Raw genomic sequence first — 115,343 nt, forward strand, 5'->3', positions numbered from 1 at the left:
CCGGTGTTTGACTGATCACACTCCCCGCCGGCACCGACGCATGACTACTGTTCGTAATGGTTCCTACCGTCAGGCCCGCTCCCATAATGGCCGACTCCGCCGCCCCCTGACTCAACCCAATCACATCGGGGACATCTTCGGCCCATACTGTTGGCAACGCGAAGGTGGGTAACAACAGACCCACCAAAACCATGACCTGAAAAAGATGTATCAGCCAACCATGGGCTTCACTTCGTTTGAGTTTTCGGACTTCATGTACCTGTTGCTCTGCGGCGTTCATGCGCAATGCCTCTTGGGGGTGGAAGCAAGCGAAACATCTTTGTAAAAGGGATGAAAAACACGGACATCTATGCCCGTAATTCTCTCCTCAGATAAAAAATTATGGATGCAGCCTAGCCGAACACCACCTTCTTTTCAACGTACCTTTATCTCCCACTTTTTTAGCCTTTTATATGCATCCGGGGAAAGAGTGAAACCTTTAGCAAAGATGAGATTCTGACAGAGGGTTTTTGGAAAATGTAATTGTTGCCACGGCAAATTTCCCGATACAACCAATGAGGCTGAGGATTGTAAGAGTCCTCCGGATCTCACTCCATCTAAACGGTTGTCGACCTCTTCTGAGATCCTTATAATGATCCTCAGTGTTCGCTCAATCAGCCTGGTCACATACCGACATCACAGGAAAAGGAGTCTTCGCCATGGAAAAGAATACAGAAGTAAAACAAACCACAGAGGTCCAGGATGATCCAAAGGCCCGCGAACTGCTACAAGCGGCCTTTGCCAAAACGGCCCGGTGGCAACCTGACTTCAAGGGCTTTCAGTCCGACCTTCGGGTTAATGTCAACGGGAAAGAAACCAAAGGGACTGTGACCGTGAAAGGACCACGGGATGTGACGGTGGTCATCGATGATGCGGAACTACAAACCTGGGCTCAAAACCAAATTGGAATGATTGCGGTGCACCGGGGGCCCAGAACCTTTCAGGAATCAGACGGAAAACATACCCTGACTTTAGAGGGAGATGACCAGCACCCTTTGGGACAACGGATCACCATTCATGGAGATGGCATGGGTTCCTGGTACAGGGTGAAGGACAACCGCATAACGCAGATCAACCGCAACATGCCACAAGCGGCTTTTACCATCAACGTCGAAGATAGTGCAGTCACCCAGGATCACCATCATCTCACCACCCGATATACGGTCTACTATTTTTCACCAAAAGACCGGTCACTGAAAAATGTCGACAGTTTTTCAGATACACACATCAGGGTCGGCAACTCAGATCTTCCGGCCACCCGTCGCATTATTTCTTATGAAAATGGTGAAATTGTCGTGCGTTCGTTAACGTTTGAAAATCATAAAATGTTGTCATAAACCATATCCTCCCAGGCCGGCATAAAGTTGGCCTGGGAATATCGGATTTCTAGTCGTGATCGACCTTCCCAACAATTTCATTTCCAGAAGTCTCAAAAAATCCATGGAGAGGGTTGGAGCATCACATAGCCGGATTTCGAGAAAACGGTCCCAAAAATCCACCCACATATTTCATGATGAGAAAAGGGATGGTCGATAGGTTCAGTCACCCCTTCAACGTAAGCCCTGGCCACCCGTTCCTCCGCCAAATCCACCAAAGTTTCCACCAAATCCCCCCTGGCCCGTTCCCCAATACTCTCCATTTTTCCAACGGGGAAAGGGATGACGCCGTTCGGGACGGGTGAACCGCCATAACGCATACAACATCATCACCACTACCCCTATGTTCAACCAAAAAGCGGCTGATCGCTGAGGGGTGGGTTTGTCCTTCGGAATAGGAGCCCGAGCGGCCAACGTCGAAAGGGATACGGCAGATCTGTAGATATTGATCCCATACTCTCCGGAACGAAACATGGGGCGCAAATGCTTGAGAGAAATCTCATCCAATTGTTGTGGAGTGAGGATCGGCAAAAGGTTCTTTCCAACCACCACCACGGCCTGGCGTTCTTTGACAGCTACCAGCAGCAGAATGCCACGCTCCTGTTGCGCCGTACCAATCCGCCAGGCTTCATAGAGGCGGGAAGCATATTCCTGGGCATGGGCAAGAGGGCTGATGGTTGGGAGAGTCACCACCAGCATTTCAATGCCGGAGGAGGATTCAAGGTCTTTGCACACTGATCGAATTTGTTTGTGCCATTCCTCATCAAGCAGGTTGGCATAGTCACTCACGTATCCCAGTGGGGTTGGGAGATTTTGTTCCTTGGGAGTCATTCCCAGCGAGGGTGCAGAGAAAACCAGCAGGAGTAGCAGGATGAGCGGACCGACAAACCGCTTTTCATACATGGTCATAGCCCCCTATTCTGACGAACCGCCTGAACCCGTTCGCACAAGTCCTCCAAAGTCTGAAGATATCGATCATACACCTTTGGCCATTCAAGGGAACCCGGACTATTGATGCCTCGCTTCATCTGAAGCATTTCTAGGAGGACCGTGGGTTCAAACTGCAAGGCAGAAGGGAGGCATTCAAGAATCTGTACATCTTTTCTCTTTGAGGGTTGTCCTAAGGCCCGAAGAATTCCTCGCACACAGGGGAGAACGGCAGTAATGGATAAAATCAGCAAAGCCTGGATGGCCTCCGCTCGTCCTTCTCCCTCGACAAACCGTTGCCGCACCCGAAACACATTGGCCAGGAGTTCCTGCTCACATTGCCATCCTAACTGTGTCCCATCAATTTGCCCGGCACCGAATGGGTCTTTCCCTACCAGAAGCACATGGTGCTCTTGCATTTGAAAATATTCCAAGGGGAACAGATAACATGATCGGGACAAGTCCTCCTGTGTCATCACCAGTGGTGCGACGATATGGTGCTTACCCCATTGGCGATGCAATTGCCCTGCACGCTGAAGCCCGCTCACTGAAAGTTTCCGGACCAGCACCAAAAAATTGATATTGGACCGGCCCGCAATGAAATCTCCCCTGGCCGCACTTCCATACAGGAGAACTCCTTCTAAATCAGCACCCCAATCCTTCTGAAGCTGCGTTAAATATTGTTCAAGGATTTCCCGAAGGTCCTCGGGAAGTTCAAGCGACTGCAACGTTGTTGTTGGCATAGGATACAGACCAAATATTGGAAAAATGATGAGTGACGAAGATGGACTCCGGAGTTAATTATGCAGACCGGGCATGATCGGGAATCTGGTGGGCCCGGGGATCGGGTAACAATCCTGCAGCTTGAAACCGATCCACCCATCCAAATGGTGATGTGGTCCGCAGCCCTGCTGTGGCCGTCAAGATTTGATATTGCAAACGCGGATTTTTATCCATCGTAGAGAACACACGGTCTCGCAGCATTCCTAGGAGAGGATTTCCGGTATTCCAGAAAAAGACCTCTTCATCAGCCAGGCGCTGCAACATGGTGACCTGTGGGCGCCGTTGTGTTTCAAACCGCTTAAGAGCGGACGTCGACCAATTTCCGGTCCGGTGACATTCCTCAAGGACTTCCGCGAGGGTGACGGCATCGACCATCGCCTGCATCCGTCCCTGGGAGGCATGTGGATTCATCCCATGCGCGGCATCACCCATGACGACGGCCCCATCCTGAACCCAGGTTTTCGCCCGGACCCTCCCGGTTCCCATATAGGTCGTCTGATTCCAATCCAGTAAGGAGTCAAAAACCGGGGCAAGATCCGGAGCAATGGTTTTCCATTTTTCCCGAAGGGCCGACACCCCATCGGCCTTGACCTGATTCAGAGAATCGGACGAAACCATATAAAAGGCATAGACCTTTTGACCGGCCGCAGGAAAAATTCCCAGAATAGATTTTTTGCCCACATAATACTGGGCTTCCTCAAGTGGACCTGGTGATTCCAACATGGCCACGAGATAACTGTCGAGATATCGATGAAGTGCCGTGGGAATCCCAAGGGCTCCTCGAACCTCAGAAAACGGTCCGTCTGCCCCAACCACCAATTGAGATCCAATAGTAACCGGGCTTCCCCCTATGTCCGCTTTGACGCCTACGATGCCTTTGCCATTGCGGATAAGGGACTGAAAGGTTGCCCCATACCGAAGTCCCTCTGGATTCTCCCGGCGCAGAGCGTCGAGAATGGTGTGATGAACGACATGAGGCCACATCACCAGCGCCCGATTAAAAGGCGGCGGCAACATCCCATAGTCAATGGTACAGAGCCGCGTTCCTCCACTTTGACGGAAATGAAAAAATCTCACCGGTTTGTAGGCATGAACAGGCAGTTGGTCTAAGAGGCCGAGCCCCTGAAGAATTTGCTGTCCATTGGGTTGAAGAATCTCCCCCCGCAAGCCCTGCGGAGGCCCCGAAGCCTGTTCCAGAACAATGTTGGCAATCCCTTTTCGGGCTAAGAGAAGGCCCAGGACAGCTCCCCCGCCACCAGCACCGACGATCACAACCTGTGTCTGTAGGTCCACGACTAATACCTTTGCATCCCTTCACAAAAAAATTCGACCTGTTCCCGCACCACCAGGGTGAGCGGGAAACCGATTTATCAACAGTCCGATTGCACAAATCGATCGTCCTCCAGCGTGGAGGAGGAGGTCAGGGTTCTGAAAAAATTGACTGAAAGTGGTCATCAGACTCTTCCCAGGCTGGGGGATAGGAACTCGACAACCACTGCCGAAGATACATTTTCTGCGCGGAGGACAACATGGATTTTATTTGGTGGGTCCGTCCTTGAAGCGGCTGAAGAAATCCAACCCCTTTCTCGGGATCTAACGTGGCCGTTCGAACATACACCGTCGTATAGACCAGTGGCTTGGTCTCATCGCCATCCCCTTGAAGCCAGACGGAAATATATTTATCCATCTGCAAGCCTGAACTATCCAGGGCCGGGTCCGTATCATGAAATAACTCGTTTTCGGTCTGCTCCAGAGGCACCGCCCCTTCGGCTCGAAACAAAAAATTATGCTTCCACATGAAGAATTTCCTTTGGATTAACAATCAAACCAGGTATGATAGTGTCAAGTGGTTTACGGCAATGTCAAGACAGATCATGCTTCATCATAAGGTGGCATTGTGCTGGAATCATTCATTCATGCTCATGACTGACAATCAACGCAAGACTAGATAAAATCCTGCAGGTTTATTATTCTTACGCTTTCCAACATTGAGGATGGATGTGTGGTGCAGACATGGTAGGGTATCGGCAGCAACATCCCTCTCCCGTCACAGCATAAACGCTCATCTGATATTCACTTTCTATACATGGAGGTTCCACGAGTGAAGACGCAAGCCAAGTGGTTTATCATGGTGTTCATTGCCAGCCTAGGGGTCGTAGGATGTGGTGGGTCCGGGCAAACCGTGAATTTTGATCCCCATGCCCTCCCGTCCACAACGAAGGTCACGACCAACCCTCACGAAGATCTGACCATTCTGGTGGAACCGTTTCAGGATAAACGACCACAGAAAACTCGTCTTGGGTCCCGGACGCATTTTTGGGGAGGTGCAACTCACTTTAATGCCTGGAATGGGGACCTCGGCGAGGGTATGGCGGATCTTGCCCTGGAATACCTTCAACAGGAAAAGTGGCAAGCCTCCCGGGCGACAACATCTGAAACCGAGGCGGAAAGTGCTCCGGCCGATGTCACCCTGACAGGCGATATTTTGGTCTTGGAGACGAATGCGAAAAGCGGGTTTGGCTTTACGGATATTGAGGTCAAAATGCGCGTGGCCTTTGAAGCAAAAAATGCGGCGGATGGCAGCACTGTCCGGATGGTGCTCGGCGCGAATGGGACCAACAGCGTCGTGACATTCAATCCCAAGGATGTTGAAGAACTCACCAATCATGTCGCCAAAGATTTGTTCAACCAATTATTTCAAGATCTGACAGTCAAAGATCGGGTATTTCATTTAAAATCTGAAAATTTATAAGATGACGGCTCTTTTTCCCTATCCCCGGTTGTTCCCTCCTCATCTCTCGGCTGGAGAGAACCGGTTTTGTCGTCAGGAGGTGAATCGCCACTAAACATGATGGTATCCTCACACGGAGTAGGAAATCACTCCGACTTCATCCTAAGAAGCGAACAGTTACGCTCTCATGAACTATTTATTTTTTTTACTGTCTTCATGGGTCGCTTCATTTGGAAAAGGAGTCGTTGATGGAAACTACTGGTACTGAATCCTCCGTCCCTCAAGCAAATATTTTAATTGTTGAGGACGAGGAAGGTCCGCGCGAGGCCTTAAAATTAATTCTTTCTCCCTACTTCAATCTCTTTACGGTTGATCGGGCTGAAATTGCGCATCAAATTCTCAAAACCCACCCCATTGATCTCATCACCCTCGATTTAAAACTCCCTGATCTGTCAGGAAACGATCTTCTTTCTCAGATTCGGAAAGACGGGAAAGATGTGGATATCATCATCATCACCGGATATGGCACACTCCAATCCGCCATCGAAGCCATCCGCCACGGGGTGGCCGCCTATATTCTCAAGCCATTCAATGTGGCCGAGCTGCTTGACACAATCAATAACACGCTCGATCGCCGTCGCCGTTATTCCTCCCTTCAAGCCGCGTTGCAAGCATTTGGAAGCCTTTGGGCTTCCGGGATCGATGTCAAATCCGCCCTGGCCAATATTAAAACCCTCCTGGCAGCCAAACACCCCGAACTGATTCAACATGGAAGCCGGGTGAATTTTTATGCCGCTCTGCTCATTGAACATCTTCAATTAACCAAGGAGGAGCAGGAGGGCATACAACTCGGGGCCTATCTCCATGACATCGGGAAAATCGGCATTCATGATCACCTCATTTCCGGACTTCATTCCCCGACGGAACAAGACCAGGAACTTCTCAAATGCCATCCCGCCATCGGAGGCAAAATGATGAAGGGCCTTCCATTTCATGCCTGTGTCGAACAGATCATCCTCCATCACCATGAAAAATTTAATGGGTCCGGATATCCGGATGGATTAATCGGCGAACAAATTCCCTTGTCGGCACGCATTGTCGGGCTGGCGAATATCTTCGATCATTTCGTGACCGGCTATGGTTCCCAAAGGGCTATGCCCGTCCCGGAAGCACGAGAAAAAATTCGCCAGGAAGCGGGCAAAAGTGTCGATCCCCATCTGGCAGAATTATTCGCGAAAGTCGTCTGGTAGCGATATCAGAGGCGGGAGACACATGAGCGAACAGGAGGCGGCGGCGCTGCTGAGACACCATGACTAAGAACCTTCAAGGGGCTTCAAAAATAACCACCCCTGTGCAGTCGGTCGAGAAATGGGAGCAGGCCTTTGATGCCCTCACGGATCATGTCATGATTTTAGACAGCACAGGGACGATTGTCTGGACCAATCGAGCCATTCGTGACCAGGTCCAACCAAAAATCGGCCCATTGGTCGGACAACATTACCGCATACCCTACTATGGAGCGACCATCCCTAAAAACCCTCCGCCATGGGAAACGGTGTTAGCAGGCGCCCTGTCTGCGGTGGTGGAAACACAGTTTCCTTCTCTCCCAGGGGATTTCCTGGTCTCATGCTACCCCCTCTTCGACTCCAATGGCATTCAATGGGGTGCCATTTCTGTGGTTAAAGATATTACAGAACGCAAACGGATTGATGAAGCACTGCGAAAAATAGCCCAAAGTGATCCGGCTCCCGGCAGTATGGCGTTTTTGCGATTTCTGGTGAGAGATCTCTGTCAGGCCCTAAATGTGCCCTATGCCATATTAGCGGAATTGGAATCGCCGACTCACCCGCTCACCCAAACTGTCGCCATTTGGTCCAACGGGACCTTTGGCGAGAATATGCCTTGGACGCCACCTCCCAGGATTTTTGAAGAACTTTTGAAAGTCAAAGGATGCCATGGGGACAATTTGGAATCGCCGCTCTTTCCTCCCGACTCCCCTCTCGGGTCATGGTCGATCATCAGCTATTTGGGAACGGCCCTCCGTGGCCAGACGGGACAAATTATCGGGCTCCTGTTTATCTTTAGTCCAATGGCCATTCGCAACATTCATGTGGCGCAATCCATCATTCAACTCTTTGCAGCTAGAGCGGCAGGTGAACTCCAACGTAAAAAAGCCGAAGATGCCTTGCGGGATAGTGAGCAGCGCTATCGAGCCATCGTGGAACATGCCTATGACTTAATCATTGAAACCACCGCGACGGGTGAATGTCAGTACGTCACACCAAATTGTCTCAAGGTCCTGGGCTATGGGGCTGCCGACATGCTGGGAAAAAGTTTTTTTGACTTTGTCCATCCCGAAGAACGGGGGCCTTTATCTGCGTCCTTTCATTCTCATCTCAAGGCACTTCAGGAAATTGATATGGTATGCCGGTTGCAAACGAAACAGTCTGAGTGGCGATGGTTTGAAAGTCACATCCATCCCTTCCGAACCAGCGTCGGGACGGTCGTGGGCGTGATCGTGACACGAGACATCACGGAATGGAAACGCCTGGAGGAAGAACGCATACGTGCCACCAAACTCGAGTCTGTTGGGTTACTGGCCGGCGGGATTGCGCATGATTTCAATAATATTCTCACGTCCGTATTTGCCAATATCGGGCTGGCCAAAATGGTCACGGCCAAACATACGCCACCCCATGGAGAGAAAGTTATTGAACGACTGGAGGCGGCAGAAAAAGCCTGTTTGCGTGCGCGGGACCTTACCAAGCAACTGCTGACTTTTGCGAAAGGAGGGGCTCCGGTTAAAAGCACGACATCGGTGGCCTCAATCATTACCGACACGATTCAATTTGCCTTACGAGGCTCTGCCGTCCGATGCACCACGCATCTTCCCGATGACCTCTGGCCGGTTGAGGTCGATGAAGGACAAATCAGTCAGGTCATACAAAATCTTGTGATTAATAGCGACCAGGCGATGCCGGAGGGAGGCACCATTAGCGTCGTCGCAAAGAAATTTCTGGTGAACGCTCAATCCACCCTTCCTCTCAAATCCGGCAAGTATGTCTGTGTATCCGTCGCTGATCAAGGGATCGGCATTCCTGACGACCATCTCCAAAAGATCTTTGATCCTTACTTTACAACCAAACAAAAAGGGAGCGGACTGGGCCTCGCCACGACCTATTCCATCATGAAACGACATGGAGGGCATGTGACCGTGACCTCTTCTCTCGGCCACGGCACATGCTTCACCCTGTATCTCCCCGCTTCAACCTCCCTGACGACGAAAAACGAGGAGACACCGGAAAGCCTCGTGCAAGGAACAGGACGGATTTTAGTGATGGATGATGAAGAGGACATCCAGGATGTGCTAGGGAAAATGCTCGAGCACCTCGGATTTGACGTGGACTATACCGACGATGGGCTGAAAGCCATTGCGCTCTATACTCGTGCCGTTCAGGACGGCAATCCCTATGTGGCCACCATTCTTGATCTCACTATACCCGGAGGAATGGGAGGGAAGGAAACGTTGCGCCTCATTAAAGACTATGATCCAGATGCCAAAGTGATTGTTTCAAGCGGGTATTCCAACGACCCGGTCATGGCGCATGCCAGCCAATTCGGATTTTCAGGTTTTATTGCCAAACCGTATAATCTCCTTGATCTGTCTAAAGTTTTAAGTCGTATCTTTTGACGGTGCCCCCGATCAGGAACAGGTCGACGAAAAATGTTCGGATAAGGCTTGTGGAGCAAAAATACCCCGTTCAGTGATGATACCGGCAATCAAGTCGGCCGGGGTCACGTCGAATGCCGGGTTCCAGACTTCCACACCGTGAGGAGCAATCATTTGCCCACTATGCAAAGAGGTCACTTCGGACGGGCTCCGCTCTTCAATGGGAATACCGTTCCCATCCGCTGTTTCCATATCAATGGTCGATGAAGGGGCGGCCACATAAAAAGGGATGCCATGGGCATGGGCCAGGACCGCCACCGAATAGGTTCCGATCTTATTGGCCACATCGCCATTGGCAGCAATCCGGTCAGCCCCCACGACGCAACAGTGAATCCGGCCCTGTCGCATCAGGGCCCCCGCCGCATTATCGGTAATCAAGGTCACGGGAATACCATCCTGCTGAAGCTCCCAGGCCGTCAGACGGGCCCCTTGGAGAACGGGTCGGGTCTCATCGGCAAAGACCCGAATCTTTTTCCCCTGCTCCCAGGCCGCCCTGACCACTCCCAAAGCCGTTCCATAGCCTGCCGTTGCCAGGGCTCCGGCGTTACAATGCGTGAGAATATGATCTCCATCACGAATAATTGCGGCGCCAAACGTGCCAATGGCCCGGTTCACCCGAAGGTCCTCCTCCAAAATAACCAGAGCTTCTTCCTGTAATCGTTTTTGGATTTCTTGAACAGGTGCACTGGACATATCCGTCATCACACGTTTCATCCGGTCGACGGCCCAGAATAAATTCACGGCGGTCGGACGCGTCGCGGCCAGCGTGCGACAGACCTCTTCCATATAGCCGGAAAACCGCTCATGCTGAGTCTCCTCACATTGCCGGGCCCCTAAGGCGATGCCCAAAGCCGCCGTCACTCCAATGGCAGGCGCACCCCGTACGCTCAAATTCCGAATCGCTTCAGCCACCTCCTGATAGGTGCCACAATGAAGAAATCGCACTTCTCCGGGGAGGGCCCGTTGATCCAGAATCACGACATGATTATTTTTCCATTCAACCGTTGGAATCATCCTGGCTTCCTTTCACTCGATCTGTTCTCGCCACCTCAATTGGTTCATCACCCTTCCCACTTTCTCTCAAGGTCCATCAGAAAGTCGCATCGGCAAAGATACGCGGCTCACAAGGTACCGGGTACGCCGGATATGTTGGAATCAGGAGAGAGGGAATCCTCGTCTCCCTTAGAGCCTTTCAATAAATCATAGGGCAGAGTCAATGTATTTTTCAAAACATCAAACGCTAATTTGGCCAAACCGGTCAACCCTGTTTTCACGGATTCCATGGGAAGATATTCGACCTCCGGCTCACCCAACGGTCCTGCAATTGAAAACATGGCTGTGGCGATGCCCTTCCGATCTCCGGAAAAAATTCGTCCAAAGAGAGGAAGGTCTTTCAAGAGATCCGAATAGGCCCCAAAAGGGCTGACGGCGGAAATGCCTTCAAGCCGATCACCTTTCCAGTCATACATGCCTGCCGCCGAGATTTTCATGATTGGACTCTGTATCAACATATCTTTGGTGGAAAATACACCGTCTTCCACCGTAAGTTTGCTGCTCACGGTCGTAAACGGAAATCCATTCGCTTCAAGATCAACTTTTTCCCTGAGGACATGCGGTAAGTTTAAAAGCGTCAATATTCGCGGGACAATAGTGCCTTTACGGATATAGCCTTCGCCCAGCGAAACTTCAAGACTTCCATTGAGAGTGGGAATGATGCCGCGGTCATCCCGCCCATGGCCTTGGAGCATGCCTCGCACAGCCATCTTTCCGGTGATCCATCGACGTTCCTCGCCAAAGAGACTCAAGACGTTCTCAAAAGGCAAATCCTTCGCCTGAAATGACGCGCGCATGGCGGCCGGTCGATTTTCAGGAAGATGAACAAAGAACCGCCCCCCGACGGTGCCATGTTCCGCCACTATCGCTTGCACTTTATCCACTGACACCAGATTGTCATGAATCCTCAACACGCCCGATAATTTTTTTCCGGAAAGCGTCTTATAGCTCGGACGGTCGATATACACAGAACCTTCCAGCGATCCATGCGCTGCTAACCACTCGATCCCATCCCGGATGGCTGATCGTCCTTCCTTGGGAATCAGTAAATCAATATCGAATTGAGGCGAGTCAAACAGGACACTGACGATCGGTGTGGTTTTCCAGTTTTTCATAAATCCCGTGATGACGGCTTCACTATTTTTCAGGCGAAACTCCATGCGCTTCAGATCAAGCAGATTCTCATCCACTTTCAGTCGAACAAACAAATTCGAAATTGGATCGGTCATCCCGCGAAGAGCCACGACCCCTTCGGTTAAGGCGACCCAACCTTTGGTGTTCCACTGGGTCCAATCGGTTCCGCGTCCGCTGCCTTTCAGTTGAACTTCGAGAATTCCTGACTGGATGATATCTCCCAGAACACGGATGCCTTCCGGCAGCACACCTAAATACACCGGTCCGGAATCAAACCGGGCCTCCCAGGTGACCTTCGGGCGATACCGTATGGTCCCCTGTCCCCGAAGACGTAGAGGCAGCATGATCAGTTCCACTCGTTCAAAATGCACCCGACTCCCGGGACGGAACTGTCCCTCAAACTCAAGGCGTCCATCCTGACCCGCATGTTTCCGCAAAAGAGACGGTACGGCAATGAGAGCGTCTCGCGCATCAATCCACCCTTTCAATTTGGGATGACCGGTCGGACCGGTCAGAATGACCGAGGCGGTAAGCGGACCGGTCATTTGCATCCCAGGTGATGTCGCCTGAGTCTCGGAAACCGGCAACAGGTCCTCACCGGCAAACCCGCCCTGAATGGTGAGCGAATCAAACCGGGGGACTCCCTGATAGTTGATAGTCCCATTCAACGCCAGTGGGAAGGCACCCACATTTCCCTGTATGCCTTGAAACACGGTACTCTCCCGGGAAAAAATAATCGTACCGTGGCCTTCAGTCAAAGGATGAGGAAGACCCGGAATCTGAATCACCAGGCCCTCAGGATTAAACTCACCAGACTGGAACATCAATCCGGGAGATTCCAAAAGATTACCGGTAAACTGCAGGCGAAGCAGGCCGGTGCCATCCAAGACCTTCCATGAACTCAACAGACCAAAATCGGTTGGCGCTCCCAACTGCGTCACGACCTGTCGAACCTTCTCCGCAGGTACAGGCCCTTGAATGCCCACATTCCCCCACGGGCCTGACTCTTTTAACAAAAAGAGGCCTTCCGTCACTTCAACCGGAATACCGTCATAAATGCCGTGCACCTCGGACAATTGAATTCGATCGGGTTCCACCACCACCGTCCCTTGGATGTGGTCGGTGGTAGGCCAATCAGGAATACGGAGATAGCCATCGGTTAAACGAAACGTGCCGGTGACGGAAGTCCTCACATCTTCACGCGTGGAGCCGGTAACCCGTGCTTCGGCAATATTCAGTCCGCCTCCCCACTCGCCTGTGCCCCATACGGGCAGCAGGTCATCCGGCATCCACGTCCTGGGCAGATATTGTCGAATCATGTCGAGATCCACATTGGAGGATCGCATGGAGAACCCCATCATATGATGTCCGTCTTCCAGCATTTCAGTATTGGCCGAACCATCCAAATCAATAAAAGAACTGGACAGGTTAATTTTAGAGAGAGAAAGTCGGGAAGTTTTCGCATTCTGGACCCAGGTGACCTGAGACTTGACCGACAGCGTACCGGGGACCTCCACCAGCGATTGACCGTTCGGCAGGAATTCCCCAATTTGCTTGATCTCCAAGTCATCAGCCCTCACCTTCCCGGAGAAGGTAATCTGCTCAAAACCAACCGGCTCGTTGATGACGGAATGCAGCGGAGTCTCCCAAAGCGCCTCAAGTTCCCCCTTGATGCGAAAAGGCGCCAACTCTTCGGTCTGACGGATTTTTCCAGACAAATCGAACGTCGAGTCAATTGAGGACCCTTCATGACTGGTCTCAGAGACGAAGGCCACATCTTCAATAACAAATCCTCGAACGCTTTCTCGAGGTGACTCATCAATCACGATAATTTTGCCGTCCGTCACCTCAAATTTTCCCAGCACCAGAAATTCCGCTAAGGACACAATGGGCGAATCATTGCTGGCATAGCTCAGAAAACGCCATTCCCCCCCTGACTCACGACGCAATTCAATTTCGGGAGACTCTACCAAAAACTCCCGCACCACAATTTTTTTCATGAGCAACGGCCAGATTCCCAGGTCCAAACTCATGGATTTCGCACGAAACACCGCATGCGACTCAGGCTGCTCCTGAACCACAATGTCCGAAACCAAAAAATGCGGAGAGGGAAATAGAGCGAAGGAAGTCTGTCCCACCGTCACGTGCGAACCAAACGTGCGTTGAATTTGTTGCAGAGCCAGATTCTTCAGATAATCGGGATTTAAAAACAAGGGAAGCACGATCAGCGCAATCGTCAAGATGAGGGCAGCGAATGCGCCCCACCAGAACATCTGTTTGCCGGACCATCGCACTACATGACTCTCCTCGGATGAGCAGATACCCTAACCGTTGTGTGTGTGACGTGAGGAATGGGAACCATGAAAATTACTTCTCCATCATACCGAAATCCGTTGGAAATGTAAGAATGACTCCAACCCTCCATGGACTGCAGGGAAGCACAGACGGCAGAAGTCATTCGCCCTCCCCGGCCCGCCATCCGGGGAAATTGGCATCGTAGTGGTTCGTTATCGGATAGCCGTCCCATGTTAGGTGCCCCAGCGGTTTCTTGACAGCTCCCCAGGGCTGGGATATCCTGCCACACTCTTATACACTGCATAATCCTTACGCTTTTTGTCATGAGGATTATATCATTCTAGCCGTTGTTTCCCGGCAAACATTGAAATCTACCCACACCGTTCTCACCCGCACACAGGTGGTCTCGCTGCTGAAATGGTACGACCGGCCGCATCCCACCCGACCCGATCGCATGATTCCCGGATATGACAAAGCGCATGCGCTCCGGACGTCACGCATGTGTGTGGCGGTCGCGGCGGCTCTAGGACATCCACTCTCCCGACTCCGTCAATTTGAAGCCGCCTGTCTGCTGCATGATATGGGGCGAGCCGGGCTTGATCCGGTCCTGTTCGGCCAAATCTGGTCATGGGCCAAGGAACAGAAGATCCCGACCCGGCCGCGGGAATGGCGCACCCGCTATCCCGACACCCCCTATGGCCGTGAATCGCACGCCTTCATCGCCCAGTATGGAGCAGAACTCCAAGCCCGAGGCGTGAAGCTCACCCCTGCGGTCAAAGATCACATCGACATGCGGTTGGGATTTGCCCGACGCCTCAAAAAATATCTCCGTCCGGTGAAAACGGCCATCGCCACAATGGACATCCCCTGGTCGCCCTGGATGGAACGCATCATGTTGTACTACTATTACCCGGAAAAACTCGAACGCGCTGCCCCCTGGACACACCAACTCGCGGAAATCTTAGTCGCCTGCGAACAATTGGAAGCCTATAGCAATCACCGGCGCGGAAAAGATTATTACGCGCGCGCAGAAGAAAGTTTTGCCGCCGCCTTCACCTATCTCCGTCAACTCACCTCCCAGCGGATCGTCAGTCAAGAGGTCTTGGATCTCATCTGCCGGCTCACCAGGGAAGGGCGTTTCACGTCGGTTTTACGACAGGCGCGCGGGGGCACCCTTTCACCAGCCGATCAACAATTTTTACAAACCGTCTCGTGCTAAGGATGCCCATGTCCGTCATCACTCACTCCCTCAACATTTCCATGACCGGCGATTCGAACATCGAGAACCTCACAGGGCACATTCAACGCATACTCGCAGAGTCCGGCCTTCAAGGTGGAATACTCACCCTCTTCGTGCAACATACGACGGCCTCGGTCATGATCATCGAAGATGAGCCAGGCATTCGTGCCGATACGAAAAAATTTTGGAACCGCACCATACCGGCTGATCCTCATTTAGAACATAATACGCGGAACGCCGGAGAAGATAACGGCCACTCCCACCTTCGCGGTCAGTTACAGGGGCCTTCGCTGACCATTCCGTTCGTGAATGGTGCCTTAACCCTGGGCACGTGGCAACAAGTCGTTTTGATCGATTTTGATACCAGACCACGAACTAGAAATCTGGTCCTCCAGCTCATGGGAGAATAGCACCGAACCGGGAAACACTTTCGTATGCGTCTTCACCACATTCCCCGGACCATCCATCCTCGCCAGGAAATACCCAGAGACCAACCATACCGGCTCTCCACCGAATGGCAGGGGCTTCTCCTCCCGGTCCTGTTCGTCACGCTTCTTTTGCCACACACCGCCATGGGCGAGGCATTCGTCCCGAAACAGGCGCAATCGGTTCCTGCCCAGCCCTCGCATCTATACCTCGTCGCCCAGCAATCGCTTGGTCCAGAAGAACTCAACACCATTGCCGTCTTTGAAAAAGCGGCACAGTCGGTGGTCTACATCACCAATACGGCTGTCCGTCGGGATATCTGGTCGCTCAATACATTCGAAGTCCCGCAAGGGTCGGGATCCGGATTCATATGGAACCGGCAGGGACATATTGTTACCAATTACCACGTCATCTATGGCGCGGATTCCATACAAGTGGTGCTGGACGATCAATCCACCCGTGACGCGCGCATCATCGGGGTCGACCCTGATCATGATCTGGCCGTGCTCCAGATCACCGGCAAGACCGACACACTTATGCCGTTGGACATCGGAAATTCTCAGGACCTTCGCGTCGGTCAACGCGTATTGGCCATCGGCAATCCCTTCGGACTAGATCACACCCTCACCACCGGGGTCGTCAGTGCCCTGGGACGTTCGATTAAATCGGTGAATGACCGGACGATTGAAGGTGCCATCCAAACCGATGCGGCCATCAACCCCGGCAATTCCGGTGGACCGCTCTTAAACAGCGCAGGGAAACTCATTGGCGTCAACACCCAGATTGTCAGTCCCAGTGGAGCCTACGCGGGCATTGGCTTTGCGGTGCCGGTCGACATTGTCAAACGTATTGTCCCGCAACTCATTCAACATGGAAAAGTCATTCGTCCCGGCCTGGGCATCTCACTCATCCCGGATGCCATCGCCGCCCGCTGGGGGATCAAAGGCATCGTCATTGCCAAAGTCCTGCCGGGAAGTATGGCGGACAAGGCGGGCCTGCAAGGCTTAGAAGAAACGGCAAACGGACGGATTCGATTAGGTGACGTGATCACCGCCATTGATGGAGAGACGCTACGAACCTATGACGACCTCGCTCGCATGTTAGACCGGCACAATGTCGGAGACCGCATCAAACTCGGCATCCGACGCAACGGCAAAGAACACACGCTCTCCCTCCATCTCCAAGCCGTCCAATAAATAATGGTCTTCCCCCGAATTTACGGACACATCTAAAAAGCCTCATACTAGGCAAGGAGGTGTGTCATGGAGCAACGGAGAAAGTACAGCCAAGAGTTTAAGCAGGAAGCCGTTCAACTGACCAAACAGGCCGGTGGGGCGATTACCCAAGTGGCGAAGGCTTTAGGCCTTAATGCGGCCATGTTGGGGCGGTGGTGTCGGGAGGCCGGACGGCGAGGGGCGAAAGCTTTTCCAGGCACTGGGATGCCTCACGATCAAGAGTTGGCTCGCCTCAAACGTGAATTGGCCCTGGTCACTCGCGAGCGGGATTTTTTAAAAGAGGCGGCAGCGTTCTTCGCCAAGACCTCCCGATAAGGGATGCCATGATTCAACGTTGTCGCACCATGTTTCCTCTGCGTCTGATGTGTCGTCTCCTCCACGTCTCCCCGAGTGGGTTTTATGCCCGGCAGCGCCGCTCTCCGAGTCCCTGGGCTCAAGACTGTCAGCGCCTGACGGCCGCCATTCGCATCATCCATGCAGACAGTGATGGGGTCTATGGGAGCCCGAAGATCTGGCAGGTGTTACGCAGGCAAGGCGAGGGCTGTGGGAAACATCGTGTTGCCCGTTTAATGCAACGGGAGCGGTTGCGAGGGATTCCTGCTCCCACGCGTTGGAAACGGCGGAGATCTGGAGACCGACCGGCTGGAATCACGAATCAGTTGGCCCGGGATTTTTCAGCCCCAGGTCCGAATGCCAAATGGGTGACGGATATCACCTATATTCCCACGCAAGAAGGCTGGCTGTACTTGGCGGTGGTGCTCGATTTGTTCTCTCGGCAAGTGATTGGGTGGTCGATGCAGCCACAACTGGGACGGGACCTGGTCCTCCAAGCCGTGCTGATGGCCGTGTGGCAGCGGACGAGTGCGGCCCCTGTCATCCTGCATTCCGACCGAGGCACCCAGTATACCTCACAGGAGTTTCAAGCCTTTCTCCAGGCTCATGGGATTGTCAGCAGTATGAGTGGCGTGGGAAGTTGTTATGACAATGCCGTGGCAGAGAGTTTCTTTGGCCTCCTCAAACGAGAGCGAGTCCATCGGCGGCAGTACCAAACCCGGGCAGAGGCCCGCGCCGATATTTTTGACTACATTGAGCGGTTTTACAATCATCAGCGGAGCCACTCCTTTACTCAGGGACTGGCCCCGAAGAATTTTAGGGAGCAACACGATCCACAGTCTTCTTTAACCCGTCCGTGAAACTGGGGGAAGACCATAACCGTTCCTTGCCGCTAAGAATCATCCGTCATTCCTGCAAACCGTTTCAGAACTTCCTCCAAAAAATGTCATCCTAAGCGCAGGGAAAGATCTTGGTACTTAAACAAGAAATCACCAAAATTTCTATTCTTCTATTTTTAAAATTTTAAGCCCTGCGAGTTGGCCTGCCCTCCATGGATCTCCACCGCCACGTTTTAACTTTGATCCGACGCCTGCCGGCCGGCTCCAGGGAGGGACGCTCTTGGCATCAAGCGGCACTTGTCTGAGGCAGGCGAGTTGGCCGCTCTTCTCTGATTAGCGTCCCTCTCCTCCAATGAGGCCTGAGGGAACGTCAATGGCTGTGGCCACTTTGGCCAAAACAAAAGTAACTCAGCTGTCTGGCCGCCCCCCGGCTCTAAAAAAGGCTCTACAAAATTCTGTACTTTAATCAATGGGTTGGGTACATTGGTCCTACAACGTATCCCTGACAGAGGAAATGAGGAGCACGCCATGTCAACGGCCGAACAAATCATGAGAGAAATTCAAAAGCTTCCAGAACCTTTAGCGAAGGAAGTCTTAGATTTCATCGGGTACATTGAGTTGAAACATGGGCTCAAAGACAGGCTAGCTGAGGAACTCAAGCTCGCCCAGACTCCGGCCATGAAACATGCCTGGGACAATTCTGAGGATGAGGTTTGGAATGACGTGTAGCGCCTAGGACCTTGTTCTGATTCCCTTTCCTTATGCCGATTTAAGTTCTTCAAAAAAGCGTCCGGTCCTCGTCCTGACAGCACCCGATCACCATGGGGATTTTATTGCCTTGGCCGTTACCACTGTCCCTCAAGAAGAACCTGCCATCCCATTAACTGCAATAGATCTCGTGGATGGTACTCTGCCCAAACCCAGTTAGATACGAGTGGATAAGGTATTTACCCTCTCAGACCAAAACATCGTCAAGCACATCGGAAAGATCAAAACGGCATGCATGGAAAAGGTTTTAAAAAGTCTATGCCGTATTGTCGGTTATGCGAAATGACGCCCTACCCGCAAACATCTTCTCAATCCATCCTTCGGCGTAATCCTTCCTTTTATGCAAACCCTCCTTTTCTCTTCAACCGACGCCTGCCGGCTGGCCTCAGGAGGGACGCTCTTCGCAGCTAGCGGACCGTGTGTGAGCCCTGCGAGTTGGTCCGCTCTTCTAAATCTTGGCGTCCCTCCCCTTCAGTAAGGCCAGACGGGGCGTCAATGGTTTTGGCTACTTTTGCCGAAACAAAAGTGGCTCGTCGAACGGGGGCGAAACCCCGGACTGCACTAAAAAATGTCCCTTCACGGGCTGAGCCGAATAAAAGGCCTATTCAGCTCACTTTACTGGACGTTATTGAGCCGAATATCTGTTATAATCGGCTCATGACCTATAACTGGCAACAACCGGACTGGCCGGACTTCCAATACGACCTTACCACCGTTGAAGACGCTTTACTGGCATTCGCCGAAAAAACAGGGAGAGCCAGCGGCCTGTTGAGCGGAATACCGCAAGAGACGCAGACGGAAGCCATCATCGAGATGATGGTCGTGGAAGCTCTCAAGACATCAGAAATTGAAGGCGAATATTTAAGTCGTCAGGATGTCCTCTCCTCCATCCGGATAAATCTGGGATTGGGACAGCCTGGCGAACAGGTGCGGGATCAACGGGCGCAAGGGGCCGCCGCGCTCATGACGGATGTACGCACCAGGTATGCCGGGCCTCTGACCAAAGCCACACTCTGTTCCTGGCACCGCATGATCATGCAGGGCAGTCGTGGCATCACCGTCGGGAAATGGCGAAACCATGCGGAGCCCATGCAGGTGGTATCCGGCCCGATCGGAAAACCCCGCATTCATTTTGAAGCCCCGCCCTCAACACGGGTTTCCAAAGAAATGTCGCGGTTCATCACCTGGTTTAATGACACCGGCCCACAGGGAAAGAAGGACATCAAAAAGCCCCTGATACGCTCCGCCATCGCCCATGTCTATTTTGAATCCATCCACCCGTTTGAGGACGGAAACGGCCGCATCGGGCGCGCCCTGTCGGAAAAAGCCTTATCGCAAGGTCTCGGGCGGCCGGCTCTGCTCAGCCTCTCTCGTGCCATTGAGGCAAACCGCGCACACTATTATGAAGCCTTGCAGAAAGCCCAACAATCCAACCAGATCACACCCTGGATAAGCTGGTTTGTGAATATCGCACTGGCTGCGCAACAGCAGGCAGAAGAGCAGATTGAATTCACCTTGCGAAAAACGAGATTGTTCGATCGACTACAAGACCAACTCAATTCACGACAGATGCAGGTGGTGCGCCGGATGTTAGAAGAAGGACCAAGCGGATTCACAGGCGGGATCAATGCCAAAAAATATATGGCCATCGCCCACACCTCCAAAGCGACAGCCACACGGGATTTACAGGACCTGGTGGCACAAGGCGCACTCACCCTGGTAGGTGGCGGCCGCAGCACACGGTATGAGATCAATCTCGGCCAATAAGGAAGCAGAATAAAAAAAGGGAAACCAAGGGAAGCGTACCATCTACTCTCACAGCAGGCATGGCGAAGGATCGGTGCCCCTCCCAAATTCAAAACATCGAAACGCGACGCCCCTCCCTCATTTCCGCCATCCGTCTCAAGCATCTATCTTCCCAACTCGGCCCTTCCTGCGCTCCTCCCTCTTGCTGGAAAGGCCCTAAAAAGCCTCCTCCTCTGTTCCGACGCCTGCCGGCTGGCCCCAGGGAGGGACGCTCTTAGCATTTAGCGGACCTTGTCTGAGCCTGGCTAGTTGGTCCGCTCCTCTCAGATTAGCGTCCCTCCCCTTCAATAAAGCCAGACGGGGCGTCACTGGTTTTGGGTCCTTTTGCCAAAACAAAAGGACCTCGCCGCACGGGGGCGAAACCCCGTCCCCCATCAACTCTTTACAACACCCCCAACAATCCCAATCAGACAACTCTTTCAGCTTGGTCCTTCGGGCAGCCCGCACCCTCATGCCCGGCATCAATCATCGAGAATCAAACCTCCCAAAACCCATCTACCCTTTTTCCTAAGGGTGCAGTAGGATAGGATATTCCTAAAGCTCTGAGAGGAGGAATTCTCGAAAACGCACAAAGGAACGAAGGAGAAAGTGTATGCGACAACATTCCCAAGCCATACTGGAACAAGCACTCAAGTTACCCGTCCAGGAACGGGCCGCAGTAGCCCAGCAACTCATCCAAAGCCTGGATCCCGTCCAGGAAGCCGAGGTAGAGCAGGCATGGCAGGAGGAAATTCAACAACGAATATCAGACTTGGACAATGGCGTGGCCACTGCTATTACCTGGGAAGAGATCCAACGTCGGATAACACATGGAAAATGATGGCGACATCATCTTCCATTCGGACGCCTTCGCTGAACTCAAACAAGCTCACACCTGGTATGAGGAACAAGCACCAGGCATAGGAGGGTTATTTTTTCAAGAAGTACAATGCGCAGTGGCTCGAATATCCGAAACCCCGGAAGCATGGCCTGCTTATTCGCACGGAACAAGGAGATTCCTTCTTCACCGGTTTCCTTATGCGGTGGTTTATAGAGTGCAATCAGCTACGGTTCAAATACTTGCCGTCATGCATCTTAAACGAAAACCAGGGTATTGGACTCGACGCAAGTTTTAATGCACATCCCCTCTCCCTCAGCTTGTTCCCTCATTTCGACCACCTCGACTCTATCAGCCCTGCTATCCGTTTCAACCATCCATCTCAATCGTCTCCCTCATTTCTACACTTCTCCCTCTTTTATGGGATTTCCAAAAAAATTCGTCTTATATGATCCAACGCCTGCCGTCTGGCCCAAGGGAGGGACGCTCTTATCCGTTGCGGACCTTGTGTGAGTCCGCCGAGTTGGTCCGCCCCTCTCAGGTTAGCGTCCCTCCCCTCAATAAATCCAGACGGGGCGTCAATGGTTTTGGCCACTTTTGCCGAAACAAAAGTGGCTCGGCTGTCTGGCCGACCCCCGGCATTCATCAAACATTCACCTTTCTCCTACATGCCAATCCCCCATTTTTCACCTTCAGGTCGGCTACCCGGGCTGACGTTTTATTCGTTAGGCGGACCTTGTTTGAGCCTTGCGAGTTGGGCCGCCCTCCCTGCTCCCACGTCAGCACGATTCTATAAGGCCGACCTGGGTGAGAATGGTTTTGGCTACTTTTGCCGAAACAAAAGTGGCTCGTCGTACCGGGGCGAAACCCCTGAAGATACTAAAAAAAAAGAGGCGCACCAAGTGATGGTAACACCGTTCAGAATGGGATTTTCAAACCCTCGGCTGCAGGGCCGATCCCAGGAAAACATTCTGTACTTTATGAAAAAGGTTGGGTACATTCCTCATGCAACGAATCCTATGTGGCACAAAAAGAAGGAGCCATCCTTCTCAAATGACGTCGAGATTACCGATTATCACTAAGGAGACGGCAACATGGTAAAAATTGGCATGCGCCCGATACATCCGGGAGAGATATTACTGGAAGAGTTCTTACAACCTTCTGATCCCCCGCTTAACGCCAACACCCTGGCCAAGGCGCTTGGCGTACCGGCAAACCGGATCACCGCCATCCTCAAAGGACAGCGTGGAATTACCGGCGATACGGCGTTACGACTTGGGACATTTTTCAATACGTCACCTGAATTCTGGATGAACCTTCAAAAGGCCTATGAGCTACGCCTGGCTGAAAAAGCCCTGCCCGGCAAAGTCAGAAAACACATCCAGAAAAGCAGGGAATCCTTCGTGTCGGTCTAAAACTGCCACCCTCCGTTCATTCCGTGGCCGAATAACCTACCCCTCCGCTCCCACACCTCTGCCGGAATCTACCTTTCCGTACTCCGCCGTTCACACAATCTCTCTAGCATCCCTGCAGTCCTCGCTCGCCCATGGAAGTCTCTAAAAATCCTTCTCCTCTGTTCCGACGCCTGCTGGCTGGCCCCAAGAAGGGACGCTCTTTTCAGCAGCGGACCTTGTGTGAGCCCGGCGAGTTGGGCCGCAGTCCCCCGATGGACGCCCCTGGCCTGGTGGCATGGCCGAGCCGTGCAACCGGCACCGGAAAAAAGGCGGGCAGTGTTTGAGCGCAGCGAGTTTGCCCGCTGCCGGGGCCGGTGAACCGCGGAGGGCACCCGAAGGGCCATGCCACGGCCAACATGGTTTTGGCCACTTTTGCCGAAACAAAAGTGGCTCGGCCGTCGGGATCCACCCTCACCATCTTTTCCTAATTGAGCTCCTCAAGACCAGCCATTCATTGGAAAACCAAGTATGTTAGCATCATGCAAAGTTACAGATTCACAGAGTATTGTGAGAAAGAAGAATTACATAACCGTCCATATCTCAAAAAAGACTGGTGCATCCAAGTACTAGAAAATCCAACAAAGAGTGAACCTCAAGAAAAAAATCGTTTCCGATTTTGGAGACCAATAGCTGAACTTGATGGCCTGATGTTACGTGTCATCACACTTGCCGATAAAAAGGCAATTCACAATGCCTTTCCCGATCGAGGATTCAGACCATGAAATTGAACTATTACCCAGACACCGATGCACTCTACATCGATCTGACCGAACACCCCAGCGTAGAAAGCCGGGAGGTTTCTGAGGGAATTGTCCTGGACTATGACGCTGCAGGCAATCTGGTAGGCATTGATATTGATAATGCGAGCGCCAAAGTGCATCTCAAGGAATTAACCTTGAACAAACTTCCAGCCTCCGTTCATTCCGTGGCCGAATAACCTACCCCTCCGCTCCCACACCTCTGCCGGAATCTACCTTTCCGTACTCCGCCGTTCACACAATCTCTCTAGCATCCCTGCAGTCCTCGCTCGCCCATGGAAGTCTCTAAAAATCCTTCTCCTATGTTCCGACGCCTGCCGGCTGGCCCCAGGGAGGGACGCTCTTAGCATTTAGCGGACCTTGTTTGAGCGGAGCGAGTTGGTCCACAGTCTCCCGATGGACTCCCCTGGCCTGGTGACATGGCCGAGCCGTGCAACCGGCACCGGTAAAAAGGCGGGCAGTGTTTGAGCCCTTCGGCGTTGTCTCAGGACAAGCGCAGCGAGTTTGCCCGCCTCCGGTGTCGGTGAACCGCGGAGGGCACCCGAAGGGCCATGCCACGGCCAACATGGTTTTGGCCACTTTTGCCGAAACAAAAGTGGCTCGGCTGTCGGGCCGAGACCCGACATTCATCAAACATTCAAATCACCCCCGACAGCCATCATCAAACAAACACCTTTCTCCTACATGCCAATCCCCCACTTTTCACCTTCAGGTCAGCCAACCGAGCTGTTGCTCTACCCAACCGACGGGAAAATTCCGTCTTACAAAAATACCCTCTATAATTCCATCAACACAAGTTCTGTACTTTTGTGTAAGGCTTGGATAGCATGATGTTTTGATTCCTCTGTGTACTCAGCGTAAATGGCGAACACACCCAAGAAAAAAATTGTGATCCTTGCCGGCCCCAATGGGTCCGGGAAAACCACGTTTGCGCGCGAGTTCCTTCCGAAAGAAGCTGCCTGTCCACGCTTCATCAATGTGGATCTTATTGCGGAAGGACTCTCTCCATTCAACCCGGAAATTGCAACATTCCAGGCGGGCCGTCTCATGGTTCAAGAAATTACCGCATGCGTCCGTCGTGGAGAAAGCTTTGCCTTTGAAACCACCTTGAGTGGACTTCGGTATGCCCGTCTCATCCCTCAGTGGAGGAAGAAAGGCTATTTTGTCAAACTCATCTTCCTGAAACTTCCCAACTCCGAAATGGCCATAGCCCGCGTGGCGGCCCGTGTGTCCCAGGGCGGGCATGCCGTCGCGGAAAACATCATTCGAAGAAGGTTCCTGGCAGGGTGGCGAAATTTCCAGCAGATATATCGACCACTTGTGAACACATGGATTCTCTACGATAATGCATTGGAAAGACCGGAATATGTTGACTCGGAAGGAGAACCCAATGGCCAATAAGCAGCCAAAAATCAAAGACCCGGATCTGGCCAAGGTGGGCGTGGCATTAGAACGCGCGGCGGCAAACGCGAGACAACTAGGCTTTGACACCAACACGCCAGTCTATGTCTTTCGAGATGGCAAAATTGTCGATATTGTTAAAGAACATCGAGCGACCCAACCAAAGAAAAAGACGATAGCAAAGAATTCACAAAGAAAAACAACCGCACCGCACCGGAAAGCTCAATCAAAAAAAACCCGATAGAGTCCGCAACGGGTGTCGCATCAGTCGGTATGTAAGGAGCAAATTCTGAATCGGGATATCCTTCAGACGGCCATTGAGAATGGTCGAATCGAATTAATCCTGACTTAAGAACACGGAGGAATCGTTGACCCGACAACACCTACCATCTCAATGTCCACTCTGTGGTGGCACAAAAAAGCCCGGGACGACCACCTTTACAGCCGAGTTAGAGTTTGGCGTTGTCGTGGTCCGAAGGGTGCCGGCTTTACGCTGTTCAATGTGTGGTGCCGACTGGATTCAAGATGATATTGCGGCCCGTTTAGAAGTGATTGTCAATGAGGCCAAACAAAAGCGGCTGCAAGTCGAAGTCACCACCCTCGCGTGAAACATCTGTTCGTGACCCTCCCTCCGATTGGTCTCTCTCCATCATCTCCACCATTCGTCCTCAGCCATCCATCTTCTCCACTCCGTAATGTCTGTCGTCTTCTCTCTTTCATGGAAGTTCCTGGACGGTTCGTCTTCTATAGTTGGACGCCTGCCGGCTGGCCCCAAGGAGGGACGCTCTTAGCATCGAGCGGACCTTGTGTGAGCCCGGCGAGTTGATTCACCCCTCCCCCTTAGCCTCCCCTGGCCTGATGGCACACTCAGGAATTGCTCATCGGACAACAGAAAAATAGGAGGAGGTTCCCGTTTTCAAACACCTTCAGGTAGGCCAACCAGACCGACGTGCTAATAAACAAGGGGACCGTTGATCGAAGCCTGCCGGCTGGCCCCCAGGAGGGACGCTCTTCTCAGCTGGCGGACCCTGTTTGAGCGGAGCGAGTTGGTTCGCTTCCCCTCACTGATCCCCTGGCCTGGTGGCATGGCCGAGCAGTGCAACCGGCACCGGGAAAAAGGCGGGCAGTGTTTGAGCCCTTCGGCGTTGGCTCAGGACAAGCTCCGCGAGTTGGCCAGCCCTCCGTGGGTTTGCCTCAGTACGCTTTAATTTTGTTCCGACGCCTGCCGGCTGGCCCCAGGGAGGGTCGCTCTTAGAATTTAGCGGACCGTGTTTGAGCGGAGCGAGTTGGGCCGCTCTTCTCAGATTAGCGTCCCTCCCCTCCAATGCGGCCAGACGGGGCGTCAATGGTTTTGGGTCCTTTTGCCGAAACAAAAGGACCTCGCCGTACGGGGGCGAGACCCCGTCATCCATCAAACATTCAAATCATCTCCGACATCCATCATCGGGCATCCATCTTCACAGTCTCCTCCCCACCTTCAGGTCGGCTAACCGGGCTGACGCACATATCAATAGGCGGCCCTTGTGTGAGCCTTGCGAGTTGGGCCGCCCTCCGTGGACCTGCGTCAGCACAATGTAATGTGGCCGACCTGGGTGAAAATGGTTTTGGCCACTTTTGCCGAAACAAAAGTGGCTCGGCTGTCGGGCCGAGACCCGACACCCCACCCTTGAAATCTCAATGCCGCCTCCTTCATATAAATTAACCAATCCCCAGATCCCCGTATTTTCCAAAGAAATTCCTCAATCCTAGTTCTCATAATCTAGGCCAATCCCCCACGAAATTTCGCGGCAGAAGTTGAAAAGCTTCACTCCCACAATTTTTTAAATCCCATCCGCGATTCTGCAGAAGACAGAGGATCTTGTGAGAAATAATTTCCTCTAAATTTAATTCAAAAAAGATTCCCCCCATTTTTGTTAAACAAACCTAAAGCCGCCAATTCAAAAGTTTTTTCTGTACTTAAATGGATGGCTGAGGTACATTTCCAGAAATCAACTTTGCTCCAGCACGCCAAACCCTTTGGATACTACCTGAACTACCCCCAAGCAGGTTTATGCCAACAGCCTTCTACAAATCTTCCCAAGTAAATGACAGGCTCCGTTTCGTACCAACTGCAAAACACGGAGTAAATGTGAGGTAATGATATGGGGAATTATGGTGTAGCCGCAGTTAGAGCAACCAATTTATATACCAAGGGCCAAGCAAGCAGTCCTTTTAATGCCTGGAATCTATCCACCACCGCCCTGTTTGGGAAAGGCACATCTTCTCAGACAAAATCATGTCCACGGGATGCTTACCTCGGACTGTGTGAATCAGGTTTAGTAAAGGGCATACCAACGGGGAATTACACGAAATCCGCAGACAACAAAGCATATGCGGTGACTGCCGCACAGCTACTGTTGTCAAAACCATCCTTAATAGACCTCAACAATATGGCGCTATGGAAAAGAGTGCTGAGGCATCGTAGAAAAGAAACAACCAAAACGCACAATCAACAGATGGATGTGGTACGAGGCCTGTTTCTTCATCACCTCCTCCTGCCCCGGTCGGCTGCCGGAACGCAGTCATCCGGGAACCATCGAACAAAAGGCAACTGACACATGGCCCTCAAAAAATCCGAACTTTACTCCTCGATCTGGCAAAGCTGCGATGAACTTCGCGGCGGCATGGATGCCAGCCAATATAAGGATTACGTCCTCGTCCTCCTGTTCATCAAGTATGTCAGCGACAAATACGCCGGCATCCCCTATGCCCCCATCGCCATCCCCGAAGGCGCATCCTTCAAGGACATGGTCGCCCTCAAGGGCAAATCCGACATCGGCGACCAGATCAACAAGAAGATCATCGCCCCACTGGCCAATGCCAACAAGCTGTCCGACATGCCGGACTTCAATAGCGCGGAAAAACTCGGCAGCGGCAAGGAGATGGTGGAGCGGCTCACCAACCTCATCGCCATCTTCGAAAACAAGGCACTCGATTTCTCAAAGAACCGCGCCGAGGGCGACGACATTCTGGGCGATGCCTATGAATACCTCATGCGCCACTTCGCCACGCAGAGTGGCAAGAGCAAAGGGCAGTTTTACACTCCGGCTGAAGTCAGCCGCATCATCGCGCAGATCATCGGCATCCATGAGGCCAAGACGACCAGCGCCACCACCGTCTATGACCCCACCTGCGGTTCAGGCTCGCTGCTCCTGAAGGTGGGCGACGAAGCCGGTACGACCGTCACGCTCTACGGCCAGGAAAAGGACGCCGCCACCAGCGGCCTTGCCCGGATGAACATGATCCTGCACAACAACCCCACGGCGCTCATCGCGCAGGGCAACACGCTGGCCGATCCCAAGTTTATGGACGGCGGCGATACGCTCAAGACCTTCGACTATGTCGTCGCCAATCCGCCGTTTTCCGACAAGCGCTGGAGCACCGGCATCGACCCGCTCAACGACCCCTTCGAGCGCTTCCAGCCCTTCGGCACACCACCCGGCAAGCAGGGGGACTATGCCTACCTGCTGCATATCGTCCGCTCGCTAAGAAGCACGGGTAAAGGCGCATGCATTCTGCCCCATGGCGTCCTGTTCCGCGGCAACGCCGAGGCCGACATTCGCAAGAACCTCATCCGCAAGGGCTACCTCAAGGGCATCATCGGCCTGCCTGCCAACCTCTTCTTCGGCACCGGCATCCCCGCATGCATCGTCGTCGTCGACAAACAGGACGCCCATGCTCGCAAAGGCGTCTTTATGATTGACGCCAGCGCAGGCTTCATGAAGGACGGCCCAAAAAACCGCCTCCGCTCTCAAGACATCCATAAGATTGTGGATGTCTTCAACAAGCGCCTCGAGGTCCCCAAATACGCCCGCATGGTCTCCTTTGAGGAAATCGAAAAAAACGAATTCAACCTCAACCTCCCACGCTACATTGATAGCCAAGAGCCGGAAGACCTCCAGGACATCGAAGGCCACCTGAACGGCGGCATCCCCAACCATGACATCGAGGCAATGGAAAAGTATTGGTCCATCTGCCCCAACCTCAAAGCCGCCCTCTTCCAACCCCTCCGCCCCAATTATTCTCAATTATCCATTATCCCTTCTCAATTGAGGTCCACGATTTATGAGCACCCGGAGTTCGCCACCTTTATCACCGGCATGAACGCCCACTTCGCCGCGTGGCGGGACAAAAGCGCCAAGACGCTGAAGGCGTTGAAGGCTGGCTGCCATCCGAAGGAAGTCATCGTCGGCCTCTCCGAAGACCTGCTTGCCCACTACACCGGCAAACCCCTCATCAGCCACTACGACGTCTATCAACATCTCATGGACTATTGGGCCGAGACGATGCAGGACGACTGCTACTTCATTGCCGCCGACGGCTGGAAGACCGAAACCACTCGCATCATCGAGAAGGATAAGAAAGGCAAGGAGAAGGACAAGGGCTGGACCTGCGACCTCATCCCCAAGACCCTCATCGTCGCCCGCTACTTCGCCAAGGAACAGGAAGCCATTGACCAGCTCACGGTCGAACTGGAAAGCGTCACGGCGCAAATTACCGAGCTGGAAGAAGAACACGGTGGCGAGGACGGCGCCTTCTCCGAGCTGGAAAAGGTGAATAAGGCGTCAGTCGTGGCGCGACTGAAGGAATTGAAAATGGAGAATGGAGAATTGAAAACGAAAGAGAAAGGTGCGGAGCATTCTCCATTTTCAATTCTCAACTCTCAATTAGCCGACGGCGAAGGCGACATTCTCAACGAATGGCTTGATCTCAACAGCCGCGAGACGGAACTCAAACGAAAGATCAAGGAGGCTGAGGCCGCGCTGGATGCCAAGGCCTACGCCCAATATCCCAAGCTCACCGAGGCCGAGATCCAGACGCTGGTGGTGGATGACAAATGGCTCGCCGCGCTGGACCGCGACATCCATGGTGAGATGGATCGCATCAGCCAGGCCCTTACCCAGCGGGTCAAGGAATTGGCCGAACGCTACGAAATCCCCATGCCGCAGCAGGTCCGCACGGTCGCCGAACTTGAGGACAAAGTGAACCGCCATTTAGCGAAAATGGGATTTTCGCTGAATGGAGAGTTGAAAGTGGTGAATGGAAAATGAAAGAGGATAATAATTCTCAACTTTCCATTATCAATTCTCCATTAATCCCGCCCGGCTACAAGCAGACCGAGGTGGGAGTGATTCCGGAGGAATGGCATACGGAAGCGGTTGCTAACTTAGTGGAGCCGACAGCACCGATTTGTTACGGCGTCGTCCAAGTAGGACAGCACACAGAAAGCGGCGTTCCGATTGTGGCGATTAAATTTGTGAAGGAGATTGCGCATGCGCCACTCCATCGAACCGCCACCAGCCTCGAACAACCTTACGCGAGGAGCAGACCAAGAGGTGGAGACGTTCTTATCTCAATCAAAGGAACAATTGGGCGAGTCGGCATTGTTCCAAACGGATTTAAGGGAAACATCAGTCGCGAATTGGCGAGGTTGCGAATCGGCGAAGATACGAGCGCTGAATACATCGCCCATCAGCTTGAGGCAGAAGCCACTCAAGAAAGGATTATGCGGTCCGTAGTGGGAACCACGCGACTCGAATTCTCGATCGCGACTCTCCGCAAGTTTCCCCTTCCACTTCCCCCCACCAAAGAGGAACAAAAAGCCATCGCCGAGGCGTTGAGCGATGCGGATGCCCTCATCGAATCCCTGGAGCAACTCCTCACCAAAAAACGCCACCTCAAACAAGGCGCCATGCAGGAACTCCTCACCGGCAAAAAGCGCCTGCCGGGCTTTGAAATCAAACCAGGCTACAAGCAAACCGAGGTGGGGGTGATTCCGGAAGATTGGAATGTCACAAAACTCGCAGCAACCTGCTCCATGAAAAGTGGTGAGGGAATAACGAGCCCAAGCATAGATCAGTTCTCCGAGTACCCTTGTTTCGGTGGCAATGGTCTGCGAGGTTTTACTACGCGCTTCACGCACGACGGACACTATGCGCTGATCGGACGTGTTGGGGCGCTGTGCGGAAATGTATTGGGCGTAGAAGGAAAGTTTTTCGCATCGGAGCACGCAATTGTTGTGACGGCCTCCGCACGAACGGACACCCGTTGGCTTACCTTCGTGTTGGGGGAAATGCAACTCAACCACTATTCCGAATCATCTGCGCAGCCTGTTCTAACTGTCTCGAAACTTCTGAAGCTCGAGGTGGCCCACCCGCCAACCAAAGCCGAACAAGAAGCCATCGCCGCCATCCTGAGCGATATGGACGCCGAAATCGCCGCGCTGGAAACCAAGCTAACCAAAACACGCCAGCTCAAACAGGGCATGATGCAGGAACTCCTCACCGGAAGAATTCGTCTAATCAATGAGAAAAGAGATGACGAAGACTGATGTGCAAACAGATATTGTTCAGTGGCTTCACTCGCAGCCGGATTGGTTGCAGGAAGCAGCCGAGCAATTGCTGGAGCATGGGGAACTCCATGATAAAACTATTAGGCGTCTCTCTGAGCGTCTGAAGATACTCGACGCTCAAGAGAAGACGACGCATCGCGCTTTCCCCGGCCTTGCAACGGAACCTTCTTCCTCATGTGCTCTCAGACTGGGTTCAATTGGAGATGTTCGCGGCATTGAAAATCTATCGCCACACAAGCCACTCGACTTCGGCTTAGGGAACCTTACCGTCATTTATGGCCCTAATGGATCTGGAAAGTCCAGCTATACACGAATCCTCAAAAAGGCTTGCGGCAAACCCCGTGCAATAGATTTAAAGCCAAATGTATTTCAAGAGCCACCCCCTCTCCGACAGTGTGAAATCACATTCACCCCGAACGGTATTAGCCCGCCGATCAAGTGGGTGGCAAACAGTTCTCCTATTCCAGGCCTTGAGCAAGTCGATATTTTTGATGGAGATGCTGCAGGTTTCTATCTCAGCGAGGAATCCGAAGTGTCGTATTCCCCTCCAGAGGTCGCCTTGTTTGAAGAACTCGCGCAGACAGTGGACAAAATCAAAGCCCTACTACAGTCAGAACAAGATCAGCTTGTTAACAAACAGCCTATCTTGCCGCCCGAATATACCAAAACACCTGCCGGTGAAACGTATCAAGCTTTAAAGCCAGGACAAACTGAAGCCAGCCTCAAAAATATTCTTGAATGGAGTGAGTGCGATCAAGCAACGCTCGATCAGCTAGCCGAACGCCTGAAGAGCGAAGATCCTGGTTCGTTGGCCAAACAGAAGCGAGCCAGAAAAAAGCAATTAGACCAAATAGCTACGGAATTAAGCATTGCTTCGTCAGCGGTTAGCAAACAGGCGTTCATACAACTGCAGGAGTTGAGAAAAACCGCAGAGGATCATCGGAGACGGGCTATTGAAGCCGCAAAAGCTAATACGGCGTCTGGCAAATTAGAGGGTATCGGTACAGATACCTGGATTGCACTCTGGGAAGCAGCCAAGGTCTATTCTACCGGTCAAGCATACCCCGGGCAGGAGTTCCCATACACTGGGGACGATGCACGGTGCGTCCTCTGCCACCAGCCGCTTGATGTCGAGGCCAAACAGAGAATGATGGAATTTGAAGCCTTTGTTCAAGGCAAAATAGAAGCCGATGCCAGGGTGGCAGAAGAGACCTATCTAAAAGCTATAGAATCGTTGCCCAGCAGGCCTTCAGAAGAAGAAATCCGCACAAGTTGCCAGGCGGCCTGGCTGAAAGAGGAAGATTGGTTGGATAAACTGAAGGGATTCTGGCAGGGCATCCAGGTCGTGTGTAATAACTACAAGAAATCGGAGTCTAGTGATGCTATCGATGCTCTTGCTGCGGCAACTGAGCTTGTGGACGTTCTAAGTACTATGTCTCAAGCACTTGAAGCAGAGGCGGTGCAACATGAGACGGATGCAAGGCTGTTCGATCGAGAGAAGGCTCTTAATCAGAAGGTTGAATTGGAGGCGAAAAGGTTTACCAGCCAACAGGCGACGGCCATTCGAGACGAGATAGATCGGCTTGGTAAATTCAGTACCTTTGAAGAATGGAAAAAACGTGCGAATTCCAGAGAAATATCATTAAAGGCCGGCGACATTTCAGAAAAGACCATCACCAAAGCCTATGTAGAGCGCTTCAATGCAGAGCTAAGAACACTTGGTGCGGCTCGAATCAAAGTTGAACTGGTCAAGACACGCACCGAACGGGGAAAAGTTAAGCATCGGGTTAGACTGCGGGGCGTGACGTCACACCGTGAAACCCCAGGCTCGGTGTTAAGCGATGGAGAACGGCGCGTGGTCGCACTCGCAGCATTTCTAGCGGACGTGTCCGGAAAACACCACCATGCTCCCTTTGTGTTTGACGATCCAATATCTTCTCTGGACCATGATTTCGAGTGGGAGGTAGCAATGCGGCTTGCCATGTTAGCCAAAGACCGCCAGGTGATTGTTTTCACACACCGCCTTTCTTTATACGGTGCCATGGAAGACGCCGCAAAGAAGTGCGGCGAGGAGTGGAGGAAAGAACATCTTACTCAGCTGTGCATCGAAGCATTTGCCGGCTCGGCTGGGCATCCCGCCAAAGAGGGCGTTTGGAATGCCAATACCACTAAGGCCAACAACATCCTTGTCACTCGCCTGGATGAGGCCAAGAAATTCTTTAACGCCAAAGATTCAGAAAGTTACAAAATCCATGCGCAGGCTATCTGTACGGAATTTCGGAAACTTCTTGAGCGCACTGTTGAAGATGATCTTTTAAATCAAGTGGTCAAGCGCCATCGACGTAGCGTCACAACCGATAATCGTATTACGCAGCTTCCGAAAATCACCAACGATGACTGCGCGATTATTGACGGTTTGATGACTAAATATTCGTGCTATGAGCACAGTCAATCGCAGGAAATACCGACATTTTTACCTGATGAACCAGAACTTCGCCAAGACCTTGAAAAATTGAAGAATTGGCGAAAATCGTTCAAGGAAAGATCAGTTTAGGTTAATCAATGAGCATCATCAACCAGCCCAACCCCGCCATGCGGAACCACGTCGTCACCGGACTGGAAGCTAAACTGGCCAATTTCTTCCAGCTCTGGCAGGGCATGATGCAGGAACTCCTCACCGGAAGAATTCGATTAATATGACCGATTCAATAAGTGAGTCAGCCATAGTACGGGCGGTCGCAGAGCAAGCGGCTCGGCGTATCACCCGAAAGGTTATCTCAGTATTGCAAATGATGTCCGAGACGTTGGCTGGCGATGACTCCGATCTGAAAACATCCTGGGACGAGATTTGCGTACAAGTGCAGATTGAGGCGTCCTTTTCCTGGGACGCCTACGACGAGACCGTACGACATATCGTGGAAGGACACATCGTTAAGTTGCTGAAGCACGAGCGTGAGGCGATTTGGTTGCAGACTGATGCCGGTTGGGATTGGGCCTATGAGGAATCCGCGGACCGTGAGGCTGACCCAGAAATGGATGACGACATAGTCGATTACCTTACCCGCGAGTACGTGTATGCGGAGGCTGGCCATTGGTCGAACGCACGGATCAGAGCCCTTATTGAACGATAAAGCATGAGGGACTAACCGTTGATCATCATCGGTCAACGCGAACGCACCAAGCAGAACTGTAGCATCGACTCGCTGGAGACTAAGGAGACAAGGCTTCCCAGCTCCAACAGGACATGATGCAAGAACTCTTAACTGAAAGGACTCAACTGATATGAAAATCTCGACCGTCCTTGACCACATCGATAGCGGGCACATGGCTCTGCCCGAGTTCCAGCGCGGATATGTTTGGAACCGCGATCAGGTGCGCGGATTCTTTAATTCGCTCTACCGCCGGCATCCCGTGGGTGGTTTACTGGTGTGGGCTACCGAATCCAAGACCGCCGCGCACCGTGGCGATGGCCCTTTGGCCGCCGGGGTCGTGAAGCTTCTGCTCGACGGGCAGCAACGTATGACCTCGCTCTACGGAGTGGTTCGAGGCAAGCCGCCCAAGTTCTTTGACGGCAACACGCAAGCCTTCACTGGTCTGCGCTTTCATCTGGAAACGGAGACCTTCGCCTTCTACCAGCCTTTGAAGATGCAGGATGACCCGCTTTGGATTGACGTCACTGCACTCATGAAGAAGGGGACGGCCGGGCTTGGCGAGTTCGTTACGCGGCTGAGTACGCAGGCGGCGCTGGCCCCTAAGGTGGGCGATTACGTGGCGCGGCTGAGTGGTCTGCTCGGTGTGACCGAAATTGACCTTCATATCGAGGAAGTCTCCGGGGCTGATAAGACGCTGGATGTGGTGGTGGACATCTTCAACCGGGTCAACAGCGGCGGTACCAAACTCTCCAAGGGCGACCTGGCGCTGGCAAAAATCTGTGCCGATTGGCCGGAGGCTCGCGACACCATGAAGGCCAAGCTCAAAGAGTGGGGCAAGGCCGATTACCACTTCAACCTTGACTGGCTGTTGCGCTCGGTAAACACGGCGCTAACCGGTGAGGCGAAGTTCCAGTTTCTGCATGAGAAAACGGCAGAGGAAATTCAGGATGGTCTGAAGCGCGCGGTCAAACACATCGACACCAGTTTGAATCTGATCAGCGGGAGGCTGGGGCTGGACCATGACCAAGTGTTTTTCGGCCGGTTCGGGGTTCCAGTGATGGTGCGCTACCTCGACCAACGCACTGGAACGATGAACGAGAAGGAGCGCGACAAGCTTCTGTTCTGGTTCGTGCAGGCTGGGATGTGGGGACGTTTCTCCGGCTCCACGGAATCCTTCATCGATCAGGACCTGGCGGCCCTCGAAGGTGCAGATGGCGGACTGGACAAGCTGTTGGAACAATTACGCCTCTGGCATGGCGGGCTGCGTGTAGAGCCGGGGAACTTTACCGGTTGGAGCCTCGGCGCACGATTCTATCCCGTTCTCTACCTACTCACCCGCATGGGGGAGGCGCGCGACTGGGGCACAGGTTTGCCCTTAAAAGCCAACCTCCTTGGAAAAATGAGTCGTCTTGAAGTGCATCACATTTTCCCCAAAGCGCAGCTTTATAAGCGAAAGTTTAAGAAGCCTGAGGTCAATGCGCTTGCGAATTTCTGCTTTCTCACCAAAGACACAAACCTCGACATCAGGGATCGCCTGCCAGAGGAATACTACCTTGAAGTGGAGAAGAACCATCCGGGCGCCTTGGCATCGCAATGGATTCCGATGGACAGGGCGCTCTGGAAGATCGAGTGCTTTCGAGAATTCTTGGAGGCCCGAAAGGAATTGCTTGCGCTGGAAGTCAACCGGCGAATGGAGGAATTATTGCACGGTAACAGTCGATGGTTGAAGGGTCCAACGGCGGCCGTCCCAACGATCGTGGGTGTTGGCGTAGGGACTAGCAGCGAAGAGGAGGACGCTCAGCTCAAAGCATTGAACGATTGGATGGAGGGCCAGAGTCTGCCGCCTGGCGCCTTGGCCTATGACTTCGCCGACCCGGCCACAGGCGAGCAAAAAGCGTTGCTTGACTTGGCTTGGCCCAACGGCATTCAGGAGGAACTCAGCCAGCCGGTTGCCGTGCTCTTGAACGAAGGCGCGGAGACGATTGCTATCGCCAGCCAGGCGGGTTATCGCTGTTTCACTTCGGTCTCTGAGTTTCAAAAGTATGTGCATGCGGAGGTCTTGGCTGAGGAGGCACTGAATTGAGCGAAATTGGTCAAACCGAACGCGCCACGCAGAACCGGATCATTGCCTTGTTCCGTGATGAGTTGCACTATCGCTATCTGGACGACTGGACCGACCGCGAGGGCAATAGCAACATTGAGGAAGGGTTACTCACCGACTACCTGACCAAAAGTGGCTATACCCCGGCACAGATCAGCAAGGCCAGCTACGATCTACGCACTGAAGCGGATAACCACAGCCGTGGCCTCTATGGCAATAATCAGAAGGTTTACAACCTGCTGCGCTATGGCGTGCCGGTGAAGATCGAAGCAGGCAAAGTGACGGATACGGTTCAGCTCATCAACTGGAAGCGCCCGGAGCAGAATGTTTTTGCCATTGCGGAGGAAGTGACGCTCAAGGGTAACCACGAACGGCGACCCGATATTGTGCTGTATGTCAACGGCATCGCTATTGGCTTGCTGGAGCTGAAGAACAGCCGCGTGTCAATTGGCGACGGCATCCGCCAAAGCCTATCTAACCAGCAACTCGAATTTAATGGGTGGTTCTTTAGCACGTTGCAGTTCATCTTCGCCGGTAACGACTCCGAGGGGCTACAATACGGCACCATCGGAACGCCGGAGAAATACTTCCTGAAGTGGAAGGAGGAGGAGGAGGAGGACAATACCCGCTTCAAGTTAGACAAGTACCTGCTTAAAATGTGCCGCAAGGATCGCCTTCTCGAGTTAATGCATGACTTCGTGCTCTTCGACGGTGGCATAAAGAAACTGCCACGTGCACATCAGTATTTCGGCGTCAAGGCGGCGCAGCAGCATGTGCGTCAGAAGAAGGACGGCATCATCTGGCACACGCAGGGCAGCGGCAAGAGCATCGTGATGGTTCTGCTCGCGAAGTGGATACTGGAGAACAATCCCCACGCCCGCGTCGCTATCCTCACCGATCGGGACGAACTGGACAAACAGATCGAACGGGTGTTTACCGAATCGGGCGAGGCAATCAAGCGCACCAGCAGCGGCCGTGATCTCATGCAGCAGCTCAGTCAGGCCACACCGCGACTGCTCTGTTCGCTGGTGCATAAGTTTGGCAAGAAGGGCAAGAAGACGGATGAGGAATTCAAACAATTCATCGAAGAACTGAAGTCTCAGCCATCACATGCCGTTGGCGAGGTATTTGTCTTCGTTGACGAGTGTCATCGCACGCAGAGCGGCAGGTTGCACAAGACCATGAAAGCCCTCATGCCCAACGCTGTCTTCATCGGGTTCACCGGTACGCCCCTGCTTAAGGAGGATAAACAGACGAGTCTTGAAGTCTTTGGTGGCTACATCCACACCTACAAATTCAGCGAGGGCGTTGAAGATGGGGTCGTGTTGGATCTCGTCTATGAGGCGCGGGACATCGATCAGCGCCTCGGCTCCGTAGACAAGATTGACGCGTGGTTCGAGGCCAAGACCAAGGGCCTCAACGACTGGCAGAAGGCTGAGCTGAAGCAGAAGTGGGGAACGATGCAGAACGTGCTCAGCTCCAAGTCGCGCATGGATCGGGTGATAAGCGACATTGTGTTCGACTTCAGTGTGAAGCCGCGCCTTTCCAGCGAACGTGGCAACGCCATCCTGGTCGCCTCTAGTATTTACGAGGCGTGCAAATATTTCAGCCTATTTCAAAAGACTCCCTTCAAGGGCAAATGCGCGGTGGTGACCTCCTACAATCCCTTGGCCAAGGATGTGACGCTGGAGGAAACTGGGGCGAACACAGAGACGGACAAGCAGTTCATTTTCAACATCTACTCTGAGTTGCTGGAAGAGATTGAAGCAAAGCCTGGCATGACTAAGACGGAGACCTATGAGGACTGGGCCAAAGCATTGTTTACGAAGGAACCTGCGAATATGAAGCTGCTCGTCGTGGTAGACAAGCTGCTCACTGGCTTTGATGCCCCACCCTGCACCTATCTCTACATCGACAAGTCCATGCAGGACCATGGCCTGTTCCAGGCCATCTGCCGTGTTAACCGGCTGGATGGCGAGGACAAGGATTTCGGTTACATCGTAGATTACAAGGACCTGTTTAAGAAAGTAGAGAACGCCATCGCCGTCTATACCTCAGAGTTGGATCACAGCGCGGGGGGTGCCGATCCCGAGGTGCTGTTGCAGGATCGACTCAAGAAAGGGAGGGAACGGCTCGACCAGGCGCTGGAAGCCCTTGGCCTGCTGTGCGAGCCGGTGGAACCGCCGAAGGGTGAGCTGGAGCACATCCACTACTTTTGCGGCAACACGGAAATTCCAGCCGACCTGCAAGAACGGGAACCGCAACGCGCCGCGCTCTATAAGGGGACCGTGGCGCTGGTGCGCGCCTATGCGAATATCGCCGACGAACTGGAGGCCGCCGGATATAGTGAGGCCGACATCAGCCGCATCAAGCAACAGCTTGACCATTACCTGAATGTGCGGGAAATCATTCGCAAGGCCAGCGGGGAAAGCCTGGACTTGAAAGCCTACGAGGCGGACATGCGCCACCTCCTGGATACCTATATTGAAGCCGATGAACCCAGGAAGATTTCTCCCTTCGACAACATGGGTCTGTTGGAGCTGATAGTCAAGACCGGGATTGCGAATGCCATCGCTACTCAGCTTGGCGGATTGAAGGGCAACAAAAACGCCATTGCCGAGACCATTGAGAACAACGTCCGCCGTAAAATCATTAAAGAGCACCTGAGCGATCCGGCATATTACGATAAGATGTCCGCATTGCTGAATGAGATCATTGCAGCACGCAGGTCGAAGGCCATCGAATATGAAGAGTATCTGAAGCGCATCGCCGAGTTGGCGAAAAAAGTGGAGGCCGGGCAGGCGGAGGATCTGCCTGTGCAATTGAATACGCCGGGATGCCGCGCACTCTACAACAACCTCAGGCGGGGGGCTGCCGGCAATGCGAACGCCGCTGAGACCTCCCCTTCCTATGGGAACACACCACACGATGCTGTGCTGGAACTGGCAATCAAGATCGATGACACCGTCAAGCGCACCAGACCCGATGGCTGGCGAGGTGTGCAAGCCCGCGAGCGGGTCATTAAAGCGGCCTTGTATGGCATCTTGCAGAACGAGGTCGAGGTCGAACGCATTTTTCTTATCATCAAGCAGCAGAAGGAATACTGATGGTCTCGCAGATTACCCTGGGAGACATCACCGTGGATGTGGTAAAGAAGGGCATCAGGAACATCCACCTGAGCGTCAACCCTCCAACGGGCCACGTGCGAATCTCCGCGCCGCTCCGAATGGACCTCGACACCATCCGCGTCTTTGCTATTACCAAGCTCGGCTGGATCAAGAGCCAGCAGCACAAGATGTGTGAACAAGCCCGTGAAACTCCACGCGAGTATCTCAACCGTGAAAGTCATTATGTGTGGGGAACGCGCTACCTGCTAACGGTCAACGAGAGGGACCAATCACCGTCCGTCGAATTGACGCACAACCGGATGCGTCTGCGCGTTCGCCCGGACACCGATGCGCACAAGAGGCAAACCATCATAGAGGATTGGTATCGCGCCCAGCTCAAGCAAGCCGTGGCGCCTTTGATCGCAAAATGGGAACCGCTCATCGGCGTGAAGGTGAAGCAGTTTTTTGTACAGCGCATGAAGACCAAATGGGGTAGCTGCAACCCGGTTGCGCGCAGTATTCGCCTCAACTCCGATCTCGCCAAGAAACCCCAGGAATGCCTTGAATACATCGTGGTTCACGAAATGGTTCACTTACTTGAATCGACGCACAACGCTCGTTTTGTCTCACTCATGGACCGATTTATGCCCAAGTGGCAGTTCTATCGGGACCAGCTCAACCGCCTCCCGGTTCGCCATCAACATTGGGGATATTAAGCCAGCCAGGCAGCAATCTTGGGAAACTGATAGAGCGCGTTTCTAACAATAACGACAACTTGCCTCTAGACCCCAAATTGGTAATGACACATTCTCCATTCCTTAAGGAACCCACTCGCCAGATTCATTCTCGTTTAGCCCATCTCTTCTATCACGACAACTTCCATTCCGTTGAAACTCTCTAACAACGGTCGCATAATGGAGTCATCCTTTGCGCAAAGCGCGACAGACCGGATAGACGCCGGTTCGAATTGTTGCATCAGCTCAGCAGAAAACAATGTCTGCCCCATCAGATACATTCCCCGTCGATTCGCCTTGGCTTGCACCACAATGACGTCTTGCCCCTTGAGGATGACATCCCGCCAGCTTGCTTTTATTTTTGGTCCATTTGGCAAAATGACGGCGTCTAATCGTCGCGGACCGTTTCCATTCGCCTGCCGGACTGCAGGGAACTCTTCAATTAAGGTGCCGCCTACCTTTTCCCAATACTTCATCATCATCGGAATTTCCCGCTTGCTCATGAATTTCTACCTTTTCTAGGGCGGCATTGATTTGGAGGTTCTCCCTCTCCAAAACAACATTTTCCACGACAAGTCTTTATACAATATTAAAGGCCCGGGCACAGCCTAAACTTTTATTTTTCAGATACCAGGTTAAATTGGCGAAGGCATCCTGCCCTTTGATGGTCAATTGAAAGAGTTCTTCCCACGTCATATGAGAAAAATGTTTCTTATACTGGGGCTGTAAAAGGGATCGCATATTTCGCATCACGGGATGGCTCTCCGGCCTCCCTCTTTTCACATTCATGACATGTTGGTTCCGGAGGTTCACCACATGCCACTCCGCATCACCTTCCAGTTTGGCCATAGAAGCCGCAAAGATCATATTTCGAAATAATTGCTCATAGAACAGGGGTGGGAGGTTCTCAAGGTCGATGATGTGACTGGCGTCGATGATCGTATTGTTGGTGCAATACCGTTGGATCAGCTTTTCTTTTTTCTTTGGTTTATCCCCCTCGCTCTCTTCTTTGTCCATGGCCAACGAGTTTTTACTCCCGAATTTGGCCTCGATACAGATGACCGCCTTTTGCGGGACGATCAACATAATATCCGGCTCCGTCCCGAATCGTTTCATATCTCCCTCTAATTGACGGCGAACTTCTTCCAAAGGGGGATACTTGCTAAAGGTCTGATGCTTCAGGTCGATCTTTCCTCCCCACAAATAGAGCTCCACTTCTTCCTCAACTTTTCTCCGCAAGAAATGACTGACGAGCCTCTGCAGGGCTTCCCCATTAGCGAGCAACTCCGTAAACACATTGTAGGTGAGGGCGTCTTCGCTGTTTTCATAACATAACCGCCCGGACTCCAATTTATTCCCGTTTTTAAGAAAATTTTGAATGTAATAGTCACTGTGAAATAATAAATTTCTCTTGGTAGCCGTAATGAGGGCATTTCGGTCTTGCCCGTTGTGATAGACAAACCCATTGCTATGCACTCGAATGCCGTGTTCAGGACAAAAAGGCAGGTACCGCATGGTTCCCTTATATTTTTGAAACGGCGCTTTATGGCGGCCCATATCCGTGGAACAGTTTTTCACGGGACATTGACTGTTCCATAATCGAGTCACCTGGAGATCATTGCGAAGGAAGGACATGGTGCAAGTCGAGTGAGCCATTGGTACATCTCCTATTGACCAAGTTTTTGGCATTGTCTGCAGTTCCAAACAAGGTATTCAAAGCCAATCGCCGAGGAGGGCCTTCCATCCAGAAGAGGGGCCTTTCCTTCTCATTCATCGGCTCGACCCTCCATGAAACTGAATGAAAATGGCTCATGGAGAGTCTGATAAACGCCCTTCATACTCTCTCACCATCGACTCCAAGCCGATTACTACCCCAACTGATCGAATGATCAAAAAGAAAAGGTGTATTCCGGCTGATGATCGGCGGGGATGACGGAGGGGAAGATGGATTGAACTTGTCTTTTAAGTTAGATGCCGGGGTTCGTCCAGGCCGCAGAGGTTTTGAGAATCTCATTCTGCACGGTGCCATTATCTCTTGGGGCGCCTCTTCCTTTTTCAGTGCATTCCGGGGTTTCGCCCCCGTACGACGAGCCACTTTTGTTTCGGCAAAAGTGGCCAAAACCATGTTGACCGTGGCATGGCCCTTCGGGTGCCCTGCGCGGTTCACCAGCACCGGCGGCGGGCAAACTCGCTGCGCTCAGACACTGCCCGCCTTTTTTCCGGTGCCGGTTGCACGGCTCGGCCATGTCACAAGGTCGGGGGATCATAAAGGAGGAGGGCGGCCCAACTCGCAGGGCTCACACAAGGGCCGCTAGCGGATAAGAGCGTCCCTCCCTTGGGCCAGCCGGCAGGCGTCGAACTACAGAAGAAACACCGTTCGCGCCACAGGGTCAGGGCTTCCATTCACACATCACTCCCACCTTTTCCCCTCTACTTCAGCCCCTTCTCCCCTCCCCCATTTCTATTGGATAACATCCGGTTTGAGTGGGAAAGACTTTATCTTTTCGTTTTTCTCCGGCCTTAATTGGTTGAGAGGATAAAGATGGGTACCCAATAACGAATGTCGGGCATGACGAAGAGGGATGGATTGATGGAGAAGAGCAGATGGTTTCCCGTTGAAAAATATCGAGCAAGACAGGGGAGGATGAATTCCTGCCAAGGACCTGCGAGAATAACTATAGTGTAAGGAATGGGATCAACCCTTTTGTTGAGTAATTATTTGCCAACTAGCGAAAAAAGGGGGAAGATGCCTTTCAGAAAATAAAGAATGAACCAGTGGTCTTTCCTAAAACCATGAAGAAAACTTAACAGCCCATGACCCCCGAAGATTACATGCGCCTAGCAATCGTCATGGCGCAGAAGGTCCCCCAATATCTATTCGGAGCCGTAATCGTTCGCAGGACAACTGGGGATATCGGCAAAGTCTTCACCGGCTTCCAAAAGTACCTCTACCAACCTCAAGCCGTGGCATGGACACCATCCAGGAAATCTATTGGGTAGTGGATGAACGCACACAAAGAGGGGTCAATTGGAAGACTGATGACCCCCAGGCAATGTAAGATGGACCTTTGCCATGAAACTCTCTAATGCCGCCAGGGCTATTGTGGATGTCAGAAAGCTTCGCGACTATTGTCTCAGCCGTGAACATCCGCGAGGTCAACACAAAGCCCGTGTCTTTCAGAGCGCCTTGGGATGGACTGCCGCCTCGGCAGAAGAGGTTCGTCGAAGGCTACTTGAAGTCGTACAGAGGGAAGAAGCCACTTTCCTCGGTTCAGATGACTATGGAAAACGGTATGCGCTAGACTTTTCAGTACACGGCCCCGCTGGGCCAGTAACTGTTCGAAGCTTGTGGATCGTTCGCCGTGATGAGGACTTTCCACGATTCGCCTCATGCTATATCCTATAGGAAGGAGATTACCTCATGATTCAAGATATTTGTGTCCTGGATGTGGTCGCCTTGACTCAGGATATTCCTGAGAGCAGCTTGCTGCGAGGACAAGTGGGGACCGTGGTGGAATCCCTTGGACCAGATATGTTTGAAGTGGAATTTGTGGATAATGACGGCCGAACCTACGCGACGCTCCCCCTGAATTCCAGCCAACTCCTCGTGCTGCATTACCAACCTGCGTGATCTCGCTATTTTATCCGTTCCTGTCATTTTCGATGGAGGGAATTTTCCTAATGAGGGGTTTATGCCTGAAGGGGTAAGGTGTGATCCAGAGACGGGCAGACCTCCAAATGGACTCTCATTAGATTGAACACCTTCATTGTCTCTGGCAAACGATGTGAGGAATTCTGGTAAGCGTGAAAAAAAATGAACATGAGCCCCTCTGATTATATGCGCCTGGCCATTGTCATGGCGCAAAAGGTCCCCCAATATCCATTTGGGGCCGTGATCGTTCGACAGGCAACCGGAGAGGTCCTCGCAAAAGGGTACAACCGTTCTTCCCGCAATCCTATCGTTCACGGTGAAATCGATGTCATCAATCGTTGTGCGGCGGCCCATGCACCGGTGGATTGGACCACCCTAGATTTGTATACGACCGCTGAACCCTGTCCCATGTGTCAGAGTGCGATCGAGTGGGCCGGCATGGCCAACGTATACTTTGGCACGTCGATTCCGTTTCTCCAACAACATGGGTGGCGGCAAATTGATATTCGGGCTGAGGAGGTGGCACGGCGGACGCCTTTTCGGAATACGAAAGTTATTGGGGGGATTCTGGAGCAAGAATGTAATGCGTTGTTTGAGGCGGCGCAGCGCGATGTCTTGAAGAAATAAATTTCTCGACTTTCAATTTAAAAAAATCATGCGCCGGGTGTCGGCCCGGCAGCCGAGGCACTTTTGTTTCGGCAAAAGTAGCCAAAACCATTTTGGCCGTGGCATGGCCCTTCGGGTGTCCTCCGCGGTTCACCGTCACCGGCGGCGGGCAAACTCGCTGCGCTCAAACACTGCCCGCCTTTTCTCCGGTGCCGGCTGCACTGCTCGGCCATGCCACCAGGCCAGGGATGCATAGAGGAAAAGGGTGAATGAACAAACCGGCTGGAAAAAGTAGGGGGACCGTATGCGATATGCCATTGTGATTGAAAAATCGCCTGCAAACTTTGCGGCGTATGTGCCGGATTTACCTGGGTGTGTGGCAACCGGGGCGACCCTGGATGAAACTGAAACACTCATACGAGAAGCGATTGAATTCCATCTCGAAGGAATACAGGCCGATGGCCAACCTCTCCCACCTCCCAGTTGCCAAGTCGAATACGTCGAAGTTTCAGTCTAACTCCTCTTTCCACTGTGTTCCTTACATACGGGGTTTCGTCCCCGTGCGACGAGCCACTTTTGTTTCGGCAAAAGTGGCCAAAACCATTCACGCCCCGGCTGGCCTCATTGCAGAGGAGGGACGCCAACTCTGAAGAGGGCGGCCCAACTCGCAGGGCTCAAACAAGGTCCGCTAAATGCTAGGAGCGTCCCTCCTTGGGGCCAGCCGGCAGGCGTCGAATCAATGGGCCGCCTGCTGATTTGAGCGCCGGACCGCTTGGCTGACCTGCAGGTGATAGTTCGGAAAAAACCTAGCCATATTTTCCTCTGTTCGATGATGGTATGGTACTGACACCGAAGGGTCAGTCCGTCATCGTGCGGACCATATGGATTGTTGATAAGGGCGAAAATCGGCCTCGATTGGTGACGGCCTATCCACGAGAACAGGAGTCTTGACCATGATCAAAGAACATGACCGGGTAGTTTTAGCCGTTGACGTTCCCTCTGAAGCCCTTGTGGCGGGAGATGTCGGAACGATCGTTCATGTCTATCAGGACAAGCAGGCCTACGAGGTGGAATTTACCACCCTGGAAGGGAAAACCGCTGCAGTCGTGACATTGGAGGTTCTTCAGGTTCGTCCGGTGGGCAAACGCGAGATCACTCATGCTCGCGAGTTGGCTTCTCGATAACCCAAATCCCCACGCCGCGTCACCGATCTACATCTCGGATGTTTTGATTCGCTTATCTCTCTCACACAGCCGCGCATTCGCGCGATGGGTTTCCTTCTCTCTACCACAAAATGAGTCTCTCAGCTGTCGTTCAAAAACTGTGGAACTCATGCCACGTCCTTCGTGAGGACGGAATGACCTAGGGCAATTTCCTTTCGGACAGCACGTGAAGGACCGATCTATTCCTGGGTTCGTCCCGGCAGCCGAGGTCCTTTTGTTTCGGCAAAAGTGGCCAAAACCATTGACGCCCCGTCTGGCCTCATTGGAGCGGAGGGACGCCACATATGAAGAGGGCGGCCCAACTCGCATGGCTCAAACAAGGCCTCCCAGATGCGAAGAGCGTCCCCCCCGTGTCAGCCGGCATGCGTCGGACTAAAACGAACCTTGCAGGGCTTCCGCCGAGATCTATTTGAAAACAAGAGAAGATGGGCTCGGCTTTAAGGAGGCTCAGGGTCTTGGGCTTTGCTATGGGCATGACCTTACGGGAGGAATTTTTCCTATTAACCCCAATTCTAGCTTACAATAAGGAAGTCTGGTAGATTGCCAAAATTTACAACTTCGGACAGAGGGAGAATATTCATGAATACCAGAACGTTGGATCAGCATATCGAGTGCACGCCTGAAATAGCGGGGGGAAAACCACGCATTGCCGGACATCGCATTACCGTGCAGAATGTGGTGATTTGGCATGAGAGCTTTGGTAAAAGTGCAGATGAAATCGCGAGCGAATATGGGCTGACCTTAGCAGATGTCTATGCGGCGTTGGCGTACTATTTTGATCGCAGGGAGGAAATTGACCGGGATATCACTGAGCACAAGGCCTTTATTGCAATGTTGCGACAGGAGATTCCTTCGAAACTGAAAGAAAAGCTTCGGTGAGCCAAAAGATCCGGTTTTATGCAGATGAGCACATAGCCAAAGCGGTTATACTTGGATTACGACAGCGTGGCGTAGACATCCTCGCTGTGAAGGAAACTGACATGCTGAGTGCTTCTGATGCGGAACATTTTACGCGGGCTCAACGTGATAACAGAGTAATCGTCACTCAAGATGACGATTTCCTTCGTTTCCACGCGGCTGGCAAAAACCATAGTGGAATCGTGTACGCACCTCAAGGAATATCCATAGGCGAGATGATACAGGGATTGCTATTGATAACTCAGGTCCTGGATGCAGAAGAAATGCAAGGCCAGGTTGAATTTTTGTAAAAAAATAAAAATATCGGGTGACATTCAGCATCTACTTTGTCTTCCTGTTTCTCCTTCCACATTCTCACTCTTCGAAGATGTCGGGGGTTCGTCCCCGTGCGACGAGGTCCTTTTGTTTCGGCAAAAGGCCCCAAACCCATTGACGCCCCGTCTGGACTCCTTGCAGAGGAGGGACGCCAACTCTGAAGAGGGCGGCCCAACTCGCAAGGCTCAGACAAGGCCCGCCAGATGCTAAGAGCGTCCCTCCTATGCGCCAGCCTGCAGGCGTCCGACCATAGAGACAAAACTTTCATTGATGACCATGAAAGAGGGAGGAGCGAAGAGCCAACAAGAAATTAGAGAATTTTTTATAATTTGAGGAAGGGAGGCTCTGTCCCCTATACTTTTCAAGCCTAATTACCACATGACTTCAAGCACTTCATGGTCATGGTGGGGTTCCACAATCGCAGCTAGTCCTTGCCCGTCGGAGCTTTGTCCATCCCGCACACACCATGCGAGACCTTTGCCCTCCAACTTGATGACGAATACTCCGCCCAGGAAATAGTTCACGAGCCAGGCGAACGTGGGAGTCCCCCCGGTCGTCGACGCCGACCAATAGTTGGCCGACTGCACGTTTTGAAACGGATGGACATCCGGCAAACAGAGCCCCCCACCTAGGCACAGCACCGAATTGATATCCAGCAGACTCGCCAGTTGTTCCCGCATGGGCAATGCCCAGCCTTTTCGTCCCCCCACCTCGCGGGTGGTACAATGGCTGATGGCTCCGGCCCAGTTAAAGGCCTTCATCGACGGGGAGGTCTCCCACACGAGGCCCGTTTCCCGGTCACAAAACGCGACGCCATACAGGACCGGGACAAACCGGTTCGCACCCGCGAATTTTTGTCCCCTCATCTTTGATCCACCACACTGCCCCATCGCGTCAGGTTCGGTGGAGGCATATATCTTATTGTTCGGGATTTCGATGTGCGGGAGAATGTCATGAATCGGCTGGCCCGGTTTGTTCTCTGGTGGTCCATTATGGGCCAAGATGACTCCCGGCAGCGCCAGACACACAACTAGAGTCGCCGCCGCCCCCATACCCGCAAGGGTTAATCGTTGAGCAAACATCCAATATCTCCCTGAATAACGTAGGACCGATAACCCTGCTGGTTCTTCCCACTGGTTCGGAATGAGGAATCAATATTTCCTTCCTTAATATACTGTAGCCCATACGAATGCTATCTGGTAAGACGGGCGCGCAATCACGGCAACCGTGTTGTCTCTCTGCGATTATTGTTGCCGGGGTTTCGCCCCCGGACGGCGAGGTCCTTTTGTTTCGGCAAAAGGACCCAAAACCATTGACGCCCCGTCTGGACTCATTGCAGAGGAGGGCCGCTAACTTTTTTAAGAGCGGACCAACTCGCAAGGCTCAAACAAGGTCCGCTAAATGCGAAGAGCGTCCCTCCCCAGGGCCAGCCGGCAGGCGTCGAAACATATGGGTGAGAATTTTTTAGAAATTTCCATTAGAGAGGGAAGAGCGCAGGCATAATGACAGAGGAAAGTGGGATTACCTATTACGAACCTCTGGCCCTCGGAGAAGGCCCACGCTTGACTGAAAAATCGTATGACGATAACATGATCGATCATGAATTGGTAAGGAGACTTGATATGGCCACAACCACGATTTCACCGAAATTTCAAATTGTGATTCCCAAGGACGTGCGGGAAAAACTTCACCTCAGTCCTCAGCAGCGTTTGCAGGTTGTAGAAAAGGGTGGAGTCATTACACTGGTGCCGGAAGTGCCGCTTAAAAATCTAAAGGGGGCACTAAAGGGCATGTCTAAGGCAGCCATTCGCGAAAAACAGGATCGGTTGTGAAGATCTTAATGGATTCCAGCGGATGGATTGAATACTTCACCGCAGGTCCTCTTGCCGAGCGTTATGCGACCTATTTCACACCCCGCTATGTCTGCATCATCCCAACCATCGTCCTGTATGAGGTGTATAAAAAAATCAAACGGGAGAAAGGAGAAGAGACGGCATTATTGCTTTCGGGACAACTCAGTGCCAACCATATGATTCCGCTCACTGAATCCATCGCTTATCTGGCCGCCGATTTGAGCTTGTTGCACGGTTTAGCCATGGCCGATGCCATCGTGTATGCCACCGCCAAGGATCAGAATGCACAAGTTGTCACGGGAGACGCAGACCTGAAGACTCTGCCTGGTGTGATCTATATCAAATAGGAAAACCCGCAAGGAGTCAGAACGCTTTTTTTGGGGAGGAATCTGCTCTGCCTGGAATGGCGGTCCGGGCATATTCTATGACCCGACACCGCATGATTGTGTGATGGCCTTTTCTTTTCGTTTTACTTTGGCTTCCCGTGTGAGAAAAGGTGGTAAATTTTGTGTTGAATAGTTTGCTGCCCACAAGCGGACCAAGATAGGGGACCGTATGCGATATGCCATAGTGATTAAAAAATCTCCCACAAACTTTGCGTCGTATGTGCCGGATTTACCTGGGTGTGTGGCAACCGGGGCGACCCTGGATGAAACTGAAACACTCATACGAGAAGCGATTGTATTCCATCTTGAAGGAATACAGGCCGTTGACCAACCCCTCCCATCTCCAAGTTGCCAGGTCGAATACGTGGAGTTGTCAGTCTAACTCCTCTTTCCACTGTGTTCCTTACATACGGGGTTTCGGCCCCGTGCGACGAGCCACTTTTGTTTCGGCAAAAGGACCCAAAACCATTGACGCCCCGTCTGGACTCATTGCAGAGGAGGGCCGCTAACTTTTTTAAGAGCGGACCAACTCGCAAGGCTCAAACAAGGTCCGCTGAATGCTAGGAGCGTCCCTCCGGGGGGCCAGCCGGCAGGCGTCGGACCATAAGGGATCATTCAGGAATTTCTATGAAAAACAGAGGAACATCGGAAGGACGATGGCGGGAAGATAGGTGCGGGGGTGCGGCCCGGCGAAATTATTTCGGTGGGGTGGCTGGTGTGATTATCTTCTATTCACTGACATTGTGGGGGGTTGAGAGCGGTTTTTTCTTTTTGCTTTTCCCCGGGTTCCATTGATCTTTGATATTTTTCTGTTGACCCATTCGTTTAAGGCTATCCATACGGTGTTCTCGCCACTATCGGCTCTGGCTATCTCCTGTGCAAGCGTGAGAATCTCTTGATACGAACGCACGTGTAATGCTACCTGATCCTGTCTGACCATCTGCGTGAATTCTCCCCATTCATGGGATTTGACCTTTTTGGCCATGGGCAGATCCGCATTGTCTGCATAGACGATGACCACCGCCGGTTGCTTGTTTTTCTGCCGTGCCAGCTTATAGGCCACCACCAGATTGCGCATCCATTGGTAGGCCGCTCCCGCGAATGGGCAGGGCTGGTAATCAGTTTCGGCATCCAGATAAAAGACCTTCGGAATGATGTCCCAATATTGGATGCCTTTGTCACTTAAGGGGCAACGACTGGTCATGGTAATTCCGCGAAGGCTTTTCTGCATATAGTTTCCCTGGCACGGGATAGAGCCATTGCGCCGTACCGTTTGCGAACAGGCGCCTCCATCCTGCTCGGTGAATTTACATTCAAACAGAATCACCGAATTGGGACTTTCCGCATAGACATCCACTTGCGTCGGGCGAGGTTCATTGAGCAATGATGGGCGAACGCGCGATTCCAGGGTGATGTTCCAGGGACCGCCGGCCGGAACCCCAAGGTTGGTTGCCAGCGCATCAAGAATCACATCACAATCGGATGAGGTTTTGATGGTACCGAAGACATCAATGGCCAGGGCTTGGGATGAATGTGTCACATGCGTATCGATGGCTTCTCCCCGGCCTGTGTGCCACGGAAATGTTTCCCATGGTTCACAGGCTTGATGCGCGGGGGGAAAGATATTGCGTTCGATGCGTGTTCTGGTGGCTTGGTCCATAGGCGTCGGCTTTCATTGTGAGACTGGGATGTCGGAATGTGGTGTTTATGGTTTGTATCGGTAAATGGGGCTTGAAGCTGAATATAGAGGGGAATCGAGATTAGCGTTTTTATTTTTAAAAAGGCTGCATAAGGATGAAAATTGTTTCACCTACCGCACCTCTGGGATTTCGGAGTGAGAGAAGAAGGCCCACTCCACATCCCCTATTGTGCCTCTTTGACATGAAACCTTCTTACAACGAATGAGAAAAAGATCGCTGACCGATCGGGAATGTTCGAAGCGATGCGAATAAATGATTGATCCCGGGTTTCGGCCCGGCAGCCGAGCCACTTTTGCTTCGGCAAAAGTAACCAAAACCATTGACGCCCCGTCTGGCCGCATTGGAGGGGAGGGACGCTAACCTGAGAGGAGCGACCCTCCTGGGGCCAGCCGGCAGGCGTCGGAACAACATTAAAGCGTACCGAGACAAAGCCACGGACGGCAGGCAAACTCGCGGAGTTTATCCTGAGCCAACGCCGAAGGGCTCAAACACTGCCCGCCTTTCCTCCGGTGCCGGTTGCACGGCTCGGTCATGCCACAAGGCCAGGAGAGGCTAGCGGGGATGAATGAATTCGCCGGGCTCATACACGGTCCACTAGAGGGAAGAGCGTCCCTCCTGTAGACCAGCCGGCAGTCGTCGATCTATTAGGAACATTCCAGGGCCTCCCATGAAGCAGACTGGAGAGATGGAAGGCTGCCTTGTCTGAACACCACTGCCGCTGCAGATTTTTTCAGCATACTGCGGGGTGGCACTTTTTCCCTAACCGATGGCTGGGGGCATTGCGTTTATCGAAGATTTTCTTTTCCTCGATTGGGTATAATCCCGCTATGCGTGACTTGATAATATCGACTCTTCGATGCCACGTTCCCATGATGAGGACTTCGGCCTTTCTCATGCCGTTTTTCACTGCGCTCTGCCTCATCATCCTCCCGGTATCTGCGCAATCGGTACAGTCCGAGACGGACCAGGGCGCATGGCAGACGGAAACCCCGGCACCCACGAAGCGGACTGAGGTGGCAGCCGCGACCTTGAACAATACAATTTACGTCGTGGGCGGTTTTGAGCAGCCCGGCTTGAGCAACTTCATCAATCTTGGGATCACTCCATCCCTCCAAGCCTACGATCCCGCCACAGACCGATGGACGGCCAAAGCGCCCATGCCCATCGGCCTACACCATCTGGGTATCGGGGTGGTAGGCGGCAAGCTGTATGTCATTGGCGGTTACAAGCAGGGGGGGCTCAGCGTCTGGCAGCCCGTGGCCACGGTGTATGCCTACGATCCAGCCATGGACACTTGGACGGAGCGCGCCCCCATGCCGACTCCTCGCGGGGCCTTGTCCGTGACAGCGCACGACGGAAAACTGTATGCCATCGGCGGCTACGACGGGAAGGCCAATAGCCCTGCCGTCGAGATCTACGATCCCCAAACCAATACCTGGACTGTGCGCACGCCGTTGCCGACCCCTCGCGATCATCTTGCGGCCGCAACCGTGTCCGGTAAGGTGTACGCAATCGGCGGACGAGTAAACGGCGACTATCGGCAAAATCTCGCTGTCATGGAGGTGTACGATCCCGTCACCGACCGCTGGTCGCGGGCCGCAGATCTTCCGGCTGCCCGCAGTGGAATCACCGCGGCCGAAGTTGGCGGTCGGATTTATGTTTTCGGCGGCGAAAAGGAAGAGGGTACCTTTCGTGAAAACGAGGCGTATGATCCGGCGCGTAACGTCTGGCAAACCATGGCACCCATGACGACAGGACGCCACGGCCTCGGGTCTGCGGTAGTGGATGGCCGTATATACGTCATCAGTGGCGGGCCGACTCCAGGAGGCTCCTTTAGTGATCTGAACGAAGTCTTTACTCCACCTGAATCCGGTACCTCCAAACGCTCTAACCCATGAGGCGCAAATCAGCCTGACAGATCTGGTCCCTCGAAATATTTGAGATGACATATTTTCATGGGGCATCGTATAATTTAGTCAGTAGATAGGAATTGGTGATGTTTAGCGGATTTTGATTCAGGGCTTGAAAGGAGAATGTATGGAGTGGAGAGCGAGTCATATTTTAGTGAAAGAAAAAGGGTTAGCGGACGACCTGAGAAAACGCCTGAAAACCGGTGGTAAATTTGCCGAATTGGCGAAAGAATTCTCGACCTGCCCCAGTGGTTCCAAAAGTGGGGATCTTGGCTGGTTTGGTCCCGGCAAAATGGTCAAGGCCTTTGAAGATGCGGTCAAACGCCTGGGGCATGGCAGTCTGAGCCCTGTGGTTAAAACCCAATTCGGGTACCACATCATTAAAAAAACCGGACAGAAGGAATAATCTTCCTGACAGATTCATCTTCCGCGATTCTCAAAGATTATTTCGAACAGATGACCCGGAGGTTTTCCTGCCCTACATTTTCGGGATCATACGTAAATGATGGCTCGAGCCCTTCAACGTGACTCTCAGGACAAGTTCTAGAAGGCTCCGTGCCTCTGCTGGTCATCCTCAAACGTATAGGCCCTCCTTAGTTATCGGTTCAGAATGATGAGCGCTGTGGGGCTGGCGGTTTGACCGCCTTGCGGCTTCGTGATTAAGGCCGTCATGCCGAAATAGCCACCTGATGTGAGCCTAGGCCTTGTCATTGTCGATAATGGATTGGCGTGCTTGCGAATCGTTCCGACGATGAAACTCACGACACATGCTTCTTCAATTAGGACAGACCCCATAGGTTTTCCTGGCGTATTGTGGCCATATCACCAATGGGCTCCCTATATAAATAATGAACGCGCGTTTCGTCAAAGAATTTCTCCATCACGTATCTGATCGGATACAGGATCGTATCTGATTGGATACGCAATCTCCCACTCCACACATATTCCATTTTCCATTGGCGTTCCTTTTGTTTCTTTCTTTTTCTATAATCCCGCTGATTTGTCATGTGATCAGCCAGTGACGGAGGAGCCTTCCGTTGCGCTCGCATGAATCTTGAGTTTCCAGTAGGCAGGAACGGGAGAGTGGCTGTCATTTTTTATCAAATGGAGGACGTTTTGAGTTGTCCAACCACACAGATGTTCTTTCCCTTCAGCAATGAGACGAAGCCGAAATGCCTTATCCGACAGGTATCGGATTCCAGGGAAAACTTGCGAGTGAATCATGTCTTTTGAAAAAAGTGATGACTCAAAAATTCCTGTCACGGGGTTATTGATTCTGCTAACCGTGCTTGGAGGATTTCTGTATTACCAACAACCCTTTCGAAGTGAACGACCCGTTAATGAACAACAAGGCAAGTCGTTGATCGTTGGGGACAAGCGGGTTCAAAGCCGGCTCTGGCAGGACCCTTTCGCATCGGTAAAGGCTCATAAAAATGCCGAACCCAAGGCCAACCAATCTCAGTCTGAGGCCCCGTCATTACAAGATTCCTCCAATGGTTCCGGGACCAGGGATCATCATAAATTAGGCATTCAGTTGCGTGAGATCACAGAGACCATAGGGACAACCGAACCACCATTCAAAGTCCTGATCGTCGTGACAGAAGGGACTCCCTTTGCTTCCGGAACAGAATACCGGTTACGCCATAGATACGCGGTGGTGTCCGCTCTCGGGGAGGCCGGGTATATCCCCGAAGAAGGGGAGTTTTTCCGATATTTTGGGTGGGACCGCACAAAACTTAAAGGAAATGATACCTGCTGGGATGAAAGTTGTCCCGCCCTTGATGTGCCGCTCGAATGGTTTAAACCACAGGACAAGCAAAAAAACAATGTCCTGGTCTTATGGGTCAAGGATCAGGACCTGGAGAAAAAGCCCTTGGCGTCCCTGGAAGGCCTCGTGGCATTCGTCAAAAATCCAGAACCGGACTTTCGAAAGAATCAACAAGGTAAACATTCACCTGATCCCACCATGTCGTTTACGGTTTTAGGGCCCTTTCATTCCGGAACGTTACGCGCCATGATCGGCGAAGTGCTCGCAAAGCGGAGTCAGGAACCTCCCTCCACCTCTCCAACAGAGGGTTCGCACGCGATTGAATACCTTTCCTTTTCTGCAACGGCGTCTGATGCCGTTCTATTTGAAGGTTTCCCTCTTGGGAGAGAAGAATGTGTGAGTGAAGCCACGTGCTGGGAGTATATGAGGTCCTTGAACTTTGATGTGCATCGTGTCATCGGAACAGATGAAGAACTGGCTAGAACACTCGTCGAGGAATTAACCAAACGAAGGGTGGACCTTCAAAATGGACATGATCATATTGCCTTGATCGGCGAGTGGGATACGCTCTATGGGCGGAAATTGCCTCTGACCTTTCTTGAGGTGACGAAAACGACTCCGGATCTTGATCTGATATCCAAAATTGAAAATTTAGGAGACGTCGACTGGCCGGATTGGGCCCATCGCTTTAGCTATCTTCGTGGAATTGACGGTGAGCTTCCCCAGAATATGAATGGCTCTGACGGAAACTCCAAGGGTGACGGAACCGATTCCGGAAACTTTTTAAATTTCCGCAATAGAGGTCTTGAACGCCCCGAAGGCCCGTCGCAATTCGATTACCTGAGGCGTTTGGCCTTACAAATTAAAGTCGAAGATCAAAAGATTCGTGAACGCTGTATGGACAATGTGGGGGAAGGATCGTGGCCCATCTGTCCGGGCTTTAAGGCCATGGGCATTTTGGCAGGAGATGTCTATGACAAACTGCTGCTCCTCCAAGCGTTACGGAAGGAATTTCCCGGGGTCATTTTCTTTACCACCGATCTTGATACCCGTCTCCTCCATCCGGCCCAATATCAATGGACACGGAATCTTCTGATTGCTTCCCATTTTGGCCTACGCCTTCATCCCCAGATTCAGGGCTCGATTCCCCCCTTTCGTGATGCCTATCAAACCTCGTTATTCTTATCCACGCTGCTGGCTCTTGACCCTGTCACCGTATGTCGGACAGCTTCCTCCTTTTTTTCTCATGGGACATGCGACGACTCACCAGACACCCACTCTTACAAAAGAACGCCGAGAGTCTTCGAGGTCGGACTGACAGGCGCGTACGACCTGAGTGCCGACCCCAGCACCATTCATGCTGCACGACCGGATTTTGAAAAGGGAAAGCCGGCCCCCCTCATTAGCTTGCGGACGTTCTTACTGCTGGGATGTATTGTATTAGGTGGTTGGGTGATTTATGCGGCCATGAGCCGGAGAGCCGTGTTTCTTGCCAAGACCACGTGCAAGTCCCATATGTTTTGGATTTTCCTGGCCGCAATCGTCGGTATGTACTCCTTGCTTTTGGTGTCCATCACAGACCAACTCAAGGATGGAGAACCATTTGTCTGGCTGGAAGGCATCAGTGCTTGGCCCACCGAAGTACTCCGGTTAGCGGCGTTCTTTTTGAGTCTCTTGTTCCTTTGCCGAGGATACAGAACCCTTCAGGCCAAATTTCGTCAAATGGAAGAGGAATTTCAACTCCATCCAGGGCAATGTTCAGGATGGTTCGAATGGAAAAAATGGATGGAATTCGGCCCTGATCCTATAGGGAGTCGCGTATCCCCCAAAAATACCGTTCGGGAATGCTGGGAAGTCTATACGGCATTAATGAGCCTCAAATGCGCGGGATCCCGTGTGGTCGTTCAAACGATCGTCTACTTGTTTCTTTTTGCCTTTCCAATCTTTTTTCTCATTGGATTTCCCACCACCCCTTGCCGGGGTGACACGTGTTTCATCTGGGATAAGATGATTCTCTTATTGAGCGTGGTCACCATGTGGCTCCTGGTGTTTTTTGTGGTGTATGCGACACGGCTTTGCGCCCGGATGGTGGATTGGGCATTACAACGAGGGGTTCACTGGCCCATTCAGGATTCGGTCCGGGAACCCTGGTTCCACAGTACACTGAACATTTCCCTGGCCCATATCCAACAGAGTCTGCGGTTCTGTGGCCAGCTCACAGAAGTGGTTGGGACCTTAATCTATTATCCCTTTATTATCGTCCTGGTCATGATTGTGTCACGCTCTTCATTTTTTGATGACTGGGATCTTCCGATCAGTCTTCTTCTCGTGATAGGGAGCAACATCGGGCTGGCCATTTTTTCAGCCTTCCATTTCCGGCAAACGGCTGAGAACGCCAGGGGACGCGTTCTCAATGAGTTGACGTCCATGTTGAGCACGAGTTCAGGCTCTGCACGAAAAGCTCAAATACAGAAGGTCATCAGCGGGGTGCAGCACTTTAGAAAAGGGGCGTTTTGCCCGTTTGCCGAACAACCCATTTTGAAGGCCTTTGCGATTCCTTCCGGTGGCTATTTCCTCATGCTGTTTATTGAATATCTTGGCAGGTGATTGGACCGGAATCCATTGAAGAGAACCATCCCACGGGGAGCCACGATTATACTCCCCGTGGGATTGATGGAGTGGCGTTAGGCCTCTCCATTTTCCCGGGCGGTGAGGACGAATTTGCCGTCGACCATCTCGCCCACGATTCGTTGCCCATCCATGGCTTTCCCCTGGATGATCAGGCGTGAGAGCGGGGTTTCGATTTCCTGTTGAAGCAGGCGCTTCAACGGCCTGGCTCCGTAGACCGGGTCATAGCCCCGCGCAGCCAGGTCGGCCAGGGCCGCCGGAGAGAGTTCCAGTGACATTCGCCGATCCGCTAATCTGACCCTGAGGCGTTCCAATTGGATTTCCACGATTTGCGCCAGCTCTTCCCGTTTTAACGGATGGAAGACGACGATTTCATCGACCCGATTCAAGAATTCGGGCCGGAAGTGCTGTTGGATTTCTTTGAGCACTAACGCGCGAATGCCTTCGTAGTCCATATTCTGTTGCTGCGCTTCGAGAATCTCCTGACTGCCCAGATTGGAGGTCATGATGAGCACGGTATTTTTAAAGTCCACCGTTCGGCCTTGCGAATCGGTTAACCGCCCGTCGTCTAAGACTTGGAGCAGGACGTTAAAGACATCGTGATGCGCCTTTTCGATTTCATCAAAGAGGATGACCGAGAAGGGTCTGCGCCTCACCGCTTCGGTTAACTGACCGCCTTCTTCATACCCCACATACCCTGGAGGAGCGCCGATCAATCGGGCTACGGTATGTTTTTCCATATACTCCGACATATCAATACGGACCATGTTGGCTTCGTTATCGAAGAGCGTATGCGCCAGCGCCCGTGCCAACTCGGTTTTACCCACGCCGGTCGGGCCCAGAAAGAGGAACGAACCGATGGGTCGATTGGGATCTTTGATGCCGGACCGCGCGCGCAACACGGCTTCGGCCACCGCCTTGACCGCTTCATCCTGACCGATGACGCGTTTGTGTAACCATTCATCGAGGTGCAGCAGCTTTTCCACTTCGCCTTGAAGTAGCCGGCTCACGGGAATGCCGGTCCATCGACTGACCACCTCGGCAATGTCATCTTCATCGACCTCTTCCTTGAGCAGTCGGCTCGTCCCCTGTTGATTGGCCAGCCGCTCTTCTTCGTCTTTCATGGATTTTTCCAGTTTGGGCAATGTCCCATAGCGCAACTCCGCCACACGATTCAGGTCATACTGCCGCTCAGCCTGCTCAATTTGTTGTTTGGCACCCTCGATCTCCTGCCGGATCGTTTGTAATTTCCCGACAGACGATTTCTCGGCATCCCACTGGGTTTTTAAGTCTTTCAGGGCTTCCTGTTTGCCTTTCAACTCCTGTTCGATCGTGGTCAACCGGGTGCGAGAGGCCGCATCGGTTTCTTTCTTTAAGGCTTCCCGTTCAATTTCCAATTGCAGAACTTTTCGAGAGATCTCATCCATTTCGGCGGGCATGCTGTCGATTTCAGTCCGTAAGCGCGCACTCGCCTCATCAATGAGGTCAATCGCTTTATCAGGCAGAAACCGGTCACCGATATATCGATTGGATAAGCGGGAGGCTGCCACTAATGCCGAATCTTTAATGCGCACCCCATGATGGACTTCATACCGCTCCTTTAACCCGCGCAGGATGGAGATGGTATCTTCCACCGAAGGCTGATCGACCACGACCGGTTGGAACCGCCGCTCCAAGGCCGCATCTTTTTCAATATGTTTCCGGTATTCATCAAGAGTGGTAGCGCCAATCAGATGGAGTTCCCCTCTGGCCAACATCGGCTTCAGCAAATTGGCGGCATCCATGGACCCCTCTGCCGCTCCGGCCCCCACAACTGTATGCAACTCATCGATGAACAACAGGATCTGTCCCTGAGAGGATTGAATTTCTTTGAGGACGGCTTTTAATCGCTCCTCAAACTCCCCGCGAAATTTGGCACCCGCTACCAGGGCACCCATATCGAGCACGATCAAGCGTTTATTTTTAAGTCCATCGGGCACATCCCCTTTAATGATCCGTTGTGCCAGTCCTTCGACAATGGCAGTTTTTCCCACTCCAGGTTCACCGATCAGGACCGGATTGTTCTTGGTGCGGCGGGACAGGATTTGCACGACCCGACGAATTTCTTCATCCCGGCCGATGACCGGATCCAATTTGCCCTGGCTGGCCAATCGGGTCAAATCACGCCCATATTTTTCTAGTGATTGATAGGTCCCTTCCGGATCCTGGCTGGTGACGCGTTGATTGCCTCGCACCTCCTGGAGACCGGCGAGCACCTTATCCCGCTTGAGTCCCATGGACGTAAAGACGCCTCCTTCGGCTACCATGGCCAGGATGACATGCTCGACACTCAGGTAGTCATCCCGCAGTTCCTTCATCTCCGTTTCCGCCTGATTGAGCACCTTTGCCAGGCGAGGAGAGAGATGCACCTGCCCTGGAGGTGCCCCACTGCCCTGAACCTGAGGAACCTTCTGAAGCGCTTGTTCTGCGGCATTTTTGACGGCGGTGGGCGAGACACCCGTATGCTCTAATATCGGGTGAGCCAATCCACCGGATTGCTCCAGCAAGGCCAGCAGGAGATGCTCCACGTCAATCCCTTGATGGCTTCGTCGCATCGCGATCCCCGAGGCAGCCTGCAGAGCTTCCTGTAATTTGATCGTCATCCGGTTAAGGTCCATTGGCTTCTCCCCGAAAAAAGAATGAATAAATGTAAAATTTTCCTCTCACTATAAGAGATAACAATCCCTGGATCGTTTTCAACCCCTCTGGACTGATTCACACCTGACATTCCTCCTGCTGCTAGAAACACCCAGAGAAAACGAAGTGTGAAAAAGGTATATGCCGGATTCGCTAGGAGGGTGACGAGCACAGAATGCGTTCGTACAACTGATGCACCCTGGTGGTATGTCGACGATAGTCGCTCAGGAACGCTTCCATGGCCTGGGCAACGGTGGCCTGTTTGAGGTAACCCATTCTGACGGCACATTTGGCAATCTCTTCGGACTTGTTCGGAAGCAGATGCGTTTGAAATTCATGAACCATTTGAAGTTTGTTCTCAAGATTTCTTAGAAACACATACGACTCTTTTAGCAGGCGAGCGTCCTGTGCCGTCAGTTTCTCAATGTGCGTCAACTTCACCAATGCTTTGAGTGTTTGCCGATCGCGTATTTTAGGATACGCCTGTCCCCAACGCAGTTGAAGGGCTTGCACAATAAACTCTATTTCCCGAATGCCTCCGATGCCCAGCTTGACATGTCGGTCGACTTCCCCCCGGCGAATCATTTTGGAAATGATTTGTGACCGGAGCGAATGAATAGCCGGAAAGACCTGCCCTTCGTCTTCTTCATTCCCATACACAAAGTCTGTCAGCCCCTTAATTAAGGCCTGCCCCACACGGAGATTGCCGGCAATGGGCTTGGCTTTGAGAAAGGCCAGACGTTCCCAGGTTCGGCCTCGACCCGCGTAATAATGAAGGGCATCCTCAAGGGAGGAGGCCAACGGCCCGACCATTCCTTCCGGACGGAGACGGAGATCGACTCGAAACAAGGCGCCTTCGGCTGTCGGCGCCGTCAAGACCGCCGTGAGTTCCCTGGCCAGAGTCTCACAATACAGCACACGAGCAATACTGGTTTGTCCCCTCCCCGCTTCCGTCTTCCCTTCGGGCGCATGGTACACATAAATAAGATCGACATCCGAGCTGTAATTCAGCTCCCAGCCTCCGAGTTTCCCCATTGCCAGCACGGAAAAACCGTCAGCCTTTTTCCCGGTCGATCCTCCCTCTCCAAAATCGCCAAACCGCTTGGTTAATTCCTGGCTCACCAGTTCATACACCGCCTGAATAACTACGGAGGCGAGATCCGACAACACGGTATAGGTTTCTACGGGCGTGGCGATGCCCAACAAATCGCGAATCCCGATTCGGAGCATTTCGCGCCGCTTCATCCGCCGTAACGCTTCACATTTCGCCTCGAAACTCGTTACGGTACCAAGGGCGGCCTGCACGTTGGCCTCAAGGGCAATCCGGGTCATCCGCCGGCGCAGGACCCCGTCATCTTCGATCCAATACACGAGTAACGGATCACGGATAAATGTTTGCGCCATGGCCGGGCTATTCCCGAATGCCGTGCCCATCACTTCGACCACATGCGGGACCATTGCTAAATATTGAAAGAGTTGAAGCCGTTGGATACCGGAGTCGACATACCGTTCCCATTCATTCATGGCCTGATCCGGATCCGCCGTACGCGCAACACTGCGTAACACGGCGGGCAGAATGGTCGCCAGGGCTTTCCGGGTGACCGGTTCCCCGGCCATGGCCTGAAGGTTTTGGTCGGCGCGTTTCCAATCCTGTAGGCCATAGGCCTGAAGTATCCGGGCTACGTCCTGCGTGATAAGTCCTGAAGCCAGGAGTAAAGGCGTGGGATCGGGAAGGCGGGCTGCGGGAGGATCCTCTTTGGAAGCTGCGTGTGGTTTGAAAGCAGTCATCGTGAAAAAAGAAAATTATACGGGAGCGCGTCCGACCTTACAATCCAACATTTTTTCAGTATACTCGGGCACCATGACCGAAGCAGAGCGGATCCAGTCGTATCAAACCCAATGTCCTGATCTTCGTCCGGCCTTAATCAGAGATTTTGTCCAGCAGATGGACCCGGATTATTTTGAAAGCTTTCCTCCCGCCGCCATCCTGGAACATTTAGTCCTGGCGAACCAGCTCACGTTTGAACGACCCTGTGCGATCTCGATCCGGACCCTGCCCACCCGGCAATTTCAACTGACGCTGGTGGGTTACGATTATTTTTCCGAGTTTGCCACATTCTGTGGCGTCTTATCCTCCTTTGGGCTGGATATTCGAGAGGCCACGATTTTTACGTCTTTAGAAAAGATGTCTCCAACTTTTCCCTCAACATCATCATTGCAAGGCCATACCTCCACGGGCTCCTCCTCACAAGCGACTCGAGGGTTGACCCGGAAAATTGTCGTGGATGTCTTTCATGTGCAGGCTCTTGAAGATCTGAAATTTGCCGAACCCGAACAACGTGAGTTTCAAGAGATGGTGACGGCCCTTCTCGTCCTTCTTCAAAAGAATCAGATCCGGCAAGCCCGTCGACAGGTGAATCGCCGGCTCGTTGAAAATTTAGAGAACATGCGTCAAAAACCGACGGAGTTGGTCCATCCAGTCCACATCACATTTTCCAACCCGCGCGGCGGTCATGAAACCATTCTGGATATTAGCTCAACCGATACGCCGGCGTTTTTGTACACCTTTGCCAATGCCCTGGCCATGCGCGGGATCTATATTGTGAAAGCCAAGATTGAAGTCGCCAACCACCGCGTCCGCAACCGTCTTTACGTCCGCGGACGCCAAGGCGGAAAAATTCAGGGAAAAGGCGAACAACAGGAACTACGAACGGCGGCCACCTTACTCAAAGAATTCACCCATTATCTGAGGTGGGCACCGGACCCCGGGAAAGCGCTCGATCATTTTGATCAATTCCTGGATCTCTGGTTAGAGCAGGCCAATTCCCCCTCGCATCTCACCAAGCTGAGCCAGGCTTCCACGCTGGAACGACTGGCTCAACTCTTTGGCAGCAGTGATTACCTCTGGGAGGATTTACTCCGACGGCAACATGACAATTTGTTGCCCATGATGAATCAATATCAAAAAGGCCCCCTGATTCGATCAAAATCGGTACTCACCAGGGCCATCGAGCCGTTATTGCTGAAAGCCAAAACTCCTGTCCACAAAAAACAACGCTTGAATCAATGGAAAGACGAAGAGCTGTTTCGAATCGACATGCGTCATCTCCTGGAAAATAGTCCCCTCCCCGACTTTTCACAGGCCCTGACCAATCTCGCTGATGTCATTCTCAACCAGGCCCTTCTGCATTCTCAACAGGCGATCAATCCGAAAGCCTCCCTCTCCGCTCCTCCATCGATGGCGATTTTTGGTTTAGGAAAACTCGGTGGCGGCGAATTAGGCTATGCCTCGGATATCGAAATTCTGTTCGTCTATCACATGCCGGGTAAACCCTCGCGAGGCCAGACGGACCAAAAATCCTCAGATTATTTTGAACGTTGGGCGCAGGAATTTCTCCAATGGATTGAAGCGAAGCAGGAAGGCATTTTTCACCTGGATACCCGATTGCGGCCGCATGGAGAAAAAGGCCTCCTCGCCAATTCCCTCCAAGAAATTCAGCGCTATTATGCGCCGGAAGGTGGAGCCGCTCCTTTTGAACGACAGGCGTTACTCAAGCTCCGTTTTCTTGCTGGAAATCGTGCGGTAGGAAAAGCCGTTGAACGGCATCGTGACCAATTTGTGTATGCTCCCGACACGTGGGATCTTCAGACGGCCATCCATCTTCGTGAGCGTCAAATCAAAGAGCTGGTCCAGCCGGGAACGACGCATGTCAAATACGGAGCCGGTGGCCTGCTTGATGTGGAGTATACCGTGCAATATTTCCAACTCATGCACGGGCACGACCATCCTTCCATCCGCACGCCCAATACCCTGGAGGCCATCGATCACCTGAGCGGGGAAGGCCTGTTTACTCTTGAAGATGGGGCTCAACTCAAAGACGACTATCTGTATTTTCGACAACTCATTGATGGACTGAGAATAGTCCGCGGCCACGCCCAGGATCTTGTCCTGCCACCATCCGGTTCTGATGAAATGGTGTTTTTAGCTCGCCGGCTCGGGATGCTCACCACAAACTGGCTTCAGGGAGCCGACGATCTGGAGCATGCCATTCACACCAGAATGACGAAAATCCGGAAACAATTCCTTCAACGGTTTCCCAAACAGTTACGCCCGGGCATCAAAAGGAAATAGTTATCTCCTTCATCTGACTTGCCCGGGCGTGAGTATTAACCGTATGCCTTCCCCACAAGAATGTGGGGAAGGCCATTTTTCAGCGCTTAGCAATCAAAGTACATAGCATATTCATACGGGTGTGGCCTGACTCGAATGGCATCGATTTCATTGGTCCGTTTATAGGCAATCCAGGCTTCAAGCAGGTCCTCGGAAAACACTCCGCCTTTCAAGAGAAATTCATGGTCATCCTCAAGGGCCTTTAAGGCCTGTTCCAGACTGGACGGCAATGAGGGAATATTCCCTAATTCCTCCGGCTCTAAGTCATAGAGATTCTTATCCATGGCTTCGCCCGGATGAATTTTATTTTGAATCCCGTCTAACCCGGCCATGAGCATGGCACTGAAGGCCAAATACACATTGCACGAGGGATCAGGGAACCGGACCTCAATGCGTTTGGCCTTGGGACTTGGCGAATACATGGGTATCCGGATGCCCGCTGAGCGGTTCCGACTGGAGTAGGCTAGCAACACCGGCGCTTCAAAGCCCGGGGTGAGCCGTTTATACGAGTTCGTAATCGGGTTGGTGAGCGCGGCTAACGCCGGCGCATGCTTGAGAATGCCGCCGATATAATACAGGCACATCTGCGAGACCCCCGCATATTCCTTCCCGGCAAACAATGGTTTCCCGTCTTTCCAGATACTCTGATGGGTATGCATTCCGGTGCCATTATCCCCGTAGAGCGGCTTGGGCATAAAAGTGACAGTTTTGTTATGCCGACGCGCGACATTGCGCACAATATACTTGTACATCATCATCTGATCGGCCATCTTGACCAGGGTGTCGAATCGAAGGTCGATTTCAGCTTGCCCGCCCGTGGCCACTTCATGATGATGTTTCTCCACTTTGATCCCGGCTTTTTCCATTTCCCGGCACATCTCCGACCGGATATCCTGTTGCGAGTCGACAGGGGCCACAGGGAAATATCCCTCCTTATGGCGCGGTCGAGACCCGAGGTTCTCTCCGTCTTTCCCGGAATTCCAGATGCCCTCTTCCGAATCGACGAAGTAATAACTGGAGTGACTGTTTTGATCGAACGACACATGGTCAAAAATAAAAAATTCGGCTTCAGGCCCCCAAAAGGAAACATCCCCGATTTTGGTGCTCTTGAGATATTGTTCCGCGCGAAGGGCTACTCCACGAGGATCCCGCTCATAGACGGTTCGGGTAATCGGATCTTGCACGTCCCCCACGATGCTTAACGTCGGAATTTCCGTGAACGGATCCATGCAGGCGGTGTTCGGATCAGGCACGATCAGCATGTCGCTATTTTGGATCATGCGCCAGCCACGGATAGACGATCCATCAAATCCCGAGCCCTCTTTAAATAAATCCAACGTTAATTCTGAGGTGGGAATCGAAAAATGCTGCCAGGTACCCATGAGATCGACAAACTTGACATCGACCATTTCCACCTTGTTCTTTTTCGCAAAATCCAACACTTCTTTCGCGGTCATTCAATACCTCCTTCGCAAGCACATCTGTTTATAAAAGTAATCCCACGCTCTCACCGCCGCAACCACTACCAGGCACTCATCAGAAGTGGATCAGAGGCAATGATCGTTCCACCGAATCATGCTCATCCACATCCCTCCTGCCTTAGGAATAGGCTCGCTCATTATGTTGACTAAGATCCAATCCCATTTCCTCGTCCTGGGCGGAGACTCTCAGTCCGACTGTCACATCCACGATTTTAAGAATGAGATAGGTTCCAATGACAGAAAAGGTCAAGGTTACCAAAGCCAATACGACTTGTATACCGAACTGTCCGGCGTTCCCGAAAAACAAACCCTGGGCTCCGATTGAGGCAAACAACCCTGTCGCGAGGATGCCTATGAATCCGCCCACGCCATGAATACCGACAACATCCAGGGAATCATCATAGCCAAACCGCATTTTCCACACGACCGCAACATAGCAGACGGTGCCCGCAACCAACCCAATCAAGAGGGCTGACATCGGCCCGATAAATCCTGCAGCCGGAGTCACCGTGGCCAAACCCGCGACCACCCCACTGGCGACCCCTAACACGGTCGGCTTCCCCCTATGGACCCATTCAGCCACCATCCAGCTGAGTCCCCCTGCCGACGCGGCCGTGTGAGTGGCGAGAAACGCGACCGCAGCCACACCGTTGGCTCCTAGCGCACTCCCCCCGTTGAAGCCGAACCACCCGAACCAGAGAAGTCCTGCTCCCAGAATGGTCATCGGCAAGTCATGCGGGGGCATCGGATCTGCCCCAAACCCCTTGCGTTTTCCAAGCATCACCGCACAGACCAACGCCCCGAACCCGGACGAGATGTGGACCACTGCACCGCCGGCAAAATCCAAAGCTCCAAGCTTGGCTAACCATCCTCCACCCCACACCCAATGTGCCAATGGGGTATAAATCAGGAGAGACCATAAGACGGCAAACAACAATAAGGCTTTAAATTTCATTCGCTCGGCTACACTGCCGGTAATGAGTGCGACCGTAATGGCCGCAAACATGAGTTGAAAGAACATAAAGACTTGATGGGGCACCGTTGAGGCATAGGTCGGACTCGGATCCAATCCCACACCATTCAGCCCCACCCATTCCAGTCCCCCGATTAATCCTCCAATATCAGGACCGAAGGCTAAACTGTATCCGCACAACACCCAAATCACGCTGATTAAACACAGAATCACCATCGTATGCATAATGGTCCCGAGCACATTTTTTTTGCGAACCAGCCCGCCGTAAAATAGGGCCAGTCCGGGAAGCGTCATACATAACACCAGCGCAGAAGACATTAAGAGCCAGGCCGTATCCCCCGTATCAATTTTTGGCAAACCGTCTTCACCTGCCCACACAGCAAAGGGCTGACTCAGACTTATCCATAAGACCAATCCGGTCAACCTTCCCATCGTTGAGCGTGGAACGAACAGATTCATTTCCCCTCCTCGAGTAAACACGTGGTGTGATAGGGTGGCAATTGTCAGACCGCTCCTTCGCCTGATTCCCCCGTACGAATACGGATGACACTATGCAGCTCGGACACGAAAATTTTTCCATCCCCAATACTGCCGGTTTTGGCAGCACGCATAATGGCTTCCAGCGCTTCCCCCACCCGCTCATCGGCCAAAGCGATTTCCAGTTTAATCTTGGGGACGAATTCAATCTGATATTCAGTGCCCCGGTAGGTCTCTTTATGTCCTTTTTGACGACCAAATCCCTTGACTTCGGTCACAGTCATGCCTTGAATTCCCAACTCGATCAAGGCATCTTTCACTTCATCTAATTTAAAGGGTTTAATAATGGCTTGAATCAGCTTCATACGAACCATCCTTCCATTGGATTATGACACTCTGAAAAACCTCTTCATTCGTGGTGGCGACAGACCCATCTGACCGTCACTTGCTCTCGAACCCTTCACATCTCTTTGGTATGTATTAACCATATGCCCGTTCCCGGTGTTGGGTCAGATCACATCCAAGCACCTCTTCTTCCCGATTGATGCGTAACCCGATCGTGCCGTCAACGAGCTTGAGAATAAGGAAGGTGCCGACAAATGAGAACACCCAGGTTGCACCGACTCCAATGAACTGAATGACGACCTGCCCGGGATTCCCGAAAAAGAGCCCGGTGCCTCCACCCATGCTGGCGAATAACCCGGTAGCCACTGCCCCCCAGGTTCCTCCGATTCCATGGATGCCAAGCACATCTAAGGCATCATCATAGCCCAGTTTATGCTTTAAAAATACACCGAGATAACACACCACACCTCCTCCAAAACCAATCACAATCGCCGCGATGGGACCCACATAGCCGGCGGCTGGCGTAATAGAAACCAGCCCCGCGACTGCGCCGCTAGCCCCGCCCAACACCGTTGATCTTCCTCGATAGAGTCCCTCCACTCCGACCCAGGCTAATGCTCCTGCGGCTGTCGCCACATGAGTGGCCACAAAGGCGCTGGCCGCAACCCCATTAGCCGCCAAGGCGCTTCCCGCGTTAAAACCGAACCACCCGATCCACAGTAAACTGGCCCCGATGACCGTAAACGGGAGGTTATGAGGGCTCATATTCTCGGTACCATATCCGTGGCGTTTTCCTAAGACAAGGGCGCAGGCTAACGCAGCCACCCCAGAACTAATATGGACGACCGTCCCGCCGGCAAAATCCAAGTCCCCCAACTCAGCCAACCAGCCTCCCCCCCATACCCAATGAGCCAGGGGGGCATAAACGAACGTGACCCATAACACCGCAAATAAGGCAAAGGCGCTAAATTTCATTCGCTCGGCAATGGCTCCGCTAATGAGCGCAACCGTAATCGCCGCAAACATGAGCTGAAACACCATAAAAGCTAAATGGGGAATCGTTGAACCTTCAAGCGGTTCGGGTCCCACCCCGGCTAATCCCAACCATTTCAGTCCCCCAATGATCCCTCCCACGTCGGGAGCAAACGCAAAACTATAGCCCCAAAATACCCACACCACACTGACGAGACAGACCGCAATAAAGCTATGCATCATCGTACTTAACACATTTTTACTTCGAACCATCCCGCCATAAAACAACGCTAATCCGGGAATGATCATGGCCAATACCAGCGCCGAGGATATCAACACCCAAGCCGTGTCGCCGGCATTGAGTTGCGACGCGCCTCCCTCCTCGGCCCACACGTATGAGCCCAGACGGTCCAGTACCAGGACGGACATGAATCCGGAAAATATGGCTCTACTGGCTTTTTGAATAGAGACGTTCATCGTCTTTGCTCCTTCTACCTCTTCTTAAAAGAGGAAAATGGCTTCAACTGCCAGTGTTTGTTGGTTATTGGTTGAGTTATTTTTTCCATCTAAAAAGACATTTTGATTGGATTTGTCATAGCGAAATTCCAATCGCGTGATCAGCGAGGGCGCGGGCTTATATTGAAGCGTCACCGTATTCTCCCACAGCGTTTGAGCTATTGGGGCAGAAACGGTACACACATTCGAATTGCCCCCGGATCCGGCCGTCCCCAAACAGCTCTGATCGCCGCCGGCATCCTCCCAAATTTCTCCACGAAACCGGAGGCCCCATTGGTCATTGAAATCATAAATGGCATACCCGGCTACCCCATCCCAACGGGCATTTTTGCCCGAGCTGATCGCACTTGCATTTTCCTGATTGGCATAATACCCCTCCACCACAAAGCCTAATTGATCGGTAGCCTGGAAGGTCACATACCCCCCGACCAGAACCCGTTTCCCTGACCCGGATCTCGTATTCGAACTCTCTTTTCCCACAATGCCATACACATTCAATCCAAGTTGTTCCGTGGGGTGATAGGAGACCAACCCTTCCACAGATTTCGCCGTATTATTATCTTCCGTCAACCCGGTATAGGAATTCAGGGCACTCATTGACAAGGAAAGCTTCTCGTTGACCGCATAGGCCACACGAATGCCGGTGATCGTGAAGGGCTGACCCAATCCAAACAACCAGGATCGGGAATAATTATTATTGTAGGGACTCTCAATGACTTCATATCCCACCAGGGAATTCATTCGTCCAATCCGAATATCCAACCCGTTGCCCAGCGGGGCGACATACTGGACATACATTTCCTGGAAATCCACATCATCCCCGGTTCGCCCGCCTGTAAATTGCACATCCTCACCCACATCTAATTTGAGGCGGAAGCCGGCACGTTCGACGGCATTGCTCCCGTTCGTCGCTTCCTTCTCAAAGACCAATTGGGCCATATTGGGCCTGAAAGAATTGGCGTCCCCATCAAAGATGCGCAACTGATTCGCATTGGCCCCGGAATTTTTGGGAAAGTTGAAATTTTGAGTGTAGGACGCCTCCACATACCCATAGAGCTTGAAATCCTCCTTGGTGAGCACCGCCGCCTCACTCACGCTCAATCCGCCAATAATCGCAAGCAGCGCAAGACCGACGCTGACCAGCCCTCCAGATCCTCGACTCTTAGGTGAGTGGTGAAAGGTGATTCCAGCCATTAGGTCTCCAATCATGTAGCCCTCCATGTTTTTGAGGTCGCACTCGCCAAAACACGACCAAAATTTTCCACGCCACCTTGCCTCGGTCATGATCAGCCACGCTTCATTGACCAAATTTTTTGGGGTTTCTCCAACTCCAAAGAGAGGTCATGGGCTAAAAAGGCAAAAAAAAATCCCCAACCAAATTTTTGGCTGAGGACTTCATTGTCCGGGTTATTCTATTGTATGGAGGCCGACCATTGGACTTCATTGTCCTTGACGACCTATTTTGAGTTTTTTACCACCCAAGATCCCATGTGTCAAGGGAGAGCCAAAAAATGTGGTCTAAGGTCTCCGTGAAAAAGAGTCGTTTGGCAAAACCCCCTACAATTGATTTCATTCTCAAATTCTCAGCTCGGATTGTAGATAGATGGCATTGCCCTCCCTTCCGGCTTGCCAATGCTCCGGTCCCTTGAAAGAATAGGCATTCTTCTCTGGCTCAGACTCTCGATTGGGCCGAGTTGAAACAGTCCTTCACCAATTGACTATTTTCTTTCTCTTTAAGGAGGTCATGGATGGAATCTTTTGTTTTTGAAAAACTCACTCCCTTTCTCGCAGCCAAATCGCTCGTCATGATGGAAGGAAGCTTGCGCCTTCTCCTTATCCTCGTGGTTGCCTATGTTGGGATACGTGCCGTTCGGTTTGGCCTGCACAGACTCGAAATCTTTTTACTCACAATAAGGGAAAATAATGATAAGGACCGCCTGGCCCGTGAAAAACGGGTTAAAACGCTCATCGGCTTGCTTCTGACCATCTGTCTTACAATGGTTTGGGTCGTTGCCGTCGTGATGGGCTTAGATCAAATAGGGTTGGATATCACACCCATTATCGCCAGTGCAGGCATCGTGGGACTGGCCGTCGGCTTTGGAGCCCAAAATCTGGTTCGAGATGTCATTAACGGATTTTTTATTATTTTAGAAAACCAGGTTCGGATCGGGGATGTGGCCGTGGTCAATGGAACCGGTGGCTTAGTCGAAGCCATCAGCTTTAGAACCATTACCCTACGCGACCAGGCGGGAACGGTCCACATTTTTCCGAATGGCACCGTCACGACCCTTTCCAATATGACGAAAGATTGGTCAGCCTATGTCATGAATATCGGCGTGGCTTATAAAGAGGACACTGACCGCGTGACAGAAATCATGCGCGAGATCGGAAAAGACCTGCAACAAGATGAGCAATTGGGCAGGAAAATCCTGGAACCCATTGAAATAATGGGCGTAGATGCTTTTGGGGAATCGGAAGTCGTCATCAAAGCTCGAATCAAAACCATTCCCATCGAGCAATGGGGAGTCGGGCGGGAATACCGGCGACGTCTGAAAAAAGCCTTTGACCAGAATGGCATTGAAATTCCTTTTCCCCATCGAACGCTTTATATGGGAGAGACCAGCCCGCCATTTATCGTCAAAAACACATTGCCTCAGACAGAAACACCAACGCCCTAATCAAAGCAAGAGGAGGTCTCGACTAGGTACCATCCGGCCGAGAGAATGGAGTGTTCTCAGCGGGAAAGGCTTTCCAATACCCTCGCGCAAGCAAGCCCCATCCCACCAGAAAACACAGGCCTCCCAAAGGCGTGATCATCCCCAATCCGCGCACACCGGAAATGGACATGACATAAAGGCTTCCTGAAAACAACACGATGCCCAGGGAAAAGGCCCAACCTGCCCATCTGAACTGGCGAAGGGGAACATTCGCCAGACTCAATCCAGCACCAAGAATGGCCAAGGCATGGATCAAATGATACCGGACACCAGTTTCAAAGGCCGCCAACATCTGTTCCGAAAGAAATGGCTTGAGTCCATGCGCGCCAAAAGCGCCAATTGCGACACCAAGGAAAGCCATCAGCGCCCCACTCATCAGTATTTGCCGTGCCATATCATTTATCCTTTTGTGATGAAAGAAAATATCATTCATGGAGAAACTATGGAGAACTGGTTGTCGGATATATCCGCCCCCAGTGAATTTTTTGCCAGACTCGCTCATGGACCCAATATAAAAATATTTTCGTGACCAATTCCGTCAGGCCAACGGAAGCGGCAAGAAGGAGTTCACCCGAAAAAATAAACACCAGGAGAGTGGTATCCAAGGTACCCACTGCCCGCCAACTTATGCCTTTCACCACACTACGCCAATGAGTTTCCATAGGTTCCTCTTATCGTTGACCTTGCCGCATGACGACAGCAAAAAAAGACTGGCTAAAATTGACTATCCGACGACTTCTGTTTCTTCTGTGTTGCACCTGACACTGGTGGTGTTTTCAGATTGAGTAGTGCCCCTCCCTTCTGGGGAAATACAAAATCTTCCAAAGTGTAATGATCAAGGACCGACGCGATTGCGTTCCGAACATCCAGCATGATGCGCTGAATTGGACATGTCTTCGTTGCCGCATGGGGACAATCCCGGCATTTCTGATAGGCCGTCTGACTCACACAGGCAATTGGTGCCAGCGGACCATCCAGAAGGCGAATAATCTGCCCCAATGTCACTTCCCGTGGCGACTTAATTAAAAACACCCCGCCATGGGCACCACGACGACTCCCGATGAGCCCGGCGTTTTTCAACGACAACAAAATCATTTCCAGAAAACCCAATGGAATATTCTGCCGCTCAGCCAGGGATTTCCGTTGCACGAGTCCATGCCCGAACTCTTGAGTCAGCTCGGTCATGGCCCGCAAGGCATACTCGCTTTTTTTAGAAAATCGCATAATACTACATAAAGTTAACTAATATTATGCAGATTAAAGCATAATGCCCTTTTCATTTTCTATCCCGAACCTGAATTTCCAAACACAGGTTATCAAAAAAGCCGTCCACCATTGGCAGTTTGTTGACGAAAGAACTGCCAACACACACAATCACCGTTGAAGAAAAGTTAAAGAATGCCCTCAGGCAAATGAGCTCCTCCTGGCGCATTGTGACCAAAAGAAAATTTGCGACAAGGAGGTTTTAGCTTTCAGAAGACCAGTGCCCGAAAATTGATGGGAATCCCGTCGCGATCAGAAAGACACACCTGGTCAGTCAGGTGAGAAATGGATCTATCTGGCTTCGAATAGAAATGAGGAAATTTTTAAAACCTGGTGGAAGTGAGAAGAGAATTCTCGAACCGGAACCCGCGAATTGAGTTGCCGAGCGGCAAGACGCAAATAAAAATGGTGGAGGGCACGGGAGTTGAACCCGCGACCCCTACGTTGCGAACGTAGTGCTCTCCCAACTGAGCTAGCCCCCCACACTTGAGATTCCTGCTATATGCAGCGTTGGAAAAAAGAAAATCTTATGTATTGAAAAATATCGAAGGATTATAACTGACTATTAGTCGTGTTGCCATCGCTGATCTATTTTTTTTGTGTACCTCCCGATCCACTCATCCTCTCTTTAATCGATTCGTCATTGGAAAGAATGTGAACCTGACGCCCTTCCAGATTTAATCGTTGTTGTGCCATCAATTGAAGAGCTTGAGGATAACATTCATGCTCTTTCTCCAATATACGGGCGGATAAGGATTCCACCGTATCCCCTTCAAGAATGGGCACGGCGGCTTGCACAATAATCGGCCCTTCGTCGACCCCTTCCGTCACCAAATGCACCGTGCAACCGCTCACTTTTGTTCCCCACTCCAAGGCTTGGCGCTGCGCATCGAGTCCTGGAAACGCCGGCAGGAGTGAGGGATGAATATTAAAAATCTTCGATGGGTACATCCGAATTAAGGCGGGGGTCACAATCCGCATATATCCTGCCAGGGCCACATATTCCACTCCATGTTGCCGAAGAAGGGCACCCATAGCCAGATCATAGGCTTCGCGAGGGTTGGTCTCCTGGGCAAAAGGCTTTGGATCTAGATAGATCGTAGGAACGCCCCGCTCTTTCGCCCGCTCCATCCCCGCGGCATTGAGCTTGTTGCTGGCTACGACCTTGAGAGTCGCATCCAATGCGCCCCGATCAATGGCATCTAGAATTGCGACAAGGTTTGATCCCCGGCCGGAGATTAAGACTCCAAGTGCAAGCGACACAGTTTCAACCTTCTAATGCGAATAATAAAGTTTTGGCTCAGAAGACGGCCGCTCTCGAACCTCTCCAATGACCCAGCCTGTCATCCCTTGTTCCTGAACTATGTCCAATATCCGACTGGTTTCTTCATGGGGGCTCACCACGACCAGACCAATGCCCATGTTAAACACGCGAAACATTTCGTCTTGATCAATGGCACCTGCTTCTTGAAGAACTGTGAACAACGAGAGTGGCGCCCACGTGCTTCGATCGATGACCGCTTGGCAGGACTCCGGAATGACGCGTGGCACATTCCCGGTAATTCCACCACCGGTGATATGCGCCAGACCATGCAATCGGCTCTTCGACAATAAGGCTTTGACTAGTTTCACGTAAATAAGAGTCGGCTTGAGTAATGCCTCTCCGACCGTGCCACGCAGACCGGGTACCCGGGTCTCAGGAGACCACTCCTTCAGCTCAAGCACCACTCTACGCGCCAAAGAATAGCCATTACTATGAAGGCCACTCGACCCGACTCCAATCAACACATCCCCGTGTTTAATTTTTTCCGGGCCCAACATCTCGGACCGTTCCACCACCCCTACCGCAAAACCGGCCAGATCGTATTCTCCCTTCGGGTAACATGACGGCATTTCTGCGGTTTCTCCACCGATTAAGGCACAACCGGCTTGGCGGCATCCCTCGGCAATTCCCTGAATAATCGCTTCTCCGACTTCCACTTCTAAATGACCCGTCGCGAGATAATCCAGGAAAAAGAGCGGCTCCGCTCCGCTCACAATGATGTCGTTGACGCACATCGCGACCAAATCAATTCCGATCGAATCATGTCGATTCATCGAGGTGGCCATCTTGACCTTGGTCCCGACGCCATCCGTCCCGGACACCAGAATCGGCTCACGATAGCGGTCGGAAGGAAATCGAAAGAGGCCCCCGAACCCTCCGATGTCTCCCAAGACTTCAGGACGGAAGGTGGACCGAACCATAGGACCAATTCGTTTGACAAATTCATCGCCTCGTTGAATATCTACTCCCGCTTCTCGATAGGTGGCCATGGCGTATCCTTAATCTTTGTCGACCGGTTCAGGTGCTGAAAGCGTCAATTCAACTAATGTTTCGAGATGTGCCGTCTGGGGAAACATATCAAAGGGTTGCATGCGCTGAATGGTATAGCCCTTTTCACATAACGATTTAATATCCCGGGCCAATGACGGGGCGTCGCAAGAAAGATAGAACAGTCTGGGGACTTGCAAGACTCCCAAGCGATCCACAACTTTTGGATTGAGCCCCGCACGCGGAGGATCCAGGAGGATAACATCGTAGGCGCCGGATTTGACAGTCATGAGATAGGATTCGACCGAACTGATTCGCACACGACACCCTGTAATCTCATTAATACGCAGGGACTCACGGGCATCGTGGATGGCAAACGGATTCCCCTCCACACAGGTCACGTGAGCACCCTGGCTCGCGAGGCTGAGACCTAAAGGGCCGGTTCCAGCATACAACTCCAAAATTCGTTGCCCTTTCAGATGACCCAGCCACTCCCCTACCATCTTCCCCAACAATTGAAAGACGTTCCAGTTGGCCTGCATAAATGATCGATACCCCATTTTCAGGCGCAATCCTCGGAAGGCTTCCCAGACATGATCCGCTCCTCGCACAATGGGCTCATGCCGCAAACGGTGCCTCGAATCATGTTCTGGTGCATCCGCGCGTTCATAAATCCAGCCCTTGATGTTGGGAATCTCAGAACAGGCATTCATCAGACGCTCGACATGTTCTTTGGTCACGGCTCGACCGCGGAATACCAACAGCCCCACCTCTTCCAGTTGGGACCATCGGATTTCCACACTCTCCAAATTCATCCCATCAATAACCAAGGAGCGAAGGCTAGACCGGACAGCATCAATAACCGATCGCATCTTATCGTCCACCAAAAAGCATGTGTCAACCGGTAGCAGTTGCTGAGTCCCTGATTCAAAAAATCCCAGGAATAATCCGTCCGGTCCCCCCCCGATTCCCAGGCGCAGGACCTGCCGATAGCCATAGGGCCTCGGAGACGGGATCACTGGAGAAATCGGTACATCGAAAATTTTTCCAATCCGACGAAGGGTATCTTCCAGAATCAATCGTTTTTGAGAAAGTTGTTCTTCGTATTGCACATGCTGAAGCTGGCATCCCCCACATCGCCCGACGACCGGACAGGGTGGAACTACACGGCTCTCAGCCGGATCCTGGACCTGGAGTATCTTCCCCCGGCTCACGCCTTTGCGACGACTGAGTATCTCCACCTGTACGGATTCACCGGGAATGCCACCGGCACACAACACCACCTGGCCATTCAGTCGTCCGAGACTGAATCCGCCTGCCACCAGTTTTTCAATCTGGAAAGGATGGGAAGATCCGGGAGACAACGTTTCAGTAGAAGAGGGAGAAGGAGTCCTGCGAGGCTTAATGTTCGGGCCGGAGTTCAACATGAAGTAACTTAATCTTTCTGTGTAAATGACTACGCTCGATTTTCAATTCATCAGCGGTTTTGGAGACATTCCAATTATTCTCCCTGAGTTTTAGAGAAATGACTTCACGCTCAAAGGCATTACGGGCTTCCCGGAGTGAGTCATAGTTGGTCCCCACGGCCAAAGAGGGCACTCCGCTAGGCGCCCGGCCCTGGAGAAACATCTCAACATCCGCCGCATCAATGATTGTCTTCGGCACCATGATGAGTAAACGCTCAATCAAATTCCGGAGTTCCCGAATATTTCCAGGCCAATCATGCCGTTGCAACGCCTCCATGCCCTGCGGACTGAACTCTTTAGGTTTTATACCCTGCTCTTCCGAATGAAGTCGCAAAAAATGCTGCGCGAGTTCAGGGATATCATCACGACGCTCCTTCAGGGTCGGAACCACAATCGGCAGAACATTTAACCGGTAATAGAGATCTTCACGGAAGGTCCCTTTTCCAATTTCTTCCGACAAATCTTTATTGGATGCAGCAATGACCCGGACCTGAACATTGATAAGTTTTGTTCCGCCAACCCGTGTAAATTGTTGCTCTTGAAGGGCACGCAACACTTTGGCTTGCGTGGCCAGACTCATGTCCCCGATTTCATCTAAAAACAGAGTTCCCCCGTCAGCCAGCTCAAACTTGCCACGTTTCATTGAGCTGGCGCCACTGAAAGCCCCTTTTTCATGACCGAATAATTCACTCTCGATCAACGTTTCCGGAATCGCGGCACAATTGATTTCCACAAAGGAACGATTATGCCGTGGGCTCTGCAAATGAATGGCGCGGGCGACAAGTTCCTTCCCTGTCCCATTGGCCCCGGCAATCAACACACGACTATTGGCTGGAGCCGCCATCGCAATCAGTTCGCGAAGCCGCTCCATAGCAGGGGAAGAACCCACCAATTCAAATCGCCGCTCCACCTGAATCCTGAGATTCAGGTTTTCCTCTTCCAGCTTGCGTTGGTGCAAGGCATTTCGCACCAAAATCGTGACTTTTTCTAAATCTAAGGGTTTCTCTAAATAATCATAAGCGCCCAGTTTTGTGGATTTAACAGCGGTTTCAATGGATCCATGCCCGGACATCATCACAACTAAGATGTTGGGAAACTGGGTACGCAATCGCTTCAACGTCTCCAGCCCATCCATCTCCGGCATCCAGATATCCAAAATGACCAAGTCCGGGACCTCACTTCGGACAATCTTGAGCGCCTCCAGGCCGCTCTTCGCCACCAGGACTTGATAGCCTTCATCCTCAAGAATGCTGCTTAAGGTATTGAGAATGGCTGGTTCGTCATCAATCAGGCAAATGGTCTCGGCCACAATACGACCTCCATCGGGTGTGTAATGAGTGGTCCTTCACGTGTGTCTTGCAAAACGACCCTTCCGGAGAAAAGACTGTCCAGCCACTGACGTTCTCCTCCCCTACAACGGCAACTCGAATGTAAATAACGCACCTTTTGGATGATGATTCTCGGCATGAATGGTCCCGTTGTGATCGGAGATTATACGATGCACAATGGCTAATCCCAACCCTGTACCCGTTCGCTTTTTTGAAAAATACGGCACGAACAACATTTTGTGATCATCCGGCTGAATACCAATCCCTTCATCTGCCACTCTGACTACGGCCCGATGCCGGCGCCAATCGCACTCGGTCGTCACCCAAAGACGGCCGTGATCATTCATGGCCTGAATCGCATTATCAAATAAATTGACCAGCACCCGGTGCATCTGCTCCGGATCGCAATTCAGGGAGGGAAGGCCTTCATCTAATTCGACAATAAATTCAATATCCCGATGAGCCCCCGTATAGAGGGAGATCACTTTCTCAATAATGTCATGGAGTGAAGTCTTCCGCATCTGAGGAAGCGGCATTCTGGCATATTTTGAAAACTCATCGACCATCCCCTTTAACCGTGTAACTTCGCTAATGATGACCCCGGTAGCTTGATCGAAAATTTCATCAAACCCTGTAGATTTTTCTGCGTATTTTTTTCGCAAACGTTGGGCAGACAATTGAATCGGGGTTAACGGATTCTTAATTTCGTGAGCAATGCGTTGCGCCACTTCCTGCCAGGCCGCTGTTTTCTGCGCCTTAATGAATTCCGTCCGATCTTCAAAGACAAACACAAAGCCCAGGTCCAAGCCGGCCTCGTTTTGCATTCTGGAAATATTAAGGCCTACGGTCAAGAGGCGCCCGTTGGGTGTTTCCATCTGGCCATCCATGGACACACTTTCCGTCTGTTCCTGGAGCATCTGGTCATAGGCTTTCTGAAACAATTGCAGGTTGAAGGACTTGAACGCGTCATGGACCGGTCGTCCGCGCAAATCGTCTCCCTTCACTCCCATAATCCGCTCTGCAGAGGGGTTAACGGTAGAGATCAGACCGGCCATATCGATCGATAGCACTCCGGCAGCAATGGTTTCCACCACCGCTTCGGTGTAGGCCCGCCGTTGATCGATCTCCACATTGGATCGTACGAGTGACATATTCACTTCTTCCAAACTGGTTTTACTGGTACGCAAATCAGCCGTCATGCGATTAAACGATTGGACCAACGTCCCGATTTCATCCGTCGCCTTGACGTCGATTTTCACATCCAAATTACCCTTGGCAACCGCCTCGGTCCCTTCAGCCAATCGTTGAATGGGGACGGTAATCCCTCGGGCAACATAAAATCCAAACCAGGTGGCGCCAAATAAAATCAGCACAGTCACCACAGCCACAAATAAGTAGGCTCCCCCCTTGATCGGATTTTTCATGGATAGAATCTGCCGATATTCCTCAAATTGTTTGGCAATCCCATCCATTTTCATCACCAAAGCTTCCGGCACATAGGACGACACCACCACGACGCCAAACACCCGGTCCGCTTGACCATTCCCTCGAATCGGCGCTGCCGCCCGAATAAGTTTCCCCACCGGAGCTTCCTGGGCTGATGACATTGGCTGACCCGTATCTAATACATGGAGCACCAATTGCCCCACAGGCAGGCTCAACACCGCATCAGACAATTTGGGATCCATCATGCGGGCCAGGGTTTCCATTTTTGGCGAAAAGACCTCCACCCCCGCTAGATGATATTCCTGCTGCATGCGGGCCATGATGGCTCGCAATAATTCCCGATGTTCCGGTTTTAAAATATCTTCCCGGAAAATTTCTTTACTGATGGCGCGCGCCGTATCCGCGGTTAATGACTCACGCTCCTCCTGATAGAGATGCGCGACTTCTTCCGAATCCCGTAAGACATGCATGATCTGATCATTAAACCACACGTCGATGACTTCACTGATGACCCCACTCGCCACCAAGGCCAGTAGCACGGTGGGGATCAGGGCAAAGCCGATAAAGGCCGCGACCAACTTTGACCGGAACCCCTTCCCCAGCAGCTTATGCCGCTTTTCGAAAAAAGCTCGAATTAAATTTCGAGACAAGAGGAGGGTGAGCGCCACCAACCCCACGCTATCCAGGTACACCAGAAATAGCACCAGGGCATAGCTGGGACTCGGAAGAATCGAATCCGGTTGCAGAGGACCTGATAAGCCATACCGCGCGTAATAGAGGGTGAGGGCCAGACAGGGTAGGAGTAAGACCAGCACGATCCAGACCGGTCTATAATGATGCCGTTTCTGTTTTGATGAAGAACTATGAGAGGGGATACCCGACTCGATGGACGCAGGCGGTGGCCCCGTTCGAGGAAATTTCCGGGATTCAGTGGGCGGTTCTGAAAGAAGGTTCACGGCATGTCAGTCGGAGAATAACACCCAAGGGCTAGACAACTATGATCATTATTGATCAAGAACGGTATCTTCGCAAGGTGCGACCACATACCCACTGTCGATCTGCCTGTCTGCCTAAAGCCGAAAGAAGAAGCACTCGCCCGGAAGTTTGTGGGAAGGAAAAGGGTTCGCCAGCAATTAGGGGGAAACCATACTGCCCTTACCTGACGTTAAACTGACATATTTCATCCGCAGAGTGTAGAGCATATCTCCTAAGACGGACGCTTCTTCCGACGACAGATTTCCTTTAGTCTTCTCTTCCAGCAAGGATAAGATATCCACAATTTCCTTGGCTTGTGGAAGATTCACGGGAGGTGGGGGCTGTTGAGGATCCAAAGTCTCTCCCATCAGCATGAGAGAAGAGGTTCCGAGAGAAAAGACAAATGATGAAAATGACAATGGAGGATGAGGTGCATGGGGTGATTCCGCCGAAGAAACGGGTTCCGCCGCTGAAGTTTTTGCCTCCGGGGGTGGGGAAGCCTCCGGCTCCGATCGCCCTCGTTTATCCCGAATTACGAAACCTTGTTCTTCTTCGCTCATGGAATACCTCCTCTAGTGAGAAAACAGTAGCACTAACCAATGGGCTCTATCAAGAATCCAGGACTTACACTGAGAAAGAAAACGGGTATAATGCCCTCGCGCCATACTACTTATATTTTTTGGAAACTTCATGAATCAACCATCCTCAAAGCCTTCCCCCTCCGCTCCTCCGACAACATGTTTGTCAGATTTACTGGCAATCATGGCAAGATTGCGTGGACCGGACGGTTGCCCTTGGGACCGTGAACAAACCAGCCAGTCCTTAAAGCCCCATCTCCTTGAGGAAGTATATGAGGTGCTGGAGGCCATAGATACCGGGAAGCCTTCCGCTCTAAAGGAAGAATTAGGAGACCTCTTACTTCAGATTTTGTTTCATACACAAATTGCTTCAGAACAGAACCATTTTTCATTCGATGATGTGGCTAACGGTTTAGCCGATAAACTCATTCGACGCCACCCCCACGTTTTCCGACCGACCACCGATCTTACTCCTATCACAACAGCACAAGATGTAAGCCGGCAATGGGATCAACTTAAACAACAAGAACAAGCCACCCAACCGGGACCTCAGTCAGTTTTACAGGGAGTTCCCAAAATTGCTCCAGCCCTCCAGCGGGCATTTCAAGTTCAAAAACGGGCCTCTCGTGCAGGATTTGATTGGGAGAGGATCGAGCCGGCTTTGGAAAAATTCCAAGAAGAATTAAATGAATTATATACGGCCGTTGCGGATAGTATTCCGCGGACTCAGGAAGGGACTCTTCGGCCATCGAATCTGCCTGTTCAAAACACCATCGAAGAAGAGGTAGGCGATGCGTTCTTTGCGTTAGTAAATGTCTCCCGGTTCCTTCGAGTCAACCCTGAAGAGGCATTACGCCGCGCCACCAATAAATTTATCTCCAGGTTTCATTTTGTTGAATCACAAGCGACGTTGGAAGGAAAGGATCTTCGCGACTATACACTTCCGCAACTCGACAAATGGTGGGATGCGGCCAAACACCTGGAGCGTCAAACTCCACACACATCCGAACGCATCAAAGGAATGAAAACGTGAGCCAAGAGGAAGAAGAACCGACAGAGGGCCGACGGGTAGGTATCCACCCCCTTATCGTGGTGTTTGGCGTCATTTTTGGTTTATGGCTGTTCATCACGTTGATCATCCCTAAATCGAAAAATATGCCCAATGAGGGAACCCGGGCGACACCTGATACTCCGGTGCGCATCCATAACATTGTATCGACTGATCTCATCCCGACATATGAAACCACCGGAACCGTCACAGACATGAAAGCCATCACGATTCTGGTTCCTCCGGCCACCACAGACAGTCAGGTCGTCGCGCTGTTGCAATATTTCCAAAAAGCCCGTCTGAATAATTCGCTGGATACCCTTTTGCCACCCACCACACCCGGAGACAAACTCGGTGAACTCGCCATTGCCGATATCTATATTTTTTCGGATGTTCAATATGGGGTGACCGAATCAGCCAAGGCCTTGGGCCGAGGGGCTCATGCCCCTGGAGAGTTTTATCCCAGCTCCATTCCATACGAAGTGGCCATGGAAAATGTCAGAGGCCACTATGCGATTGACCTGTACAACAAAAACTCGCCGGAGCGTGCGTCCCTGGGATTTGGCGAAGACGACACCGGCGTCTATTCAAAACGCTACCAACGCGTCTTCTAGCACAGTGATGCGCGAAGAGACCAAGGGTCTCTTCCCTCCTCAAGCTTCCCTGACTCTCAGAGACCTGTCTTTTCCTGGATGGTCTTCCGCAGGACAGCCTGTTCCGCCTTCATCCACTCATCAAGCAACCGAAACAGAGCAATAGAGTCATCGGCAAAAGGCCCTATCATCACATCCCGCCGATCGGCCAGCAATCCGTCCGCATCAGCAATCTCAAGTTTTTTATCGGAAATTGCCCGCGAAAGGATTTGATTAATCCGAAGCTGTTGACCAATCGATCCGCCGGCGATGGACAGGATTGAATTTTTCAAATAGTCCAGTTCCAGTTCAATCGAAACCTTTACCCTGACTCCCTGTGCGGTTCCCCAATCAGGCCGCTGAATGGAATAATCATAGGAAAAGGCCAACTCGCGTGGCTCCCGAAAGGGACCTGTCACATTCAGGACAATTAAATCTGACGGCATAATTCGCATTCCCCAAACAATAAATTATTTAATCTATCCAACAGAAGGTGAGGATACCCGTGATTTAGACGATATTTGAATAAGAGATCCACTCGAATCCCCTTCCATTGGTCCCGTCCACCCTTGTAATCCATTTTTCAAGAGGTAGATATTGGGATAATTCTGTCGACTCAGAAAATCGCAGGCAAGCCGGCTTCGATCACCACCCGCGCAATACACCAGGATTTTATCAAATTCAATCGGGATTTCATTCTGGTACCGCATTTCTAAATCCTCAACAGGAATGAGTTTGGCCCCCGGAATTCGCTGTTTGGCATATTCAGCATTCGTGCGGACATCCAACACAAAGATATTCGATGAAGGGGAAGGTTGCACCAGCCATTGGACCGCCTCATCACTGGAAATCTCATAATACAGTTGGCCATTTCGAATCAACGTATCGGACACCCGTTGGCCTCGAGCCAACAGCGCCGTCTGGATGCGTAATGGTTCTACGGCAGACTCAATCTTCCCAGGGAGTGCACCCACTTTCTGCTCAAGATAATATTGCTCACGCTTCAGGCGTATTACCTCTTGATGAAGTCGCCGAACAGACCAGAGCGCCACACTTGCCGTACACAGTCCGACGATTCCTATAATGAATGCTAGGCTCTCCATCTCATCAATTTGTCCATTTTTCGAAAAGGCAGAAAACCTCTTCATTCATGACACAACAATTGTTGGCTGTTTGTGGTCCAACCTGCCTTCAAGGCTTCGAACCCTCCAGGGCGAATGTTTCCCAGATTTCTTGGGTGTATGACATTTTCGCTGTGGGTGGATATGTCGAAAACAGAAAACCACTGTAGGAGAAAACCGACCAGTGGAATATTGATAACTGGTCGGGGCGAGAGGATTTGAACCTCCGACCCCCGCGTCCCGAACGCGGTGCGCTACCGGTCTGCGCTACGCCCCGATCACTACGAAACTACTGTCAGGAAGGAAGGGGCTCATACGGTAATCCATGGGCATCGGCAACGGCTTGGCATGTCACTCGACCGTTCAACACACTCAATCCATTTCGCAAACCAGGATGGTTACGCAGGGAACCTTCCAACCCTTCCTCAACAAGCTGGACTATAAAAGGTAGCGTGGCGTTGGTCAAGGCTAAAGTCGATGTATACGGCACAATCCCAGGAATATTTGCGACGGCATAGTGCAGGACTCCATCGACAACATAAACCGGATCGCTATGCGTGGTTGGATGGGTCGTCTCCGCACACCCACCCTGATCAACTGAAACATCAATCAGAACTGATCCGGGTTTCATGTCAGAAATCATAGATCGCGTAATCACTCGAGGCGTTCTCGCCGCAGGAAGATACACGGCCCCAATGACAAGATCCGCGAGGGTGAGGAAATGGTGAATCATTGACTGATTGGACGCAACCGTGACAAGACGACCAGGATAGCGATCATACAGCATGCGTAACTGCCATAAATCCAGACTTAACACCGTGACTTTGGCTCCCATGCCTAAGGCAATTTTCACGGCTGATGCGCCCACAACCCCGGATCCCAGAATCACGACCTCTCCTGGGGGAACGCCAGCCACCCCACCTAACATGACCCCGGAACCTCCACGTTGTTTTTCCAAATAATGTGCCCCAATTTGGACCGACATTTGACCGGCAATTTCACTCATGGGATACAAGAGCGGAAATTGCCCTTTTGCATCCTCAGTGGTTTCGTAGGCGATGCCCGCGCACCCGTTATTCAGCAGGGCCTCCGTCAAGGCTTTGGAGGCGGCCAAATGCAAGTAGGTAAAGACAACATGATCTTTTCTGAGAAAAGGCCATTCTTCGGAATGCGGCTCTTTCACCTTCACAATTAATTGGGCATCTCCGTAGGTGGCTTGTGGGGTTGGAGCCAGAACCGCACCAGCTTGCCGATAGAGGTCATCCCCAAACCCACTCCCCTCCCCGGCCCCCTCTTGAATCACGACCCGATGCCCACGACCACACAATTCCTTCACACCATGAGGAGTCAGTGCTACTCGAAATTCATGATCCTTAATTTCTTTTGGGACCCCAATCACCATAATCTTGTCCTCTTCCCCTCTCTGCAAGCCTTGCATCCGGCCTGCACCCTGGTGAATCTATCAGGTACATTTTGTTCAATGAATACTAGGGTTCTCCCGTCAATATTGCCCGATGACCTGGACAGCTTCCTGAACCCTCAGGTAAGATCGGCTCTTTGTTTTCCAATTTCCTTGTTCGGTCATTTTAATGAAAATTTAAAGATTATGAGTAAATTTACCCATCATATTTTCGTGTGTGTCAATGAACGGCCAAAGGGAGATCCGCGAGGGTGTTGTGCTGCCCTGGGTTCTGTCGGATTACATGGGTTCTTCAAAAAAGAAGTCGAGCGGTTAGGGTTAAAAGGTATTGTCCGGGCAAACAAAGCCGGGTGTCTGGACCAATGTGAGTATGGACCAAGCGTCGTCATCTATCCCGAAGGGGTCTGGTATTGGGTTGGACAGGAAGCCGATGTCACCGAAATCATGGAGCGACATATCGGCAAAGGAGAAATCGTGGAACGACTTCTGATGCCAGGAAAAAATGGTTCATTACCCACAGTCAAATCCTAAGTTTTTGTCTTCTCACAAAGAAACCACTGATCTTATAACCCTGGCGCCACAACCTGGCACATGGTCTTCATCTTATGGGCAATGAAGAGAAATGGAAAGCCAACTTACGGAAAGTAGCCTTTTTAAAGTCCTTTCCCGGTTGGATCTCCTCCTGGGAACAGGGGATTGGAGCCACCATTGAACAGGTCCTTCCCATTCCCGGGCATGCTCCCCATGCCGTCCTCCTTTTAACTGAAGGCCGCTTTGTTGTCACCGCACCCGTGCATGACGAGCCGCAAATGGTCACAGCGGGACTCATGTCCGCTCGTCCACATCTTGAGTCCATTCATGCGGGCGCGTTTACGGAATATGATCACCTGACCCGTCTGGATCAGGATCTTGGACGCATGGCCAGGTTAGAGAATATTCTGAACGCCATTGATAACAATCTTGATCGAATTCCTGAGCTCAAAACGCGCATTCAGGAATTGGTCAAACAATGGGAGAAGGAGAATCATCAATCACAATGAATATGCTTGAAATGTTTTCCGGAGCCCTTTTTGAAGGAGTAAAGCCTATGATGGTGAGAAGAGACCACTTGGTCCGACATCCGGACCGTTGTACCCATAATTCGATTTGCATTCCAATTTGTCCGACGGGAGCCTGGCTCTCGACGCCTCCCTACAAGTTCGATTCGTCACGATGCATGGAATCGTGCCGTCTCTGTCTGGATGCCTGTCCAACTCAGGCCATTTACGGAGTCTTTCTCAAGGGGGAAAAACTTCTCTCACCGAAACAAGAATAAATTAGACAATACGCTTCCTCCAATATCCCCAATAGGCCGTACCCACTGTGCCACAGCCACCCGTAAGTCCCGTGGAGGCCACGATTTGATAGACATCGCTCCGTGCAATTTTGATGGGTGAGTTCGGACTCAGCACGAGCGGTGACACCGACAATTGTTGCAAAGTACGGATCCCAATCAAAATCGGCCACATGCAGGCCAAACGCAGGCGAATCTCCATTCGAGGAATGGCCATCGTATAGCGCCAACCTTGATCTAAATGATCTCGAGCCTCTTGAATCAATTTTCTGAAGAGGGGGCGAAATGCCTGAACAGAAGTTTCATCGAGTAGCTGATGAGGAGCAAGAGCCACTTGATCCAGCAACACCGTCGGAATATAGCACCGCCCATTCCTCAAATCCCGTGGCAAATCCCGAAGAATATTCACCATCTGCAACCCCTTCCCATAGCGAATGCCTAAGGGAATCATGCAGGCCTGATCCCACCCCCGAAATCCCGCGAGGTGACTGCATACCATCTTCGTCCAAAATTCCCCCACGCATCCCGCAACCGCATACGTGTAATATTCAAAATCGTGAATCGCCTGTAATGCTCGTACCGCCTCCCCATCCGTTTTTTGAGGAAATTGGTGGAGGTCAAATTGCATTCCTCCAATCAGTACTGAAAGAACCTGCGCAATCTGAGACCGGTCGGTTGGACTGAATTTTTGGTAAATTCGGAAACACCCCTCTAATTCTTCCAATAAGCGACGCTCATCGGGATTGGATTGTTGGGTAAGTACTTGCCCCTGGATTTTTTTGATCTGCGCCAAATCAGGGACGCTTCCCCACAACTGCCCCTTTAAAAGACGTAAACATTCCAGACGAACCCCATCCTCTAAGTCCCCTGTATCGGCAATGGTGTCCGCAGCCCTGGCCAGCAAGTAGGCCAGACCAATTTGCGAACGAACGGCACGAGGCAGAATGGCGAGGGTTAAATAAAAGGAGCGGGAAACCCGTTTGAGCACGTCACCGAGAAGATGTTGATCCGATGGAGAAAGGCGCATGAGAGCTAGCGGACGATGAGACGGCCTTCCATCCCTTGCTCACGATGCGTGGGAAAGAACAGGAGCTGTTTATCGCAATAAAATGGATAAATGCCGGGCTCGGTCAAGGTAAGGGTGACGGCCTTAGTGTCGCCGCTGGAAATATCCACATCCACCAGACGAATGCCGCTAGGACCATCCAGCAAAAAATTGTGAGGAACTAAAAATGACTGATTACTCAGAGTCAGTGTCACCGGTGTACCCGTTTTGACCACAAATTCGGATGGCGTAAAAGCGTAACTTTCCATACTGATCATCACCTGTTGTCCGAAGGGTTCCTCCACCAAAGACAAGGAAGACTCTGAGGTTTGAGCGTAAAGGCCATCGGAAAGACTCCAATAACCCATCATTAGAACAAGACCCAATATCAATCGTGTATAATAAAATTCAGAATGGATACCCATGAAAAATGATCTCTTCATCCGGAAAGATATCATAACGGTTTTTCATCCGAGGGTCACGTCTTTCCCACTCTTGACTCTCAAGGAAAAGGTGTTATCTTCCAACATGTTGAACCCTAACAGTCATTTTTTGGACAATCGTGAAGAGAACAGGAAAATCTTTCATGAAGTCGAACACATTAGCGTTTTTCCACCAATGGATGTGGAACAATTAAGGGAGATTGTCTATGAAAAAATTTAAAGGAATTGGTTTATTACTAATTGCCAATATCCTCATCTTTATCACCCTCTCAATTTCGTTCACTGTCTTATCGGAGATGATTCTCCCGGCCTTCGGGATTGATCTCCGTGGATCATTGGCTCAACAGGACCTGTTATGGGCCTTTGTCATCGGATTTGGCGGTGCCTTTATCAGTTTGGCCTTTTCCAAACAAATGGCCAGGGCTTTTATTGATTGCACCCAAATTACGGAACCCCGTTCCCAGGCTGAAAGACTCGTGTATGAGACAGTCCAAAAAATATCTGAAAAGTTAGGTATTTCGATGCCGGAGGTCTGGATTTATGAATCACCGGATCCCAATGCGTTTGCCACCGGGCCAACAAAAAACAACTCCATGGTGGCCGTCTCAACCGGTCTGCTCAACAATCTTAATGAAGGTGAAGTTCGAGCCGTCCTGGCTCATGAAATGGGCCATGTCTACAACGGGGATATGTTTACCACCACCGTGTTGGCAGGCTTGATGAATACATTTGTCTACTTTATTAGTCGATTTATCTATCGGCAGGTGGCAGAACGGAATGAGGCTTTAGGATTTGGAGTGTATATCGTTTTGCAAATCGTTCTCTCCGTCTTGGCGATGATTCCGATTAGCTGGTGGTCCCGCCGTCGGGAATTTGCAGCAGACCGATTTGCAGCCAACACGGTAGGCAAAGAACATATGATCTCTGCCCTGGAGGGCATTGATCGTTGGGTGCAACGTACCCAATTTGATTATAGCTCCCAAGATGCCCTGGCAACGATGAAAATTTCTGGCAAATCACAAAGTTTCATGCAAATATTTGCCACTCACCCGCCGATTGAAGCGAGAGTGAATGCATTACGGCAACTCTAATTTCTAAGATAAGCATAACCTGAAAAAGGGACTCGGCATGGCCAAGTCCCTTTTTTTTTATCTGCATTTCAGAGTGGCCTCAATCTCTTGCGGCTAGGGAATAAGCAATTGCTTAAAGAAATTGCCTAGGGTAGGAATTAAGGAGGCTTAATTTAGCGTTCTGGCATCGCATTCATGGCTAAAAACTACAGGGAACTCTTTCATCCCATGCATGGAAAGAATAGGAAGGAGCGAGGCCGGAGGTTGAAGGAGCGCAACCGGAATACCTAAGCCCTGAAGATGATAGAGTCCATACGCACACAAGGTCAGCCCCATCGGACCAATGGATTCCACATCAGAAAAATCAACTAGGACCTTTCGATTTTCCAAACTCATAGCTCGTTCTGCCGCCTTTTCAAACATTTCCCCAAGGGAATGATCCGGCAAACTAAATACACGAACAATAACCGCATCCGGTAAGATCTGAAGACCCCATTGCATTAGAAAATCCTCCTCCTGCCTGCAACGAATTTGTTGACTTAACTGCGCCACTTATCCATACAGGATTGAGTGAACCCCTTGAACCACACCCCTACAATTCCCTATTTGAACTAGAGCTGCCATTTTGAACCCGCGCACTTATTGGGCACCAACAAACCACTGTTTGTTGTCCTGATCAGGCCACAATCCTGAGAGAATGGAAAGGGATTGAAGGGCAAGCAATGGTCTGAGGCGTGAAAAACAAAAAGCCCAATGAGGAATTGGTAAAATTAGACTAAGATGACATTAGGACCATTGGGTATCCCAATGAGAGTTAAAGGAGAGATGTATCTTTCCATCACAAGAGATAATTACTGCCATGATATCCGGGGGTGGTCGTGAACGAAGGCCCTATAATTCCTTGCCTAATAAAACCAGAAAAAACCAGAACGCTAAACCAGAGGAAGAGGAAGGAATGGGTGGATTGTATTGGAGCGGGCGAGGGGATTTGAACCCCCGACAACTTGCTTGGGAAGCAAGGACTCTACCACTGAGCTACGCCCGCTCACGAGGTCAGGATTCGCATTCTAGGTGTGGATTGAAGCTTAGTCAAGGTACAAGAAGAATTGAATAGTTAGTGTGTTTCCTCAGTTGGCGAAGCCTGCCGCTTCTGGTTACATCCGAAAAATCTACTCAGTGAATTCAATAATTGCGAATTTTCGCTTGCCAATTTTCATCGGGTAGGATCGGCCAGGCTCAAAGGTCATCATTCCGTTGGGATCGGCAAGCTTGTCTCCGTCCACCTGGACCCCACCCTGGGAAACGAGCCGTCTGGCTTCAGATTTACTGGGCACTAAGCCGGTCCGCATCAAAACGTCCACGACAGACAGGGAATAATCTTGCGAGTTATTAAAATCCGTGGGTGAGAGTTTCACATGGGCATCCGGCTCATCGGGAAAATCCCGCTTTTGAAATCGCTGTTTAAAATCTGCCTTGGCCTCTTCCACAGCATCACTTCCATGATATTGACGAACGATCTGCTCGGCCAGCGCCATTTTGGCTTCCATCGGATGCTGCCGCTTGACCTTATCCAAATTGCTAACCGTCAGGAGTTCGTAATACCGAAGCATCAGTTCATCGCTAATAGACATCAGCTTGCCGAACATGTCTGCCGGACGATCTTCCAAGGCGATATAATTTCCAAAGCTCTTACTCATTTTCCGGACCCCATCGGTGCCTTCTAACAACGGCATCGTGAGCACCACCTGCGGCTTTTGTCCGTAATCCCGCTGCAAATCACGCCCGACGAGCAGGTTAAACTTCTGATCGGTTCCACCCAACTCGACATCGGCTTCCAACACCACCGAGTCATACCCCTGAACCAGGGGATACAGAAATTCATGCACGCTAATATGTTTTTGATCCCGGTATCGATTTGAGAAATCGTCCCGTTCCAACATCCGCGCCACGCTATAATGTGAACACAACTCCACCATTTTTTCGACCCGCATTCCACTCATCCAGTGGCTATTAAATTCGATACGGGTTTTCTGAGGATCCAGCGTTTTAAAAATTTGTTGTTCATAGGTTTTCGCATTGGCCAGCACTTGTTCTTTCGTCAGCGCTACACGGGTTTCCGACACGCCGGTCGGATCGCCGATCATGCCCGTAAAATCGCCAATGAGAAAAATAACTTGATGGCCTAACTCCTGAAAGTGCTTGAGTTTTTGAATTAACACCGTATGGCCCAGATGCAGGTCCGGCGCCGTGGGATCAAATCCGGCTTTAATATTGAGAGGACGCTGTTCCTTCAGTGACTCCGCTAATTTGGCCTTTAATTCGTCGAGCTGAATGACCTCCACGGTTCCCCGAAGAATCAGATCCAGTTGCCGGTTAATTTCTGAAGTTGTCATTTTATGAGCCACGCTGTGTGAAAGTGAAAAATTAACTCCCGATACCTATCGCCTTGGTTGAGACTCCTACACCGACAAAGGGGCGCAGTAGCTCCAACCGTTTTTCTCCAATACCCGGCACAAGTACCAGGTCCTCAATGTGTCGAAATGCTCCATGGGAAGTTCGGTGCGCCACAATTCGTCCGGCAAGGACCGGTCCAATGCCAGGAAGATGTTCTAATTCAGCCAAGGTGCCGTCGTTCAAATCCACGGTCACCACCGCGATTTCACGGGTTGGTTCCGGTTCATCTTCCACCATCACTTGAAGAGGGTATACGACATCTCTCCCCGAATGAGGCGCCACGTTCACAACTTCGGCGGGATGATCAGCGGAACCGGAAAGGATTGTGCGTGATTCGAGAACACCTGAATTTTCGAGGGGAACGCCTGGAGAAATCGCTAGCTGCGGCCACCCGACCCAATAGACGAAACACACGCCTGCCCCCAAAAAGGCCAATTTCAATAGAAGAGAGACTCTGCAGGAAAATTCGCCTGAATGCCTATCAGGCCATTGCAACGACCCGGCTCGCAATCCCCTTGGTTTAACGTCATTCATGGTGCATCAATGACCACATCTCACGGCATTATTACCGCTTTCGCACCTGATGAATCGCCATGCCCTCCACATCCTCAGCCGCCTCCATCAACCCCTCCGAAAATGTCGGATGAGCATGGATCATGTTGGCAAGATCCTCGACGGTCAACCCACCCTGCATCGCCATAGCGGCTTCATGAATAAGGTCCGCCGCATGGGCACCGATAATATGGACGCCAAGGATTTTCCTGGTCTGTTCATCCGAAATCACTTTGAAATGGCCAAATGGCTCTCCGACAGCCTGGGCTTTTCCGAGACCGGCATATTTGAATCGTCCGATCGCGACGGCCAAACCACGTTCGCGGGCTTGGGCCTCGGTCAGCCCGACTCGCCCGATTTCCGGCAAGGTAAATATTCCCGCAGGAATGACATCATAATTAATGGCCTGCGGCCGGCCCATCGCGTTTGAGACCGCCACCTTTCCTTGAGCCGACGCAACATGAGCCAACATGAATTTTCCCGTCACATCTCCAATCGCATAAATACCGAGAACGGAGGTTTCCATTTTTTCGTTGACCAGAATTTCACCCTTGCTTCCGATCTCAACCCCAACCTGATCCAGCCCTAATTGGCCGGAGTTCAAACGACGCCCGACCGAAACCAGCAGGTGGCCGGCAACCAGCTCTTCTCCCGAAGCCAGCGTCACTCGCACGCCTTCATCAACTGCGGTCCATTTGGAAATCTGCGTATTGAGATAAAGTTGAATCTTGCGTTTCTTCAATTCACGGGTCATGGTGGAGATGGTATCTTCATCCTCGAGAGGCAGCACCGAAGGCATCATTTCCACGACGCTCACTTCCGATCCCAGCCCGCTCAACAGGCAGGCGAACTCACAGCCTTCTACCCCGGCGCCGACAATCACCATGCTCCTGGGGATCTCCGTTAAATCCAACGCGTCTTTACTGGTCAGCACCCGTTGACCATCAATAGGAAACTGAGGCAGTTGAGGCCAGGAAGAACCGGTGGCAAGAATAATGGCATCGGCATCAAGGGTGGAGGAAGACCCATCAGGGTGGGTAATCCGTACCTGCCGGTTACTGACTAATTCGCCCCGCCCCGGCACGTGCGTAATTTTCCACTGCTTCAATAACGTGCCAATCCCCTTCACCAACCCGCGAACCACTTCCTCCTTGCGCGCGACCATGCGGGCAAGATCATAGGTCACCGGCCCTTCAATGTTGAGGCCAAACGGCTGGGCATGCCGAACCCGTTCACCGAGATCAATAAAGCCCAACAGGGTTTTACTGGGAATACAGCCCCAATTCAGGCACACCCCCCCCAGCACCTGTTCTTCCAGGATCGTCACCGTAGCCCCTAATTGAGCGGCACGTATCGCGGCCACATACCCACCAGGGCCTGATCCGATAATCACGATGCGGGGAGACACGGTCATGATTCCTGTGAGGCTAAAAATGCCGTGTATTGCTCCGGCGTCATCAACGCATCCACTTCACCGGGGTTGGCTAATTCCAGCACCGCGATCCACCCCTTTCCATAGGGATCCTGATTGAGCAGTTCGGGATGGTCTTGAAGCTCTGCGTTGACTTCGAGAATTTTTCCGGTCACCGGCGTGTAAATCGTCGAGGTGGCCTTGGTCGACTCCACTTCGCCCAACTGATCTTCAGCCTGCAATGAGGTTCCTACTTTAGGAACGTCCACAAAGACCACATCCCCCAGGGCATCCTGAGCAAATTGACTGATGCCTAACGTCGCCTTGTTCCCTTCAACGCGAATCCATTCGTGCTCCTTGTGATAACGTAAATCCTGTGGCTCCATTACAACCCCCTTTTGTTCAAAACGATGATGGCGTTCATATGTGTGTGCCTCCCATGCACGAGGTTGAGTGGGTGCACCCACCTCTATAGGCCAGAGACATCAGAGAAAAATCAAGAAAAGGCGCGAATATCGTGTACGATACCAATTCCCGAAGGAAACTCATCAAGAAGTGACGCGCTGCCCCCGGCTGTTCCCGGCGCAATGCGCTTTCCTCTCTCCGCCGGCATACTCACCCACACCCGCCGCGGATCATCAAGCACAGGAAGCAAGCGGGTCAACACAGCCTTTGTTGAGATGCGCCGGAGCTTCTCAATCGCCGACAGTTGATCAGACGATGAATGACGATCAATTTCCGGTCGCACAAAGAAAAAGGAAAACGGGCGCCGGATGGCTTCCATGGCATCCTGGGCATAGTCCACTAAAGCCCGAACCGGATCGGTCAATCCATGCGGGTGGAGTTCCAGACCACATTGAACCGTCAAATGGCGTTTGCGAAGCTGGCCCATCAACTGCTCAACCACCGTCAATCGCTCGCGAGCCTTCCACCCGGCCCATCGCCAAAACGCGGAATCTTCTTCAAGAGCGCTTGTACCCTGTGTTGATCGACTCGACACTTTCGATGCTCTGAGAGGATCAAACCCTGATTGGAATGCACGCACGGGATCAAAGCTCACACCGAATGCGGTTTGAAAACGGGTTAACCCCGAACGGGATATCCCGTCATACATCCCCATGGGATAATCGTCGAGAAACACCAGACCGTCTACACCCTCCCCGGAAAGTTGTGCCAGAAAGTCATCGAGAAACCGTTGATACTCTGGATGAAACAGATCAAAAAATCTGGAATCCTGAGCCTGACGGGTGGTCACATTATAGGTGCGGTCTCGCCATTTCGGCAAAGGAGAATCGTGCCAATTGCCGACACAACGCAGATTCACTCCCACGTACACCAACAGATGCACCTGATGACTTCGTTCCACATATGAGCGCAAGAGCGCTTGTAGATCAATCAGATGCCGAGGCGCCTTCGACGTCCGCGATGGATCGGTGTGGAATCCGGCTCCCTCACAACCCAAATCAATCAACAGGGTGGTGATTCCATCGGCTTTCATCTTTTTAATTCCCTGGTCAAAACCTCCACTGGCCGGCAATTGTTCAAGAGTTAACCTTATGGCCTGAGTATCGAGAGGAGGCATCGCAAAATTCTCAAGTAACCGTTGAAGTTCACTGAATTGCAACTGAGCATCAGCCTGATAGGGATTGGTACTCCCCGCAACGGCAAGCGTGCGGTATTGATCTCTGGCGGACTCCCATTCCCCCACCTGACGATAGGATTGAGCCAGCAACCAACGGCTTTGGACTTCAATCGATTCTTCAGGAAGAAGCGCCAGCAGCCGCGTGAGCCCGCTGATGGTTTGAGGATAGGCTTTCTCCTCAAAATATGCTTTCGATTGTTGAAAGAGTTGTGAATGGATTCGGTGAATATCCGGAGAGACTCCGGGTAGGGATGGCGCGCCTCCTTCATCACGATCCGGTACGGATTCGACAGCAGGAGGAGGAATGGCACCACTCACCGGTGGTCCCTGCGGAGGGCGTGTCCGTCCGCACCCGGCCAAGAGCCCCAGACACAGGGCCAGACTACAAATTATTAGCCAGGTTCTCATACGGCATTAGGTGTATACGTGCAGAGGGACATGAGCCCAAAACCAATACACTATATCTATAAGAAGAGACAGGTATGCCCGCCGATGTCGGCGGGCATCATGCCAAGGTCATTGAGCACCAACCAATTTAGTTTGGTCTTTTCACTAGCCTAGATTGGATTCCGCGAAAAAGTACCGAATCTCAATTAGAGCATTTTCCGCAGAATCGGACCCATGCACCGCATTGGCCTCAATAGAAGCGCCATGCGCAGCCCGAATGGTGCCAGGATCGGCTTTCTTGGGATCGGTTGCCCCCATCAGATCACGGTGTTTTTTGACGGCATCCTTTCCTTCCAACACCACGACCACCACTGGCCCAGAGCTCATATAGGTGGTCAAGTCTTTAAAAAATGGGCGTTCTCGATGGACAGCATAGAACCCTTCTGCCATCCCTTGGGATAACCGCATCATTTTCATAGCAACCGGAAATAACCCGGCTTCCTCATACCGGCGGACAATATCACCAATCGCATGCTTGGCCACCGCATCAGGTTTAATAATTGCTAACGTCCGCTCTGACATACCTTCTCGTCCTTTCCCAAAAATCCCATAATAAAACCCTGTGAATAAGAAAGGAGCATTTTACGGCCCCATCTATTCAGTTGCAATCTCAAGACCACACTTAAAAGTCTGTAATCACAATGACTTCGGCTGGCTGAAACACCACTCGCTCAGGCAGGGATTGGGAACCAGGATGCTGATCGAGCGAGCTGACACGCCACAGTCTGGGAGAAGACGGTAGGGCGCCCAACTCCCCGCTGGCCACATCAACCGGCTCATGAATATTCGTATTAAGACAGAGGAGTGCCCAACTGTGTGAATTTTCCAACGACCGCCGTTCCAAAACGCACAGATTGGAGTGGCTCATCGACCGTTGAACCAGCTCCCCCTCCCCTTGCCAAAGCGGCACTGCTAATTTCCAGTGATTTACCGCACGGATAAAATCCTGCAAATCCCACCGGGGTGACTCCCAATCATCGGGAGTGGTCTTCACCACATGCAACGACTTCTGAAATCCGAATTCATACCCCATCGGTATCATGAGGCCGGTGGAAAACAGCGCGGCAAAGGCATAGCGTTGCCGTTGGACCCCTTCATTCCCCCCTGATTCAGCCGCCAGACGCGGGGTGTCATGGGACTCAGGAAATCCAATGGACGGCATATTCTGAAATTCACGGTGCTGAGTTAAGCACCAGGCATCCTTGAAGTTCCACCACTTGGAACTATTACAAAAAAAGTGAAACCCCGCGTCTCCAAGTGCCCGCGTTTGCTCCAGGGTACAGCCCAGATTTTCCGCCCAAAAGACGGCCTGCGGATTCACCCGTTGCGCCCGATCAATCAAGAAACTCCACAACTCACCTGGAACTTTATAGGCCGCATCACATCGAAAACCCTGGAAGCCCAGCTCAAGATACCGGTCGACCAATTGCCCCCAAAACTCCCAGAGCTGCTCACGGTCCGGCGAATGCCGATTATCAATTTCGGCTAAGTCGCCCCACACCGTTTTCTTGCTGGGATCATCCGGATCAACCGCATAGGGATTTTCAACTTTTCCGTGTTCATCCCGCATATACCAGTCGGGATGTTGGGACACTAAGGATGAATCAATGGCTGTGTGGTTTAAGACCAGATCCACCATGGGCGCCAGGCCACATTGCGCGATACCTTGAAGGGTGGGCCGCAACACATCAAGTCGCTGGTCCTGAGTCCCTTCCGGAAGAAATGCCGGATTCAGAAGATTATATTCTTTGATGGCATATAAACTTCCCGAAAATCCGGGGAGATGAATGGGATTCACAAAGAGCCAATTAAATCCCATGCTTGCGGCTCGTTCCGCATGAGCAAGCCAGCGATCACAAGGACCGGCCAGGCGTGGAAACAGATTATAGACAAGGGGAACACGGTGCGAAGGCTGCATCAAGACACACCTACTCTTTCTCTGGACAGACTTGAGGTGGACGACTATCCGAAACCAGGCCTTTGGAAACGATCATGCTGCCGATCTGTTTCACATTGGCGCACAAGTCACCCAAGCCAGGGGTAACTAGCCGGAACGGCCCGCCGCGTTCGGTGGGAAAGGGCGCGCCATCCATTTCATACAACAAAATGCCAAACTCCACGGCTTGCTTTATCGTCAGACAGGCAGAAAATTTTCCATCCTGCGACTCAAAGGTCACATGGTCGGCTCCCACATCAAGCGTCACAACATCAAGTATTGCTTGAAGTTTAACGCCACGAATATTCATGCCGGGCATCAATGCGGGCAATTCAGAAATCTGATGCGCCGCAGGAAGTTTCGCCAGTGTCGTTCGCGTCAATTGCAGAGACTGCATGATGGCCCCGCCTACCTGAATCGTAGCCTCGACAGAAGGCTTGGATATAGTCATGGCCTTAATGAAGGCCGTTAACATGTCATTCATGGGAGTGGGCACGGCAAATGCTTTGCCTTGCCCGCTAATAAAACCGTTCAGCTCATCAATCTCAGTGGGCCGTCCGGCCAACCAATCATCATACATCGAGGTATGGATATCACGAAGTTCTTGAGCCCATTTAACGACCTTCTGCGGCATATCCTCGTCCAACGGCACACGGTGCGCCGCCATGGCCACGGCCGAGACCTCCCGCACGATGGTCGCGATGACCGGTTGGAACTCCGGATGATCCAGGGCTTTCGCCACCCGGTCATTCAGCAATACCGTCAAGGGGTTAAACACACAATTCCAACACATTTTCTCCCATTTCGCGCGCCGGATATCAGGATTGATGAAACAGGGAAGTCCTCCACCTTTAAATAATTCCAGTATGACTTGAAGTCTTGAGGTCTCCATCCCCAACGGTTCGCCAATGGCCAGCATCCCTTTTTTATAATGGTCAATGACTCCGGGCTCGGCGATCCTGGAATAGATAAAGGCCACCCCGCCCACAATCCGCTCACGGCCAAACCTGGCCATCAGGGTATCCTCAATCGTCACCCCATTTTGCAACGTCAGAATGGTGGTATCCGGTTTCAGCACCGGCTCTATCTGATCCATGACCTCATCCAGGTCATAGGCTTTAATCCCCAACACAATCAGATCCGGTTGGGGCAGTTCCTTGGGATCCGAAGCCACCTTGGGATGCACGGTAAAGCTCTCACCAATCGCGCTCCGGATGGTCAGCCCGTTTTTAGCAACTGCCTCCCTGGAACGCGGGCGCAGGAGAAACGACACGTTCGGATTGTGGCGAGACAGATGCGCACCGAAATATCCCCCAACCGAACCCGCCCCCACAAACAAAATCTCCTTCATCCGATGACCTTTCTTAATAGATAAAAATTTGTGTAATACTTTAGATATCTGGCGGCCAGTCTAAGCATTTATGAGATCTCAACAACATGGTCATCCTGAATTGGAAGCGAAGGGTCTGTGCCTAGGACGAACAGCCCTAGAACCCAGCAACATTCTTCGTTTCAGGATTACCCCGAGAAATGCCAAAAATGAAAGGCTCTACTCTAGCAGAATTAGCCTCTCTCGCCTACGGACCTTTAGCTTACTTGGCGCCATAAAACTGCAACTGGCGCCACGCCTCATAGACCACCACGGCCACCGCATTGCTCAAATTCAGGCTACGAGAGTCTGGCCGCATGGGAATGCGCAACCGATGGTCCGGAGGAAGGGCTTCCAGGATATGGGCAGGCAGGCCCCGCGTCTCGGGGCCAAAGTACAAAGCATCACCAGGTTGGAAGGCCACGTCATGATAGGGTCGCTGTCCTTTTGTAGTGATCGCAAAAATTCGTGAGGGCTTTTGAGCATCCAGGTAGTCCTGCAGCGTGGGATAATCCTTCATCCTGGCCAATTCATGATAATCCAACCCGGCCCGACGCGCCCGCTTATCATCCAACTCAAATCCCAGCGGATGAATCAGATGCAAACCGAATCCGGTATTGGCACATAACCGAATAATATTCCCGGTGTTCGGTGGAATTTCGGGTTCGTAGAGGACAACATCCAGCATCGTAGGAATTAAGGAACCGGATATGAGACTTCCATGAATACTTTCAAATAAGACAGACCGTCAGTCGAACAGCCTTCACTGTTCAATGCTGCCATTTTTGAGGAAAGCCGTGGTATGGGGGGCGGGGCTATGAAAAACTGGCAGGAAAAGAGAGGCTTCGCTTTCCATTTCCAGTACGCATAGCTTGCGTTTAAAATGGTCCGTCTCTGCAAAACAGCTCTTCAGCTACCCAAGAGGGCGGAGTTCTCCTAACACCTCGCAGCACAAAATGTGTTCCTCACAACCGCGCACACCGGCCCCTAGTGTCACTTCGATTGGTAACACATTTCCAGTCCCGTTGGTAAGGTGGCCTTCAATTTCAAGTCCAGAAAGTAGGGAGCAGAATCATTTCCAACCTCTTCAAAGCCAGGAACCTATCAAGGCAATCACTCCTGATTTTCTGTACCCTAGTTCGAATGCTGGAATTTATACACCGCGGCGCCGATTTGAGTGGCGGTCGCTCCGACGCCGGCGACGGCATCAATGACGAGTAACCATGGAATCGGAGCCCACACCCCTGATTCCGGTGGATCGTAGAACAAGAATTTGAAACAGCTGGGGATCGGTCGGAGAAAGTTGTTAATGGGCACCCAATCGCTATAGTTATTGTCGCTCAGCTGATAGTAGCTGGCCCCAGCCCCAATACCAATATGAAGCACGCCCATAGCGGATTTGAGCGCCGGCCCGTAGACCGGGACCCACTTTGCCCCTGTCTTGTAGACGGACAAGGCACAATACACGAGATCCGCCAGGACCAACGCTCCCCGTGTGCTCCACAGCCCCACGGTCCATCGATCGGCTATGGCCCACTGGGAGGAGGGTTTCGCAAACACGCTGCCCGGCGCACCGGTTGCAAATGTCATTGAGCGAAAGAATAGGCTCAAGTAGGAGTAAAACGTGGCCTTGGGTGAAGGGACAAAAGCGCCTTCTTGTTGGCTTTGGTAGGCTTTGTAATCGCTCACCATGGTCATGAGGTAGCCAAGGCCCATAAAAAACGAAGAGGTGGCGGTCAGACTGGCCATAATCTTTGCAGACAATTGAGAGCTGTCCGACGTTCGCGCTGCCATTGTCGGCACACCCTCGGAGGGTATGGTGGGCCAAGGGAGACCGGTGGTCTGGATCGTGGTGACGTCGCTGCTGGAAAACGGAGCTTGGGGTGCTTCGTTCGGATTTAATAGCGTGCTGGCGACAAGCTTGTAGAGAATGGTCGCCGGTACGGCAAAGATGAGACAGACCAGGTCGAGCAAGGTGAACTCGTCGCCCTTCGTGATCACGTTCTTCCACAGCCAGGTGACGATCGGAATGTCGATGGGCTGGTTGATCAGGTCGGAAAACGCTTTAATGGCGGACGCCGCCACCGAGAGAATCGCTTCGATGACGTACTCGATGCCGTCCATGATAAACAGCACCAGATCTTCCGCCGCAGTCAGCAAGTCCACGATGATGAGGTCGAATAGGCTGCTGGGATTAGTGATCTTCCCGGTAACAAAATTCTGCAGTGTGGCATTGGTCGAATTGAACTGCTGCGTGTTTTGGTCCGAAGTATTGCCGCTATAGATGTATTGCTTCACCGCGTCCGTGATGACGGTCGTGGGGTCGCTGTCGCCCAAGGTGCCTCCCAGGTCCCTCAGCGAGATGGCCGATGCCCCGGTAAACGAGGGTGTCGAACGACTGTAAACGTAGCTACATTTCGAGGCATGTTGCTGCTGGGTCGATTGGGTGCTCGGGTCAGCCAAGGTGTTTTGGCTTTCCGAAGCGCTATTCGCGAAGTCGTTATAGCTCTGCCCTTGGATCAGTTCGAATTTCGACTCGAGATTGGTGAAGATTTCCTTTACTTCTGCCTGCACCTCCGCAAAGTTTTTCTGGACGAGTGTTTGCGCATAAGTGATGGAGCCACTTAGGTTTGTCAGAGTCTGATTCATACATTCTTTAAACACGGAATGTGTATTGAGAATATCGTCCCAATCGAAGAGCATCTTCAACCAGGCGATGACCTCCTGAAGCACCTTGTAGATTTCATCCGCGAGCTGGCGGATTTTCGAGAAGATGGTTTCGAGGGCCGCGCCGGCCTGCTTGATGGTCGAGATGACGAACGGCTCCAAATCATTGAAGACGATATTGAGGACTCCGTCGGTGACCGTGGCGGCAAAATAGGTCAGCTGATCGAACTCGTGCTTAAAGAAATGTGCTACATCTCCGAAGATGCTGCCGGATGAGCCTAACTGGCCGGTGGCCCGCCGGTTGCGCAACAGATCACGCGCTTCCTCTTCCGTGAGCACACGGAACCGCGGGCCCTCCGGATGGGCGAAGTCGATCTCCCAATGCGGCGTTTTGATCTGGTTCAGATCGATAGTCCCTTGACCCGTGGAGTCCGTCGGGTTTTGGCTCATCCAGTTTCCGGAGGAATTGATCGCCTGTGCCGCCGTGTTGGCGGTGTCGGTTTGGGAATAGGCGCCCCCCGTTAAGCCCTGATTGATCAGATCGATGCCGGTCACCGTTTGCAGTTGCGGAGCCACCGAGTCCGGCAACGGCGCCAGCGGCGTCCCGTCCAGAGCCTGGATGTACTGAACCACATCGCCCCGGCACCACCGTGAGCCCGTGATGTGGTTGCTGGCATCCACCGCCGTGAAGGTGATGACCGGCGGCGTCAGGCCCACCGCTTCATAGAGGACCGTGGCCTGCCCGCTTTCGTCCAGCTCCACGGTAAGCGGGGTGGTAGGGCCGATATGATAGGCATAACTGTTCCAGACCACGGTGACCGCCTGATCGGCCGCAACCGTCACCGTGCCGGCCGCGACAGGATTGTTGCCGGCATCAAACCCCGCCAACTCCATGGAATACGTGGCGGTTTGAGTCGGCGTCGTGGTGCCCGGCGCCGGCGGCGCGGAGACCTTGCGGGTCGACCAGACCTGTGTACCTGGGGAATCGCCATTGCCCTGGGGCCCGCCGGGCAGGTTCTGATCCATGTGAAAGACCGCGGGAGCGCTCGCCCCTGACTGCGGATCCGTCGCGAGTCCAGCCGAGAACAGCTCCGGCCCCGCCCGCATGTAGGCCGGGCAGTTCAGGGTGAGCAGCGTGCCGCCCAACTGCACCCAACTGCCGAAGGTGAGCGAGCCATTCCCCGTCTGCTGGAGATACCACAGATAATCGTTGCCCGGTTCGATGCCAAAGATGGTCACGGTCTGACTGCTGTCGACGCCCACCCCCACCGCCGTCGCGCTCTTCGGTTGACTCGCAAGCCCGGTCAACTGCGTGATCGACGGTTGCGCCGCATAGAAATTCGCCACGAGCCACAGTGTGCTGGTCGCATCGAGCAGCAGCAGATGGCCGCTGCCGAGCGGGCCGGGAATGGCATAGAGGTTTTCGGCCGTGAGGGCGCCCTTGTTGGGATTGAACGTCCCGGACTGCCCGGTCCAGGTGAACGTGGGCGTCTGCTGCGTCCATGTGATGGTGGCCTCCTCGTGCGAAATATTGCTGCCATCCACCCAGAGGACCGTGACCGACCCGCTGCCGCCGAGCCCTTCGGTGAGGCGAAAGGCCGTCGTGTCGGGATCGGAAATTTCCGGGGTGAATTGTGTCGGGTACCGCTCGGCGATCGGCATCCATTGTGGGGTGCCGGTTTGCGGGTTGGTGGCGTAGGTCAGGACGAAAAAGGAGTGGGGCGTGACGTTGCCCGTGACTCCGTACAAATAGGCATGGCCGTCGGCATCCACGTACTGATCCGTCTGAAAGGTGTAGCCGATCCAGTTCTTCGCCGTGCCGGACAATGAGGCAAGTTCCCAGGTGCCTGGAGTAGACGATTGCATCCACACCGCGCTGCTTCCGGCCCCCGTCGAGAGGGGATAATAACATAACGCGTTGAGGACGCCCTGATGGTAGAACCCCAGGATGCGATTACAGATTCCGGTGTTGGCGGGCGGTGTCACACCGAGTTTCACCGTCGCCCAGCCCGATTGGGACGTAGGGTCCGGGTAGAAATGCACTGGATCGCCGTCCCCATCAATGGTCAGCAGTTCGCTGGTGGGATCTTGACTAGCCGGATTCTGCACCACCGCAAATAAATTCCGCGTGAGCGCATTGGAGACCGGCGCTTCCTGGGTCAACAGGTAATCGTCGATGAGATTCACGCCAATGGTGATGTTCGTGATCGCTGCCGTCATGTCCGCTCCTCCTGATAAAAAATGGATGAAGATGGATAGAGATCTTGATGTGTTATGTTCCAGACAACCCTTGTTGCTTGAGATGGCAATGTCGAAAACCTGCGAAGCAGGCCCCGACTTTACGGAACTCGGATCTGGACCGGGTTAACCATCTTCGGCTGATTTGCAGGTGGTCACACACACTCCGATGGGTAGGATCAAATCTAAACAAATGAGAACTGTCTGGATTTCGGGACCGCAATCGAGCATAAACTTCAGACTTTCGTCAATCGGCCCAATGACGTTGCCGGCGGCGTCCCAACCGGAGTATCCAGATCCCGATTGGCTTTGGTAGATACAGGTCACAATGCCGACCGCTTCCTGGCAAACACCGATAGCGGTGTCACCCACAGGCCCGGCTCCATCAACAAACTCGGTTGCCGTGTGGGTCGTGGAAAGCGCAACGAAACAGGCATCGCACGACGCCTGGAAGATCCCGGTAAACCACGCGTTGAGTGTCCACCTGTCGGCTTGCGTCCAATCACCCGACGATTTGCCGAAAACCGAATATGGAGCGGTTGAACCAATCTGAAAGCCGGCAAGAATAACCGAAAGAATCGAGTAGTTTCGGGCTGAGGCATCGTCCTCCCCCGCAGCCGCTTTGAGATCCATATTCATGGCGCACCATCCCGTGACGATATACGAAAGTCCCGCGAGAATGCCCAGAGGCTCCAACACCTCCTTGGAGGGAGGCGTATATCCGACCGGCGCTGACCACTCGACACCACTGTCCGAAAGGGCCGGGATGGACGGCCAAGCCAACTGGCTTTGCTGCAATTCATCGAGGGTTGTGCTGGTGAAGGGAGGCGACGCGTTTGAGCCCCCATACAAAATTTTATAGAGGATGGTACCGGGCACCGCAAGAATCAGGCAGAACAGATCGAGCAAGGTGAACTCGTCGCCGTTCGTGATCACATTCTTCCACAGCCACGTGATGATCGGGATGTCGATTGAATCTGTGATCATGCTTTGGAATGCCTCGACCGCATCCTCGAGCAGATTGAGGATGGCTTCCAGGACCGCCTCCACGGCATCGACCACAAAGAGCACGAGATCTTTTGCGGCTTCCAGGAATTGGAGAATAATGAGATCCAAAAAATTACTGGGATCGCTCAAGGTGTCTGTTATGAAATTGAGCAGGCTTTGTGAGTAGACCGTATAGAGCGACTGCCCATTGGCGTTTGTCGGATCCATGATGCTGGTTTGAATGGCCTGAATAATGGCCGTCGTCGGATCGCTCCCGACCAGGCCGGGTGGCACTCCCGCAGGCGCCACGGCGCCTATGGTTCCGAAGGAGGTCTTCGAACGGCTGTAGACATAATTGCACTTCGACGCATGCTGCTGGTTGGTGTTGAGCGTCGTCGTACCTGCAAGCACGTTGGTGTTCGTGGCTGTTGGTGCCCCTGTCTGGGCATTGTTCGCAAAATTATTGAAGCTGGTCGAATTGTCGAAGTGGCTTTCGATATTGTCGAAGACATTGGTGATGTCCGACTTGAGGGAAGAGAACCATTTCGACAGGTCGTTCTCCGCATCGCCGACCACGGTCATCAGATTGGTGAATAAGGTTTGATTGACGGCGTACTTGATTGCCGTATGGGTATTGAGAATATCGTCCCAATCAAAGAGCATCTTCAACCAGGCGATGACCTCCTGAAGCACCTTGTAGATCTCATCCGCCAGTTGCCGGATTTTCGAGAAGATGGTTTCGAGCGCCGCGCCGGCTTGCTTGATGGTCGAGATGACGAACGGCTCCAAATCATTAAAGACGATATTTAACACATCGTCGGTGACCGTGGCGGCAAAATAGGTCAGCTGATCGAACTCGTGCTTGAAGAAATGCGCTACATCCCCGAAGACGCTGCCGAAGGAACCCAACTGGCCGGTGGCCCGCCGGTTGGTCAATAGATCGCGGGCCTCCTCCTCGGTAAGTACGCGGAACCGCGGGCCCTCGGGATGGGCGAAGTCGATCTCCCAATGCCGCGTCTTAATCTGGCTCAGATCGATAGTCCCCTGCTCCGTGGAGTCCGTCGGGTTTTGGTTCATCCAATTCCCCGCGGAATTGATGGCCTGCGCGGCGGTGTTAGCCGGGCCGGTTTCCTGATAATCCCCTCCCGTCAAAGCTTGATTGATCAGGTCCGTGCCGGTCACCGTTTGCAGTTGCGGAGTCACCGAGCCCGGCAGCGGCGCCAGCGGCGTCCCGTCCAGGGCCTGGATGTATTGGACCACATCGCCCCGGCACCATCGTGAGCCCGTGATGTGGTTGCCGGTATCCACGGCGGTGAAGGTGATGACCGGTGGCGTCAGGCCCACCGCTTCATAGAGGACCGTGGCCTGCCCCGCGCCGTCCAGTTCCACCGTAAGCGGCGTGGTAGGGCCGATGTGATAGGCATAACTGTTCCAGACCACGGTGACGGCCTGATCGGCCGTAACCGTCACCGTGCCGGCCGCGACAGGATTGTTGCCGGCATCAAACCCCGCCAACTCCATGGAATACGTGGCGGTTTGAGTCGGCGTCGTGGTGCCCGGCGCCGGCGGCGCGGAGACCTTGCGGGTCGACCAGACCTGTGTACCTGGGGAATCGCCATTGCCCTGGGGCCCGCCGGGCAGGTTCTGATCCATGTGAAAGACCGCGGGAGCGCTCGCCCCTGACTGCGGATCCGTCGCGAGTCCAGCCGAGAACAGCTCCGGCCCCGCCCGCATGTAGGCCGGGCAGTTCAGGGTGAGCAGCGTGCCGCCCAACTGCACCCAACTGCCGAAGGTGAGCGAGCCATTCCCCGTCTGCTGGAGATACCACAGATAATCGTTGCCCGGTTCGATGCCAAAGATGGTCACGGTCTGACTGCTGTCGACGCCCACCCCCACCGCCGTCGCGCTCTTCGGTTGACTCGCAAGCCCGGTCAACTGCGTGATCGACGGTTGCGCCGCATAGAAATTCGCCACGAGCCAGAGCGTGTTGGTCGCATCGAGGAGCAGTAGCTGGCCGCTGCCCAGTTCGCCGGGGACCGCATAGAGGTTGTCGGCGGTCAGCGTGCCTTTCCCGGGGTTGAACGTGGACGATTGCTCGCTCCAGGTAAACGTGGCCGTCTGCTGGTTGTTCTGTTCTGACCAGGTCACCGTCGCGTCCTCATGCGAGATGGTGCTGCCATCGATCCAGAGAACCGTGACCGACCCGCTGCCGCCCGTCCCTTCGGTGAGGCGAAAGGCCGCCGTGTCGGGATCGGAAATTTCCGGGATGAATTGTGTCGGGTACCGCTCGGCGATCGGCATCCATTGTGGAGTGCCGGTTTGCGGATCGGTGGAATAGGTCAGGACAAAGAAGGCGTGGGGGGTGACGTTGCCCGTAACCCCGTACAAATAGGCATGGCCGTCGGTGTCCACGTACTGATCCGTCTGATAGGTGTAGCCGATCCAGTTCTTCGCCGTGGCGGATAACGAGGCGGGGGTCCACGTGCCGGGCACGGACGATTGCATCCACACCGCGCTGCTTCCGGCCCCCGTCTTGAGGGGGTAGTAGCAGAGGGCGTTGAGGGTACCCTGGTGATAAAACCCGACGAGACGATTGCAGGGGCCGGTGTTATCTGGTGCCGTGGCCCCGAGTTTCACCGTTGTCCAGCCCGATTGGGACGTAGGGTCCGGGTAGAAATGCACTGGATCGCCGTCCCCATCAATGGTCAGCAGTTCGCTGGTGGGATCTTGACTAGCCGGATTCTGCACCACCGCAAATAAATTCCGCGTGAGCGCATTGGAGACCGGCGCTTCCTGGGTCAACAGGTAATCGTCGATGAGATTCACGCCGATGGTGATGTTCGTGATCGCTGCCGTCATGTCCTCTCCTCCTCCGTGATGAAGCCGGGTTCGTGTGACGGGAATTTTTATTCCTTTCCCTGCGCCTCCTGTTCGCTGCAAACCGGATTGGCATCGTTCGGCCCACTGCAGGGTTGGCAATTTGCAGTTGTCAGGTAGGGCAAGCCGAAGTTCCCCGCATCGGTGGTTCCGCCGTAGTCGTAGGTCCCGGTCATGCCGAAATGAGCTGAATTGGTCCCAATCGCGAGGGCGACCTTCTCGTGGTCGTCTAGCGTGACCGATCCTTTCAGGCCATGCGTATGTGGAACCCTGGTGCCGGGAGCCGTCAGCGGTTTCCCGCTCCCGAAGGCCTCGTTCGGGGTGCCGCCGTCTGGCAGACCTACGAGCAAACGCCCGGATCCCGTGGCGCTTGATTTCCAGGGATAGGGACAATTTTGGGTGCCAAAGAACGTCACGACGTCGGAGGGCACCGTGGGTGGATTGGGTGTGGAGAAGGTGGGGTCCCGTTCGCAGAGCAGGAGCTGAGTGTAGGGGACATTGTTGAATGTGGCGACAGTCGATCCGCTAAACGTGTGGGTGCCGGGGCTGGTCAGATCGTGGCATACCCCAACCCCTTTCTCAAATTGATACGAGTCCAGGCTAATGCTTGAGGTGAGAGCATGGCTGTGCGAACGCTGCTCACCATTCGCGTAGGGATTGCCAACCAGGGTTCCGACGGTTCCATCCGGAGGCGCTTCGAATGGCATGACGAAATAGCCGTCAACGGTGGATGTAGGCGTGCTCTCGGTAAATTGATTGTTCCCCAACGGACCCTTGGCTGCTTGATTATTATTTCCCGCTGGGACTAACCAGATTCCGCTGGCTGGTTGATTTGAAAAAAAGTTATAGTCGGTGGCTCCCGATCCCGAGACGCCCGCGTTCAAACCGTTTTCCTCAGAGTACTGCACGTTGGCGTACACTTCCTTGCTGGCAAGGACATAGTTGAAGTTGAAATCGGGGCGGGCTTTCTGTGTATTCCACGTGAACGCGAACTTTTTCTGATTATTCTGGTAAACGACCATGTTCCAAAAATTCAGTTCGTTCGTTTTGCCTCCTGCGATCGTCGACGGGTCGGATCCACGTCCCCGCAAAACACCATCCTTGTCACTATCCGTCCCGTCAAAGGTGATCACGACTTTGTAGTTCTGCGGTCCGTTCCACGTTACCTGGTACCCTTGGGGATACCCGACGGCCGGCTGCCAGTTGGCCGGACAGGACTGGAGGTTAAAAAAGGCCAGCGCTGAGGTTCCATACCCGTCGGTTGGAGGCGGGGATTGACCGCTGACTTTCTTCTCACACGCGAGCATTTGGAACAGCGGAAGGTCGGAGGACCCTCCATTGAGGGTCGTCCCCTTGACGGTGTAGTAGTGCGTAGTGTCGGTCCTATGCTGGGTATCGTGCTCAAACGAGCCGCAGTCGCCGGTATTGAGTTGCTTCTCGGGGAGGCTGACCGAAGCGGTGAAGTCGTGCTGATGGGCCGGGGCTGTGAGGTTCGTCAGGGGCGTGCCGACTGTTTTGGCCAGGTCGTACATCGTGGAGTCGGTGACGCCAAGCAGGAGCCTCCCCTGTGCATAGGGTGCCGGTTCCCATCCAGTCGGACATTGGCTTTGCGGAAAGAACGCGACCATACCGGCCGGTGACGTGTCGGTGGCTTGCGCGCTGGCCGACTGCGGTAACAGTGCGTTGACCGTGCCCAAAATACACGAAACGACCATGAGCCCCGTACGCGAAAACATCAAGGTCTGCATAACATACTCTCCATATAGAAGTGGACCGGCTCCCCGTCCCGTTGAGCGTTCACAGCTCGCTGGCGAGATTTTGACTGGCCAGATTTTGCCACACCGCAAACAGATTTCGCGTGAGCGCATTGGAGACCGGCGCTTCCCGGGTCAACAAAAGAATCGTCGATGCAATTCCTCCCGATGGCGATGTTCGTGATCACTGCCTTTTCCGCTCCTCTTCGCTAAACAGAATCGTATGGGTTGAGAATCCTTATTCCTTGCTCTGCGCCTGTTCGTGGCAGACCGGGTTGGAATCATTGACGACGCATGGCTGGCAATTCGCCACGGCCAAATACGGGAGGCCAAAATCGCTTGAGTCGGTCGACCCGCTATAGTCGTACGTCCCGTCATGACCAAAGACTGGCGAATCGGTCCCCGATGCCAGAGCGACTTTTTGCTCCGAAATCGACACCGATCCTTTGAGGCCATGGGTATGCTGAGGCCGATCGCCCGGCGTTTGCAGCGGATTCCCGCCGCCGAACGCTTGATCCTCGTTTCCGCCGTCGGGTAGGCCGACGAGAAAGCGACCGCTACCCGTCGGGCTCGGTTTCCAGCCATAGGGACAATTTTGACTACCGAAGAACGTCACCACGTTGGTTGGAACACCAGCCGGCGGATTGGCGGATGAAAAATTCGGTTCCCGTTCGCACAGGAGGAGCTGGGTGTATGGCACATTATTGAATACCCCCTCTGTCTTACCGCTAAACGAGTGCTTACCGTCGCTGGTCAGGCTTGAGCAACTAGCGGGCCAGGGCGCGAGCTCATACTGTCTTGTATCGAGATTGATGCTTGAGGTCAGGGTATGCGTATGGGTACGCTCTTCACCGTTGGAATAGGGATTGCCAACCAGGGTTCCGACGGTCCCATCGGGCGGCGCTTCGAAGGGCATGACAAAATAGCCATCGACGGATGACGATGACGCTCGCGCCGTGAATTGTGTGTTCCCCAATGGACCTTTGGCGGCCTGATTATTTTCCCCTGCTTGGACGAGCCAGATTCCGTCGGCTGCTTGATTCGAAAAAAAGTTATAGTCGGTGGCTCCTGATCCCGTGATACCCGCATTCAGACCGTTTTCTTCAGAGTACTGCACGGAGGCGTACACTTCTTGACCGGCAAGGGCATAGTTGAAGTTGAAGTCGGAACGGGATTTTTGTGTGTTCCACGTATAGGTGGCCTTTGTCTGATTATTCTGGAAAACGACCATGTTCCAAAAATTCAGTTCGTTTGTTTTGCCTCCGGCGATCTTCGACGGGTCGGAGCCCCGTCCCCTGAGAACACCATCCTTATCGCTGTCCGTGCCGTCAAAGGTGATCACCACCTTATAATTTTGTGGTCCGCTCCAGGTCACCTGATAGCCCTGTGGGTAGCCGATCGCCGGCTGCCAGTTGGTTGGACAGGAATTGAGATTAAAGAAGGCCAGCGCCGACGTGCCGTAGTCGTCTGTCGGTGGCGGCGATTGTCCACTATCTTTCTTCTCGCACGCAAGAATCTGGAACAGGGGGAGACCCGTGTCGCCGCTCAAAGCAGGACCGTTAACCGTATAGTCTCCCTTCTTCGCGCCCCCCGTGGTGCTTCCACCGCAGTAACCCGTATCGACCGTTTTTTGAGGAAGACTCAGCGTCACGCCGAACGGATGGTCGTGGGACGGGGCTGTTTCATTTTCAAGGGCCGTGCCCACTTGCTCGAGGAGCGTCCAATCGGCCGTATCGGTCGTCCCCAGGCCGAGACGTCCCTGCAAATAGGTCGCCGACTCCCAGCCATCGGGACATTCGCTTTGCGTCGAAAAGTACGCCACCATGCCGGCCGGGGACGTGTCGGTGGCTTGCGCGGTTGCCGACTGAGATGACAGTGCGCTGATCGCACCAAACATACTCCCGAAGATCATGAGTCCAAAAAGAAAATGCCTATACATGAAAGCCTCCCCAGAGAGATCCAGTGAGAGGAATGTTCTTTTTGAATTACCGGTTACGTCAACCTAAAGAGGCATAGTTTTCGCCTGGGTAACATTTTTCTCTTTTTTTGTCAAAAATTTTTTCACGTTCTGCATTTCAGAAACATGTGGCATGACTCACAACGTTTTAGGAAGATCGGCTTTGGAAAACCGCCTCCGTTCGCCCAATCCCTATACCAGTCTGTGACCACCCTCACAGTCCTGTACATGGGAATATCATTTGAGTAAATACGATGAGAGGTGAGAGTTCACGAAAATCATCTCGAATCGGGCATATTCGGTAGCCTTACTGAAAAGCGAGGACAGAGGCACTCGTCGTGAGCCAAGAAAAGAAAGGCCTCAAGTGGCCCCAGGAAATGACATCACCGGTGGTGAACGGGGGAAAAGGGCCGGGAGGGCTGGAACTTCGGCGCCCTACCCCATCGTGAAATGGAGGAGAGCGCCGACGCAGGACGATAACCAATGAAGGTTTCGCGTGACCTTCAAACGCTTTCACGCATCAAGATGATCAATCCCGGTCATATGCCTGGTGAGGTGAGTGGCTCCGATGGCCTCTGCGGTGGTCTCTCCTGTGGCCTCGCTGATCAAATGATTGCGGTGGCCCGATCAATGGTGTCTTGACGGGTCCGGCCGCGCCGGGAACGATCACGAAGGAATTGCCCCCCGGGTTGGTGTTATAGACCGGCCCGAAAGGACCGGTCTTTTTCCAATTGTTCAGGAGCCAGACATTGCCAGACGGATCGATACCACCACCTGTGACCCGATCCAACGCGTCACTGACGTAACCGGGGTCCCGTGAGATAGGATCGCCCGTGCCTTTACCCGAGGGACATTTGCTGGGATCCGCACCGCAAAAATGCGAGAGCGGCGTATCCGGCCACACCGTGTTCTCATCGACATCGCGGGTTGGTTTCTGTCCAAAATTAAACACCCAGAGCGTGTCATTTCCGTCGACCGCGTTGCCCCAGGGAATCGTCAGACCGCCACCAATATGAGTAGAGGGAGCGCTGTCATCGGCGGGATACAGAGTGACTGAAGGACCATCCATTCCGTCCTGAGGATCGAGTGGGTCGACACAGGGCACTTTCACCGAATTCGAGTTAGAGACCCACATGTTTCCCTGGCTGTCGCCGGAAATTCCCATCGGCCAGGACAACACCGGCTCGGATTTGGCATTGAGGTTCGGAAGCATCTCCACTGTGCCATCGGACGACACGCGGTAGACCCCGCCAATCGCCTCGGTTGGATCGGCCGTGCCGGAATCGGCCACATATCCGACCTGGTTGGCGGTTACCCACGCGCGGCCCTTCGGATCGATCGCGATGGCAAACGGTTTGAGAAGTGGCGCGTCCGAATCCGGCTCCGTATCCGGGATAGTGGGGGCGTAGATGCCTTCTGCTCCTCGTCCACCCGGGAACGCGATGTTCCTCGCATGGCCAGGTTTACCTTTTGGAATGAATGTGACCGTGTCGTTTCCGCAGTTAGCAATCCAGATGTTCCCCTTTTTGTCTGAGACGGTGGCCTGGGGCCACCAGATATGGCCTTCAGTGAAGCCATCGAAGCCGGAGATCGGGCTGCCATCGGGACGGAACACCGAGACGCTATCATGGGCGGCTGGAATCTTTAATGCCGGGTCAGGCAGAGGTTCGACGGTGGTATCCGCACAGGCCGGCGCCTCAAATCCGAAATTGCCCACCCAGACCTTGCCATGCGGGTCCAGCCCGATGCCAAACCCCGCCCCGCTGAGACCACCGCCGAAGTACGGCGATCCGGGGAAGGTCTCACCCCAGGGATACGTTTTAATCAGGCGCTGCCCGGCACAGGCAATTTCATTTGAGAATGTCGGACGATAGTTGTCGTTGATCCAGGCGAAGCCGCCTTCGTCAAAGGCAATTTGGCCAGGGCCGCTCATGAGGTTGAATGGATCGTAGATGTTGTGCTGCCCCCCGTTGAATTTAATGAACAACAGCCAGCTGGTCGGACGTTTCATCAATGCCGGCTGATTGACCGGGTCCAATAGCGACAGCTGATAGAGCGGATCGTCCGTATCTGTCGGATAACCTGGATACGAGGGATATTTGGCGATGTTGGCGACGGCTTGCAACACCGTGGTCGGCGCGGGTCCTCCCTCCGGTGTCGTCGCCATGAACAGGGAGTAACAGTTGGTGTCATCCGCGACGCAACTCGTAACTACGTTGGTGAGGGAATTGAAGGTCGGGTATGTCGATGTCTCGGTTCCATTTGGTGTATTGAAGAGCACTTCGCCAATGTCTCCGGTTTCCGGATTGGCCATATTCTCCGCCATCTTCACGGCGTTGATCATTCCGTAAGTATTACCGTGAATTTTCCAGACGTCGACGAACTGAGCGAAAGCGGTTCCCGTGGCAACCGTCGTGCGTTCGTTGACCACCACGGCGTCGTAAACATGGTGGCCCGTGCCGATGACACCGGCCAGCATGACCGGGCCGTATTCAGCAATGACGAAGAGGACGAATTGCTGACCATGCGGCACCCGGTAGCGGACCTTGAATTTCCCGTCGCCATCGGTTCTAGCCGTTCCAAGCACTTGACCCTTCCCATGGCCACCTGCCTCAGCCGCATAAAGCGAGACCTTATATCCGCGTTGCGCATGGCCATTGCCCTCTACAGTGCCACGGAGCGTTTGGGAATGCGGATGTTGGCCAGCATGCACGGGCAGTATCCCAACCGTGCACGCCAGTATCATCATGGTCATGGCTGTGACAGCAACCGGGAATTTTCTCAAAAAGACCGATCGCGCGAGTCCAAATGTGGGTATCATGATCAGACCTCCTTATTCTCTTCCCTCTGCACATGGAAAAAATGGTCAATGATGCCTGTTCCTGAGGTTATGGAATGACCGCTTGCCTGGTCAAGGAATGGAACGATGAAAGGAGTCCGAAAAATGTGAGGGGTCAACCCGGAATGGGTCAACACAAAAAGACTTTGTATTGATGGGCCACTGGCGAGTTCTTCAAACTCATTAAGACTCGGCTAGCCCAACGTGTGCTCCAGGCACATCCGACACAGCAGAGTTCCTGACAAACGAATCCCTACAGAAATGTGAATAAACAACTCAAGAGATTTTTTGAAGAATTTTGTGTGGTCAACATGGATGAAGCTTCAGGCAATTCATTTTTGGGGAGGCCAGTGATTGGCTTCATTCTTCCTGGATGGTTCCCTGATCATCCAAGCCAACAGGAGCAGAAGACCGAGAAGCACAAGTGGAACGGGCACAGCACCCATTTCTCCAGCCTTCAAGTGTGTCAGCGCTGCACCCACCATGGTGATGCTCAGGCCCACCATGCCATACCATTGAGTCTTCGAAATAAACAAACAAAGTCCGCCGCCGACTTCAATGACCCCGGTCAAATACAAGAACCAAATCGGATACCCCCATTGCGCAAAATGTTCAACCTGGGACTCACTGCCCATGAGCTTGGCTCCCCCTGCCGCAATAAAAAAAATCCCTAACAACACACACAGGACAATGGTCATCACGCGCTTCATGGCATCTCCAACCCATACAGGAAAAAAGCAATAAGGAAAAAACTGAATTCCAACAAGCCCTTATCTTAAACCTTTTTCAACACAACAGAACATCAGACGGCTCGTAG

99 protein-coding genes and 3 tRNA genes are annotated in these 115,343 nt (G+C 52.5%); 50 read left to right on the forward strand and 52 right to left on the reverse strand.

From position 1 onward, the window contains the following. Positions 1-280 (reverse strand): PASTA domain-containing protein (locus PJI16_01935; protein ID MDT3776318.1); only part of this gene is annotated, 280 nt, incomplete at its 3' end. A 418-nt stretch (positions 281-698) separates the two neighbouring features. Between PJI16_01935 and PJI16_01940 the strand changes: the two genes are divergently transcribed. Continuing rightward, on the forward strand, positions 699-1,376 hold the full coding sequence (locus PJI16_01940; GenBank protein MDT3776319.1) for a DUF3386 family protein: 678 nt from the start codon (positions 699-701) through the stop codon (positions 1,374-1,376). Between the two features lie 213 nt (positions 1,377-1,589). On the opposite strand, the gene PJI16_01945 is transcribed toward PJI16_01940, so the two are convergent. From PJI16_01945 to PJI16_01960, 4 genes are all read right to left on the reverse strand, one after another. Continuing rightward, positions 1,590-2,324, reverse strand: coding sequence for a TPM domain-containing protein (locus tag PJI16_01945; protein MDT3776320.1), 735 nt, complete (start codon positions 2,322-2,324; stop codon positions 1,590-1,592). Further along, positions 2,321-3,085 (reverse strand): nucleotidyltransferase domain-containing protein, encoded by a 765-nt coding sequence (locus PJI16_01950; GenBank protein ID MDT3776321.1) that lies wholly within the window; start codon positions 3,083-3,085, stop codon positions 2,321-2,323. The genes PJI16_01945 and PJI16_01950 overlap by 4 nt, the downstream gene beginning before the upstream one ends. A 58-nt stretch (positions 3,086-3,143) precedes the next feature. After that, entirely contained in the window at positions 3,144-4,418 is a 1,275-nt protein-coding gene (locus PJI16_01955) for an FAD-dependent monooxygenase (protein ID MDT3776322.1), read from the reverse strand. Positions 4,419-4,545: 127 nt separating this feature from the next. Beyond that, positions 4,546-4,923 carry a hypothetical protein gene (locus tag PJI16_01960; protein ID MDT3776323.1) on the reverse strand — a complete coding sequence of 126 codons (378 nt, stop codon included), beginning with the start codon at positions 4,921-4,923 and terminating at the stop codon, positions 4,546-4,548. Between the two features lie 303 nt (positions 4,924-5,226). On the opposite strand from PJI16_01960, the gene PJI16_01965 reads away from it, so the two are divergent. From PJI16_01965 to PJI16_01975, 3 genes are all read left to right on the forward strand, one after another. After that, positions 5,227-5,877: a hypothetical protein gene (locus PJI16_01965; protein ID MDT3776324.1), complete on the forward strand. Its 651-nt coding sequence runs from the start codon at positions 5,227-5,229 to the stop codon at positions 5,875-5,877. Between the two features lie 227 nt (positions 5,878-6,104). Next, positions 6,105-7,106 (forward strand): response regulator, encoded by a 1,002-nt coding sequence (locus PJI16_01970; protein MDT3776325.1) that lies wholly within the window; start codon positions 6,105-6,107, stop codon positions 7,104-7,106. 59 nt (positions 7,107-7,165) lie between these two features. Continuing rightward, positions 7,166-9,547 carry a PAS domain S-box protein gene (locus PJI16_01975; protein MDT3776326.1) on the forward strand — a complete coding sequence of 794 codons (2,382 nt, stop codon included), beginning with the start codon at positions 7,166-7,168 and terminating at the stop codon, positions 9,545-9,547. 12 nt (positions 9,548-9,559) lie between these two features. On the opposite strand, the gene mtnA is transcribed toward PJI16_01975, so the two are convergent. Together mtnA and PJI16_01985 are read right to left on the reverse strand one after the other, a co-directional pair. Then, the gene (mtnA, locus tag PJI16_01980) at positions 9,560-10,600 is read right to left on the reverse strand and encodes an S-methyl-5-thioribose-1-phosphate isomerase (GenBank protein ID MDT3776327.1); all 1,041 of its coding nucleotides are present in this window, start codon (positions 10,598-10,600) and stop codon (positions 9,560-9,562) included. Positions 10,601-10,707: 107 nt separating this feature from the next. Then, a complete protein-coding gene (locus tag PJI16_01985; GenBank protein ID MDT3776328.1) occupies positions 10,708-14,067 on the reverse strand; it encodes an AsmA-like C-terminal region-containing protein in 3,360 nt (1,119 codons plus the stop codon). A gap of 365 nt (positions 14,068-14,432) precedes the next feature. On the opposite strand from PJI16_01985, the gene PJI16_01990 reads away from it, so the two are divergent. The 24 genes from PJI16_01990 to PJI16_02105 all read left to right on the forward strand — a co-directional run bounded on the left by PJI16_01990 (position 14,433) and on the right by PJI16_02105 (position 40,612). Further along, entirely contained in the window at positions 14,433-15,287 is an 855-nt protein-coding gene (locus PJI16_01990) for a hypothetical protein (protein MDT3776329.1), read from the forward strand. 8 nt (positions 15,288-15,295) lie between these two features. Further along, complete coding sequence (locus PJI16_01995) at positions 15,296-15,718, forward strand: secondary thiamine-phosphate synthase enzyme YjbQ (protein ID MDT3776330.1); 423 nt, start codon at positions 15,296-15,298, stop codon at positions 15,716-15,718. A gap of 24 nt (positions 15,719-15,742) precedes the next feature. Further along, positions 15,743-16,930 (forward strand): trypsin-like peptidase domain-containing protein, encoded by a 1,188-nt coding sequence (locus tag PJI16_02000; protein MDT3776331.1) that lies wholly within the window; start codon positions 15,743-15,745, stop codon positions 16,928-16,930. A 66-nt stretch (positions 16,931-16,996) separates the two neighbouring features. Continuing rightward, positions 16,997-17,284, forward strand: coding sequence for a transposase (locus PJI16_02005; protein MDT3776332.1), 288 nt, complete (start codon positions 16,997-16,999; stop codon positions 17,282-17,284). A gap of 8 nt (positions 17,285-17,292) precedes the next feature. Next, complete coding sequence (locus tag PJI16_02010; protein MDT3776333.1) at positions 17,293-18,162, forward strand: IS3 family transposase; 870 nt, start codon at positions 17,293-17,295, stop codon at positions 18,160-18,162. A 507-nt stretch (positions 18,163-18,669) separates the two neighbouring features. Then, positions 18,670-18,870: a hypothetical protein gene (locus PJI16_02015; GenBank protein MDT3776334.1), complete on the forward strand. Its 201-nt coding sequence runs from the start codon at positions 18,670-18,672 to the stop codon at positions 18,868-18,870. Positions 18,871-19,566: 696 nt separating this feature from the next. Beyond that, positions 19,567-20,676 carry a Fic family protein gene (locus PJI16_02020; protein ID MDT3776335.1) on the forward strand — a complete coding sequence of 370 codons (1,110 nt, stop codon included), beginning with the start codon at positions 19,567-19,569 and terminating at the stop codon, positions 20,674-20,676. Positions 20,677-21,307: 631 nt separating this feature from the next. Beyond that, the gene (locus PJI16_02025) at positions 21,308-21,535 is read left to right on the forward strand and encodes an addiction module protein (GenBank protein ID MDT3776336.1); all 228 of its coding nucleotides are present in this window, start codon (positions 21,308-21,310) and stop codon (positions 21,533-21,535) included. Beyond that, a complete protein-coding gene (locus PJI16_02030; GenBank protein MDT3776337.1) occupies positions 21,525-21,830 on the forward strand; it encodes a type II toxin-antitoxin system RelE/ParE family toxin in 306 nt (101 codons plus the stop codon). Before PJI16_02025 ends, PJI16_02030 begins: the two co-directional genes overlap by 11 nt. Before the next feature lie 796 nt (positions 21,831-22,626). Next, positions 22,627-22,947: a HigA family addiction module antitoxin gene (locus tag PJI16_02035; protein MDT3776338.1), complete on the forward strand. Its 321-nt coding sequence runs from the start codon at positions 22,627-22,629 to the stop codon at positions 22,945-22,947. 757 nt (positions 22,948-23,704) lie between these two features. Beyond that, a complete protein-coding gene (locus PJI16_02040; GenBank protein ID MDT3776339.1) occupies positions 23,705-23,923 on the forward strand; it encodes a DUF2283 domain-containing protein in 219 nt (72 codons plus the stop codon). A gap of 682 nt (positions 23,924-24,605) precedes the next feature. Further along, positions 24,606-25,145: a zeta toxin family protein gene (locus tag PJI16_02045; protein MDT3776340.1), complete on the forward strand. Its 540-nt coding sequence runs from the start codon at positions 24,606-24,608 to the stop codon at positions 25,143-25,145. Continuing rightward, on the forward strand, positions 25,135-25,389 hold the full coding sequence (locus PJI16_02050) for a hypothetical protein (GenBank protein ID MDT3776341.1): 255 nt from the start codon (positions 25,135-25,137) through the stop codon (positions 25,387-25,389). Before PJI16_02045 ends, PJI16_02050 begins: the two co-directional genes overlap by 11 nt. A gap of 124 nt (positions 25,390-25,513) precedes the next feature. Further along, positions 25,514-25,753: a type II toxin-antitoxin system MqsA family antitoxin gene (locus PJI16_02055; GenBank protein MDT3776342.1), complete on the forward strand. Its 240-nt coding sequence runs from the start codon at positions 25,514-25,516 to the stop codon at positions 25,751-25,753. A gap of 363 nt (positions 25,754-26,116) precedes the next feature. Further along, positions 26,117-26,353: a hypothetical protein gene (locus PJI16_02060; protein MDT3776343.1), complete on the forward strand. Its 237-nt coding sequence runs from the start codon at positions 26,117-26,119 to the stop codon at positions 26,351-26,353. A gap of 933 nt (positions 26,354-27,286) precedes the next feature. Beyond that, entirely contained in the window at positions 27,287-27,739 is a 453-nt protein-coding gene (locus PJI16_02065) for a hypothetical protein (GenBank protein MDT3776344.1), read from the forward strand. Between the two features lie 3 nt (positions 27,740-27,742). Continuing rightward, positions 27,743-30,235: a type I restriction-modification system subunit M gene (locus tag PJI16_02070; protein ID MDT3776345.1), complete on the forward strand. Its 2,493-nt coding sequence runs from the start codon at positions 27,743-27,745 to the stop codon at positions 30,233-30,235. Beyond that, a complete protein-coding gene (locus PJI16_02075; GenBank protein ID MDT3776346.1) occupies positions 30,232-31,515 on the forward strand; it encodes a restriction endonuclease subunit S in 1,284 nt (427 codons plus the stop codon). Before PJI16_02070 ends, PJI16_02075 begins: the two co-directional genes overlap by 4 nt. Further along, positions 31,502-34,090: an AAA family ATPase gene (locus PJI16_02080; protein MDT3776347.1), complete on the forward strand. Its 2,589-nt coding sequence runs from the start codon at positions 31,502-31,504 to the stop codon at positions 34,088-34,090. The genes PJI16_02075 and PJI16_02080 overlap by 14 nt, the downstream gene beginning before the upstream one ends. A gap of 8 nt (positions 34,091-34,098) precedes the next feature. After that, the gene (locus tag PJI16_02085; protein MDT3776348.1) at positions 34,099-34,236 is read left to right on the forward strand and encodes a hypothetical protein; all 138 of its coding nucleotides are present in this window, start codon (positions 34,099-34,101) and stop codon (positions 34,234-34,236) included. Next, positions 34,233-34,667: a hypothetical protein gene (locus tag PJI16_02090; protein ID MDT3776349.1), complete on the forward strand. Its 435-nt coding sequence runs from the start codon at positions 34,233-34,235 to the stop codon at positions 34,665-34,667. Before PJI16_02085 ends, PJI16_02090 begins: the two co-directional genes overlap by 4 nt. Positions 34,668-34,818: 151 nt before the next feature. Then, a complete protein-coding gene (locus PJI16_02095) occupies positions 34,819-36,771 on the forward strand; it encodes a DUF262 domain-containing protein (protein ID MDT3776350.1) in 1,953 nt (650 codons plus the stop codon). Next, positions 36,768-39,896 carry an HsdR family type I site-specific deoxyribonuclease gene (locus PJI16_02100; protein MDT3776351.1) on the forward strand — a complete coding sequence of 1,043 codons (3,129 nt, stop codon included), beginning with the start codon at positions 36,768-36,770 and terminating at the stop codon, positions 39,894-39,896. The genes PJI16_02095 and PJI16_02100 overlap by 4 nt, the downstream gene beginning before the upstream one ends. Continuing rightward, positions 39,896-40,612 (forward strand): SprT family zinc-dependent metalloprotease, encoded by a 717-nt coding sequence (locus tag PJI16_02105; GenBank protein MDT3776352.1) that lies wholly within the window; start codon positions 39,896-39,898, stop codon positions 40,610-40,612. Before PJI16_02100 ends, PJI16_02105 begins: the two co-directional genes overlap by 1 nt. A 134-nt stretch (positions 40,613-40,746) precedes the next feature. Here the strand turns inward: PJI16_02105 and PJI16_02110 are convergent, their stop codons facing one another. Both PJI16_02110 and PJI16_02115 read right to left on the reverse strand, forming a co-directional pair. Continuing rightward, a complete protein-coding gene (locus tag PJI16_02110) occupies positions 40,747-41,133 on the reverse strand; it encodes a hypothetical protein (GenBank protein ID MDT3776353.1) in 387 nt (128 codons plus the stop codon). Positions 41,134-41,209: 76 nt separating this feature from the next. Beyond that, a complete protein-coding gene (locus PJI16_02115; GenBank protein ID MDT3776354.1) occupies positions 41,210-42,286 on the reverse strand; it encodes a hypothetical protein in 1,077 nt (358 codons plus the stop codon). A 1,158-nt stretch (positions 42,287-43,444) separates the two neighbouring features. Here PJI16_02115 and PJI16_02120 point away from each other — a divergent pair. The 8 genes from PJI16_02120 (at position 43,445) to PJI16_02155 (ending at position 47,319) form a co-directional block, all read left to right on the forward strand. Further along, positions 43,445-43,630, forward strand: a complete 186-nt coding sequence (locus PJI16_02120; protein ID MDT3776355.1) for a hypothetical protein — start codon at positions 43,445-43,447, stop codon at positions 43,628-43,630. 73 nt (positions 43,631-43,703) lie between these two features. Beyond that, complete coding sequence (locus PJI16_02125) at positions 43,704-44,036, forward strand: hypothetical protein (protein ID MDT3776356.1); 333 nt, start codon at positions 43,704-43,706, stop codon at positions 44,034-44,036. A 15-nt stretch (positions 44,037-44,051) separates the two neighbouring features. Continuing rightward, positions 44,052-44,261, forward strand: coding sequence for a DUF4926 domain-containing protein (locus PJI16_02130; GenBank protein MDT3776357.1), 210 nt, complete (start codon positions 44,052-44,054; stop codon positions 44,259-44,261). Between the two features lie 189 nt (positions 44,262-44,450). Further along, positions 44,451-44,909 carry a nucleoside deaminase gene (locus PJI16_02135; protein MDT3776358.1) on the forward strand — a complete coding sequence of 153 codons (459 nt, stop codon included), beginning with the start codon at positions 44,451-44,453 and terminating at the stop codon, positions 44,907-44,909. 283 nt (positions 44,910-45,192) lie between these two features. Then, positions 45,193-45,405, forward strand: coding sequence for a type II toxin-antitoxin system HicB family antitoxin (locus PJI16_02140; protein ID MDT3776359.1), 213 nt, complete (start codon positions 45,193-45,195; stop codon positions 45,403-45,405). 436 nt (positions 45,406-45,841) lie between these two features. Beyond that, positions 45,842-46,072 carry a DUF4926 domain-containing protein gene (locus PJI16_02145; GenBank protein ID MDT3776360.1) on the forward strand — a complete coding sequence of 77 codons (231 nt, stop codon included), beginning with the start codon at positions 45,842-45,844 and terminating at the stop codon, positions 46,070-46,072. Positions 46,073-46,690: 618 nt separating this feature from the next. Beyond that, complete coding sequence (locus PJI16_02150) at positions 46,691-46,990, forward strand: DUF433 domain-containing protein (GenBank protein MDT3776361.1); 300 nt, start codon at positions 46,691-46,693, stop codon at positions 46,988-46,990. Continuing rightward, the gene (locus tag PJI16_02155; GenBank protein ID MDT3776362.1) at positions 46,987-47,319 is read left to right on the forward strand and encodes a DUF5615 family PIN-like protein; all 333 of its coding nucleotides are present in this window, start codon (positions 46,987-46,989) and stop codon (positions 47,317-47,319) included. Before PJI16_02150 ends, PJI16_02155 begins: the two co-directional genes overlap by 4 nt. Before the next feature lie 396 nt (positions 47,320-47,715). Here PJI16_02155 and PJI16_02160 read toward each other — a convergent pair whose 3' ends face one another. Beyond that, complete coding sequence (locus tag PJI16_02160) at positions 47,716-48,426, reverse strand: DUF1566 domain-containing protein (GenBank protein MDT3776363.1); 711 nt, start codon at positions 48,424-48,426, stop codon at positions 47,716-47,718. Positions 48,427-48,846: 420 nt separating this feature from the next. On the opposite strand from PJI16_02160, the gene PJI16_02165 reads away from it, so the two are divergent. The 3 genes from PJI16_02165 to PJI16_02175 all read left to right on the forward strand — a co-directional run bounded on the left by PJI16_02165 (position 48,847) and on the right by PJI16_02175 (position 49,965). Beyond that, positions 48,847-49,176, forward strand: a complete 330-nt coding sequence (locus PJI16_02165; protein MDT3776364.1) for an AbrB/MazE/SpoVT family DNA-binding domain-containing protein — start codon at positions 48,847-48,849, stop codon at positions 49,174-49,176. Beyond that, on the forward strand, positions 49,173-49,544 hold the full coding sequence (locus PJI16_02170; GenBank protein MDT3776365.1) for a type II toxin-antitoxin system VapC family toxin: 372 nt from the start codon (positions 49,173-49,175) through the stop codon (positions 49,542-49,544). Before PJI16_02165 ends, PJI16_02170 begins: the two co-directional genes overlap by 4 nt. A 208-nt stretch (positions 49,545-49,752) precedes the next feature. Continuing rightward, positions 49,753-49,965 (forward strand): type II toxin-antitoxin system HicB family antitoxin, encoded by a 213-nt coding sequence (locus tag PJI16_02175; GenBank protein MDT3776366.1) that lies wholly within the window; start codon positions 49,753-49,755, stop codon positions 49,963-49,965. Between the two features lie 339 nt (positions 49,966-50,304). On the opposite strand, the gene PJI16_02180 is transcribed toward PJI16_02175, so the two are convergent. Continuing rightward, positions 50,305-51,243, reverse strand: a complete 939-nt coding sequence (locus PJI16_02180; GenBank protein ID MDT3776367.1) for a hypothetical protein — start codon at positions 51,241-51,243, stop codon at positions 50,305-50,307. Positions 51,244-52,176: 933 nt separating this feature from the next. Here PJI16_02180 and PJI16_02185 point away from each other — a divergent pair. Next, positions 52,177-53,181, forward strand: a complete 1,005-nt coding sequence (locus PJI16_02185; GenBank protein MDT3776368.1) for a kelch repeat-containing protein — start codon at positions 52,177-52,179, stop codon at positions 53,179-53,181. A 139-nt stretch (positions 53,182-53,320) separates the two neighbouring features. Then, positions 53,321-53,599, forward strand: coding sequence for a peptidylprolyl isomerase (locus PJI16_02190; protein ID MDT3776369.1), 279 nt, complete (start codon positions 53,321-53,323; stop codon positions 53,597-53,599). A gap of 191 nt (positions 53,600-53,790) precedes the next feature. Here PJI16_02190 and PJI16_02195 read toward each other — a convergent pair whose 3' ends face one another. After that, positions 53,791-53,988, reverse strand: coding sequence for a hypothetical protein (locus PJI16_02195; protein MDT3776370.1), 198 nt, complete (start codon positions 53,986-53,988; stop codon positions 53,791-53,793). Positions 53,989-54,415: 427 nt separating this feature from the next. Between PJI16_02195 and PJI16_02200 the strand changes: the two genes are divergently transcribed. Continuing rightward, the gene (locus PJI16_02200) at positions 54,416-57,568 is read left to right on the forward strand and encodes a hypothetical protein (GenBank protein ID MDT3776371.1); all 3,153 of its coding nucleotides are present in this window, start codon (positions 54,416-54,418) and stop codon (positions 57,566-57,568) included. Positions 57,569-57,645: 77 nt separating this feature from the next. Here PJI16_02200 and clpB read toward each other — a convergent pair whose 3' ends face one another. Both clpB and PJI16_02210 read right to left on the reverse strand, forming a co-directional pair. Further along, the gene (clpB, locus tag PJI16_02205) at positions 57,646-60,246 is read right to left on the reverse strand and encodes an ATP-dependent chaperone ClpB (protein ID MDT3776372.1); all 2,601 of its coding nucleotides are present in this window, start codon (positions 60,244-60,246) and stop codon (positions 57,646-57,648) included. A 172-nt stretch (positions 60,247-60,418) separates the two neighbouring features. Continuing rightward, the gene (locus PJI16_02210; protein MDT3776373.1) at positions 60,419-62,053 is read right to left on the reverse strand and encodes a hypothetical protein; all 1,635 of its coding nucleotides are present in this window, start codon (positions 62,051-62,053) and stop codon (positions 60,419-60,421) included. A gap of 1 nt (position 62,054) precedes the next feature. Between PJI16_02210 and PJI16_02215 the strand changes: the two genes are divergently transcribed. Beyond that, positions 62,055-64,397, forward strand: a complete 2,343-nt coding sequence (locus tag PJI16_02215) for a hypothetical protein (protein ID MDT3776374.1) — start codon at positions 62,055-62,057, stop codon at positions 64,395-64,397. Between the two features lie 86 nt (positions 64,398-64,483). Here PJI16_02215 and glnA read toward each other — a convergent pair whose 3' ends face one another. The 5 genes from glnA to PJI16_02240 all read right to left on the reverse strand — a co-directional run bounded on the left by glnA (position 64,484) and on the right by PJI16_02240 (position 70,409). Then, positions 64,484-65,893, reverse strand: a complete 1,410-nt coding sequence (gene glnA, locus PJI16_02220; protein ID MDT3776375.1) for a type I glutamate--ammonia ligase — start codon at positions 65,891-65,893, stop codon at positions 64,484-64,486. A gap of 142 nt (positions 65,894-66,035) precedes the next feature. Further along, positions 66,036-67,322 (reverse strand): ammonium transporter, encoded by a 1,287-nt coding sequence (locus PJI16_02225; protein ID MDT3776376.1) that lies wholly within the window; start codon positions 67,320-67,322, stop codon positions 66,036-66,038. A gap of 71 nt (positions 67,323-67,393) precedes the next feature. Next, a complete protein-coding gene (locus PJI16_02230; GenBank protein MDT3776377.1) occupies positions 67,394-67,732 on the reverse strand; it encodes a P-II family nitrogen regulator in 339 nt (112 codons plus the stop codon). 115 nt (positions 67,733-67,847) lie between these two features. Next, entirely contained in the window at positions 67,848-69,113 is a 1,266-nt protein-coding gene (locus PJI16_02235) for an ammonium transporter (protein MDT3776378.1), read from the reverse strand. A 72-nt stretch (positions 69,114-69,185) separates the two neighbouring features. After that, on the reverse strand, positions 69,186-70,409 hold the full coding sequence (locus tag PJI16_02240) for a porin (protein ID MDT3776379.1): 1,224 nt from the start codon (positions 70,407-70,409) through the stop codon (positions 69,186-69,188). A gap of 539 nt (positions 70,410-70,948) precedes the next feature. Here PJI16_02240 and PJI16_02245 point away from each other — a divergent pair. Further along, on the forward strand, positions 70,949-71,878 hold the full coding sequence (locus tag PJI16_02245) for a mechanosensitive ion channel family protein (GenBank protein MDT3776380.1): 930 nt from the start codon (positions 70,949-70,951) through the stop codon (positions 71,876-71,878). A gap of 22 nt (positions 71,879-71,900) precedes the next feature. On the opposite strand, the gene PJI16_02250 is transcribed toward PJI16_02245, so the two are convergent. The 10 genes from PJI16_02250 to PJI16_02295 all read right to left on the reverse strand — a co-directional run bounded on the left by PJI16_02250 (position 71,901) and on the right by PJI16_02295 (position 81,266). Further along, the gene (locus tag PJI16_02250; GenBank protein MDT3776381.1) at positions 71,901-72,311 is read right to left on the reverse strand and encodes a DUF423 domain-containing protein; all 411 of its coding nucleotides are present in this window, start codon (positions 72,309-72,311) and stop codon (positions 71,901-71,903) included. A gap of 46 nt (positions 72,312-72,357) precedes the next feature. Beyond that, on the reverse strand, positions 72,358-72,579 hold the full coding sequence (locus PJI16_02255) for a DUF2061 domain-containing protein (protein MDT3776382.1): 222 nt from the start codon (positions 72,577-72,579) through the stop codon (positions 72,358-72,360). Between the two features lie 52 nt (positions 72,580-72,631). Then, on the reverse strand, positions 72,632-73,141 hold the full coding sequence (locus PJI16_02260) for an Rrf2 family transcriptional regulator (GenBank protein MDT3776383.1): 510 nt from the start codon (positions 73,139-73,141) through the stop codon (positions 72,632-72,634). Between the two features lie 445 nt (positions 73,142-73,586). Then, positions 73,587-73,662 (reverse strand) — tRNA-Ala (locus tag PJI16_02265). Between the two features lie 106 nt (positions 73,663-73,768). Beyond that, positions 73,769-74,443, reverse strand: coding sequence for a phosphoribosylglycinamide formyltransferase (purN, locus tag PJI16_02270; GenBank protein ID MDT3776384.1), 675 nt, complete (start codon positions 74,441-74,443; stop codon positions 73,769-73,771). A 12-nt stretch (positions 74,444-74,455) separates the two neighbouring features. Then, positions 74,456-75,493, reverse strand: a complete 1,038-nt coding sequence (gene purM, locus PJI16_02275; protein ID MDT3776385.1) for a phosphoribosylformylglycinamidine cyclo-ligase — start codon at positions 75,491-75,493, stop codon at positions 74,456-74,458. A 9-nt stretch (positions 75,494-75,502) separates the two neighbouring features. After that, a complete protein-coding gene (gene rlmD, locus PJI16_02280) occupies positions 75,503-76,918 on the reverse strand; it encodes a 23S rRNA (uracil(1939)-C(5))-methyltransferase RlmD (protein ID MDT3776386.1) in 1,416 nt (471 codons plus the stop codon). Beyond that, entirely contained in the window at positions 76,893-78,266 is a 1,374-nt protein-coding gene (locus PJI16_02285; GenBank protein MDT3776387.1) for a sigma-54 dependent transcriptional regulator, read from the reverse strand. Before PJI16_02285 ends, rlmD begins: the two co-directional genes overlap by 26 nt. Before the next feature lie 102 nt (positions 78,267-78,368). Next, on the reverse strand, positions 78,369-80,687 hold the full coding sequence (locus tag PJI16_02290; protein MDT3776388.1) for an ATP-binding protein: 2,319 nt from the start codon (positions 80,685-80,687) through the stop codon (positions 78,369-78,371). A 177-nt stretch (positions 80,688-80,864) separates the two neighbouring features. After that, complete coding sequence (locus PJI16_02295; protein ID MDT3776389.1) at positions 80,865-81,266, reverse strand: DUF1844 domain-containing protein; 402 nt, start codon at positions 81,264-81,266, stop codon at positions 80,865-80,867. A 130-nt stretch (positions 81,267-81,396) separates the two neighbouring features. Here PJI16_02295 and mazG point away from each other — a divergent pair, with 130 nt between their 5' ends. Both mazG and PJI16_02305 read left to right on the forward strand, forming a co-directional pair. After that, on the forward strand, positions 81,397-82,317 hold the full coding sequence (gene mazG / locus PJI16_02300) for a nucleoside triphosphate pyrophosphohydrolase (GenBank protein MDT3776390.1): 921 nt from the start codon (positions 81,397-81,399) through the stop codon (positions 82,315-82,317). Beyond that, positions 82,314-82,946, forward strand: a complete 633-nt coding sequence (locus PJI16_02305; GenBank protein ID MDT3776391.1) for a hypothetical protein — start codon at positions 82,314-82,316, stop codon at positions 82,944-82,946. The genes mazG and PJI16_02305 overlap by 4 nt, the downstream gene beginning before the upstream one ends. A 56-nt stretch (positions 82,947-83,002) precedes the next feature. Here PJI16_02305 and PJI16_02310 read toward each other — a convergent pair whose 3' ends face one another. From PJI16_02310 to ald, 4 genes are all read right to left on the reverse strand, one after another. Further along, positions 83,003-83,410, reverse strand: a complete 408-nt coding sequence (locus PJI16_02310) for a hypothetical protein (GenBank protein ID MDT3776392.1) — start codon at positions 83,408-83,410, stop codon at positions 83,003-83,005. Positions 83,411-83,443: 33 nt separating this feature from the next. Beyond that, entirely contained in the window at positions 83,444-84,112 is a 669-nt protein-coding gene (locus tag PJI16_02315) for a rhodanese-like domain-containing protein (GenBank protein MDT3776393.1), read from the reverse strand. A gap of 173 nt (positions 84,113-84,285) precedes the next feature. Continuing rightward, positions 84,286-84,362: transfer RNA gene (locus tag PJI16_02320), tRNA-Pro, on the reverse strand. 18 nt (positions 84,363-84,380) lie between these two features. Next, a complete protein-coding gene (gene ald, locus PJI16_02325; GenBank protein ID MDT3776394.1) occupies positions 84,381-85,487 on the reverse strand; it encodes an alanine dehydrogenase in 1,107 nt (368 codons plus the stop codon). Between the two features lie 204 nt (positions 85,488-85,691). Here ald and PJI16_02330 point away from each other — a divergent pair, with 204 nt between their 5' ends. The 3 genes from PJI16_02330 to PJI16_02340 all read left to right on the forward strand — a co-directional run bounded on the left by PJI16_02330 (position 85,692) and on the right by PJI16_02340 (position 86,820). Further along, complete coding sequence (locus tag PJI16_02330; GenBank protein MDT3776395.1) at positions 85,692-86,036, forward strand: (2Fe-2S) ferredoxin domain-containing protein; 345 nt, start codon at positions 85,692-85,694, stop codon at positions 86,034-86,036. A gap of 74 nt (positions 86,037-86,110) precedes the next feature. Further along, complete coding sequence (locus tag PJI16_02335; GenBank protein ID MDT3776396.1) at positions 86,111-86,545, forward strand: hypothetical protein; 435 nt, start codon at positions 86,111-86,113, stop codon at positions 86,543-86,545. Between the two features lie 47 nt (positions 86,546-86,592). Beyond that, positions 86,593-86,820, forward strand: a complete 228-nt coding sequence (locus PJI16_02340) for a hypothetical protein (GenBank protein MDT3776397.1) — start codon at positions 86,593-86,595, stop codon at positions 86,818-86,820. 1 nt (position 86,821) lies between these two features. Here the strand turns inward: PJI16_02340 and PJI16_02345 are convergent, their stop codons facing one another. Then, positions 86,822-87,865, reverse strand: a complete 1,044-nt coding sequence (locus tag PJI16_02345; protein ID MDT3776398.1) for a phytoene/squalene synthase family protein — start codon at positions 87,863-87,865, stop codon at positions 86,822-86,824. Positions 87,866-87,870: 5 nt separating this feature from the next. Beyond that, complete coding sequence (locus PJI16_02350; protein MDT3776399.1) at positions 87,871-88,308, reverse strand: cupredoxin domain-containing protein; 438 nt, start codon at positions 88,306-88,308, stop codon at positions 87,871-87,873. 224 nt (positions 88,309-88,532) lie between these two features. Between PJI16_02350 and htpX the strand changes: the two genes are divergently transcribed. Next, entirely contained in the window at positions 88,533-89,417 is an 885-nt protein-coding gene (gene htpX, locus PJI16_02355; protein MDT3776400.1) for a protease HtpX, read from the forward strand. 147 nt (positions 89,418-89,564) lie between these two features. On the opposite strand, the gene PJI16_02360 is transcribed toward htpX, so the two are convergent. The 17 genes from PJI16_02360 to PJI16_02440 form a co-directional block, all read right to left on the reverse strand. Then, the gene (locus PJI16_02360; GenBank protein ID MDT3776401.1) at positions 89,565-89,897 is read right to left on the reverse strand and encodes a hypothetical protein; all 333 of its coding nucleotides are present in this window, start codon (positions 89,895-89,897) and stop codon (positions 89,565-89,567) included. A gap of 469 nt (positions 89,898-90,366) precedes the next feature. Next, positions 90,367-90,441, reverse strand: a tRNA-Gly gene (locus PJI16_02365). Positions 90,442-90,565: 124 nt separating this feature from the next. After that, on the reverse strand, positions 90,566-91,789 hold the full coding sequence (tyrS, locus tag PJI16_02370) for a tyrosine--tRNA ligase (protein ID MDT3776402.1): 1,224 nt from the start codon (positions 91,787-91,789) through the stop codon (positions 90,566-90,568). Between the two features lie 31 nt (positions 91,790-91,820). Further along, positions 91,821-92,384 carry a helix-hairpin-helix domain-containing protein gene (locus tag PJI16_02375; protein ID MDT3776403.1) on the reverse strand — a complete coding sequence of 188 codons (564 nt, stop codon included), beginning with the start codon at positions 92,382-92,384 and terminating at the stop codon, positions 91,821-91,823. 31 nt (positions 92,385-92,415) lie between these two features. After that, positions 92,416-93,816 (reverse strand): dihydrolipoyl dehydrogenase, encoded by a 1,401-nt coding sequence (gene lpdA / locus PJI16_02380; protein ID MDT3776404.1) that lies wholly within the window; start codon positions 93,814-93,816, stop codon positions 92,416-92,418. Beyond that, a complete protein-coding gene (gene gcvH, locus PJI16_02385) occupies positions 93,813-94,199 on the reverse strand; it encodes a glycine cleavage system protein GcvH (protein ID MDT3776405.1) in 387 nt (128 codons plus the stop codon). The genes lpdA and gcvH overlap by 4 nt, the downstream gene beginning before the upstream one ends. Positions 94,200-94,309: 110 nt before the next feature. Further along, on the reverse strand, positions 94,310-95,773 hold the full coding sequence (locus tag PJI16_02390; GenBank protein MDT3776406.1) for a hypothetical protein: 1,464 nt from the start codon (positions 95,771-95,773) through the stop codon (positions 94,310-94,312). 234 nt (positions 95,774-96,007) lie between these two features. Continuing rightward, a complete protein-coding gene (gene ndk, locus PJI16_02395) occupies positions 96,008-96,424 on the reverse strand; it encodes a nucleoside-diphosphate kinase (GenBank protein MDT3776407.1) in 417 nt (138 codons plus the stop codon). Positions 96,425-96,524: 100 nt separating this feature from the next. Further along, entirely contained in the window at positions 96,525-97,820 is a 1,296-nt protein-coding gene (locus tag PJI16_02400; protein MDT3776408.1) for an alpha-amylase, read from the reverse strand. A 10-nt stretch (positions 97,821-97,830) separates the two neighbouring features. Next, positions 97,831-99,189 carry a 2-dehydropantoate 2-reductase gene (locus PJI16_02405; GenBank protein ID MDT3776409.1) on the reverse strand — a complete coding sequence of 453 codons (1,359 nt, stop codon included), beginning with the start codon at positions 99,187-99,189 and terminating at the stop codon, positions 97,831-97,833. 241 nt (positions 99,190-99,430) lie between these two features. Further along, the gene (gene trmL, locus PJI16_02410) at positions 99,431-99,895 is read right to left on the reverse strand and encodes a tRNA (uridine(34)/cytosine(34)/5-carboxymethylaminomethyluridine(34)-2'-O)-methyltransferase TrmL (protein ID MDT3776410.1); all 465 of its coding nucleotides are present in this window, start codon (positions 99,893-99,895) and stop codon (positions 99,431-99,433) included. 446 nt (positions 99,896-100,341) lie between these two features. Next, positions 100,342-104,094, reverse strand: a complete 3,753-nt coding sequence (locus PJI16_02415) for a hypothetical protein (protein ID MDT3776411.1) — start codon at positions 104,092-104,094, stop codon at positions 100,342-100,344. Positions 104,095-104,238: 144 nt separating this feature from the next. Further along, positions 104,239-107,958: a hypothetical protein gene (locus tag PJI16_02420; protein ID MDT3776412.1), complete on the reverse strand. Its 3,720-nt coding sequence runs from the start codon at positions 107,956-107,958 to the stop codon at positions 104,239-104,241. Between the two features lie 47 nt (positions 107,959-108,005). Next, on the reverse strand, positions 108,006-109,724 hold the full coding sequence (locus tag PJI16_02425) for a hypothetical protein (GenBank protein ID MDT3776413.1): 1,719 nt from the start codon (positions 109,722-109,724) through the stop codon (positions 108,006-108,008). Between the two features lie 244 nt (positions 109,725-109,968). Next, the gene (locus PJI16_02430; protein ID MDT3776414.1) at positions 109,969-111,669 is read right to left on the reverse strand and encodes a hypothetical protein; all 1,701 of its coding nucleotides are present in this window, start codon (positions 111,667-111,669) and stop codon (positions 109,969-109,971) included. A 547-nt stretch (positions 111,670-112,216) separates the two neighbouring features. Beyond that, positions 112,217-114,508: a hypothetical protein gene (locus PJI16_02435; GenBank protein MDT3776415.1), complete on the reverse strand. Its 2,292-nt coding sequence runs from the start codon at positions 114,506-114,508 to the stop codon at positions 112,217-112,219. A 350-nt stretch (positions 114,509-114,858) separates the two neighbouring features. Beyond that, the gene (locus PJI16_02440) at positions 114,859-115,236 is read right to left on the reverse strand and encodes a DoxX family protein (protein ID MDT3776416.1); all 378 of its coding nucleotides are present in this window, start codon (positions 115,234-115,236) and stop codon (positions 114,859-114,861) included. Positions 115,237-115,343: the final 107 nt, after the last annotated feature.

This window comes from Nitrospira sp. MA-1 (assembly GCA_032139905.1).
Taxonomy (GTDB): domain Bacteria; phylum Nitrospirota; class Nitrospiria; order Nitrospirales; family UBA8639; genus Nitrospira_E.

Coding starts and splice junctions, on each gene's coding strand:
- PJI16_01940 (MDT3776319.1), top strand. CDS start 699: ATGGAAAAGAATACAGAAGTAAAACAAACCACAGAGGTCCAGGATGAT.
- PJI16_01945 (MDT3776320.1), bottom strand. CDS start 2,324: ATGACCATGTATGAAAAGCGGTTTGTCGGTCCGCTCATCCTGCTACTC.
- PJI16_01950 (MDT3776321.1), bottom strand. CDS start 3,085: ATGCCAACAACAACGTTGCAGTCGCTTGAACTTCCCGAGGACCTTCGG.
- PJI16_01960 (MDT3776323.1), bottom strand. CDS start 4,923: ATGTGGAAGCATAATTTTTTGTTTCGAGCCGAAGGGGCGGTGCCTCTG.
- PJI16_01970 (MDT3776325.1), top strand. CDS start 6,105: ATGGAAACTACTGGTACTGAATCCTCCGTCCCTCAAGCAAATATTTTA.
- PJI16_01975 (MDT3776326.1), top strand. CDS start 7,166: ATGACTAAGAACCTTCAAGGGGCTTCAAAAATAACCACCCCTGTGCAG.
- mtnA (MDT3776327.1), bottom strand. CDS start 10,600: ATGATTCCAACGGTTGAATGGAAAAATAATCATGTCGTGATTCTGGAT.
- PJI16_01995 (MDT3776330.1), top strand. CDS start 15,296: ATGTCCGTCATCACTCACTCCCTCAACATTTCCATGACCGGCGATTCG.
- PJI16_02000 (MDT3776331.1), top strand. CDS start 15,743: ATGCGTCTTCACCACATTCCCCGGACCATCCATCCTCGCCAGGAAATA.
- PJI16_02005 (MDT3776332.1), top strand. CDS start 16,997: ATGGAGCAACGGAGAAAGTACAGCCAAGAGTTTAAGCAGGAAGCCGTT.
- PJI16_02010 (MDT3776333.1), top strand. CDS start 17,293: ATGATTCAACGTTGTCGCACCATGTTTCCTCTGCGTCTGATGTGTCGT.
- PJI16_02015 (MDT3776334.1), top strand. CDS start 18,670: ATGTCAACGGCCGAACAAATCATGAGAGAAATTCAAAAGCTTCCAGAA.
- PJI16_02020 (MDT3776335.1), top strand. CDS start 19,567: ATGACCTATAACTGGCAACAACCGGACTGGCCGGACTTCCAATACGAC.
- PJI16_02025 (MDT3776336.1), top strand. CDS start 21,308: ATGCGACAACATTCCCAAGCCATACTGGAACAAGCACTCAAGTTACCC.
- PJI16_02030 (MDT3776337.1), top strand. CDS start 21,525: ATGGAAAATGATGGCGACATCATCTTCCATTCGGACGCCTTCGCTGAA.
- PJI16_02035 (MDT3776338.1), top strand. CDS start 22,627: ATGGTAAAAATTGGCATGCGCCCGATACATCCGGGAGAGATATTACTG.
- PJI16_02040 (MDT3776339.1), top strand. CDS start 23,705: ATGAAATTGAACTATTACCCAGACACCGATGCACTCTACATCGATCTG.
- PJI16_02045 (MDT3776340.1), top strand. CDS start 24,606: ATGGCGAACACACCCAAGAAAAAAATTGTGATCCTTGCCGGCCCCAAT.
- PJI16_02050 (MDT3776341.1), top strand. CDS start 25,135: ATGGCCAATAAGCAGCCAAAAATCAAAGACCCGGATCTGGCCAAGGTG.
- PJI16_02065 (MDT3776344.1), top strand. CDS start 27,287: ATGGGGAATTATGGTGTAGCCGCAGTTAGAGCAACCAATTTATATACC.
- PJI16_02070 (MDT3776345.1), top strand. CDS start 27,743: ATGGCCCTCAAAAAATCCGAACTTTACTCCTCGATCTGGCAAAGCTGC.
- PJI16_02075 (MDT3776346.1), top strand. CDS start 30,232: ATGAAAGAGGATAATAATTCTCAACTTTCCATTATCAATTCTCCATTA.
- PJI16_02080 (MDT3776347.1), top strand. CDS start 31,502: ATGACGAAGACTGATGTGCAAACAGATATTGTTCAGTGGCTTCACTCG.
- PJI16_02085 (MDT3776348.1), top strand. CDS start 34,099: ATGAGCATCATCAACCAGCCCAACCCCGCCATGCGGAACCACGTCGTC.
- PJI16_02090 (MDT3776349.1), top strand. CDS start 34,233: ATGACCGATTCAATAAGTGAGTCAGCCATAGTACGGGCGGTCGCAGAG.
- PJI16_02095 (MDT3776350.1), top strand. CDS start 34,819: ATGAAAATCTCGACCGTCCTTGACCACATCGATAGCGGGCACATGGCT.
- PJI16_02105 (MDT3776352.1), top strand. CDS start 39,896: ATGGTCTCGCAGATTACCCTGGGAGACATCACCGTGGATGTGGTAAAG.
- PJI16_02110 (MDT3776353.1), bottom strand. CDS start 41,133: ATGAGCAAGCGGGAAATTCCGATGATGATGAAGTATTGGGAAAAGGTA.
- PJI16_02115 (MDT3776354.1), bottom strand. CDS start 42,286: ATGGCTCACTCGACTTGCACCATGTCCTTCCTTCGCAATGATCTCCAG.
- PJI16_02120 (MDT3776355.1), top strand. CDS start 43,445: ATGACCCCCGAAGATTACATGCGCCTAGCAATCGTCATGGCGCAGAAG.
- PJI16_02125 (MDT3776356.1), top strand. CDS start 43,704: ATGAAACTCTCTAATGCCGCCAGGGCTATTGTGGATGTCAGAAAGCTT.
- PJI16_02130 (MDT3776357.1), top strand. CDS start 44,052: ATGATTCAAGATATTTGTGTCCTGGATGTGGTCGCCTTGACTCAGGAT.
- PJI16_02135 (MDT3776358.1), top strand. CDS start 44,451: ATGAGCCCCTCTGATTATATGCGCCTGGCCATTGTCATGGCGCAAAAG.
- PJI16_02140 (MDT3776359.1), top strand. CDS start 45,193: ATGCGATATGCCATTGTGATTGAAAAATCGCCTGCAAACTTTGCGGCG.
- PJI16_02145 (MDT3776360.1), top strand. CDS start 45,842: ATGATCAAAGAACATGACCGGGTAGTTTTAGCCGTTGACGTTCCCTCT.
- PJI16_02150 (MDT3776361.1), top strand. CDS start 46,691: ATGAATACCAGAACGTTGGATCAGCATATCGAGTGCACGCCTGAAATA.
- PJI16_02160 (MDT3776363.1), bottom strand. CDS start 48,426: ATGTTTGCTCAACGATTAACCCTTGCGGGTATGGGGGCGGCGGCGACT.
- PJI16_02165 (MDT3776364.1), top strand. CDS start 48,847: ATGACAGAGGAAAGTGGGATTACCTATTACGAACCTCTGGCCCTCGGA.
- PJI16_02175 (MDT3776366.1), top strand. CDS start 49,753: ATGCGATATGCCATAGTGATTAAAAAATCTCCCACAAACTTTGCGTCG.
- PJI16_02180 (MDT3776367.1), bottom strand. CDS start 51,243: ATGGACCAAGCCACCAGAACACGCATCGAACGCAATATCTTTCCCCCC.
- PJI16_02185 (MDT3776368.1), top strand. CDS start 52,177: ATGCCGTTTTTCACTGCGCTCTGCCTCATCATCCTCCCGGTATCTGCG.
- PJI16_02190 (MDT3776369.1), top strand. CDS start 53,321: ATGGAGTGGAGAGCGAGTCATATTTTAGTGAAAGAAAAAGGGTTAGCG.
- PJI16_02195 (MDT3776370.1), bottom strand. CDS start 53,988: ATGGGGTCTGTCCTAATTGAAGAAGCATGTGTCGTGAGTTTCATCGTC.
- PJI16_02200 (MDT3776371.1), top strand. CDS start 54,416: ATGTCTTTTGAAAAAAGTGATGACTCAAAAATTCCTGTCACGGGGTTA.
- clpB (MDT3776372.1), bottom strand. CDS start 60,246: ATGGACCTTAACCGGATGACGATCAAATTACAGGAAGCTCTGCAGGCT.
- PJI16_02210 (MDT3776373.1), bottom strand. CDS start 62,053: ATGACTGCTTTCAAACCACACGCAGCTTCCAAAGAGGATCCTCCCGCA.
- glnA (MDT3776375.1), bottom strand. CDS start 65,893: ATGACCGCGAAAGAAGTGTTGGATTTTGCGAAAAAGAACAAGGTGGAA.
- PJI16_02225 (MDT3776376.1), bottom strand. CDS start 67,322: ATGGGAAGGTTGACCGGATTGGTCTTATGGATAAGTCTGAGTCAGCCC.
- PJI16_02230 (MDT3776377.1), bottom strand. CDS start 67,732: ATGAAGCTGATTCAAGCCATTATTAAACCCTTTAAATTAGATGAAGTG.
- PJI16_02235 (MDT3776378.1), bottom strand. CDS start 69,113: ATGTCCGTCCTGGTACTGGACCGTCTGGGCTCATACGTGTGGGCCGAG.
- PJI16_02240 (MDT3776379.1), bottom strand. CDS start 70,409: ATGATTGGAGACCTAATGGCTGGAATCACCTTTCACCACTCACCTAAG.
- PJI16_02245 (MDT3776380.1), top strand. CDS start 70,949: ATGGAATCTTTTGTTTTTGAAAAACTCACTCCCTTTCTCGCAGCCAAA.
- PJI16_02250 (MDT3776381.1), bottom strand. CDS start 72,311: ATGGCACGGCAAATACTGATGAGTGGGGCGCTGATGGCTTTCCTTGGT.
- PJI16_02255 (MDT3776382.1), bottom strand. CDS start 72,579: ATGGAAACTCATTGGCGTAGTGTGGTGAAAGGCATAAGTTGGCGGGCA.
- PJI16_02260 (MDT3776383.1), bottom strand. CDS start 73,141: ATGCGATTTTCTAAAAAAAGCGAGTATGCCTTGCGGGCCATGACCGAG.
- purM (MDT3776385.1), bottom strand. CDS start 75,493: ATGGCCACCTATCGAGAAGCGGGAGTAGATATTCAACGAGGCGATGAA.
- rlmD (MDT3776386.1), bottom strand. CDS start 76,918: ATGTTGAACTCCGGCCCGAACATTAAGCCTCGCAGGACTCCTTCTCCC.
- PJI16_02295 (MDT3776389.1), bottom strand. CDS start 81,266: ATGAGCGAAGAAGAACAAGGTTTCGTAATTCGGGATAAACGAGGGCGA.
- mazG (MDT3776390.1), top strand. CDS start 81,397: ATGAATCAACCATCCTCAAAGCCTTCCCCCTCCGCTCCTCCGACAACA.
- PJI16_02310 (MDT3776392.1), bottom strand. CDS start 83,410: ATGCCGTCAGATTTAATTGTCCTGAATGTGACAGGTCCCTTTCGGGAG.
- PJI16_02315 (MDT3776393.1), bottom strand. CDS start 84,112: ATGAAGAGGTTTTCTGCCTTTTCGAAAAATGGACAAATTGATGAGATG.
- ald (MDT3776394.1), bottom strand. CDS start 85,487: ATGGTGATTGGGGTCCCAAAAGAAATTAAGGATCATGAATTTCGAGTA.
- PJI16_02330 (MDT3776395.1), top strand. CDS start 85,692: ATGAGTAAATTTACCCATCATATTTTCGTGTGTGTCAATGAACGGCCA.
- PJI16_02335 (MDT3776396.1), top strand. CDS start 86,111: ATGGGCAATGAAGAGAAATGGAAAGCCAACTTACGGAAAGTAGCCTTT.
- PJI16_02340 (MDT3776397.1), top strand. CDS start 86,593: ATGATGGTGAGAAGAGACCACTTGGTCCGACATCCGGACCGTTGTACC.
- PJI16_02345 (MDT3776398.1), bottom strand. CDS start 87,865: ATGCGCCTTTCTCCATCGGATCAACATCTTCTCGGTGACGTGCTCAAA.
- PJI16_02350 (MDT3776399.1), bottom strand. CDS start 88,308: ATGGGTATCCATTCTGAATTTTATTATACACGATTGATATTGGGTCTT.
- htpX (MDT3776400.1), top strand. CDS start 88,533: ATGAAAAAATTTAAAGGAATTGGTTTATTACTAATTGCCAATATCCTC.
- PJI16_02360 (MDT3776401.1), bottom strand. CDS start 89,897: ATGCAATGGGGTCTTCAGATCTTACCGGATGCGGTTATTGTTCGTGTA.
- tyrS (MDT3776402.1), bottom strand. CDS start 91,789: ATGACAACTTCAGAAATTAACCGGCAACTGGATCTGATTCTTCGGGGA.
- PJI16_02375 (MDT3776403.1), bottom strand. CDS start 92,384: ATGAATGACGTTAAACCAAGGGGATTGCGAGCCGGGTCGTTGCAATGG.
- lpdA (MDT3776404.1), bottom strand. CDS start 93,816: ATGACCGTGTCTCCCCGCATCGTGATTATCGGATCAGGCCCTGGTGGG.
- gcvH (MDT3776405.1), bottom strand. CDS start 94,199: ATGGAGCCACAGGATTTACGTTATCACAAGGAGCACGAATGGATTCGC.
- ndk (MDT3776407.1), bottom strand. CDS start 96,424: ATGTCAGAGCGGACGTTAGCAATTATTAAACCTGATGCGGTGGCCAAG.
- PJI16_02400 (MDT3776408.1), bottom strand. CDS start 97,820: ATGCAGCCTTCGCACCGTGTTCCCCTTGTCTATAATCTGTTTCCACGC.
- PJI16_02405 (MDT3776409.1), bottom strand. CDS start 99,189: ATGAAGGAGATTTTGTTTGTGGGGGCGGGTTCGGTTGGGGGATATTTC.
- trmL (MDT3776410.1), bottom strand. CDS start 99,895: ATGCTGGATGTTGTCCTCTACGAACCCGAAATTCCACCGAACACCGGG.
- PJI16_02415 (MDT3776411.1), bottom strand. CDS start 104,094: ATGACGGCAGCGATCACGAACATCACCATTGGCGTGAATCTCATCGAC.
- PJI16_02420 (MDT3776412.1), bottom strand. CDS start 107,958: ATGACGGCAGCGATCACGAACATCACCATCGGCGTGAATCTCATCGAC.
- PJI16_02425 (MDT3776413.1), bottom strand. CDS start 109,724: ATGCAGACCTTGATGTTTTCGCGTACGGGGCTCATGGTCGTTTCGTGT.
- PJI16_02430 (MDT3776414.1), bottom strand. CDS start 111,669: ATGTATAGGCATTTTCTTTTTGGACTCATGATCTTCGGGAGTATGTTT.
- PJI16_02435 (MDT3776415.1), bottom strand. CDS start 114,508: ATGATACCCACATTTGGACTCGCGCGATCGGTCTTTTTGAGAAAATTC.
- PJI16_02440 (MDT3776416.1), bottom strand. CDS start 115,236: ATGAAGCGCGTGATGACCATTGTCCTGTGTGTGTTGTTAGGGATTTTT.